The organism is Epilithonimonas sp. (genome assembly GCF_036780765.1).
Lineage (GTDB): Bacteria > Bacteroidota > Bacteroidia > Flavobacteriales > Weeksellaceae > Epilithonimonas.
The window spans coordinates 57672-173014 of sequence record NZ_DAIQCG010000004.1; the positions used below are offsets into that span (position 1 = coordinate 57672).

A 115343-nucleotide genomic window follows, 5' to 3' on the forward strand; every position below is an offset into this window, starting at 1 on the left:
TGGATTTTTCCATGTCAAAGCGGTATTTCAGATCGGTTATGATTGTGCAGATGCTGATAGGCGTACAGAAATTCACGATGAACTTCCTTTTCCGGTAGTTGGAGTTCTTGTGCAATCACCGCAAATGAAGATTTTTGTTCAAACCTTCTTTTGATAATCTCCAGCTGCTGAATGCTGAGTGGTTCTGACTGATTTTGTTTAATTGCAGCTTTTTCCTCCGGCTGCTCAAACGAGGTGACTTTAAGAATTTTCCGAAGCTCATCGATAGCTTTGCCAACCTCCATGCTGATGCCTGTCACGCTGCTTCCCATAGCCTCTGCGATGGGTTTGTATTGGAAACCATATTCCAGGCAGAGTTCTATCAGGTGTTTTCTCTTGGGATTCAATACGGGTAACACCTTTGTGATTTCATCGAATTTGTTTTGGTCAGATTCCTGGCCGTGTAAATACTCTTTATCTTTCAGAGGGTCGTAACCTGCAAGATACTCCTGATAATTCTCAAAACTTTCAAGAGAAGCCATAAGGCGTGTGAATTTATTCCTGGGAGCAGTCACGTAAGCAATACAATCCCTTTTCATCACAAAGCGTAAAAAGCCTGTAATATGATCAGGTGATTCAATGGTTTCGCGGTGCAGCCACAGTTTGAGGAAGGTATCCTGAACAATCGTGTCCACTACAAAATCATCCTTCAGCACCTGCAATCCAACCCAGAAAAGAAGTCTTTTGTGGCGCAAATGAATGTGTTCAAGAGAGGCAGGGTCGCCTTTCTTCAGCAGTTCGTACAACTGAAGATTGGACAGTTTTCGGGGCAAAGAGTCTGTTCTTTTCATAAGTAGCATTTTTAGCTATTTTATTGCTGGAAGAAACTGCTTAGATTTCCGTATGAATTATCTTTACCCTTTATATACTATCTCACTATATCCTGCCCCCAAATAAATGGCGTGAAACTCAACATATCCGAACTGGGGCACTGGTATACCTTATATGCAGATAAGTGAGCTCACGCCTAGGTCGTGAGCTACTTTACTTATCCTCTCGCATATTAAAAATTACCAGTTTTCAGTTCGAGATTCTAAGCAATAGCTTCTATATTTCTTTGAAGTATCGCAAAGTTACATTTCAATAACTTATTTTACAAATTTAATAAAGTTTATCGAAATATGTACTATAGTACATAATATTTTTTAATGTTTTTCATTCACTTTGATTTATGAATGAATCATTAGCTGAAATAGAAAGATATGTTATAACACGTGTTAAAGAAATACGTGAATCAAAGAACATTACCCAAGAGGAGCTCTCACTTTCTATTGGGAAGAATATTGGATTTATCTCACAGATAGAGGCTCCATCTAAAAAAGCAAAATATAATTTAATCCATATAAATTTAATTGCAATTGCACTAGGATGCTCCATTAAAGATTTTCTTCCTGATGCACCAATCTTAGATAAGAAAAATGATGTTAAAAGAATAAAAAGTGAAAAATCCTAATGATTGTTAGGATTTATTATTTGTAAGTTTATAATTGTTTTATTTACATTAGACAAATCTAGCAGAATTTAAAAACATCTACTCATCATCTTCATCAGTATCCCATTGTCTATTAGATGACCATTTCGAACCTTTAGTATACTTGTAATAAAACTTTGCAAGAGCGGCTTCAAATTGAACCATAATAATTACTATGTCACTATTTGATGGCAAACTATCAATATCTATAATATCTAAAAACTCTATAGTGGGTTCATCTGCTAAAAGTTTTTTAACTCTCTCCAGTATTTTGTTTATAGTTTTTGCTTTAAAATTATTTATTGCATCATCTGGTTTTTTTTTTGATAGTTCTTTAACTTCGTTAAGCAAAGATGAAAAAAGAGGTTTAAGTAACGAGTATTCACTCATCTGGTTTTCAGTTGTCTTCATAATTATTTTATTTTTTTTGGTTCTTTTGTCTTATGATTTTTTGAGATTTTCCCGTCTATCTTCCAATACCAAGATAATTCTAACTTTTCTCTATTCCAATAACCATCTGAACCTACATTATCAGTTCTCAATTTTTCAAAACAATTCAAATACTGCATAAGTATCATAGCTACATCACTATTGGTAGGAATACTATTTTCATCGAAAACTGCGAAATCATCAAACGGTTTATAATTTGCATTTAAAACTATATTTGAATCTACTAATATTTTATTGATGAATTTTAGTTTGAATAAACTCACTCCATCATTTTGAGATTTCTTTGAAAGAATACTAATTTCATTGTACATTCCCTCTAATTGCGTTTGTACTTTTTCAAAAATATCAATTTGTTTTTCCGTCATGCCATTTGTATTTAAGATGGTAACAATCTCGTAAATTCTATATATTTTTTATTAATAACGTCAATCGGATTTCTTTGTTTACCTTCATATAATTGACACATCAATTTTAAATCTTCATCATCCAATATCAAAATACATTTTCTTTGTCCTGACCATAAACTTATCGTATTTTCAATAACTTTTTTAGGAGGCTTATTACGAGTAAAGATAATTCCAAAATTACCAAAACTATTTGTTAAATATCTATTCAATTGATTGACATGCTCATTCTCAACCTCTTTTACATTTTTTAATTCAAAGATAATTTGCTTACAATTGTATAATTCATATAAATCCTTCAAAATAGGATACGATTGATTGTTATAAAAAATTAAATCTCTAATATGAACACCATTCTCCGTCCTGCTTTGTTCGCTAGCAAAATCTAAATGAGGATATAAAACCGAAGCAAGTATTTGACACAAATTTTTTTCATACTCTTTATCCGCATTCTCTGTTTTACCTGTTGGAAGTTTCGCAATAGTCCTGAATTTTCTTTTGCTTGATAAAATCGGAATTTGTTTAAACAAAGGGTCATTCTTTAATGTCTCCGAATTCCTTTCCTTGATTTTAATGTAGGTTTCAACAACGTCATAATTATATCGATTGTAATCAAGTATTTCGACTCTTGATAAAGGTTCTTCAAATTGCCCTCCTAATTCTTTTAAAAAATATTTTTCAAAATATTCCTCATAATTAATATAAGGAATGAATCTCAACCATCTTTTTGGAGTAAAGATTATGGGAGATTTTGTATTAGGATTTTCAGGCAACCAAGTTTCTTCTTCTTTAAATTTTCCCGATTTGTAATCAAATACATTTATCTTAGATTTTTCAATAGGAATGTTATGTTTATCACATTGTGATATCGTATAATCAATTAACCAAGATTTAATAATATTACAAGTAATATCACTTACTCTATCTTTTGAAATATTCTCTACAAACAATTGTATTTCTTCAAAGTGAGTAAATCCAGATTTATGAATTTGAGGAATATTTTTGAATAATTCAAGTATCTTTGAAGATTCTTTTAGGCTGATTTTTTTTCCTTGCTTCGTTTTTGAATTACCTAATCCAACTTCTTCACATTCAGAGGATTGAATTAAAATATTAATAGAGTCATTTGTATTTCCCTTTATATAGTTATGTCCTAAACTATTAAAAGAATTCACTAGAACTGTATGCAACGAATTATCTTGCATCGAGGGGGACTTCCATAAAAGAAAAGGATCCACGTATAAAGGAATATCCTCATCTAAGAATGGAATCGCAAAATCTACCTCCTCTTGACTAAAAGGAACATTATAAAAATCGTTAATTCGAGGTCTAATTATAATCAAAGGTTTTTTGTTTTACAACTAATTTCAAAAATCTAACCAATTGATAAACAATGACATTTTGGCAGTTTTTATAATCTTTTTGTTTCATAAGAATATAAGTGATAACGGTAGTTTTGTGAGTTTTTTAGAGTGATTGGATCATATTAATTTATTTTTCAACATGTTTTCTTAAAATGTCGTATCACTAAACCAGGTTTCATAAATTTACAGAGTATGAGTTTAATGTAACAAATTATGAAAATAGGATATGACGGGTTTCGACCAAAAATCAAAATTTAGATTTACAAATTGAAGCTCTCCAAAAAAGCAGGTTGTGAGAAAATCTATCGGGAGCCACAAAGAGTAAGATTTAGAAACTTAATCTGATTATACGCTTACTCTTTTTTTATTTTCATTAAAAGGTCATTAATATTAATATTTTCTACAATTTCAAACTTTCTATTTTTAAGATTAATATGATTTTTTTTAAGATGTAGATTTAAATATTCTGTGATTTTTGAATCAGAGTCAACCATTATGGAATGCCTATTCTCCTCCATACAAGCTATTCCTGTGGTACCAGAGCCAGCAAAAAAATCAAGAACAATAGACCCTTCATAAGAAAGACTTTTTACGAATCTTCTAATTATTTCTAAAGGTTTTTGTGTCGGATGACCAACCCTTTCACTAGAATTTCCGTTAAGTCTACCAATTTCCCAAACGTTTGTTGGGTTTTTACCTTTTTCTATATTCTCAGGGATTAGTCTTTTGTCTTTTAATGCTAATTTCTTAGATTCTTCATCATATTGAACTCGCACTGGATCTAAATTAAAATAATATTTATTAGTTTTTGTTAACCAAACCGCTTCTTCATGTCTATTAGCAAAAAAACGGTGAGCACTCATACCATTTTTGTAATACCAGATTATAAGATTAGTGAATCTAAGATTTGTATGATGTCTAGTGTAATGAAGTATCTCAAGTAGGTCACCTTTTTTTAAGTCTTGATATTGAAAACCTCCAAATATTACACAATTACCAGAATCTTCTAAAACTCTATAAATTTCATCTAGCCATTGTTTAGCCCATTCAAGATAATTATCAAACGTATCCCAATAATCTAAATCAAGATTGTAAGGAGGATCTATCAATATTAATTGTACAGAAGAGTCGGGCATTTTTTTTAAAAATCTTATGGCATCTTCTATATAAAGACCGTGAATGCTACTGGTAATTTTTTTATCATCAATTGAAGAACTATGTTCTTTCCCTTCTTTTTTTTGCTTATTTAATATTATGTGACTACTGTTAAAATGCGATTTATTTGCCATCGTATTTTTTATTTATTCAATTTGTAAATAATACTTTTTAGTTAAAAAATCAGAACCGAACGTTTCTTTTAATAAAGATATTTCGTCTCCTGAAAAATAAGTTTCCTGTAGATGTTCTAGTTTTTTTACATCAATAGGATTTTCTGTTATTGCAGATAATTCTGCATTAAAATCAACAATTCTTGAAATTCGATTATCAATTACTTCATTAGTTTCTTTTAAAGAAGTTTTGATAATTTCTCGTGTTGGAACAAATTCTAAAATTTCAATACTGCTTCTACCTTGTTTGATTATACCTAAAGCTTCTAAAATATTTAAAAGAAAAGGAATACGTCTCTTTATGACTTCTTCGGTTGGGCTTTCTAATCCATGACGCTCTAAATAACTTTTTACAAAGGGAGCTTCAAAAAAATCATCATATATTTCGGATTTAGATATTACAATTTTTCGTTGTACTGTATAAATATACTTCAACAGCATATTTACCGCATCCATTCTTAAAAATTCGCTTCTAATAAGTTTTTTAACTTCTGGGTTTTTAACAATGTAATCTTTTATGGTTTCGTTAATTGTACTTTCGCAGTTCATACTCCATGATTTCACTGCTTTACCACCTTCTTTGAACGAATAATCAATTGTTTTTAGTAGAGGAATTAAAGAATTGTAAATTTCTTGACCAGTTTTGGTTAAGGCAATTTTAAATTCTTGTTCAAGTGCTTCTTGTCTAAAGTCAATGATTAAGCCTAATTCCATTGTGGCTTGTAAAGCATATTTAGTTTTCCTTTCAAAAGTTCCAAAATCTTCAGAATATTTGCCATTAAATTTTACATATTCGGGGGAAATATGACTTCCTTGAATAGCGTTTGACCCAACCGTATTAAGAATATACATTATATGTCCTAAATGGGTACCTTGTGGGAAGTGATAACTAAATTCCGTAAGCTCTCCAATTTCTTTTAAAAAATTCACCCAGGTCCCAAAAACAGCTAGATATCGGTTCATTCTAAATTCACCTTCACGGTTTATGTCATCTGGAGTCGGTTTTTTACTTAGTGCTTCTGCTAAATTGTAGTATGCATCTATTAAATCCTCTTTTGTAATATCTCTTTCAGTTGTATCTTGGTTGTCTAAAATCTCTTCCACCTCAACATCAAAAATGACTTCACACTTGGGAGAATATTCATATTCAATTTTTTCTACTCTTCCGTTTTCTGGATTTGTTTTTGTACTTGAGCCTTTAGAAAGATATTTTCGTATATTATTTGCTTTTTTGTAGTTACCAATGAAATCAATAATTACCACATTTTCTTTGCCATTACAAAGTCTAAGACCTCTACCTAGTTGCTGAAAAAAAACAGTTTTAGATTCTGTAGGTCTTAAAAAAAGTAATACTCTTAAATCTGGAAAGTCCACACCTTCATTAAATAAATCAACAGTAAAGACAACGGAGTATAAATTATCTCTAAAACCTTGAATAAGTTCGTCTCTGTTTACTGATTGAGAGGTTATTGAAACCGACGGGATACCATTTGCAGTAAAAAAAATAGCCATTGCATTTGCATGATTCACAGAACAGCAAAAACCAAGAGCTTTATTGCCTTCTCCTTTCGATATATATTCTTCTAATATTTTTTGGTTACGTTCTTTTATAATTAATTTACTATCTAAATCCGCAACTTTGTATGCTACGCCGTTGTGTCTAATAGAACTATAGTCTATGTTGTCTTGTAGACCGTAGTAAATATAAGGTACTAAAAAACCATTTTCGATCGCTTCAAAGAGATTATACTCAAATATTTTTTGGTAATCAAATAATTCAAAAATATCTTTTCTATCCATACGATCAGGTGTTGCCGTTAATCCTAGCATAAAAAAGTTTGGTTCAAAATATTTTAAAACCATTTGATACGTAGGAGCTTGGCCATGATGAACTTCATCAACAATTATGTAATCAAATTCATTAGGATTAAATGAAGCTAATATTTCCGTATTTCTTAACGAATCTTTTGATGCAAACAAGATTTTGCTATCTAAAATATTCTCTTTTATTTCACCAGTTAGCAAACCTAGAGTTTCATTTGGATAAACTTTTTCGAACGCATCTTTTGACTGCTTTAGGATATCTAAACGATGTACTATAAATAAAATTCGGCCACTTGTTTTTAAAGTGTCAAATGCAGATAGGTACGTTTTCCCTGTGCCTGTTGGCAATACAACAATTCCTTTTTTCCAACCTTTAGAGCGGTAGTAATCTAAAGATTCTAAAACTTGATTTTGAAGATAATTTGGTTTTATTAAAACATCTGAAAGAATCTCTGGAATATTTTTGCGAAGCAAATAAAATAACGAATCAAAAACTCTTTTTCTCCAATCGGGATGTTGTAATTGGGAATAAGAATATCTCAATAAAAACCATCCTGCATTTAATATTTCATTTTGTCTATTAAGATTATCATCAAACATTTCGTTTGGTATAATACCTTCCGCATGATATGTTTCACCATTTACTTCTAATGCGATTCTTTTATTGTTGAAAACAATTCCAAAATCAATCCTTCTTGAACGCCCTTCAGAATCAATAAATGGATATTGAGGAATTACATATTTTATTTTTTCAGCTCCTAACAAAGGATAAAGAAATTCTCTAACAAAAAGGACTTCACTTTCTTGCGTTATTCTAGATTTATAAATGTCAAGATATTCTTGAAGAGTTACTGCTAAAGCATTTTCAAGTAAGTTTCCGTAACTTGTAGTAGTGTTTTCTATTTCTTGGCTCATTATTTATTTTGTTAGAGTTGGTTCTGTAAGGTATGCAAATCAGTTTAAAGAATGAAACTGTTGTTTTACATCTGCAATCTTTTATTTTTTATTAAAATTCTAAAATAAGGACATTTACCATTTATGGATAAGTCCTTATCATCGTTTCCTTTTCTAAATTTAACTAGTTCAAATTGGTCAGGATTAAATTTGTGTAAAAACGTAATGGGAACTCCCATAAAACCTCTGTAATCCTTAGGTATATTTTGAGTTTTATTTACGTTAATAGCATCATAATTATCATATTTCGGATAGTCAATTTCGTTACCAAAATATGTTTTGGTAAGAACTATATCTTCGTGTCTTTTAGAAATGTCTAAATTTGTTAGCCATAAACAATTATTAGGAGAAACTATTCTATTCCCTAAATCATCAATTCGGGCTTCTGAGCCATAAAGTTCATAATGTTCTGGAACTATGAAACCCGAAATACCCCTACCTAAGTGTATGCCCAGCCAAGCTCTGTTATCTTTTATTAATTTGAATATTTCTTTATAAGTAATCGCATTGATATTCCCAATTATTAAAAATTTTTTATCATATTTTATTAATTGATCAACATATTCTCGAAATAATGAGAAAGGTGGATTAGTAACAACAATATCAGACTGTTTTAAAAGATTTATGCTCTCGACACTGCGAAAATCCCCATCCTCTTTAAAAGCAATTATATTAATTTCTTCTGGTCTATTAATTTTGTTTCCGTCTTTATTGCCAGAGTATTCTGCATAATAACCATTTACAGTTGAATAATTGTTAAATAAATTATGTTCCTTATTATTATAACAAGATGCTATGAGTTTTTTCAATCCTAATTCTTCAAAGTTGTAGAAGAAATAATTAAAAAAGTTGCTAACTCGTGGGTCATCACAATTACAAAAGACTGTTTTGCCTTTGAAGTGTTCTTTGTAATATTCCAATTCTATTTCGATATCAATAAGTTGTGTGTAAAACTCATCTTTTTTTGAGGATTTTGCTATGTGTAGAGTTTGATTTTGTACTTTTTCTGCCATGTATTACATAATTTATCCGAACAAAGTCAAATGGACTTATTTGGTTGTAACTTAATATTTAATATTTTGTTATACTTATGAAAAGATTAATTAGCTACCTACAAAAGATAGCATTATTAAAATTTTAAAGTTTTATTTGAGCAAATTTAAGCATTCGAAAACCTCAAAATAGAATTTTATTAGTTAAAACATCTGATCAATTTCCCAAGTTGCTCTGAAATTACATTTATGTTCCCCAACAAAAATCATTCGATTTTTTTAGTTATTTAAGGTGTAATTATTAACTTTAAATTAGCAAAATCATGTCACGAATAAGATGTTGGTTGACTTTGTAGTAGTACAAGTTCCGTAAAAATTTTAATCAGAAAAATTTTCAAAAAATCAATGACTAGATAATGCAAATTCTTTCTATTCGAGTTGGACAAAAAAACCAGAAAGATTAGCAGTATCGAAGAGGACCCATGCTAATAGAATATGCTGGGGTCTCCGATAAATAGGGATATTTGGTCCATATAGTTATTTTCTTTTCAGTTTATCATTGGCTAACTTTTATAAAGTAAATATAGATTGTTATTCATTTGAAAATTTAATATAAGCCAAAGAAGATTATGCATTACGCTGTAATAAAGAACCGGAAGTAAAAAGCTGGAAGCTTCAAAGAAGCATTCAGTTATTTTTATTTAAATTTATTATTGATATTTGCACGGGAATATTATTTTCTCATAAATCTGATTATACTTAGTATTTGATTATATTCTTATTATGCACTATCCACATGTAGAAATTCCGCAAATTTGTAATACAATAATGTTATTTCTCACTAAATCACTGTACTAAATAATACAATTATGTTATTTGTTTCTTTATACAAAACTCAAAAAAAACTTGTTTATAATTTCCATGAAAGACGACTACAAATGAATCTAACTAAGGCAGGTTTGGCTGAGAGATCGGGCGTTTCTTTACCAACTCTCATAAAATTTGAGCAAATGGGCTTGATCTCTACGGATTCATTTTTAAAATTGCTTTCATTTGTTGGTAGATTATAAGAAATGACTGACGTTTTAAAAGCGAAAGAACAGAATTTTAAATCTATTGGATGTATAATAATCAGAGGAACGTCCAATTAAAAACGAGGAAGCAGAAAATGAAAATAGGAAGCCGAGAAATAATTAGAGGATTGAACTGGTCTTGAATTTAACCTCTAGGATGTATAATGATTCGTGATTGATTAAGATATTTTACTACAAATTTGAACTTTACTTATTAGAATTCTAATCCTATTGTTACCCTAAAAATATATGTAAATTAAGGTGTACAGGCGAAATGTATCAATTATCACTGTAGCATTCGGGAAATGTTAATGTTCTAATTTACAGGAATTTATAAGGTTGGAGGTGTACAAAAGTAGTACAAATGTATTTTTTATTTTATTTTAAAATACTGTAAAATACTGATTTACAAGTGTTTAATGTGACGAGATTCGTGCGGAAAAGTAGAAAAAAAAGATGTTGCAGCATCTTAATCCTGTACCACTTTTGTACACCTTATGCTCTGTAAACCACCATCAATAAAAACTTCTTTAGATACTGTATCGGCAAATAAGCCATCAAATTAAATCAAAATAAATTAATGTAAATTGTTGATATTTAATAAATTAAATATTTTTTGATTTTGTATTATTTTATCAGGTTTTAATTTTTTTTGATCATTTTTGTCCCCCATTTTTCCCTCGAAAGTATAACTCTTAAAATTTTTTTAAAGTGGAGAAATAACTTCGCTTAAGGTATCTTAATGCATCTAATTGATGTTTAAAGAGCCTTATTGCATCTTATGACTTCTCTTGCAAAATATTATGAGTTCAAATCTTAAAATTACAAGAATCTGCCAGCATTGTGGCATAGAGTTTATTGCAAGAACAACCGTTACACGATATTGTGGCGACCATTGTTCCAAACGGGCTTACAAAGTAAGAATTAAACAGCAGAAGGTACAAGCAAGTAATAGTGAAACGCAAAAACAACGTGAAAATACGGTTGTGCATTTTACTTCAAAAACCTTAGAATATCTAACCGTCAAGGATGCCGCCGGTCTTCTGCAATGCGACGTTAGAACGAACAAAATTTGATTAATTCTTTAGTGAGAAAATTATTTTAAAAAATGTAGTAATTCTATTATATTATGCTTTTCCTTTTTAATAAAAATAATGGCGCCAACTGTCTTTAGTTGGCGCCATTTGGCTATTTGTGAACTCGACAGGATTCAAACCTGTAACCTTCTGAGCCGTAATCAGATGCGCTATTCAGTTGCGCCACGAGTCCTTTTTATTGGTTTGCAAATATAGTACTTTTTTACGTTCTTTGGAAGATGAAACGCATTTTTTTACTTTTAATTTTTTTTATTTTTGCAGTTTCTTGTAAAAAAGAAATTTCGAAATCCGAATCTGGAATTATAACTATCTCGCAAAGAGTTAATTATTCGGATGACTCAAAAAATTTGATTATCAACTCGGGAAAATTTAAAAATGTCATTTTAAAAGAAAAATTACCTTTTCAGAAAGCAATGTTGCTAAATTCTAGCTTGATTGGTTACTTTTCTGAACTTAATTTGGAAAATAAAATCACAGGTGTTTCAAGTCCCGAGTATATTTTCTCAGAAAAAATCCATCAATTAATTAATCAAAATCAAATTCTCAATATTGGAAATGAACAGAAGTACGATATCGAGAAAATTCTTTTCAATAAACCGGACGTTATTTTTACCAACTATGTTCCCAATTTTACAAATACTTACGACATATTAAAGAAAAATGGAATCGAATTGATTTTCTTGGACGAATTCTTAGAACAAAATCCTTTAGAAAAATCAAAATACCTTTTATTATTTGGAAAACTATTTGGAGTAGAAAAACAAGCTGAGAAAGCATTCAAAAATATTGAAGATAATTACAAAAAAATTCAAACTTTAGCTTCTAAAACGACAAATAAACCAAATATTCTCTGTAACGAGATGTACGGAAGTCAATGGTTTTTACCAGGCGGAAATTCCTTTGTTGCAAGATTAATCAATGATGCTGGCGGAAATTATATTCTGAAAGACAACAAAGAAGCATCTTCCGTTCCGTTGAGCTTTGAGGAAGTTTTTGTTAAATCAGAGAACGCAAATTATTGGATTAATATCAGTCCGCATCAAAATAAAAAAGAATTATTGACTTTAAATCAAAATTACAGTAAAATGAAAGTCTTCAATTCCGGCAACTTATATATGATAAACAATCGCGAAAAAGACGGTTCAAATGACTATTTTGAGTCTGGTGTTGTGAGATGCGATTTGGTTTTGAGAGATTATTTCAAGATATTTCATCCGGAAGATGTAACTTTCAAATCAGAATCTTTAGTTTATATGAAAGTGCTCAAATAATGAAAGAACAGAATTACAAAGTCGATTTTTTCGTAGGAATTTTATTGGTTGTCGGGCTGTTTATCGGTCAGTCGTTGATGTACGCAATTGGTTTAGGATTGTCTGCATTATTCGGGCAAGATATCAGCGATACAGGTATTTTCAATATCCTGATGTATACAGCTACAATGATAGTTCCCATTCTCTTTTTCGATTTTTTCATTGTAAGAAAAGACGGAAACAAACTCAATTTCGATTTCTCAACCAAACCATTCCGGGTTTATTTATTGATATTTCCAATGATGTTCGGGATGATGCTGATCGCAGATTATACAACACAACTGATTCCGACAACGGGAGATTTGCTAGGCGAGATTTACAAAATGTACTCAGAGCAATTTGCAAAACTCGCTAAAGAACCAGTTTCATTAATCATAATGACAGTCATTCTTGCACCGATTCTGGAAGAGATTCTTTTCCGAGGCATCATTATGAAAGGAATGTTGAACAACAAAGTCAAACCAGTCACAGCAATTATCGTTTCTGCTTTCATTTTCGGCGTTGTACATTTCAATCCTTGGCAGTTTGCAGGCGCACTGTTGCTCGGTTTGGTATTAGGTTTGGTGTACTACAAAACCAAATCGCTGCTGATGCCAATTTTGCTTCACGCATTCAACAATTTTCTGTCAGCGATGATGACGTTATATTCAGATTCAGAAACTTTTTCTGATTTTTTTAAAATTAAACCAGAATTATTATTAACAGCAGGATTAGTGATTTTTATAATACCATTTTATTTTTTCGCAATCCAGAAGAATATTATTTATAAAGATTAAATTTAAGATAACTTAATCCGTCTGGACTTTATCATGAGCGAAATCAAAAGTCTCATAGATCAAACTGGGCTGCAAGATTCCACCATTTTATTAGGAGTCTGTTATCATTTATCAACTATCAATTATTTAAGTAAATGGAGATTTTAGTAGCAACACATAATTTGCATAAAAAAGAAGAAATACAGCAGATATTAGGTTCATCTTATGTTGTAACAAGTTTGTCAGATTACAACTTGAATGAAGAAATTATAGAAGATGGAACTACCTTTGCTGAAAATGCATTAATCAAAGCTAAATATTGCTTCGAGCAAACAGGAAAACCAAGTGTTGGCGATGATAGCGGACTGGTTGTAGAAGCTTTGGACGGACGACCTGGGATTTTTTCGGCTCGTTATGCTGGGAATCACAATTTCAAGAAGAATATCGAAAAAGTTTTGGAAGAGATGAAAGACGAACCTAATAGGAGAGCCTATTTCATTACAATGTTGTGTTTCAAAGATCAAGACGGCGAACATTACTTTGAAGGTCGTGTTTATGGTAATTTGACCAAAGAAGTTTTTGGTGCAGACGGATTTGGATATGATCCTATTTTTGTTCCAGACGATTACAATATGACGTTTTCAGAAATGTTACCAGAAGAAAAAAATAAAATTAGTCACCGAAGCGAAGCTTTGAAAAAATTCTTAGAATTTCTCAATTCCAGAGGGGGTGTTTTGTAGTTTTTTGTAATGTTTTTGTATATTTACCTAGTTATTTTCAATACCCTTTAGAAAAATTGAGCACATATCTTACCATTTTAGGATTCAATTCAGCAATTCCAACTATTAATTCCTTACCGACTTCTCAGTTTCTGGAAATGGAAGAACGTCATTTTTTGATAGACTGTGGCGAAGGAACACAGGTGCAGATGCGTAAGGCAAAAGTTCGTTTTTCTAAAATTAACCATATTTTCATTTCCCATCTTCACGGCGACCATTGTTTTGGTTTGCCAGGATTGGTAGCGTCTTTCCGATTATTAGGAAGAAAAACACCGTTGAATATCTATGGTCCGAAAGGTATCAAGAAAATGATGGACACGATTTTCGAAATTACAGAAACGTACAAAGGTTTTGAAGTGATTTATCACGAACTGGAAGGAAAAGAATCCGTCAAAATCTATGAAGACAGAAGGGTGGAAGTCTACACGATTCCGCTGAATCACAGAATCTATTGTAACGGTTATCTTTTCAAAGAAAAACCAAAAGAGCGACATCTCAATATGAAAGAGATTTCAAAATACAAAGAAATTGAGATTTGTGATTTTCAGAATTTACGCTTAGGAAAAGATTTTGTTTCAGAAGACGGAGCGGTTATCAAAAATGATTTATTGACGACTGACCCAAAACCATCGGTTTCGTACGCATTCTGTAGTGATACGAAATATAAAGAGGACATCATCCCAATCATAGAAAATGTTGATGTTCTCTACCACGAGTCTACTTTTCTTCACGTTCTGAAAGAAATGGCAGATTACACAGGACATTCCACAGCTTTAGAAGCAGCAACGATTGCCAAAAAAGCCCAAGTCGGAAAATTAATTTTAGGACATTTCTCAAACCGTTATAGTGATTTAAGTGTTATGACGGATGAAGCTCGACAAATCTTTCCGAATTCTTTTTTACCAAAGGCTTTAGAGACTGTTAAGATTGGATGATAAAAATTATTCTTATCTTAGTTTTTCAATTAAAAATATGAAATTCGTAAAATATTGCGAAAAAATTTTATATTTGTCAAAATCCATTTGTTATGCAATCAACTTATATAGAAACTCAGCAAATCTCTTTTCAGGACTTCAAAAGCAGTATTCTGAATGATTATCGACTAGGAAGAATTTCCCGCGAGATGTCATATTTAGGAAGACGAGAAGTTCTTACAGGGAAAGCAAAATTCGGAATTTTTGGAGATGGTAAAGAATTACCGCAGCTGGCAATGGCAAAAGTTTTCAGAAATGGAGATTTCCGTTCGGGTTATTACAGAGATCAGACTTTTGCTTTGGCGATAGATGCGGTTTCTGTAGAAAGTTTCTTTGCCCAGTTATATGCTGATACAAATGTAGAAAGAGAACCAGCTTCTGCAGGTCGTCAAATGAATGGGCATTATGCTACAAGAAGTTTGAACGCAGATGGAAGTTGGAAAGATTTGACAGCTCAAAAAAATATTTCATCTGATATTTCACCGACCGCAGGACAAATGCCTAGATTATTAGGTTTGGCTCAAGCTTCTAAAGTTTACAAATCGGTTAAATTTGATGGTTCTGAGAAATTCTCAAAAGACGGAAACGAAGTTGCTTTTGGAACAATTGGAGATGCATCTACTGCCGAAGGTCATTTTTGGGAAACTTTAAACGCTGCTTGTGCATTACAAGTTCCAATGATTGTTTCGATTTGGGATGATGGTTATGGAATCTCTGTTCCGACACAAAATCAAAGAGCAAAAACTGATATTTCTGAAATGCTTTCTGGTTTCCAAAGAAATGAAGGCGAAAATCAAGGTTGTGAAATTATTCAAGTGAAAGCTTGGGATTATCCTGCATTGATGGAAGCTTATGCTAAAGCAGAACATTTTGCAAGATATGAAAGCGTTCCAGTGGTAATCCACGTTACAGAAGTCACTCAGCCACAAGGTCATTCAACTTCTGGTTCGCACGAACGATACAAATCTGAAGACAGATTGAGCTGGGAAGCAGAATTTGATGGTTTGATTAAATTCAGAGAATGGATTTTGGATTATAGCATCGAAATCGAAGAACAAGAAGAAGTTTTGGCTACGACTGAAGAATTAGATTCAATTGATTCTGAAGCTAAGAAATTGGTTAAAGATGGGCAGAAAAAAGCTTGGGAATCTTATCAGAAAACAATTTCTGACCTTAAATCTGAAATTATACCTCTTGTAGAATCAATTAAAAATCAAAATTCAGAAATTGGAAATTTAATCGAAAATTTCAACAAAATTATTTCTGTAAGTAAGAAAGATGTTTTCCAATTGGTTAGAAAAACATTATTGCAGACGAGAAACCAAAATTCATCTGAAAGAAATGTATTAAAATCTAAATATGAAGAGATTTTAAAAATCGAAAAAGATAATTATTCTTCCCATTTATATTCAGAATCTGAGTGGAAAGCTACTAATATCAAAGAAATTAAACCTGTATTTTCTGAATCTTCAGAAGATGTGGATGGTAGAGTAGTTATAAGAAATAATTTTGATAAAATCTTTGAAAAATATCCTCAATCTTTGGTTTTTGGAGAAGATGCAGGAAATATTGGAGACGTTAACCAAGGTTTGGAAGGACTTCAGGAAAAATATGGCGATGTAAGAATCGCAGATACCGGAATCCGTGAAGCAACTATTCTTGGACAAGGGATAGGAATGGCAATGAGAGGTTTGAGACCAATTGCCGAGATCCAATATCTTGATTATATTTTGTATTGTCTTCAAGGGATGAGTGACGATCTTGCAACGGTTCAATACAGAACAAAAGGTGGTCAAAAAGCACCAGTTATTATCAGAACGCGAGGCCACAGACTGGAAGGTGTTTGGCATTCTGGTTCGCCTATGGCGGGAATTCTGAACCTTTCTAAAGGTATCAATATTCTTGTTCCAAGAAGTTTGACAAAAGCTGCCGGATTCTATAATACTATGCTTCAAAGTGATGAGCCTGCTGTAATTGTAGAATGTCTGAATGGTTATAGGTTGAAAGAAAAACAGCCAGATAACTTGGGGGTATTCACTGTTCCGGTTGGAAAAATTGAAGTTACAAAAGAAGGTTCTGATGTAACGTTGATAACTTATGGTTCTACCTGGAGAGTTGTGACTGAGGCTGCGAATGAATTAGAAAAATTAGGGATTTCTTCGGAAGTTATTGATATTCAGTCTTTGATTCCGTTTGATTTATCTCACGAGATTGCAGAAAGTGTTAAGAAAACAAACCGATTAGTAGTGATTGATGAAGATGTAGAAGGGGGAACTTCTGCGTTTATTCTTCAGCAGATTTTGGAAAAGCAAAAAGCCTTCAGATATTTGGATTCAGATCCGTTGACAATTTCGGCAGAAAATCACAGACCTGCTTATGCAAGTGACGGAGATTATTTCAGTAAGCCTTCCTCCGATGATATTGTAGAGAAAGTATATCAATTATTTAATGAATTAAGTCCAACGAAATTTCCAGCGATTTACTAATTGAAATTTTAAAATAAACCCAATAAACCTTTTGAAGATTCTATTTTCAGAAGGTTATTTTTTTGTAAATCTTCCACAAAAGATTCTTCATTATCATGGCGGATATCGATGTTCTCAAAAGTAGATTTTCTGTAGGAATAACCTTCCATAAAGTCTTTGTTATCATTCCATTGCTGTAAATCCATCTTTCTCATCCATCTTATAAAATGTGAATGTGAATCTGCTTTGACGCTTTTATTCCTTTTTAACAAAGTATACTTCATTTGGTTAAAGTTATTAAACAAATTTATGATTTTGATTTATTTTTATTATTAATTTAAAATTAATTTTTATTACCTGTTGTGCATTTACCATAATTCAATATCTAAATTTTTTCATATTCAAAAGAAGTTTGAACAAATTAAAAATTAATTTATGCTAAATGCACAACAGGCTATAATTAAAAATCAATCACAATGAAAATAGTAATCGCCGGAGGAACTGGTTTTCTTGGAGAAAACTTAGAACAATTTTTCCTCAATAAAAATTATGAAGTCAAAATATTGACAAGAAATCCAAAACGCAAAAACGAAATATTCTGGGATTCCAAAACCATTGGAGCTTGGAAAGACGAATTAGAAAATGCAGATGTTCTCATCAATCTTGCTGGTAAATCCGTTGATTGTAGATGAATCTAAATTGTCGGGATTCCTTCGGAATGACAAAATGATGGAATATAATTCTCTATTGATATTCTAAATTCACAAACTTTGGAAGCCAACTTTCAAAGTTTTTTCATAATTTTTCAAAATAATTCCAACCTTTTTTAAACAAATGCATCTTTCCTTATAAAAGCCAATGTATGGAACACGACATATACATAAGATGCAGAAATAAAGACCGCAACGCACAGCGGAAACTTTATGAAGAATATGCAGCACGATTCTTCGCGACCTGCAAACGTTACTTGAAGAACGATGAAGATGCGGAAGAAATTTTGGCCGATTCTTTCTACATCATTTTTACAAAACTGGAACAACTCAAAGATTTTCAGGTTTTTGATGCTTGGGCAAAGAAAATTGTGGTGAATCAATGTCTTCAGAAGCTTCGCAAGAAACAGCCATTTTCCATTTCAATTGAAGAAAATTTTGTGGATTTGCCAGATTCTGAACCAGAAAATATTTCGGAAGAGAGAGGGATTTTGTCACTTCTGAATTTCCTTCCCGAAGGCTGCAGAACGATTTTCAACTTGTTCGTAATGGAAGGTTATCCTCACAAAGAAATTGCTCAAATGCTTTCTATTTCTGAAGGAACGTCCAAATCTCAAGTCAGTTTTGCCCGCAAAAAATTACAGGAACTGGTAAAACTGCAAACAATTAATTCTTAAAGTTTAAAAAAAATGGAAAATCAAGATATCGATAAAATGTTCAACGATGCTGGAAAATCAGCAGAAGAAAATCCAACATTTCCTTCTTTTGAAAAAGTTTGGGAAAAAGTTGAAGAAAAGCTGGACAAAAAAGAGCAAAAGAAAAGAACCATCCCGATTTGGTTACCTTACGGAATTGCTGCCGGATTGGCGTTGACATTTGGTGCTTTATATTTTATGAATGATAATAAAGTTAAAATTGAACCTCAAATTACTTCAAAAGATTACGGAAAACCAATTAATCCAAATTCAATAGAAACTCCGAAAAAAGTTGAAGAAATCAATAAAACCTTTGAAGAGAATCTGAGCAAAAATCCAATTAAACCTACTGAAGGAAAAGATATAATTGCTTATCACGAAGTTGAACCTAAGAAAGATGAATTCGATGATTTATACAAGGAATTAGGAGTGAAATATAAAACGGATGATATTTCTATCAAAAAAGATGAAAATGGAAAAATTATAGCTTCTGTGAATAATCAATCCGATTTTAATAACCAAAGAAAACGATTTGAAGGAGTTGAATTAGAAAGAAAAAGTAATGACGCTATTTATTCTCAGAAAAAATCAGAATCTACATCTGATGAAAAATACATAAATCGTGTTGATAAAGGAAAAACCATAATTGCAAAATCTGAATTGCCTCCACCAGCAATTCCAAAACGTTTGGAAACAACAGGTGGACTTGTCACTAATGAAGTTTTTGAATCTACATATGCGCCACCGCCACCGCCGCCTTCTAATGGAAAATCTTCCACTGTTGCAAAAGTTTCTGCATTGTATGCTGCAGAAAAAGCTAGAGAAATTTCTGAGTCCACCAATAAAAAAATGCTGGCGTTAGGTGCAGGAAAATCATCATTAGAAGGTAAGGTCGCAGGTCTGAAAATGTCAGGTGGAGAAGCTGCAGGCGCTTCCAGTAAAATTATGCTGCGTGGAGCCGCTTCTGTTGATTCATCAAAAAAACCGTTGTACACTTTAGACGGAAAAGTGTCTTCTCTAGAATATATAAAGTCTATAAATCCAAAAATTATTGAATCTGTAAATGTTCTTAAAAAAGATGCAGCTACAAGTCTTTACGGAGCTCAAGCAACAAATGGAGTCGTTGTTATCAAAACAAAAAATCTGTCAAGGAAGGAATTAAGAAAATTAAATCGAGAGTATAAAATCGAAAATAAAAATAAAACTAAAGAAGAAAGTTTTCTTCCAGATGCAGGAAAACTAACCGCAGGCGAAGTCAATGATTTTTCCAAATGGGATTATTGGCAAGATATTGCGGTTCCAATTCTTGACCAATACAAAACAACGTGGAAATTTTTCCCAGATAGAAGGGTTTCTGTACAATTGACCAATTTTGATAACAATCCAGTTATTGGTAAGAAATTAAAATTAATTGATGATAAAAAAGAAATCATTTGGGAAAGCGTAACTGATAATCGTGGAAATGCAGAGTTGTGGATTTCTTCATTAATAGACCAGAAAACAAACTCGCAACAATATTCGATTATTGATGAAGAGGGAAATGTTTTATCAAATAATGCAAAAGAATTCCGGAATGGACAAAATTTGATTAAAGTCAAGGAAAACTGTATCAAGAAAAGAGCTTTAGACTTGGTTTTTGTTGTGGATGCAACTGGTTCTATGGGCGATGAAATCAATTATTTGAAATCTGAATTGTTGGATGTTTTGAAAAAGGTAGAATCCAAATTAACTCAAACCAACGTGAGATATGGTTCTGTTTTTTATAGAGATAAGGGCGACGAGTATGTAACTAAGAAATTTGATTTTTCTAATGATGTAGAAAATTTGATTAATTTCATTAAGAAACAAAATGCCAGAGGAGGTGGTGATACACCCGAAGCTGTTGTTGAAGCCTTAGAAACTTCGATTGATGAATTATCTTGGAACAGGGAGAATTCTACAAAAATAATGTTCTTGCTGTTGGATGCGCCACCACATTTATCTGAAGGAAATATTGAAAAACTAAATCAAAAAATAAAATTAGCGTCCAAAAAAGGAATTACAATTATCCCAATCTCTGCGAGTGATACTGATAAACAGACCGAATATTTGATGAGAACATTTGCTTTACTTACCAACGGAACTTATACTTTTCTGACGAATGACAGCGGAATCGGAAATAATCACATTGAACCAACAGCAAGCGAATATGAAGTAGAAAAGCTCAATGATTTGTTACTAAGATTAATTCTTCAAAGGTCAAGTACTCCAGATTGTAAAAAAGGTGTTACCAAAGAATATATTAACAAAAAATTGGAAGTGGAAAGTTTGGACAAAAAAGATTTTGCTACCAAAATCTATCCTAATCCAACAAAAGGAATTTTCAAAATTGATTTAAAACGTGATACTGAAGAGTTTATTTTGTATGATTATACTGGAAAGATTTTAATCAAGAAAAATAACTTGGTAAAAGGACTGCATGATTTTGATATTTCGAGTTATCCTCAAAGTATTTATTTGGTAAAGTTGAAGTATGGACCAGAATCAGAAACGTTTAAAATCATTAAAAACTAAATATTAAGCAACTGATAAAGTTGCTTTTTGTCATATTATGCTTTCAATAATTTTCCGTAAATTCGCTAAAATTTTTTAATTACAATGAACTACGATATTATTGTTATTGGAAGTGGACCTGGCGGTTATGTGACTGCAATCAGAGCTGCTCAATTAGGTTTCAAAACAGCCATTATTGAAAAAGAGAATCTTGGAGGTATTTGTCTTAACTGGGGTTGTATCCCGACAAAAGCCCTTCTAAAATCTGCTCACGTTTTCAATTATTTGAAGCACGCTGAGGATTATGGTCTTAATAAAGTGGAAAATCCAGGCTTCGATTTCACAAAAGTGATCCAGAGAAGTAGAGGTGTAGCTTCTAAAATGAGCGGCGGAATCTCTTTCTTGATGAAGAAAAACAAAATCGACGTTATTATGGGAACTGCAATAGTGAAAGCTGGTAAAAAAGTTTCTGTAGTAGATGCTGAAGGAAAAACAACTGAATATTCTGGAACTAATATTATCATCGCAACTGGCGCACGTTCTAGAGAATTGCCAAACTTGCCTCAAGATGGTAAAAAAGTAATTGGATATAGACAAGCATTGTCGCTTCCTGAGCAACCAAAATCTATGATTGTTGTAGGTTCTGGAGCTATCGGAATTGAGTTTGCGGATTTCTATAATTCTATGGGAACTAAAGTAACTGTGGTTGAATTCTTGCCAAACATCGTTCCTTTGGAGGATGAAGAAGTTTCAAAACACGTTGAAAAATCTTTGAAAAAAGCAGGAATCGAAATAATGACCAATTCTTCTGTAGAGTCTGTTGATACTTCTGGAGAAGGTGTTAAAGCAAAAGTAAAAACTGCAAAAGGAGAAATTACTCTTGAAGCTGACATCTTGCTCTCTGCTGTTGGAATTGCTGCTAACGTAGAAGGAATCGGTCTAGAAGCTGTTGGTATTAAAACTGAAAAAGGTAAAGTTTTGGTTAACGAATGGTATCAGACTTCTGTTCCAGGTTACTACGCAATTGGAGATATTATCCCGACTCAAGCTTTGGCTCACGTTGCATCTGCAGAGGGAATTACTTGTGTTGAGAAAATCAAAGGTCTTCACGTAGAAGCTATCGATTACGGAAATATCCCAGGTTGTACATATTGTCATCCGGAAATTGCTTCTGTTGGTTTGACTGAAAAGCAAGCGAAAGAAAAAGGTTACGAAATCAAAGTTGGGAAATTCCCTTTTTCAGCTTCTGGAAAAGCGACTGCAAACGGTGATGTTGACGGTTTCATCAAAGTTATCTTCGATGCTAAATATGGTGAATGGTTAGGTTGTCATATGGTTGGAGACGGTGTTACCGATATGATTGCTGAAGCAGTTGTAGCAAGAAGATTGGAAACAACTGGTCACGATATCATCAAATCTATCCACCCGCATCCAACATTGTCTGAATCGATAATGGAAGCTGCTGCTGCTGCTTATGGAGAAGTGATTCATATTTAATGAGATTAACATAATATTCATATTATAAAACCACAGAATTTTCTGTGGTTTTTTTAATTTTACTTAATGGAAGATTCAAAATTAGGATTGGTTTTGTCGGGTGGAGGAACTCGTGGATTGGCTCACGCAGGTGTATTGAAGTTTCTTAAAGAGAAAAACATAGAACCAGATATTCTTTCTTGTTGCAGCGCTGGTTCTATTGTTGGTTCTTTATATGCAGTAGGAAAATCACCAGAAGAGATTTTAGATTTTTTTCAGTCTATTTATTTTTTTCATTGGAAACATTTTACGTTTAATCAGCCAGGATTTGTTTCGTCAGCTATTTTCACAACTTATCTTAATCCTATTTTTGAAGATATGACTTTGGGAGATTTGGAAAAAGATGTAAGAATTGTAGCTACGGAATTGATTACTGGTCATCAAAAAGTATTTGAAAAAAAATATAAAATTGTTGATGCTATTATTGCTTCGTCTTGCATTCCGGGGATTTCCACACCTTATATTATTAATGAAGAAATGTACAGTGATGGTGGTGTTTTAAACAATTTCCCTGCCGATGTCATTCAAAATGAATGTGATAAACTGATTGGTGTTTATGTTACACCGCCACAAGATGTCGAGGCTAATGACCTTAAAACAATTCGTTCCGTTACTACAAGAGCTTATGAATTATTATCTCATAGAACAGAGATTTACAAATTTGCTTTTTGTGATTGGTTTATTACTTCAAAAAAATTATCCAAATACGGAATTTTTGAAAGAAATCCCCAGCGTTTAAAAGAAATATTCGATATTGGTTATGAGGAGGCTAAGCGCACTTTTAACGAAAATGAAGAGGATTTTACCTCATTCTTTCTAAAAAAGGAATAATAGCCTGCCTGTTTTCTTCAGCATCATCATAAAAAGAAGATATGGCAATTGTTTCGTGGAGACCTTTTGTTTTTGAAGGTAGATAGAAGTTTTTCCTTGAACTTACGGAGTTATAAATTGATCTCCAATAAGGTTCTTTGTTTCTGGCTGATGAAATATAGACTGGAATTTTAATTTCTTTTGATAATCACAGATGCTTTTATTTTCAATTTTAAAATATTCGCTAGGAGAGTTAGTTGTGAGAGCTTTATAATCTTTTGGATGCTTAGCAATCATATAAAAACATAATGATGCAGAAGAGGAACTTCCCCAACAAATAGTTTCCCTTGTTTTTAAATGATTTTTTGAGTAATTGTAAGATGTTTCCAAATCTGGAATTATATCCAAGAATTCAGTAGCTTTCCCTCAGGTTATATTTTTTTAAATAATTTTTTCTCCGCAGACTTTACAATAACGGGCATTTTCATCATTGTCCAGATTGCCACATTTATCGCATTGGAAATCATTCTTCTTTTGCTTTCTGAACTCTGAAGTCACAATTCCCGTGGGAACAGCAATGATACTGTAGCCACAAAGCATTACAATCATTGATAAGACTTTGCCAAAAGGTGTTCCCGGAGAAATATCACCATAACCAACTGTTGTAATGGTTACAACCGCCCAGTACACACTCTGCGGAATACTGCTAAATCCATTTTTTCCTCCTTCCACAACATACATTAATGATCCAATAATGACAATGAAAATGATCATAAATAGTAGAAAAATGTAGATTTTTCTGGAGCTATGTTTTAATGCGGAAACAATAAACCTCCCGTCGTGCATATAATCTGCAAGGTTGAAAATTCTAAAGATTCTCAGGATTCTCAGGATTCTTATGACTGCAACAAAATGCCAAATCGGAAAAAATAAACTAATATAAAAAGGAATAATGGAAAGAAAATCAATAATTCCTAATGGACTAAAAATATATTCTTCTTTGTCCTTTATGCAAAGAATCCTTAAAACGTATTCGATTGTAAATATTATAGTTATGAAAAATTCTGCGTAGTAAAACTCTTTATAATATTGTAATTTTATAATAGGAATAGTTTCCACCATTAATAAAACAGTAGAAATGAGAATCAGAATCAATAAACTAATGTCAAATATTTTACCAGCCCTTGTGTGAGATAAATAAACAGTTTCGTAAATTTTCTTTCTCCAGCCTTCCTCTGGGATAAGGTCAAATTCTGGTTTTATTTTCATAACTCAAAAGTAAAATTAAAGTTATAAAAGTAATTAAAATAAGTCTTTGTTTATAATATTAGACAAAAGTCTTTTTTATCAAGACAAAAGTCGTATATTTGTAAGAGAAAATTACAAAATGAAAAAATATAAAACTTCAGAAACTTCTTCCAGTATTATTCAAGAGCCGTCTACGGCGTATGGTTATCAAAATTTTGATGATGTTGGTATTTTTAGTTTGATAGATATTGCCCAAAAAGGAATTTCTTTCAAAATCTTTGATGGTTTGTCAAAAAAATTTCCTTTTTCTATGCAAGATTGGGCAGATTTCCTTCACATTTCTGGAAAGACATTATCCCGTTATCAAAAAGAAGACAAGTCTTTTGATGTATTACAATCAGAAAAAATATTGCAAATAGAAATGCTTTATAAAAGAGGAGAGGATGTTTTTGGATCTTCTGAGAATTTCTTGATATGGTTGCAGTCGGAGAATGTTGCTTTGGGTAAAACAAAACCTCAGGATTTATTGGGTAGTGTTTTTGGAATATCACTTCTTATGGATGAGCTAACCCGTATAGAACACGGTGTTTTAGCGTAATTGAGGATGATTGTTTACAGGCTTTCCAAAGAATTCTACGCTAACGACCTTTCTGGAAAAGGAGCGGAAATAGCTGGCGCAAGATGGAATAGCAAAGGAAGACCTGCTCTTTATACAGGTCAGTCGATTGCTTTGTGTGTGACGGAAATTGCGGTTCATATTCCATTAGGTATTTTGCCGAAGGATTATAGATTGGTCCATTTAGAGATTCCAGATATTGAGTTCCTTGAACCAAAAAGATTATCGAAAGATTGGAATACTTTTCCTCACCCAGATAGTACTCAGAAAATTGGAGATAAATTTTTACGAGAAAACAAATTCTTAGTAATGAAAGTTCCTTCGGCTGCTGTTCAAGGGGAATTCAATTATATTATTAATCCAAGACATATTAATTTTCCAGAAGTGAAAATTAAGAAAATAGAAAAATTTACTTTTGATGACAGATTGTTCATCAGATAATATCTCAAATATGAAAATCAAAGAATTTATAAATGAATTTGAACAAATAATTCCGGCAAGACAAGCGGAAGATTTTGATAATGTAGGATTGCTTTGTGGAAATCCTGAAAGAGAAATTTCCGGTGTTTTGATTGCTCACGATTCTTTAGAATTTGTTGTAGATGAAGCTATTGAAAAGAATTTTAATTTGATTCTTTGCTTTCATCCGATTATTTTTTCAGGATTAAAATCGATTACGGGAAAAAATTATGTTGAAAGAGCAGTTCTGAAAGCTTTAGAAAATAAAATTGCCATTTATGCAATTCATACGGCTTTTGATAATGATTATTTTGGAGTTAATTATAAAATCTGCGAAGTTCTTGGTTTGAAGAATCAAAATATTCTAATGCCAAAACAAAAGCAATTGAAAAAACTGGAGGTTTATGTTCCTGTTGATTCCGCTGAGGAGTTGAAAAATGCTTTGTTTGAAGCCGGAGCTGGAAATATCGGTTTCTATGATGAATGCAGTTTTTCAATCAATGGAAATGGAACTTTTCGACCGTTGGAAGGTTCAAATCCTGTAACAGGAACTCACAATGAAAGAGAAAATGCTAATGAAGTTTTACTTTCGGTAATTTTTGAAGATTATAAAAAGCATCAGATTCTTTTTGCGATGAAGCACAATCATCCTTACGAAGAAGTCGCTTATCAATTGATTTCTTTAGATAATGAAAATCAATATACCGGTTTGGGGAGATTCGGAGATTTGGAAACAGAAATGGATGAAGTGGATTTTCTAAAGTTTGTTAAAGAAAAATTTAATCTTAATATCATCAGACACAATAATTTAACTCGAAAAAAAATCAAAAGAGTAGGAGTTTTAGGAGGAAGTGGGGCAAGTGGAATAAAGTCAGCCATATCTGCAAAATGTGATGCCTATTTGACTGGCGATGTGAAATATCACGATTTCTTTTCAGGGGAAGATAAATTGCTGATTTGTGATATTGGACATTTCGAATCAGAACAATTTGTAACTCAACAATTATTTGAAATTTTGTCCGAAAAATTCACTACATTTGCAATCGCTAAAACGACAAAAAAAACAAATCCTGTTAATTATTTTATATAGATATGGCTAAAGTAAACGAAATTTCTGTTGAAGAAAAATTAAGAGCTCTTTACGATTTGCAAATTATCGATTCCCGTTTGGATGAGATTCGCAATACAAGAGGCGAATTGCCGATTGAAGTAGAAGACCTTGAGATAGAAATTGAAGGTCTTGAAAAAAGAGCCCAAAAATTCGAATCTGAAATTGCTGAGCAAAATGCTGAAATCAACAGCAAAAAAGACTTGATGAAGCAAGCTCAAACTCTTATTGATAAATATAAAACGCAGCAAGATAACGTTAGAAATAACAAAGAGTTCGAAGCTTTGTCAAAAGAGGTAGAATATCAGGAATTGGAAATTCAGTTAGCTGAAAAAAGAATCAAAGAATTCGGTGGGAAAATCGACCACAAAAAAGAGACTTTGTCTGATTTGAATGCTAAAATTGAGGAGTTGAAAAACCACTTGAACCATAAGAAAAACGAATTGGATAATTTGATTTCTGAAACTCAGAAAGAAGAAGATTATCTATTGGAAAAATCTAAAGAATTCGCTGAGAAAATCGATGATAGATTGTTGGCTTCTTACCAAAGAATCCGTCAAGGTTCATCTACAGGTCTTGCAGTTGTAGGTTTGGAAAGAGGAGCACCAAAAGGTTCTTTCTTTACAATTCCGCCACAAAAGCAAATGGAAATCGCTCAGAGAAAAAAGATTATCATCGATGAGCATTCTGGAAAAATCTTGGTAGATGACGAGTTGGTAAACGAGGAAACTGCTAAAATGGAAGATATCATCAAGTTCTAAGCTTGATATTTTACTAAATATAAAAGAGACCTGAATTTCAGGTCTCTTTTCGTTTGAGAGAAAATTAATATAAAATTACCGGATATTAACAGAACCGGAACTGCTTTCGTTTTTTGTAACTTTGTTAAGGTCGCCTCTTTTGATTACATTGATATCTCCGCTGGAAGATGCGCTTGCAGTAACACTTTGACGAACACCAATCGTAATATCAGCCGAAGAAGAAGTTGTAAGAACTGCGCTGTCAGCCGTTAAGTTTTCAGCTTTGATATCGCCGCTTGAAGATGCTTGAGCGCTTACACTTTGTGCTTTTCCTGTGATTTTGATTCCACCTGATGAAGAAGTTTGCATATTCAAATTTCTTGCATTGACTTCACCATAAAAATCGCCACTGCTGGAAGCTTGGATATTAATATTGTTTCCGTTGATATTTCCTTTGATGTTCCCAGAGCTAGAAACTTTCACATCAAGGTCAGAAAATTTGAAATCGTCTTTCAAAGTAATACTTCCGCTTGAGTTGGCTACCAATCCGTCAAAATCCTTGGCATAGACTTTAATTTTGATTCTGTCTGTTGAGATGTTGAGTTTACCTTCAGATTGAATTTTTACCTGAACTTTTCTTCCTTCTTGTTTTACAACCACATATTTCATTAGGTCAGAAGGTGCGTAAACAACAATTTTTTCCTCACTGGATTTAAAAACTTCTGCACTAAGAGAAGTAGAAATTTGTAACTCATCAAACTCCATTGAATAAGATTTCTCAATCACTTCACCTTTTCCAGAGTCTGACAATAGGTGAGAAAACATCACGTCATTGGAACCGTTTTTCTGAATGCAAGAAAAATTGCTAACAGAAGCCAAAAGAATTAGGGATAAAAGTTTTATTTTCATAAGTATATTTTTTTATAGTTTGATTTTATATAAAGTAAGACAATTGAAAAGTCTATTTCGTTACATCTGAAAATTATTTTTTATCAATCTAAATAATTTTCTAAATTTACATTATAAAATAAATACCAAGTTATGAAGAATATATTATTCGCATTTGTTTTGATTGGTTTGTCTGTTTCTGCATTTGCGCAGTCTGGTCCGCCGGCTGGTGATGCGAAAGTAGGAGAGTTTTACGGTCAGGATGTTTCTGCAAAAGCTGTTAAGAAAGCTATTTCTACGGATGAACTTAATAAAGAATTAAAATCAACACCGAAAATAGCCAAAACTTCTGTAAAAGGAAAAGTGACCGGAGTTTGTCCTAAAAAAGGATGTTGGGTAAGTCTGGCAACAGATTCCGGAGAAACATTTTTCGTTAAGATGAAAGATTACGCATTCTTCGTTCCTACAGCTTTGGAAGGTAAAACGGTTGTTATGGAAGGCAGTGCAGAAAGCAAAACCACTTCTGTAAAAGAGTTACAACATTACGCAGAAGATGCTAAAAAACCGCAAGCAGAGATAGATGCGATTACAGAACCAAAGAATGAAACAAGATTTTTGGCAAGCGCCATCAAAGTTGTAGAATAAGTTGATTTCAATATAATTTACAAGCTTCAGATTTTTCCGGAGCTTTTTTATTTGGGCGTAACCCTTTGTTTTTCCAAAACATTGGTAAGAAAAATCAAAATTAGCCATAGAAAAACAAGCGGGTCGGGCTATCCACTCATATCTTTTTTTGCCCAAGCTTTTCCCAAATCAAAAAAAGGATAACCGCTACTATCCCTTACGCATTCCAGAAAAACGTTTCATCAATTTCCCTTTGAAACCACATCAGTTCTCCGTATATTTACAAACTAAATTTTCAAAAAATGGCAGACTGGAAAACCGTCAAAGAATACGAAGATATTACCTATAAAAAATTAAATGGCGTTGCAAGAATCGCTATCAACAGACCAGAAGTCAGAAATGCTTTTCGTCCAAAAACAACCTCAGAACTTTATGATGCTTTTTACGATGCTTACGAAGATTCGTCAATCGGCGTTGTATTGTTAACAGGAGAAGGCCCTAGTCCAAAAGACGGAGGTCACGCTTTCTGCAGCGGAGGAGACCAAAAAGCTCGCGGACATCAGGGTTATGTAGGAGATGACGGAAGACATCGTCTTAATATTCTGGAAGTTCAACGTTTGATCCGTTTTATGCCAAAAGCTGTGATTGCTGTGGTAAACGGTTGGGCTGTTGGCGGTGGACATTCGCTTCACGTGGTTTGTGATTTGACTTTAGCGAGTGAAGAACACGCGATTTTCAAACAAACCGATGCCGATGTTACAAGTTTTGACGGAGGTTATGGTTCTGCGTATTTGGCGAAAATGGTTGGTCAGAAAAAAGCCAGAGAAATTTTCTTCTTAGGTAGAAATTATTCTGCTCAGGAAGCGGCTGATATGGGAATGGTCAACGCTGTGATTCCTCACGCTGAGTTAGAAGACACAGCTTATGAATGGGCTCAGGAAATCCTTGCCAAATCTCCAACTTCTATCAGGATGCTAAAATTCGCAATGAATTTGACAGACGATGGAATGGTTGGTCAGCAGATTTTTGCTGGAGAAGCAACACGTTTAGCTTATATGACAGAAGAAGCGAAAGAGGGTAGAAATGCTTTCTTGGAAAAACGTAAACCGAATTTCGGAGACGACCAGTGGATTTCTTAAAACATAATTAATCTAAATATTGCTCGACATCTGCTTTATGCCAAACAAAAACATTTCACTGGAAACAGGATTCGAATTTCTGAAACAATTAAGCAGAAATAACAATCGTGTTTGGTTTTCTGAGCATAAGAAAGAATATGATGCGATTGCAAAGGAAAATAAGAAATTTGTAGAAGATATTTACTCTGCACTAGAGCAACACGATAGTTTAGGGAGTATTCATATGTTAAGAATAAACAGAGATATTCGTTTTTCTAAAGATAAAACACCTTATAAAGATAATTTCGGAGGCGGAATATCACGAAAAAAACCAATGCTAAGAGGTGGTTATTATATTCATTTAGAACCAGACAATACTTTTGTTGGAGGTGGCTTTTGGGAGCCAAATAATGAAGATTTATTGAGAATCCGAAAAGAATTTGAAATTGATGATTCTCAAATTAAGAAAATAACTTCAGATAAAACTTTTATAAAATATTTTGGAGAACTGAGAGGTGAAGATGCCGTAAAGACTGCTCCAAAAGGTTTCGATAAAAATCATCCAGCAATTGATTTGATAAAAAAAAAACAATATGTGGTGAGGAGGAAATTTTCTGACAAGGAAGTTTTTTCAAACAGTTTCCAGAAAGAGGTTATCTCCACTTTTTTGGCAATGCGTCCTTTTTTCGATTATATGAGTGAAGTTCTGACAACTAATTTAAATGGCGAATCTATATTTAAAGATTAAAAAAATAAAATGACCGATTGGATAAAAGCAGCCCGTCTGCGAACTTTACCACTTTCTTTGAGTGGAATTATTATGGGAGCTTTCATTGCAAAATGGAGACTTTCTGAAAATGGAGGAACTTGGGATTGGAGAATTTTTGCTTTGGCACTTTTGGTAACATTATTGTATCAAATCCTTTCCAATTTTGCCAACGATTATGGCGATGGTGTAAAAGGAACAGATAAAAATAGAATAGGAGAGGCAGAGCAAAGAGCTGTGGCTTCCGGGAAAATAACTGCAATTCAAATGAGAAATGCTGTGATTTTGTTATCAATTTTATCTTTTGCTGCAACAGTTGCATTGTTGTATGTTGCTTTTTATCCATCGAATATTAGAGAATTCTTGATTTTTATCGGTTTAGGAGTAGCTTGTATTTTGGCTGCGATTGGTTATACGGTTGGTAAAAAACCTTATGGATACTTGGGATTAGGAGATATTTTCGTGTTCATCTTTTTCGGATTGGTTTCGGTTTGTGGGAGTTATTTTCTGTTCACAAAAACCTTCGATTACGATATTTTGATTCCAGCTTCTGCTATTGGAATGTTGAGTATGGCAGTTCTAAATCTCAATAATATGAGAGATATCGTGAATGACGAATTATCCGGAAAAAAAACTTTTGCATTGAGATTGGGCTACAAAAAAGCGATGATTTATGAAATCATCTTGTTACAATTGCCAATTTTATTAATGTTGGCTTTTTTGATGTACAACGGATTTCAGGAGAGAGGTCTTTATTATCCTTTCATCGTGATGATTTTGATATTTCCTTTTATGAAATTAAGGAGAACAATTATGAAAATCCAAGAACCAAAATTACTAGACCCATTCTTAAAACAAGTCGGAATCTTAACTTTTATGATGGCTGTTTTGACGGCTTTCGGGCTCAATTTTGTTAATTAATAAATCAAATAAAAATGAAAATAAAATTCTTAGGACAAAACTGTTTTTTGTTCACGTATAACGGCGTAACAATCCTTTCTGACCCTTTTTACAACTATCAGAAAGCGCAATCTGGTTTTGATATCAAAGCTCAGAAAATCGATTATATTTTGATTACACACGCACACGGCGATCATACTGCAGATGTAAAAGAAGTTCTTGAAAATCATCCAGATGCAACCGTTATTGGGCAGCCAGAGATTTGCGGATACTTTGGACATTCTAACAATATCGATATCAACTTTGGAGGTTCTGCAAAAATCGATGATTTGAAGATTTCTATGGTTCCTGCTTTACACACCAGTTCTTTCCCAGACGGAACTTACGGAGGTTTAGCAGCTGGATATATTTTCAGATTTGCTGATAGAAGAAACCTTTATTTAGCCGGAGATACAGGTGTAACAGCAGAAATGAGCTTATTTCCGCAGGTTTTCGGGACTTTAGACCTTTCAATCCTTCCAGTTGGGAAACATTATACAATGTGTCCTAGAAAAGCAGCTTTTGCAGCGTCCGAATTATTGAAAACTCCAAAAGTAATTGGTTGTCATTTCGATACTTTTCCACCAATCGAGATTAACCACGACGATGCTAAAAAGCATTTCACAGATAAGAACATCGATTTTACTTTACCAAAACTAGGAGAGGAATTCGAATTCTAACAAAAAAATTAAGAGATTAAGTAATTTCAAAATTTTGAATATTGCTTAATCTCTTAACCTATAGAAATAAAAAATGGCAAGCTACCTAAATCACACCGCTACGACCGATTACCTTTGCTGCGTTCCCACCCTGGAGGATTCTCAGGAGCTGGTTGTTTAGGACTTGCCGGTGCAAAGATAAAATTTAATATTGAATTAAAAAATGAGAAACACATGATATTAAGATTATTAATCCAATTATGATTTTAAAAAACTGATTCTCAGAATTAAAAATTTTCAATTTTTTTTAGAAAAATAAGATTATGACAAAAAATCCTGTAGCCGTTGGCTTTGGTTTATTTTTAGCGACAATGTTGACTTTCTTCGTTGTTTATTACTTTTTCGCAGATGCTAATTATTTTGATACCAGTATGAAAGTCAATGCTTTTGGGATGACTTTTCTGTATGTTTTGGCTGGATTTCTTTCCGTTCTTTGGTTGCGTGGAGACAATAAAATCACATATCCGCAAGCTTTCAAACAATGTTTTGTGACTTTGTTCGTTGGAGGTGGACTTTCTATGTTGGCGATTTTCGCTTTTCTGAATTATGCAGATACAGAAGCAAGAGAAATGCTGAATCATCAATACATCCAAACAGAAATGAAAAACTTGGATGAGTCTTATGCAAAACTGAAAGTTGAAGCGGCCAATCAAAAGGATAGAACTAAAGTTAAAGAATTAGAAGACAATTATAAACAACAAAAATTAGCCAGAGACATTGCAAAAAAGGAAAACAGGAACTATTTTTCTTTCCAATTTTTGTCAGCTATTTTTGGTGGATTTTTACTATTTTATTTACTTTTGTCTATTATCATTGCAGGTTTTTTGAAAAACAAAAAACGCTACGAATAAGATGTTGGATAATAAATGATTATAGGGTTTTATTTAAATAAATGATTTACTCTAAAATTAAAAAATCTAATATCTGATATCTAACATCTAACATCTTTTTATAAAAAAAATGAATCTTTCTATAATCGTCCCATTACTTAACGAGCAAGACTCTTTGGAGGAGTTGTTCACAAGAATCGACAATGTTTGCCGAGACAACAAATTATCATACGAAGTCTGGTTCATAGATGACGGAAGTACAGATTTGTCTTGGTCTATCATAGAAAATATGAAAATCCAACATCCGCAGATTCACGGGATTAAATTTTCCAAAAACTACGGAAAATCTCAAGCACTTCACGCTGCTTTTGAAAAAGTAAACGGCGATGTGATTATCACAATGGATGCTGATTTACAGGATTTTCCGGAAGAAATTCCTGAGCTTTACGAAATGGTAACTGCAGGTAATTACGACATTGTTTCCGGTTGGAAAAAGAAACGTTTTGATAATGTGATGACCAAAAATATTCCGTCGAAACTATTTAATGCAGCGGCTAGAAAAGTTTCGGGCGTTTCTCTTCACGATTTCAATTGCGGCTTGAAAGCTTACAGAAAGCAGGTTGTGAAATCTATTGATGTTTATGGCGATATGCACCGATATATTCCGGTTTTAGCTGCTAATGCTGGTTTCAGAAACATTACTGAAAAGCCAGTTCAGCATCAGGCAAGGCCTTATGGAACTTCCAAATTTGGAACAGAACGTTTTGTTCGTGGATTTTTAGATTTGGTTACACTTTGGTTTGTGAGCAGATTTGGAGGAAGACCAATGCATTTCTTTGGTGCTGCAGGAACTTTGATGTTCATCATCGGATTTTTATCTGCGGTTTGGCTTGGAGTTTCGAAACTGATTGATGTTTATATTTTCAAAATCTATGGAAATCTAATTGCCGACAATCCTTGGTTTTTCATTGCTTTGACAATGATGATTTTGGGAAGTTTACTTTTCGTAGCAGGATTCTTAGGTGAATTGATTATAAGAACCAACCGCGAGCACAAGAATTATCATATCGAAGAAATGATTTAATTATGAGTCATCATTTGTTATTGATTTTCCATCTTTTGGGAGCCTCGGTTTGGGTTGGCGGACATTTAATTTTGTCAATATCAATTTTGCCGGAAGTTCTCAAAAAGAAAGACGTTGAAATTCTTCTAGATTTCGAAAGAAAGTACGAGAAAATAGGAATTCCGGCTTTACTTCTGATGGTTATAACAGGAATTTGGATGGCTTATCAATTCGGAATTGGTTTTTCAAATTGGTTTCATTTTTCGAATCCTATAGAAACTGTTATTTCTCTGAAATTGATTTTACTTCTGATAACAATATTATTTGCAATCAGTGCTAATTTTTTTGTGATTCCAAAACTGACTGCCAAATCTTTACCATTGATGGCTTTTCACATTTTGTCGGTTACAACAATCGGTGTTTTAATGCTGTTATTGGGAAGTTTCGTGAGATACGGCGGACTTTCTTTTTGATTAAAGTCATCTTCTGATTTTCTGAAAATAATTGTAAATTGCTTCGAATAAAAATTACTCAATTGAAACGAATTCTTAATTCCTTTACATATCTCTTTATCTTTTCGATAATCATCATTTCTTGTGGAAAAGTCTCTCCAAAAGGAGAAATTCAGTCCAAAGATATTGAACTTTCTGAGTTTTCTAAATTGGATTTGAAAGGAAAATTTCGTGTGTTTTATGTCCAAAGTCCACACAACTTTGTGAATGTAGAAACTTATCCTAATTTCTTTGATAATCTTAATATTGAAGTTAAAGATAAAAATTTGTCAATAACAGAGAAAAGCGAAACGGATAAAGTTGATTTTTACAATATCACGATTTACGGAAAAAATCCGTTCGATGTGATTAAAATAGCTGATTCTGTAGAACTTAACATTTCAAGTCAAATGAAAGTTGAAAATTTCGCACTTCATTTAAAAGATAATGCTAAATTTATCGGTTCAGTGATTTCAGAAAAATCAGAGATAGAAATGGCGAACAAAAGTCGCGCTAATCTGTTGGGAAAAACAACTTTGGCAAAGCTTAATATCAAAGATACAGCAAGTATTATTTCTCCGTATTGGTATATCAAAGATTTGGAAATCGATTCTCAGAACGGAAATTATGCAGAACTGAATATAGATGAAGAAATCAAAGGAAAAATCGGTAATACATCAAAATTGATTTATTACGGAAATCCTTCGAAAAAACTGAAAGTAACTGACAAAGCGACTTTGGAGAATAAGAAAATTAATTAAGAAACAAAAAACTATAAATAATGTCAGAATTATCAACATTAGATAAAGCAAAACTTTGGCTTTCTGAAACATTTGATGAAGAAACTAGAAATGCTGTACAAACTTTAATTGATTCTAATTCGCCGGATTTGGAAGATTCTTTTTACAGAGAATTAGAATTCGGAACAGGCGGAATGCGTGGCGTAATGGGGGTTGGAACCAATCGTTTAAATAAATATACATTAGGTCAAGCTACTCAAGGACTTGCGAATTATCTTCATCAATCTTTCCCAAATGAAGAAATCAAAGTTGCGATTGCTTATGACGTTCGTAATAATTCAAAGGAATTCGGAAAAATCGTTGCTGATGTTTTAACAGCCAACGGAATCAAAGTTCTATTATTCAAAGAACATCGTCCAACTCCGGAATTGTCTTTTACCGTTCGTGATAAAAAATGCAATGCGGGAATCGTTTTGACGGCTTCTCACAATCCACCGGAATATAACGGTTACAAAGTTTATTGGAATGATGGTGCGCAAATTGTTCCACCAGATGATGAAAATATCATTAGAGAAGTTTATTCAACCAAGTTTGAAGATATCAAATTTAATGGAAATGATGACCTAATCGAATGGGTTGGCGAAGACCAAGATGATGTTTACATCGATGCTTGTATGGAAAATTCTCTTTATCAAAATGTTGGAAGAGATAATCTGAACATCGTTTTCACATCCATCCATGGAACAACTTACACAACGGTTCCAAAAGCATTGAAAAAAGCTGGATTTACCAAATTAGATTTGGTTAAAGAGCAAATGATTCCAAGCGGAAATTTCCCAACAGTAGCTTCCCCGAATCCGGAAGAACCTGCTGCACTTTCTATGGCAATGGATTTGGCTAGAATTACTAATGCTGATATCGTTATCGGAACAGACCCAGACGGCGACAGATTAGGAATTGCAGTTAGAAATCTGGAAGGCGAAATGCAACTTCTAAACGGAAATCAAACCAATACAATCTTAACTTATTATATCCTTGACCAATGGAAAAAAGCTGGTAAAATTACTGGAAAAGAGTTTATTGGTTCTACAATTGTGACTTCTGATGTTTTCTTTGATGTTGCAGAGAAATTTGGAGTGGATTGCAAAGTTGGATTGACCGGTTTCAAATGGATTGGAAAAATGATTCGTGATTTTGAAGGTCAGGAAAAATTCATTTGTGGAGGCGAAGAAAGTTTCGGTTTTATGACTGGAGATTTCGTTCGTGATAAGGATTCTTGTGGTTCAATCTTGACAGCTTGTGAAATCGCTGCTTGGTGCAAAGCCAATGGAACAACGGTTTACGAATATATGATTGACATCTACAAAGAAGTTGGGTTCTATTACGAAGGCTTAATTAATGTCGTAAGAAAGGGTAGAACTGGAGCTGAAGAAATTACGCAGATGATGAGTGATTTCCGAAGTAATCCACCGAAAGAGATTGCTGGTTCTCCTGTAGAAGAAGTGAAGGATTTCAAAGAGCAGACTTGTTTCGTTGTTTCTAAGAACGAGAAAAAAGTAATGGATGATATTCCAAAGTCTAACGTGTTGATTTTCTATACTCAAGATGGGACTAAAGTTTGTGTTCGTCCTTCTGGAACCGAGCCAAAAATCAAATTTTATGTTTCTGTAAAAGACAGCATCACTTCCAAAGAAGATTTTGTGGCAAAACTTCCTAAGCTTGAAGAGAAAATTGCGAAGGTAAAAAAGGATTTAAATCTGTAGTTGAAAATTTTTATCAGATAAAAATATAATCTAAAATATTTTTAATCTAAAGTTCTCAATTACTGATTTAATTTAGTTTTGAGAACTTTTTTGTTATGTAATTTGATTTACTCAGTTGCATTTAAGACTTTTGTAAATCATAAAAAGTAAAAATCCGAATTAAGTTTCGGAAAAACATCAAAAAATAAATAAGTGAAAGTATCTAAACTAGCATCTAACCTGATTGGTTCGGAAATTATCAAAATCGGAAATGAAGTTAACGATTTGAAAGCCAAAGGTGCACAAATCTCAAATCTTACAATTGGCGACCTTAATTCTAATATCTATCCAATTCCATCGGAATTGAAACAGGGAATTGAGAAAGCTTATAAAAATAATCTGACCAATTATCCGCCTGCAAACGGTTTACAGTCTCTAAGAACTTCTGTAAGCAATGACTTGAAAAAACGTTGGAATCTGGATTATTCGGCTAATGATATTCTGATTACAGCTGGTTCAAGACCTTTGATTTACGCAGTTTTCAAAACGATTGTTGACGAAGGTGATAAAGTGATTTATCCGATTCCTTCTTGGAATAACAATCATTATGCTTACTTGACGACTGCTAATGCGGTTGAAGTTCAAACTCAGGAATCTAACAATTTCTTGCCAACAGCGGATGACCTTCGTCCTTATGTTGACGGAGCAGTTCTGCTTTGCCTTTGTTCTCCACTCAATCCAACCGGAACAATGTTTACAAAAGAGCAATTGTCTGAGATTTGTGAATTGGTTTTGGAAGAAAATAAAAAAAGAGGTGCAGGCGAAAAACCGCTTTATTTGATGTACGACCAAATCTACGCAATGCTGACTTTTGGTGAAGATCATTACAATCCGGTAAGTCTTTTCCCAGAAATGAAAGATTACACGATTTATGTTGACGGAACGTCTAAATGTTTTGCTGCTACAGGTGTTAGAGTAGGTTGGGGCTTCGGACCGAGTTTGGTCATTGATAAAATGAAAGCTCTTTTGACGCACGTTGGAGCTTGGGCGCCAAAACCAGAACAGGAAGCAGTTGCTGAGTTTTTAGCGGATGATTCTGCAGTTGATACATTCTTAGATGATTATAAACAAAAACTAAATACAAGCTTAAAAGAACTTCACGCAGGAATCCAAGATTTGAAATCGAAAGGTTTTGCTGTGGAAAGTATTTCGCCAATGGGCGCACTTTATCTGACCATCAAATTAGATTATCTTGGCAAAACTGCTCCGGATGGAAGTAAAATTGAGAATTCTACAGATTTGGTTTTCTATCTGATTAATAATGCAGGAATGGCTTTGGTTCCGTTCTCTGCCTTTGGAAATGATAAATCAGTGCCTTGGTTTAGAGCTTCTGTGGGTGGTTGTTCTTTGGAGGATATTAAAGACTGTCTTCCGAAGTTGGAACAAGCATTAAATAATTTAAAATAAATGGAAAAAATTCGTTTTGTTTTTGGAAAAAATTCTATCTTTGTGTAAAGAAATACAAAGATGGCATATTATAAACAAAACGAAAATTCTAAAAAATCAAAAGTGGGAGAGCCAGTTGCTACTTATGGTGTTGGTTCTTCCGTCTTTAATCGATTTTCTATACAAGACGATTACAAACTATTGAAAAAAGCAAGAGAAGGTCTGAAAACAGATGTGTTCTATTTGCTTGCAGATGCTATCAATATGCCGGAGAAAACCCTGGCATCGGTAATCAATCTTTCTCCAAGAACTATTAGCAATTATAGAGATCAGGAAAAAGGTTTGGATCCAATTTATAGCGAGCATCTTTTAAAATTAATTAATCTTTATAATTTTGGTAAGGATATTTTTGGAAACCTTGATGAATTTACACTTTGGATGAACCGTCCTTTTTGGAATTCTGAGGACAAGCCAATCGATTTTATTTCTACTTCTGGCGGTGTAGATTTAGTGTATGAAGAAATAGAAAAATTGGCTCAGGGTTATCCTGTATAACAATGTTGGTTTATAGGATTGTACATAAAAAATACGCAGACTCACTTTTTGCAAGTGGATTGGAAGGGAGGTGGAACTCAGAAGGCAAGAAAGTTATTTATACTGCAGAAAGTATTTCTTTAGCTTATTTGGAAACATTGGCGCATCGCAAGGGATTGGGATTCAATAAGGATTTCAGGATTATGATCATTAAAATTCCTAATAATGCTGGTTCTCAAATTGTTGATACTTCAGCATTATCTAAAACTTGGAGAGATTTTAGGAATTATTCCGATTGTCAAAAGATTGGAAATGTTTGGTTTGATTCCAATGAAAAACTTTGTTTGAAAGTTCCTTCTGCAGTGGTTCCGGAAAATTGGAATGTGGTTATCAATACATTTCATAAAGATTTTAAAAAAGTAAAGCTCATTGATATTCTCGATTTTGAACCTGATGATCGATTGGAACAAATTATAAAACAAAACAAATAATGAAATCTAAAGGTTTGTAAATCCCTTAAAAAACTAGAAAATCTATGAACAAAGTTATCGCAGTTATTCCTGCCCGTTATAATTCTACAAGATTTCCCGGTAAAATGATGGAGATTCTGGGAAACAGAACTATTATCACAACCACTTATCAGAATGTTTTGGAAACTGGTTTATTTGATGAAGTATTCGTTGCTACAGATTCTGAATTGATTTTTGATGAAATTTCCAAAAACGGCGGAAAAGCTGTAATGACAGGCGAACACGAAACTGGGAGCGATAGAATTGCAGAAGCTGTTCAAAACATCGATTGTGATATCGTGATTAATGTTCAAGGCGATGAACCTTTTCTCAAAAAAGAACCTTTAAAACAACTGATTGACGTTTTTTATAAAGATGAAAAAAAGGAAATTTCTTTAGCTTCTTTGAAAATTCAATTGAAAGAATCTGATGAAATCCGGAATCCAAATAATGTCAAAGTCATTACTGATAATAATGGATTTGCATTGTATTTCAGTCGTTCAGTAATTCCTTTTCAGCGCGAATTATCTTATGACGTCAAGTATTATAAACATATTGGCGTTTATGCTTTCCGAAAAGAAGCCTTGCTAAAATTCTCTTCTTTGGAAATGACACCTTTGGAGATTTCGGAAAAATTAGAACAATTACGCTATTTGGAAAATGGGATGAAAATTAAAATGGTAGAAACTGATTTTGTTGGGATTGGGATTGATACACCTGAAGATTTGGAGAAAGCCAAAAAACTGATTTAATTTAGTCTTTAATAATGTCAAAATTAACGTTCTTTAAGACAAGAAGCCAATTGAAAATTTTATCTTAGCAACCTTAAAAATTCTGAATGAAAAAATTAATTCTCATATTTTCCATCATATTTTCCATCGTTATTTCTGCTCAATCTGCAAAAGATATCATTGATAAAAATATAGAAAATTCTGGAGGCCTTACCAATTGGAAACTTCTGAATACGGTTCAGATACAAGGGCGAGTAACTTTGGGAGTTAATGATTCTTACTTAATGAAAATCTATCAGCAGCGTCCAAATCTTACCAAAACTGCAATTGTAATGGGTGGAAAAGAAACACCTGTTGAAGGTTTTGACGGAAAGAATGGTTATGCGATGAATTATGCTCAAAATAAACTTCAGCAATACACAGATTATATCCCTGAGAATTTTGATAACGACTTTATAGATTGGGAAAACAAAGGTTTTGAAGCAGAATTATTAGGTAAAGAAAAAATCGGAGAACAATTTTATTTCAAAGTAGAACTGACGAAAAATGTGAATAAAACCATCTATTTTTTTGATGTCAAAAACTATATGTTGTATCGCGAAATCAAGAAAGATGAAACCCTGACTTATTCCGATTACAGAAAAGTGGGACAATTGTTAATGCCTTACAGAATCGAGTCGTCTTCGCCTAAGAAGGACAGTGATTATGTTATGTTGATTAATAAAATCGAAATCAACAAAGAACTTCCGAAGAATACTTTTAAGTTCTAATTTCCTCAAAATGGAAATAGAAGAAATCCGCGAATATTGTCTGTCCAAAAAGGCTGTAACAGAAGCTTTTCCGTTTGACCAAGAAACTTTGGTTTTTAAAGTTGGTGGCAAAATTTTCGTATTTCTTCCTATTGAAAAAAATCCTACAACATTTTCCGCAAAAGCAGATCCGGAATGGAGCGAAGAGCTTCGTGAAAAATACCATCAAATCAACGGCGCTTTTCATCTTAATAAAACCCATTGGAATTCAGTTGTTTGTGAGGGTCTCAAAAAAGAATTGATTCTAAAATTAATTGACCATTCTTACGATTTAGTCTTTAAATCTTTAACAAAGAAACTGAAAGAAGAAATTCTGAACAGCTAAATTTTCTAAGTTTATCTTGATTAAGATTCAATTCACAAATACATTCTAAATTATACATCCCAAGCTTGTTTATGGTTATTAATCATAACAAATTTTTATTTTCTCATTTTGAGATAATGAAATAAGTTGTATATTAGGCATTCAAAAATTTCTATTAGAAAAGAGTAAATTTTATGATAAAAAAATTAATATTACTTTCTGTATTGGGCTGTATGTCGCAATTTAGTTTTGCTCAGAAAAAAACACCAGTTTATTTAGACGATTCCAAACCTGTAGAACAACGTATCGAAGATGCTTTGTCAAGGATGACTTTGGAGGAAAAAATCAATTTGATTCACGCACAATCCAAATTCAGTTCTCACGGCGTTCCAAGATTGGGGATTCCAGAACTTTGGACAGCTGACGGACCTCACGGTGTACGTTCGGAAGTGCTTTGGGACGAGTGGGATCAAGCAGGGTGGACTAATGATTCCATTATTGCTTATCCAGCATTGACCGCATTATCTGCAACTTGGAACAGAAATATGTCTTCTATCTACGGAAAATCTCTTGGCGAAGAAGCCAGATACAGAGGTAAAGATGTAATTCTTGGGCCCGGTGTTAATATTTACAGAACACCACTCAATGGTCGTAACTTCGAGTATATGGGAGAAGACCCATTTTTGACTTCGCAGATGGTGGTGCCTTATATCAAAGGTGTTCAGGCTAATGGTGTTGCAACGAGTGTGAAACATTTCGCTTTGAATAATCAAGAAACTTTCAGACATACAAGCAATGTGATTGTAGATGATAGAACTTTGTACGAAATTTATTTGCCTCCATTCAAAGCTGCTGTTCAAGAAGGTGATTCTTGGACGATTATGGGCGCTTATGATTTGTACAAAGGTCAACATGCCAGCCATAATCAATATTTGTTGAATGATATTTTGAAAGGTGAATGGGGTTACAAAGGTGTTGTGGTTTCCGATTGGGGTGCTGTTTTAGATACAGATCAAGCGATTCATAATGGTTTGGATTTGGAATTTGGAACTTGGACCAATGGGTTATCAAAAGGAACAAGTAACGCTTATGAGAATTATTATTTAGCAAAACCTTATTTAGATTTGATTAAATCCGGAAAAGTTGGAACTAAGGAATTGGATGATAAAGTAAGACGAGTTCTTGGCTTGGCTTATAAAACATCTATGAATAAGAATAAGCCCTTTGGTTCTATCGCTTCAGAAGATCATATTGCTGCAGCAAGACAAATCGCTTCAGAGGGTATTGTTCTTCTTCAAAATCAAAAAGCAACATTGCCAATCAATTTAGCTAAGACTAAGAAAATTGCAGTGATAGGAGAGAACGCTATCAAAATGATGACCGTTGGAGGTGGAAGTTCTTCTCTGAAAGTTAAATATGAAACTTTACCTCTTGACGGAATCAAAGAACGTTTCGGTAAACAAACCGAAGTGGTTTATGCCAGAGGTTATGTTGGAGATGTTGGAGGAGATTACAACGGTGTAAAATCTGGACAAGATCTTAAAGAAACCCGTTCTTCCGCAGAATTAATTGCTGAAGCTGTAAAATTGGCTAAAGAGTCGGATTTTGTTGTGTTTATCGGTGGACTTAACAAAAGTGATCATCAGGATGCAGAAGGGATGGACAGAGAAAGTTACGGATTGCCATATAATCAGGATGCAGTAATTTCAGCCTTAGCAAAAGCAAATAAAAATCTGGCTGTTGTTTTGGTTTCTGGTAATGCTGTTGCAATGCCTTGGATCAAAGAAGTTCCTTCGGTATTACAATCTTGGTATTTAGGTTCAGAATCTGGACACGCGATTGCGGCAGTTTTGGCTGGTGATGCAAATCCTTCTGGGAAGTTACCTTTCACTTTCCCTGTTAAGTTGGAAGATAATTCAGCGCACGCTTTGGGAGAATATCCTGGAAACAAAGAGGAACTAGCTGCTGGAAAAGGAAAAGATTTGAAAGATCCGATTAATATTACTTATAACGAAGGGATTTTCGTGGGTTACCGTTGGCACGATACTAAGAATATCAAACCATTATTCAGTTTCGGGCACGGTTTGAGTTACACAACTTTCGAATATGGAAAATTAAAAGCAGACAAGTCTGAATTGACTTCGAATGACAAAATCACTTTCACTGTGAATGTTAAAAATAATGGTAAAGTTGATGGAGCAGAGGTTGTGCAATTGTACATCAGCGATTTGAAATCATCATTGCCAAGACCTTTGAAAGAGTTGAAAGGATTCGATAAAGTGTATTTGAAAGCTGGAGAATCCAAAGATGTTTCTATTACGGTTGATAAATCTGCATTGAGTTTCTTTGATCCCGCAAAACACGATTGGGTTGCAGAACCGGGAGATTTCGAAGCTTTGGTAGGGAGTTCTTCTTCTGACATCAGAACTAAAATCAAATTTACCTTGAAATAAGTTTCATTGGAAATATAAAATTAAAGGATAGCAATTGCTATCCTTTTTTATTTATTAGAACTGAAACTCTTTTGTCAGTTTTTTGTCTTCATCCAATCTTTCAATTAGCTTTTCCAAACCTTCGAATTTGATTTCATCGTGGAGAAAATCTCGAAATTTAATGGTGATTTGTTTATCATAAATATCTTGGTCAAAATCTAAAATATAAACTTCGGTGTGTAAAGATGCGTTCTTGTCATCGATTGTAGGATTGGTTCCGATGCTCAACATTCCTTTATAAAATTGATTGTCGATATAAACTTCAACTATATAAGCACCACTTTTAGGTAGTAATTTATTGATAGGAACTTCAATATTGGCTGTTGGATAACCAATTGTTCTACCTAGTTTTTTTCCGTGGATGACTTTTCCTGTTAAAGGATAATTGTAACCCAACATTTCATTGGCATCAGTAATTTTGCCTTCTGACAATGCTATTCTGATTTTTGTAGAACTCACATTAAGATCATTTTTTTGTACAGCTTCCAATTGATTGACTTTAAAGCCTAATTCATCAGAGAGGGATTTTAATAATTCAAAATTTCCGCTTTTGTTTTTCCCAAATGTATGATCGTGTCCTATTATAATATGCTTAACGTTGAGTTTATCAACCAAAACTTGTTCACAGAATTCAACTCCTGACAAATTTCTAAATTCTTTGTCAAATGTTTTTAGAAAAATATTTTTAATTCCGCTTTTTTCCAGTAATTCTAACTTCTCCTCAAGCGTGTTGAGCATTTTGACATCATCATTTGGATTTAAAAACTTTCTTGGATGCGGCCAAAAACTTAAGATAGCAGATTCAAGATGTTCTTTTTCTGCGATTTTATTTAAAGTATTGATGATAGATAAATGTCCCAAATGAACACCATCAAACATACCTAATGATAATGCTAAAGGTGTTGTAGATTGGTAATCTGTAAGATCTCTGATGATTTTCAAATTCTGAATTTTATGGCAAAACGTAATCAAATCTGCCTGTGTAAAAATACACCTAAATAGGGTGCTAAAAATTGTCATACAAATATGATAAAAATCTTTTTTTCTGACAATGCTCATTTATAAACTTTTATTATCTTTGCGCACAAGTAAAAATTTAGTAATGGCAAACCAAATTAAAGGAAAAATTTCACAAATTATTGGACCGGTTATCGACGTGGTTTTTAATGAAGTTGAAGAATTACCAAAAATATATGACGCTTTAGAGATCACTAAAAGCAACGGAGAAAAAGTTGTATTAGAGGTAGAGCAGCACATTGGTGAGGATATGGTAAGATGTATCGCAATGGATGCTACAGATGGTCTTCAAAGAGGTCAGGAAGTAATTGGTACAGGTAGACAAATTACAATGCCAGTTGGTGATGAAGTTAACGGTCGTCTTTTCAACGTAGTTGGAGATGCTATTGACGGAATCCAGACTTTGTCAAAAGAAGGAGGTTTGCCAATCCACAGAGAAGCACCAAAATTCGACCAATTGTCCACTTCTGCTGAAGTTCTTTTCACAGGGATCAAAGTAATTGACCTTGTTGAGCCTTATGCAAAAGGAGGTAAAATTGGATTGTTCGGTGGAGCAGGTGTAGGAAAAACAGTATTGATCCAGGAATTAATCAACAACATTGCAAAAGGACACGGTGGTCTTTCTGTATTCGCAGGAGTAGGAGAAAGAACAAGAGAAGGAAATGACCTTTTGAGAGAGATGTTGGAATCTGGAATTATCAAATATGGTGATGAGTTTATGCACTCTATGGAAAATGGAGGCTGGGATCTTTCTAAAGTAGACTTAGAAGCTATGAAAGAATCTAAAGCTGCTTTCGTTTTTGGCCAGATGAATGAGCCACCAGGAGCAAGAGCTAGAGTAGCATTGTCTGGTTTGACTTTAGCTGAATATTATAGAGATGGAGGAGAAACTGGTCAAGGTAGAGATGTATTATTCTTCGTAGATAATATCTTCCGTTTTACGCAAGCTGGTTCTGAGGTATCTGCACTTTTGGGTCGTATGCCATCAGCGGTAGGTTACCAACCAACATTGGCATCAGAAATGGGTGCGATGCAGGAAAGAATTACTTCAACTAAAAACGGATCTATTACATCTGTACAAGCAGTTTATGTACCTGCGGATGACTTAACTGACCCGGCTCCTGCAACAACGTTTGCTCACTTGGATGCAACTACAGTACTGGATAGAAAAATTGCTTCATTAGGTATTTACCCAGCGGTAGATCCATTGGCTTCTACATCAAGAATCTTGGCTCCGGAAATCATTGGTGAAGAACATTATAACTGTGCTCAAAGAGTAAAAGAAATCCTTCAAAGATATAAAGCATTGCAAGATATTATCGCAATCCTTGGTATGGAAGAACTTTCTGAAGAAGACAAATTGGTAGTTTACAGAGCTAGAAAAGTACAAAGATTCTTGTCTCAGCCTTTCCACGTTGCGGAACAGTTTACAGGTCTTAAAGGATCTTTGGTTGATATCAAAGACACCATCAAAGGATTTAATATGATTATTGATGGAGAATTGGATCAGTATCCGGAAGCTGCTTTCAACTTGAAAGGAACTATAGAAGAAGCTATCGCAGCTGGACAAAAAATGTTAGCTGAGAACGTTTAATAAATTTTAAATGTCAAATTTTAGATTTTAGATTGAATTTCAATAATTTATAATTTAAAATCTACAATCTATAATTTCATAAAAAATGAATATAAAAATTTTAACTCCGGAATACGTTGTTTTTGATGGCGAAGTAGATTCAGTTCTTCTTCCTGGAAAAAGCGGTGAATTCCAAATATTTAAAAATCACGCAGCGATTGTATCAGCTTTGGTAAATGGTAAAGTGAAAATCTACACAGAGAAAGTAGATGCTGCTTATCAGAAATTTTTGAGCAAAGAATCTGAAGCTAAATCGGCATTTTCTTACGAAATTAAAAGCGGAGTTTTAGAATTTAATAATGATAAAGGAATTATTCTTTGCGAATAAAAGATCCTTAAATCACATAAACAAAAAAGAATCATTAATTATTTAATGATTCTTTTTTTATTTTAAAAGCTAATTATATATTACCAGCTTGTCAAACCATTTTCAAGTGCTTTGTTATAATTCTCTTCGTCGAAAGAATAGAGATCTGGCGCTTTATGAGCACCACCACGTCTTTGTTCGTCCAGCTTTCTTAGAATTCCAAGATTTTTGATTTTTCGGTAGAAATTTCCTCTGTTTAATTCTTTACCAAGAATAGCTTCATAAAGCTTCTGAAGCTCAGAAAGGGTGAATTTTTCAGGTAATAAATTAAATCCTATTGGTTTGATGGATATTTTTTCTCTTAAAGCTAACAAAGCTTTCTCAACAATTTCTTTATGATCCATCGCCATTTCTATTTCAGGCAATTGACTAAGATAAATCCACTCGCAACTTTCACTGAACTCATCCGTAGTCAAATCAATTTTAGAAGGATTATATAATGCGTAATATCCTATTGTAATGAATCTCTGCTTATGGAATAAGCTTTCATCAAAATCTTCGAAATAAGCCTCGCTTCTATTCTTTCTTCCAAATACGGCAAACTCCTCAAGATAAGAAACAGCATTCACCCCCGCTCTTTCTTTTAAGATTCTCACAACTGCATCATCCAGATCTTCATCTTTTTGAATGTATCCGCCTGGCAAAATCCACATTTTTCTGTAGTTCATCTTTACGAGTAGAACTTTCAATTCGTTCTGGTCAAAACCAAAAATGACAGGATCCGCCGATAGGTTCGGGATATATAATTGTTTATTTTCTTCTGATCGTTTTAGTATTAGTTCTTTAGAATCCATTTTTTTCTGTTTCTGAAGTCAATGTTACAAAAATATTAATAAAAAATTGACGAAAGTTAAAATTTGAAAAATCAAGAGGTTTTTAGAGATTTTTTCTAATGTAATTTTCATTGATTTTTATTGAAACAATGTAAAATCATTTTGTTTTTTAGCTGTAAACAACTGTATAAGAGTTGTTTATTAGAATGTTAAATTTTATTAAAGTCTCAGTCGGAGCATCTTCTTTAGACATCAAACAGACTACAGAATTCTCTGTTCCAAAAGAGTTGGTTGTGGAGAAAGTTCAGCATATTTTGCCTGCGGATGAGAAGTTTGAGGATTTGAAACCGTAATTATATCAATTTTATATTGAACAATGTTAAGACTTGATTTTAATGACAAATTTAATGTCTCTAAATAAGAATTAATCAACAAAAGGGGCTATCTTTAGCCTCTTTTTAAATTAAAAATATATGGCAAACAATGAAGTTGGAACAAAAAGGAATTATACCGTTCCTTTGGTTACTATTACACTTTTATTTTTTATGTGGGGATTCATCACTTGTATGAATGACATTCTCATCCCTTATCTGAAACAGCTTTTCAGCTTGACATTCTTCCAATCGATGTTGGTGCAGTTTTGTTTCTTTGGAGCTTATTTTATCGGCTCATTAATCTATTTTTTAATTTCAACGACCAAAGGCGATCCAATTGATAAAATGGGTTACAAAAAAGGAATTCTTTTCGGGATTTTCGTAGCAGCTTTAGGTTGTGTATTATTTTTTCCGGCAGCAAGTTTGGCTTCTTATCCATTATTCTTAGGTGCTTTGTTCATCTTAGGATTGGGATTCACAGTATTACAAATCACGGCGAATGCTTATGTTTCTCTTTTAGGACCAGAAGATTCTGCATCCAGCCGACTGAATATGACTCAGGCTTTCAACGCATTTGGGACAACGATTGCGCCGGTTTTGGGTGGTCATTTGATTTTCGAATTATTCTCTGAGGCAGATGGTTCTTTCTCTGCAGCAGCAACTAAGATTCCTTATTTGATTTTTGCAGGCATTCTTTTGTTAGTGGCTTTGATTATCTCTAGAGTTAAGTTACCAGATTTCAAAGTGGCAGGTGAGGAAGTTGTAAAAGGTTTCGGTGCTTTGCAACACAATCATTTGAAGTTCGGCGTTTTGGCGATGTTCTGTTATGTAGGTGGGGAAGTGGCTGTAGGTAGCTTTATCATTAGCTTTTTGGAGCAGCCACAGATTATGAATCTTACCGAATCTGTTAGTAAAAATTACCTTTCGCTATATTGGGGTGGTGCGATGATTGGTCGTTTCTTAGGTGCTATTTCATTGAATCATTCTATTAGCCAAAGTAAGAAAGCTTTGTATATGTTAGGAGCAGCAGCGGCGGTTTTCTTAGTAATTTTCAGTATTGTTGATTTGACGTTTGCACAGATTAGTTTCTTCTTGGTATTTATTGCTTTGAACTTCGTAGCATTCTTTATCGGGAAATCTGCTCCGGCAAGAACTTTATCCATCTTCGCTGCGGTGAATGTTGTTTTATTAATTTCTGCAATGTTGAATCAAGGACCATTGGCGATGTACAGCATTTTAGGAATTGGGATTTTCAACTCTATTATGTTCTCTAACATTTATACTTTGGCAATTTCCGGTTTAGAAAAATACACAAGTCAAGGTTCATCATTAGTTGTAATGGCGATTTTGGGAGGTGCAATTGTTCCGATTTTCCAAGGGTATTTGGCAGACCAGTTTGGTGTACAACATTCCTTTGTGATTCCTGTATTCTGTTATCTTGTGATTTTGATTTTTGGTGGTTATTGTACCAAATATCTGAGCCATGTAAAGCAAGATGCCGATGCTAAATCCAGACATTAAGATTTAATTCTATAATATGAAAACCTGCTATAGAGCAGGTTTTTTTTTGACTTTAATAAACAGATTTTAAATAACTACCTCAGCAAGCAATTGTTTTAGACATCCACTAACTATAGATAATTCCTGGTCCAAGAGAATTAAAAACAAATTTACAATAACTCCAATTTAAATATCTTTATCCTTCTAAAATCAAAACAATAGGCACTTTTGTTGTGGCCGAAAAGTCAATAGACCCGATTATTAGAAATACCGGATTATATCTAATTAAGCCTAAAAAGAATTATTCTTCCAAATAAGCCTCTTCCAACTCATCAATTTTAAAATTTTTGAAGAAAAAAAGATTCCAAAGAATTAATTCGAAACCATAAAAGAAATCCTCTATTGGGATAGTCACAATTCTAAAACCGATGAAATCTTCTGCATTATAATTGACGATTGGATTTTCTAGTCCTGAGCCTGTTAATATTCCATTTACGACTAAGAATCCAGGCAGAAGTATCAGATAAATTGTAAATGCTTTTCCTATCCATTGCGCTTTTAAAACAAATCTTAACACCATCATACTGACTGCTAAGGTTAAAAATGTGATGAAAGTGTAAATCTTATCATAAAATAAAATAGCAATAAAGAGAGAAATTATCCCAAATCCTATAACGAAGATTTTATCACGCAAAGAATCCCAATCCATCGGAAAAAATTTGGTCAAACAATGATAGGTAAAGATACACGAAAAAGGAATGCAGATAAAAAAAAACCATTCCTCAACAGGTAAACCGAGTAATCTCATTCCAATCAAATAATCATCATTGAACCACCAAACGCCCATTTTTGTAAACCACGCATCCCAAATTACAAAGACCATCATTACCAAAACTGATGACTGCAAAAAGGCACGAAAATGTCTTTGGAAATTAATTTTTGGATGAAAAGAAAATATAAAGCAGATAATAACGGTGAAGAAATTAATCAGCAAATAAGTAAGTTGCATTATATAATGGTTATTTTTTTTTATTGAAATACATTTTGAAATATTTGATAGGAACCCAAAGAAAGCCGAAACATTCGCCATGTTCTTTTCCAAGATGCTTGTGATGTTGCTTATGAGCTCTCCGGATGGCAAGCAGATATGGATTCTCAGTATTTTTTAAGATTTTAATTCTTTGATGGATAAAGATATCGTGGACAAAAAAATAGGACATTCCGTAAAGAGTTATTCCGATGCCGATATAAAAATAATAATTGAAGTTTTGTGTAGTTCCATAATACATCAACGCTATGGCTGGAATCGCAAAAATAACAAAGAAATAATCGTTTTTTTCCAAAGGCGGATCTGTAGAATGATCGTGATGATCTCTGTGGAGCGACCACAAAAAACCGTGCATTACGTACTTGTGTACACACCAAGTAAAACCTTCCATCAATAGAAAAGTGCCTACAACAATCAGAAAATTCATGAAGCTTCTCTTTTTTGATTGAATAATACTTCTAAGACTTCTTTTCTGTAGTCGAAAATATGATTTAGTTTTTTCTTTACGAAAAGATTATGTGCAATTTCTCCCAGAAAACCAAGTGGTAATTCATAATCTACAATATCTATGACAAGAACGCCTTCATCATTTTCTTCAAATTCATGATAATGATGCCACAATTTGTAAGGACCTTTGGCCTGAAAATCTATGAAACTCCTCAAATAATCGACTTTAATAATTTCTGTCTGCCAATCCACTTTTATATTAAACAAAGGAGAAACGTGATAGTCTATAATCATTCCTTCGAAAATATCATCGCTTTCAAACTTCGTAAGCACGGTGAAGTTCATATCTTCGGGTGTGATTACGGAAAGATTGTTGGCTGATGAAAAAAACTCCCAAGCTTTTTTAATATCACAATTAAGCTGTTGTTCTCTTTTTAATTGATGTTTCATTTTCTTTCATTTAAACTTACATTATCACGATTGATAAAGTAATACTTGTGCATTTTTGACTAAACAAAATCAGTTCCAATTTATATGGAAAACTTATATTCTACGTAACAGCCCATCATCAATGATATTTTGCGACTGTTAGAAATTCTAATTCTTTGGTTAATAATCTTATTGGCAGAAGTTTTCTTGATTTTATTGAATAACGAAACATAATATCTGTAAGCCAAATAAACTCCAAATCTGGACGAATTTGGCAGTTTTTTAATTCCTTCTAAAGCTTGTGAAAATTCAGTTTCAATTTCTTTTTCAATTTCTGATTTTACATTTTGGTCAAAAGAAGTGATATCAACATTGGGGAAATAAGTTCTTCCCAAAATTTCATAATCGTCCTTCATATCTCGCAGGAAATTCACTTTTTGGAAAGCAGATCCTAAAATCATTGCAAAAGGTTTTAATCTTTCAAATTCTTCTTTGTTACCATCAACAAAAATCTGAAGACACATCAAACCAACGACTTCGGCAGAACCAAGAATATATTCTTTATACAAATCAGAATTATAATCAATCTTGTGAAGATCCATTTCCATACTTCTTAAAAACTGATTGATTAATTCATAATCAATTTCATATTTATGAACTGTCTCTTGGAACGACTGCAGAATAGGGTTAAGAGAAATTTTCTCTTCCAGAGCTAACAATGTTTCATCTCGGAATCTTGATAATAATTTCTGCTTATCAAAACCGTGAAAACTATCGACAATCTCGTCTGCTAAACGGACGTAACCGTAGATAGCATAAATAGAATTTCTAATTTTTGGTGACAATGCCAAAATACCCAACGAAAAACTGGTACTGTATTGTTTTGTAGTTGCTTTGCTTACTTTGTAAGAAAGTTCGTCAAATAATTTTTTCATAGTAGTTTATTTTTTGTTGGCTTCTATTGCTGCTATTTTTCCAGAAATTATCGATGGTGGAACGCCTGGTCCGGGAACTGTCAATTGTCCTGTGTAAAAGAGATTCTTGACTTTTTTATTTTTTAAAGATGGTTTCAAAACTGCGGTTTGTGACAATGTGTTTGCTAAACCGTAAGCATTCCCTTCATAAGCATTGTAATCATTCACAAAATCATCAATACAATAACTTCTTTTATAATCTATTATGGATAGAAGATTGTTAGTTTTAGTATGATTTTCTAATCTTGTTATCATTTCCAGAAAATATTTTTCTCGCATCTCTTCAGAATCTTCAATTCCTGTTGCGATTGGCATTAACAAGAAAACATTTTCGCAATTTTCTGGCGCTAAATTTTCATCCGTTTTAGATGGACAACAAACATAGAACAATGGTTTTGATGGCCATTTTTTATCATCATAGATTTCTTTTGTGTGAAGATCTAATTCATTTTCAAAGAACAAAGTATGATGCTTCAGATTCGGAATTTTTTCTTTGAATCCGAGATAAAATATCAAACAAGAAGGTGCAAAAGTTTTCTTTGTCCAATACTTTTCATCATAATTCCTATATTCTTCTGATAATAATTTTGATTCGGTATGATGATAATCTAAAGAAGCAATAATTTTGTCAAACTTCAGATGTTCTCCATTTACAAGGATTCCAGATGCTTTTTTATCTTCAATAATGATTTGTTCAACATCAGAATTGAGATGAAATTTAACACCTTGAGTTGAAGCAATTTCAGCCATCGATTCAATCACTTTGATGAAACCACCCATTGGATACCAAGTTCCTAATTTGTAACCTCCATAATTCATTAAACTATATAAAGCCGGAATATCTTTTGGTGCTGCTCCCAAGAAAATCACAGGGAATTCCATCAGAGTAATCAACTTTGGATTGGAAAAGTATTTCCTAACGAATTGATGAAAATTAGACAATAAATCCAATTTCAATACACTTTTAGCAATCTTCGGAGAAACAAATTCAAACCACGAATAACAAGGTTTGTTTACGAAATCCTTCATCCCAACTTCATATTTGTATTGGGCATCTTTCATAAAATCATCCAATCGTTTTCCAGCACCTTTTTCAGTTTGTTCAAAAAGAATTCTCATCTCTTCATAACTTTCCGGAATTGCCATCAATCCATCAGAAAAAACCATTTCGAATTGTGGATTAAGAGGAATTAATTCATAAAAATCAGATGCTTTTTTTCCAAAATCATTAAAGAAATTTTCAATAATATCCGGCATCCAATACCAACTCGGACCCATATCAAAAGTATAGCCATTTTCTGTCTGGAAACTTCTTGCACGTCCGCCCAAACTGTTGTTCTTCTCAAAAACGTGAACTTCATTTCCCATTTTCGAAGCATAAGCAGCAGCAGATAAGCCTGAAAATCCCGAACCGATAATTGCTATTTTTTTCTTCATAATTTATCTTTTCCGAATGAATATTCTTTATAAACCGTATCTATAAGATTGGGCGTTTCTATATTTTTTGAAAAAATAGGATGGTGAAATTTATCTAATTTATCCAGAATTTTGATGAGTTCTATTTTCTCAGGATAGCTCAGATTTCCGGTAACAATATTGGTAGCATTTCGGATTTTATCCATTTGTAATTCCAAAGTATATAAACCTTTTTCTGTGATTTTCAGAACCTTGGTTCTTTTATCGGTTTGTGAATTGGTTTGTTCTACCCAACCTAGTTTTATAAGTCTGTTGATAATAAGAACACCTGTAGATTTGTCTTGAATATTCTTTTTAATCAATTCCATTTTAGTCATTGTACCAAAAGATTTTAGATTGATTAAGTAAATGAATTCTTCCTGAGTGTTGAATTCCGAATCGGAAATTGCAGATTTGGAATAAGTTTTTGCATATCGGTTAAGATGAACCAACAAGGTGCTGATAACGCTTTCCGGAGTTCTTCCGTTTTCCTTACCTTCCCAAATCGGCTCATCGTTAACTGATTGTATTCTGCTGACCTCGTTATCATAAATCCAATGTTTGAATCCATCGATATCATCAGAATAACTCTCTCCTGTGTTTTCAGAATCAAATTTTTCTATGAGTTGAATAACATCTTTAATTATTCTAAAATTCATTTTCATTTTTTGTGATAGTTAAAAAATGTACCAATAATTGTGCCTAAATACTCTAAAAATATACTTAAAATTAATAATGACAAGAATTTATTTTAAAATTTCTTAAATCATAAATTAACATTCTTAAAAAAATCTTAAAAACTTTAAAGTTTTAAAATTTTTCCAATTTGTGGAATTGTACTTGCCATATACCTTATAACTTTAAATAAAAGGTTATGAAAACGAATATGAAAATTAAAGGACTATTATTAGGGTTCTCATTAATGACAGTAGGGATGATTAGTGCACAAACAAATCCGGCAACCAACGCAGAGATAGAAACACTTAATCAAAAAATAGTTACAAATCCAAGTGATACAGAAGCTTTGGTGGGATTGGCAACTGCTTATCAAAATGCCAACGATTGGACATCTGCCATCGCTACTTGGAACAAAATCACAGCAATCCTTCCAGATTGGGCTCCGGCTTATTACAGCATCGGTTACGCCAATCAGTCAGCTAAAAATAATGCAGGTGCAAAAGCTGCTTATGAGCAATATATCACCAAAGTTAAACCAGAAGAAGTGGATGCTGCAAAACAAAATTTAGCTTACGCTTATTTCTTCATCGCGTTCCAAGATAAGGATACAGATAAGGAAAAAGCAAAACAATATATCGCAAAATCTTTGCAGTATGACGGCTCAAACCAAGATGCGCTTAACTTAAGCAAAAGCTTGATGAACTAAGAATCAAATTTTCAATAATAGAAAAGACGCTTATAATCTAAGCGTCTTTTCTTTTTATGAGTTCTCTTCAGAATCTTTGTTTGGTAGATTATCATTTCCATTACCATATTTCTTTTTGTATAAATAATATCCCATACCGCCAATCACGAAAACTGGCCAAAAAGGTAGAAGGAAAAGTAAAATATCGCCAATTACTTTCCAGCCGGACGAAATGGCGTCTGCAGATTTTTCTCCAAAACTTTGATTTTCCGATTCTTTTGGTTTCAGATGATTGTCGTATAAAGTAATTTCCAGACTGCAAAGTTTATTCGGATTGTAGGAATCGCCTTTAACTTCAAGGTTTTTATTATGAATGCTTCCCAACATCGATAAATCTTCTACCAAATAATCAAACTTATCATAAGGAACTTTTGTCGTCAAATACAAAGTCTGAAACTCATCATTACTAACCAAATTTTCTGTGTGGATGATGCCATCGTATTTTCTGATAATATCTCTTACCGATTGTTTTGCTAGAGCAATATCATCTACATTCAGTTCAACGGAACCATTTTTTACCATTGCGTTAACTGGCGCAACTGGTTCTTTTTTCACAGGTTTATCTTTGTAGATAACTTTGGTAACGGTTTTTGGTTTTGAGATTTCTTTTTTCATTTGATTTTTTATCGAATCAATATTAGAACTGATTTTCTTCTCTTCAATATCTTTTTTGAACTTTTCAACATTCTCAGAAATAGAATCGATTTTATTTTTGCTATTCTCAAAGGCTTTTTCGATGTCTTCTTTATTCTTAATCAAATCTTTAGCTTTCAGATTTACCGAATCTAAAACTGCATCAGTATTAAGATTGATGACTGTTTCAGAAGCTTTATCAATCAAAGAATCTGCACTGGCGATTGTATTATTAGCTTCCTGTAAATCTGCTTTTTTACACATCGTAAGTGTGCTCAAAATAACTGCGGTCAATATTAATTTTTTCATTGGGATAATTTTATGATGTAAAGCTATCCAACAACCGAAAGAATGATTTGTAAATGAATCCGAAACTTTTTGTAATATTTTAATCCAATGGAAATCAAATATTTAAATTGATTTTACAAATGATTTACAAAAATTTTAATCAATTATAAATGATTTTATTACATTATAATTTTTTGAATTATCTTTTAGAAAAGTTAATACTATTGATATCTTGTTGTAATTTAAATAAGAAAAAAATTTTAATCTAATTTTATCAAGTTTTGAATTCCTTTTCTCACTTACATTTCTAAGATTTTTAACATAAATCAATAAAGAAGAGTTTTTATTACTTTCAAATAATTCTATTTTTTCGATGTTAGCAATATCAACGAAAAAATATCCATCAATAAATACTATTTCATCTTTTTTTGATAAGCTTAATTTACCTTTAATTAATTTGGTTATTAGATGAATTAATAGAAATAAGAATAATAAGTTTAAAATAAAACAGAAGACAAATAATAAAGATGCATTTTCATAAAAACAATTCTCCAACCCATCTATTTCTTCCACTTGAAGAAGGTTTTTTGGAAGCAAGATATTCAGAATTAAACATTATTATTCCAAATATTATTAATAATAGAATGCTTAATAATAGATAACCTACAATTTTTAATTTGTCGTACTGTATAGTTAGAGTTTTCAAGGGTAATTTATCTTAGTTTCAAATATATTGATTTATTTAAAATATAAAATTTCTTCCAACAAAAAATCCGCAGAAAACACTGCGGATTATATATTTTAATGATTCTGAAACTCACTAATAAAATGCAGTTTCACATTCGGAAACTTTTCCTGAGTCATTGTAATCGTAAAAGAAGAATCGGCTAAGAAAACCAGCTGGTCATATTTGTCTCTTGCTAAGAAACGCTGTTTCAGTCTCGCAAATTCTTTGAATTCTTCAGACTTTTCATCCGCTTCCACCCAACACGCTTTATGGATGCTGATAGGTTCGTAAGAACATTTTGCGCCATATTCGTGTTCCAGACGGTATTGGATCACCTCATACTGAAGCGCACCAACCGTTCCGATGATTTTTCTGTTGTTCATTTCCAGCGTAAATAACTGAGCAACACCTTCGTCCATTAGCTGGTCAACACCTTTCGCCAATTGTTTCGCTTTCAATGGATCGTTATTATTAATGTAACGGAAATGTTCCGGAGAGAAACTCGGAATTCCTTTGAAACTCAATTTTTCGCCGGCTGTCAAAGTATCGCCAATTCGGAAACTTCCCGTATCGTGAAGTCCGACAATATCGCCAGGGAAACTCTCGTCCACAACTTCCTTTTTGTCTGCGAAGAACGCGTTAGGAGAGGAGAACTTCATTTTTTTACCTTCTCTTACAAGCAGGTAATTTTCATTTCTTTTGAAAGTTCCGGACACGATTTTCACAAACGCCAGACGGTCTCTGTGTTTTGGATCCATATTCGCGTGGATTTTGAACACAAATCCAGTGAAATTATTTTCTTCAGGCTTTACCAATCTCGTTTCACTTTCTTTCGGCTGAGGCATTGGTGCGATATCGATGAAGGCATTCAGTAACTCACGAACGCCAAAATTATTAAGAGCAGACCCAAAGAAAACCGGCTGCAAATCTCCATTCATATAATCTTCACGATTAAATTCTGGGTAAACAGACTGAATCAAATCCAATTCCTCACGCAAAGTTTTCGCTGCTTTTTCGCCAACCAATTCATCAATTTGAGAATCGTTGATATCATCAATTTTCAGAGATTCACCAACTTTCTGTTTTTTTTCTTCCAAAAACAATTGGATGTTATTTTCCCAAATATTATAAATCCCTTGGAAGTCGCTTCCCATACCAATCGGCAGAGAAAGCGGACAAACCGTCAAACCTAATTTCTGTTCCACTTCATCCAGCAAATCGAAAGCATCTTTACCTTCACGGTCGAGTTTATTGATGAAAACTATCATCGGAATGTTTCTCATTCTACAAACCTGCACCAGTTTTTCGGTCTGTTCCTCAACCCCTTTTGCAACGTCAATCACAACAATCACAGAGTCAACCGCAGTCAGCGTTCGATATGTATCTTCTGCAAAATCTTTGTGGCCAGGCGTATCCAGAATATTGATTTTGTGGTCTCTGTACTCAAAAGCTAAAACCGAAGTTGCCACAGAAATCCCTCTCTGACGCTCGATTTCCATAAAGTCAGAAGTCGCTCCTTTTTTGATTTTGTTGGATTTTACAGCACCAGCTTCCTGAATCGCCCCTCCAAAAAGCAGGAGTTTTTCCGTCAACGTAGTTTTTCCCGCATCGGGGTGGGAGATGATTCCGAAAGTTTTTCTTTTGCTGATTTCTTGTTGTAAAGACATAATAAAATTTGAGATTGCAAAAATCGTGATTTTAGTTGGATTTTGAAAATCGAGTTTTAGTAATATTAATTAGGAGCTAATCCCGCTTTCCGCTATATCTTTTTTGTCTTAGAAGTTTTGCCATCAAAACAAAGTTTTCAGTTCAGACAAAAAAGGATGCCGCTGCACTCGGGGCTAGGGGATTTGTCGTCCAATCAACATTCATCAAAAGAAAAAAAGTTTTAGTTCCAAAACAGTGGTGGGAAACAAAATAACTTTGGCGAAGGTTCCAAAACAGCGTTTTGAAACAAAACAACTTTGGCAGAGATTCTAAAACAATAGTGGGAAGCAAAACAACTTTGGTGGGAGTTCCAAAACGACCGTAGGAAACCAAAACAACATTGGCGAAGGTTACAAAACAACCGTGGGAAACAAAACAACTTTGACGGAGGTTACAAAACGATTAGCAGAACGAAATAGCAGTTTTGATTTTGGATTGTCAGTCTGAGGCTCTCGAAGACATATAAAAATAAAATTCCTTATAAAATCCCAATCTCACTTTGCGACTTTTAAGATATTTAAATTTAAAACTCTTGCGACTTTGCGATAAAATATCAACTTTTCAAAACGCCATATTCCGGGTCTTCGATAATATTAATATCAACCACATTTTCAGCGTTTTTTATCAATCGCCTGCAATCTGGACTCAGGTGTTTAAGGCGAACCGTTTTTCCCTGACTCTGATAACGTTCAGTCAGTTTATTCAGGATATCAATGGCAGACATATCAACCACACGACTTTCTTTAAAATCGATAATTATTTGTTCTGGGTCATTCATCACATCAAATTTCTCTGCAAAAACAGTCGTAGAGCCAAAAAATAATGGCCCGAAAATCTCGTAATGTTTCACACCTTCATCATCAACAAACTTCCTTGCACGGATTCTTTTCGCACTCTCCCAAGCAAAAACCAAAGCCGAAATAATCACACCAATCAAAACCGCCAAAGCCAGATTGTGAAGGAAAACAGTAATTAACGTCACAACTACCATCACGAAAATATCAGACTTCGGAAATCTCTTAATAGCTTTGAAACTTGCCCATTCAAACGTTCCAACAGAAACCATAATCATTACTCCAACCAAGGCAGCAACCGGCATTTTTCCAATAACTGGCGCACCAAAAAGAATAATGAAAAGAATAACCAAAGCAGCGATAATTCCGGATAATCTTGCTCTTGCTCCAGCTGACAGATTCACCAAAGTCTGAGCAATCATTGGACATCCACCCATTCCGAAAAAGAAACCATTCAGGATGTTAGCAGTTCCTTGTGCAACACATTCTCTGTTGCTGTTTCCTTTGGTATTTGTAATTTCATCAACTAGATTTAAAGTCAATAAACCTTCCGTTAATCCAACCGTTGACATAATTAAAGCAAATGGAAAAATCACTTTCAAAACATCAAATGACAATTCAACATTCGGGATGTGAAATGGTGGAAAACCTCCAGCAATATTGGCAATATCGTTAACAGTTTTAGTTTGGATTCCAAAAATCATTACTAATGCAAAAGTCACCGCAATTGCAACTAAAGAAGCTGGAATTGCTTTCGTTAACCTTGGAAATATTAATATGACAGAAATTGTCAAAGCAACCAATCCAAGCATTATATAAAGAGGATTTCCTGACAGCCAATTTTCAGTTCCCTGCATTTTAAATTGATTAATCTGTGACATAAAAATCACAATGGCTAATCCATTCACAAAACCGTACATCACAGGTTGCGGAACCAATCGAATAAATTTCCCCAATTTAAAAATTCCAATAATGATTTGGATAATTCCGGCTAAAACGACGGTTGCAAAAACATATTCGATGCCGTGTGAAATCATTAATGGAATTAAAACAATGACTGTTGCGCCAGCTCCTCCAGAAATTAACCCTGGCCTTCCGCCGAAAATGGCAGTAATTAATCCCATTATGAATGCTGCATACAAACCGGTTAATGGAGAAAATCCAGCAAGAATCGCAAACGACAAAGATTCCGGAATCATTGTCATTGCAACGGTTAATCCCGCGAAGATTTCGTTTTTATAATTGACTTTTTGAGAGAAATCAAAAAGATTGAGAACTTTCTGCATAAAAATTTAAAATGCGAAAATAGTAGAATTAATTTTTATTTGGATTGATTCATTTTCAGATAGTAGGCCAAGACTAGACCTAACATTACAATTCCGATACTGAAAGGGAAAATGTAGGGCAAACCAAACGCATCAGCAACACCGCCAATCAACGGACCTGTAATCCCTAGAGAAATATCGATAAACAAACCATAACCAGCCAAAGCTGAACCTTGATTGGAAGAAGGAACGGTTTTCATTGCCATTACTCCTAAAGCTGGAAATATCAATGAAAATCCTAATCCTGTAATTCCTGCACCGATTAATGCAAAATAGGGATGATAGGACAATGTGATGATTGTTAATCCTAATGTTTCAACAGCCAGACTCGCAATCGCAACGTTGATTCCACCAAATCGATTAATTGCATTACTGAAAACTAATCTACCCGCAACGAACAAAATTCCAAACACAGACAAACACATCGCGCCGTTCTGCCAATGGTAATAATCGTAATAAAGTGTTATAAAAGTAGAAATTGTGGCAAATCCTAAACCTCCCAAAGCCAAACAAAGTCCGAAAGGCGCGACTTTCCCGAGAACATTCCAAAAAGATTTTTGCTCTTCTTCAGATTGTTTTCCAGTTCGGTTTTCTTTGGTTCTTGCGATGAAAAAACCTAGTAATCCTAAGAAAATAATTAAAATTCCCAATCCGTAAAAATTGGAATATTTTACAATCGTTACGCCCAAAGAAGCGCCTAAAGCTAATGCTCCATAACAAGCAACTCCATTATAAGAAATAATCTTTGCCGTATGTTTTTCTCCAAAAGTCATTATTGCCCAGTTAATAGGACTTGCGCCAACCATTCCTTCTGCACCGCCTGTAAAAAGCCTTGTGATAATTAAAAATAACAAACTGATGATAGGAGAGAACCTGAAATAATAGGCCATTATCAATACCAAACCTGTAAAAGCAAAACCAAACATACTGATTAAAACGGCTGGTTTTGGACCTTTGCTGTCAATTATTTTTCCCGAATAAGCTCTCATCAAAAATGTCATTACATATTGTAAACTAATCACAATTCCTGCAACCAGCATACTAAATCCAAGGCCTTTGCTAATAAAAATTGGTAAAACAGATAATGATAATCCTATGATAAAATAACCTATAAATGTGAAAAAGACGTAGGAAATAATGGAAAATGAGAAGTTTTTGCTTTGTCCAATCGTTGCATCCATAACATTAAAAATCAAAGTGCAAAATTACTTCTTATAAACTTGTCAATGGGAATCTTTACGGTTAATTAATCAATAATTTTTATAGACGGAATCAATAATAGTCAGAAAATATTAGAAAAATCTGTAACTTTCGGCTTCTTAATTTTTTAATTCAGTTTGAAATTTCTCATCATTATTCCGGCGCATAACGAAGAAAATAATATTTCTCCTTGTCTAGAATCTCTGAAATGCCAGAGTTTTCAGGATTTCGTTTGTATTGTTGTGAATGATGGCTCGACGGATAGAACTCAACAAATTGTTGAAGATTTTATATCCAAAACTTCAAATTTTAAAGTTTTAAATTTACCAAAATCAGAGCACCAGCCTGGCGCAAAGGTAGTGAGAACTTTTAATAAAGGTTTAGAAACTGTTGATTGGAAAAGTTTTGATGTGATTTGCAAATACGATGCAGATATAGTTTTTTCTCAGAATTATCTAGAGAAAGTCAACCAAATTTTTGAATCAAATCCAAAAGCAGGAATCGTTTCTGGTTTAGTTTATATTAGAAATTATAAACAAAATCCTGAGATCAAAAACCTGAGAAATCCGAATGAAAATTGGGAAGATTTCAGTAATAAAAATCAAGATTGGGTTTTCGAAAATTTATCTTCCAAAAATCACGTTCGTGGTCCGATAAAAGCTTATAGAAAAGAATGTTTTGAAAATATGGATGGTTTAAGAACTGTTTTAGGTTGGGATAATTTGGATATTTTATTGGCTAAAAAAAATAATTGGGAAATCATCACAATTCAAGACCTTTGGGTAAAACATTTGCGCCCAACAGCTTATAAATACAAAGACCAAAAGGCCGAAAAATTAGGTCAATACTTTTATAATATTGGGTTGAATTTGCCATTGGCAATGATTTCTTCTGCTAAATCCAGTTTTAGAAATCATTCGGCAAAAGAGTTTTGCATTACAATTAATTCTTTTCTGAAACAAAAAGATAAACGAAATTTAAGCAAAGAAGAAATCCAATTTATTCGAAATCTGCGTTGGAAAGAATTTTTCAAAAACTTTGGTTTATGAAAAGAATTGCTTACGTAGAACTCGATACACACGCAGAATTAGCAAATAATTTCTATGAGCTAACTAAAGGTTCTCAAGATATTTCTATTGATTTTTATTTTTCTGAGAAAGTTTTTAAGTTGTTAAACATTCACGAGAAAAATGTTTACCTAACGGATTATTCTCAGCTTTTGGAGACGCTGGAAAAGGGAACGTATTATTTGATTATTATTGGGACTGTTCATCGTCACTTTATTTTCTATCAAGCGATTGTAAAGAAATTTAATACTGCAATTCTTGTTCATAATTTGAATTTTACCAAAGCTTCAAAATGGGAATTGTTTAAAAGTATTTTTAAGAAAGATTTCAAATACAGACTCAAATTATTCTTAAAAGAAGGACTTTTGGAAGCTCCGAAAGTTTATCAACAGTCAAAATATCTTTTAGGAATTGATGAAGTGGTTTCCCAGAAAAGTAAGCTCGAATTTTTACCGATTTATTTTAATCAATTTAAATCTCAAAATTCAGAAAAAGAAACAATCAGAATTGTTATTCCTGGCGCTGTTTCGCAAAGTAGGAGAGATTATGATTCATTTCTTAACAAACTGAAAAACTTTGAAAATATTGGAATTAATTATGAAATTATTTTCCTTGGAAAAGCTTCTGGGAAAGAATTAGAAAAATTAAAGTCAATTGTAGATAAACTTCCGCAATTCATTACAATACAGTTTTTTGAAAACAAAATTCCTCAGCAAGAATTTGATGATTGGATGAAGAAATCAGATCTTTTATATTGCCCAATTCAGAATGAAACTGAATTTTTCTCTGTCAAAGAAATCTATGGTAAAACTAAAATCAGTGGTAATATTGGAGACGCTGTTAAATACGCAAAATCTGCTATTTTTCCAGAATTTTATCAATCGGATTTAGAATTCATTATCAAAGAAAAAAAGGATTTACAATCACAATTTTATGAAGTGAAAAATCAAATATTTGATTTTCAATTATATTCATTAAAGAATGTTTCAAAAAAATTAGCGATATTGGTTGATGAATTAATTCATAAAACTATTTAGATGAAAAACCACACACTAATAGCCATTATTTCTCTAGCAATTCTGACATTGACCCATTTGATTTATATATTTCCTCAGATTGGATTTTCACAAAATATCTATACAATAACGAGTATGTTGCAGGTTTTGGCTTATGCAGGCTTAACTGCTTTTTTCATTAAATTATATCAAAAACAGAAATAATATGAATGAAGAATTTAATGAATTGTTTGATATCAAGGAGGACGATGGCAAGAAACCAATCGTTCAAATTACCACTCAAAAAGTTATAATTCACACTTTGATAAGAGCTGTGAGTCTTATAGTTGGAGCAGCTTCAACTTGTGTGCTTTTGTTTATTGCAGCTTATGATTCGCAAGTTTTTCTGGGAGTTTTGGCACTGATATTAGTTGTTGGATGGTTAACTTTTATGATAATGGAATCAGTTAGATTGAAGAAAAGTAATAAAATTCAACTGTCACAAGCTAATTCGATTTTGATTGGGATTGCAGCATTGATGATTTTAATGTTGATTGTAAATATCAGATAGATTATTTTTGAAAGCTTTTTCTTAAAACGACTTTCGATCTTCTCAAATGTTTAATGGAATTAAATCTAACTCTTTCGTTATACAAAAACCAACCGCCAATACAACCTATTGCGCTTCCAATTAATATTTCTAACAATCTCATTTGAAGTAAATAATCGGGATTAAGTGAAGTAGAACTTCCGGTTTCAGCAAGCAGAATTCCCATTGGTGTGAGAAACATTACAGCTAATGCATAATGTCTTGTAATCAACATTTCTACAATGATTTGTAAAGCAATTATACAAACGCAAATTAGAAATGGAGAAGTGACAAATGAGAAAATTAACCAAGCAATTCCAAGTCCGATTGTGGTTCCGATAATCCGGTGCAAACCACGTTTCCAAATATGATATTGGTTCACGCCTTGCAAAACTGCCAAGCTGGAAATCGGAATCCAATAAGGATAATCGAGGTTAAAAAACTTTCCAATAAAAACCGACACCAACATACAAATTCCGATAATAAGAGATTCTACAAGATTCACATAAGGATTGATATGAAAAGTAGTGAGATTTTTTTTAGTTTCTTTTTTTAAATTTAAAACGCAGTAAATTAGACAAATAAGACAAGCACTCACAGTCCCAATGGTGAAAATTCCTATTCGTTTAGGAATTAATTCCGGATGATGCGGAAGTCCAATTGCCATAGAAGCCATCATTATAAAGAAAAAACTTCCCGGCGGTTTTAGATTAAAATATCTTGTAGTATAATAAGCAATTGCCGAAAAAATCCCGAAAACTAAAGCCCCAATCCAAAGATTAAAACTAAAAGTCAATCCCAAACCGTAAGAAATAATCATCCCAAAAGAGCAGACAAACATTTTCATCATCGTCTCTATAAAATCATTGCTTGTTGGGATATAAATGATTACCAAACCTGCCAAACTAGCAGTAAGAGCAGATTTGATATCCCCTAAAAAGTAACCAAACATCAACGGAATTCCGACTGCCAATCCAGCTAAAAATGGAACGTGCCAACTTCTAGGCGAAGGTTTTAATTTGAAAAAAGAAAGAATTTCTTTCTTGATATAGTCGGATTTCAAGATTACTTTGATTGATTTTTAGAGTATTATTAGATTCAATATTTCATTTGCAAAATTAGCCTATAAATGTCGAAATTCAAACTTTCAGGAAATGAGAAATTGCATAAAAAACGCTATTTTTGTTATCTTAAAATTTTGAGAATAGAATGGATTATTTGAAAGGATTGAATGAACCTCAGTTAGAAGCAGTTACCACCTTGGAAGGACCTTTGATGGTTTTGGCTGGTGCAGGTTCTGGTAAAACACGTGTACTTACGATGAGAATTGCGCATCTGATTACGAATGGAGTAGACCCTTTCAATATTTTATCTTTGACTTTTACCAACAAAGCAGCGAAGGAAATGAAAGAACGTATCGCAAAACTCGTAGGAGATAGCAATGCGCGTTCGCTTTGGATGGGAACTTTTCACTCGGTTTTTGCGAGAATTTTGAGAAGCGAAGGTCATCATCTCGGTTATCCTTCCAATTTTACAATTTATGATATGCAAGATGCTCTGAACGTGATGAAAAAAGTCATAAAGGATATGAGCATCGATTCAGAAATCTATAAAGCGAAGAAAGTTTTATCAAGAATTTCTCAGTATAAAAACAATCTTATCACGGTTAACGCTTATTTCAACAATCCGGAATTGATGGAGGCTGATGAGAAAGCGAATATGAAACACATGGGCAATATTTACAAAAAATACGTCGAAGCTTGTTTCAAAAATGGCGCGATGGATTTTGATGATTTGTTATTGAAAACCAATGAATTACTTACTCGTTTTCCAGAAGTTTTAGCAAAATATCAAGATAGATTCAGATATATTTTGGTGGATGAGTATCAGGATACGAATCATTCTCAGTATTTGATTGTCAAAGCTTTAGCTTCAAAATTCGAGAATATTTGTGTGGTTGGAGACGATGCTCAATCAATTTACTCTTTCCGTGGTGCGAATATCCACAACATCCTGAATTTCAAAAAGGATTATCCTGATGCAGTGACGGTTTCTTTAGAACAAAATTACCGTTCGACTCAAAATATCGTGGATGCGGCAAATGTTGTTATTTCTAAAAACTTACAGCAATTCAAAAAAAATGTTTTCAGTGAGAATGAGGTCGGAGATAAAATCAAAGTTTACCGAAGTCTTTCTGATGCGGATGAAGCAAATTTCGTTTCTGCTAATATCTTCGAATTACACAATACACAACAACGACATTACTCTGATTTTGCAATTCTTTACAGAACCAATTCGCAGACTAGAGCTTTTGAAGATGCACTCAGAAAAAAGAATATTCCGTACAAAGTTTATGGCGGATTGTCTTTCTACCAAAGGAAAGAAGTAAAAGATTTGTTGGCTTATCTTCGTATTTTGGTTAATGAAAATGACTCCGAAGCTCTATCAAGAATCATAAATTATCCGGCAAGAGGAATTGGAGAAACTACTCAAAATAAATTGGTTGTTTTTGCAGATTCTCAGAATGTTCCTGTTGCTCAAGTTCTTGATAATCTTGGGTTTTATGCGCCACAATTAGGTCTTAATAATGGAATTTTGACCAAGTTAGGCGATTTTTGGGCAATGATAAAAGCCTTCCAAGTGATGTTGAAAACAGAAAATGTTTACGATGTTGCGATGGAAGTGGCAAAACGAAGTGGTTTGATTAAGTTTTTAAAAGAAGATGCAACGCCGGAAGGGATTTCCCGAGTAGAGAATATTCAGGAATTGCTGAACTCGATGCAGGGTTTTATCGATGAGCAAATTCAGATTGAAGGTGGCGACCCGAGTTTGTCCAATTTTATGGAAAATATTGCCTTGTCGTCTGATACTCAAAATGATAAAGATAATGATAAGAATGTAGTTTCGTTGATGACGATTCACTTGTCGAAAGGTTTGGAATTTCCAGTAGTCCATTTAGTTGGACTCGAAGAAAATCTTTTTCCAAGTTTTATGAGTTCATCCACAAGAGAAGAATTGGAGGAGGAAAGACGTTTGTTTTATGTGGCATTGACAAGAGCGGAGAAGCAAGTTTTCTTCACTTACGCTGTTTCCAGATTCCAATGGGGAAAAATTACCGACGCAGAACCATCCAGATTTTTGAGCGAAATAGACAACAAATATGTAGAAATGATAAATCCTGTGGCGGAATTGAAATTTATCAATCGTTCGGGAATCAATTCTAATATCTTTGATGACACGCCTTCAGAACCTCGATTTTTCAAAAAGAAGGAAGAAAAGAAAACAATTGAACGAAATGTAAATACGCCTGTTCCAAAACAGTTGAAACCAATTGCTACGGCAAGAATCATCAATCCAAGCGGTTCGTCTTCAGAAGATATTCAGGTAGGAGATAACGTGAGACACGACCGTTTCGGAATTGGGAAAGTAGAATTTTTGGATGGAACCGACCCTCAAAATATCAAAGCAAAAGTCATTTTCAAAAATGAAGGCGAGAAAAATCTTATCTTGAAATTTGCTAAATTGACCAAAATATAACTCAATATCACATTAATAAATGATTCGAGCAAAAAACATACACAAATCTTATGGAACTTTGGAGGTTCTGAAAGGTGTTGACATTCATATAAAGCCAAGTGAAGTAGTTTCTATTGTGGGAGAATCTGGAGCTGGAAAATCTACCTTGCTTCAGATTCTGGGAACATTGGATAATCCTTCTGATATTGAAAAATTCGGAACTGAAATCTCTTTGGATGGCAATTCTTACCTGAAAATGAAAGACAAAGAATTGTCCAAATTCCGAAATAGAAATATTGGTTTTGTATTCCAGAATCATCAATTATTGCCCGAATTTACGGCGCTGGAAAACGTTTTGTTACCTACAAAAATTGGTGGGATTCCTGAAAAAGAAGTGATTGAAAAAGCACATTCTCTTTTTGAAGATTTGAACATTGCCAGCCGATTGCATCACAAACCATCAGAGTTATCCGGTGGAGAAGCACAAAGAGTTGCGGTTGCAAGAGCATTGATTAATTCTCCAAAAATTATCTTCGCCGATGAACCAACTGGGAATCTTGATTCCAAAAATGCAGATGCACTTCATCAATTATTTTTTGATTTGAGGGACAAATATCAACAGACTTTTGTGATTGTAACACATAATTCTGTTTTGGCAGAAAGTACCGATAGAAAGTTGGTTATGAAAGACGGACAGATTGTTTTGTAATTCATTAATTGAGAAATATTATTTGGCTTAATTAGCCGTTTAGATTGAAAAACACATTTCCTTGAAAACATTTTTACTAATATTTTTATCGTTTTTCTTGATTTCCTGCGAAGTCAAATCTCAGGAAAATCAATCATTTGTATCAGTAAAATCAAAAAATAATCTTTCTCAAAAAATATCTGATTTAAAGACATTTATACGAGATTCGGATTATAATCAGGATAAAGCTTTTTTGATTGATTTCTCAATTCCGTCTTCACAATTCAGGTTTTTTGTCATCGATTTGAAAACCGGAAAAGTTATCCAAAAAGCTTTGGTTGCTCACGGTTCTGGTTCTGAAGCCGGGAAACAGAAAGAACAATTGAAATTCAGTAATCAAAATAATTCCCGCTGTTCATCTCTTGGAAAGTATGCGATTTCGGAAAAATATAAAGGTCAATTTGGTTTGTCGTATAGATTGGACGGACTGGATAAAACCAATAGCAATGCAAGAAAACGAGCAATTGTTCTTCACAGATTAGATTGCGTTCCAGATAAAGAACAAACAGAAGAAATCTGTCTAAGTTGGGGTTGTCCGATGGTTTCTGACAATTTCTTTAAGATTTTGGAACAGCACATTGATAAATCGGATAAAAACATAATTCTTTACGCTTACAATTAATCCTGATAAAGTATGAAAATAATTGTTCAAATTTTAAAATGGATTTCAATTTCAATTCTTGGGATATTTGTTATTCTTGTGATTACATTTTTTGTTTATGAAGGATTTTTCTATAAGAGAGAAATGAATCATATTAAAGAAGATTTAAATAAAATTGAAAATGTAGAAGTTATAGAAATTTGGGGACACGAAGATGTAACTTTGGAAGAAGTTTCTACACGTTTAAGAATCAAAAATAAAGGCGAAATTGTTTTATACGGCTTAAGTAAAGATGTTTTTAATTATCCTGAAAATATACAAGTAACTGAAATTGGAGGATATTCATTTACAACATTTTCTTGCAATGGTGGAATAGGCTCAAATATAAATATTGGAAATGAAAGTGAATTATTTCCATTAATTAATAAAGAATTTAAAACTGTGAAAGATGTAATTGAGAATTATGATTTTATTTTAGAGAAAATCAAAAATTTAAAAAAGTCTCCAGAAATAAACTATTTTGAATCACAAAATTCCGAAAATTACATTTTAGTACATAACAAAAAGTCAGTTGATCAAGACCCAATTTTTAATTTAGTTGGTGTTGAAAGCTTGTTTGATTATGCAAAGACATTGAAATGGAATAATCCTAATTGTTATTATAATAAAAATTAATAAAACTTTAAAAATTTTAAACTTTGAACCTAAAATCCCTTGCGGAAGACGACCGCCCAAGAGAAAAATTCCTGTTGAAAGGGAAAGCTTCAGTTTCGGATTCGGAGTTGTTAGCTATCATTATGGGAAGCGGAAATAGGGAAGAGTCTGCTGTAGAATTAGCAAGAAGAATTTTAAATTCAGTAGAAAATAATTGGCATAGACTAAGTCAATTGACTATCAAAGATTTGATGAAATTCAAAGGAGTAGGCGAGGCAAAAGCCATTTCTATTGCAACGGCTTTGGAAATCGGAAATAGAAAATCTCAGCAGGAAGTTCTGGAAAGACAACAAATCAGCAGCAGCAAAGATGTTTTCGAAGTTTTGCAACCACATCTTTCGGATTTGTCAACAGAGGAATTTTGGGCTGTTTTTCTGAATCATCAAAATAAAATCCTCTACAAAACTTGTCTTTTCCGAGGTGGAATTGCAAGTTCTGTAGCTGATGTACGAGTTATTTTCAAGACAGCATTGGAACATTTTTCAACAAGAATCATTGTCGCTCATAACCATCCAGCAGGTAGTTTGAAGCCAAGTCAGGAAGATATTACTATAACCAATAAAATAAATGAAGCGGGGAAATTATTGGATATCGAATTACTGGACCACATCATTATTACTCAAAATAAATTTTATAGTTTTAAAGAAGAAGGGGTTTTATGATTAGACGGCTGAAATATCAAGAAATTGATTTTGAAAAATATAACAGATGTATAGAAAATGCTGTTCAGAAGAAATTTTACGCTGAACGTAGTTTTTTAGACATTAGCACAAACAAAAAGTGGGATTTGCTGGTTTATAAGGATTATGAAGCTGTAATGCCTGTTCCCTTGATTTATAAATTCGGGATAAAAATCGTTATCAATCCTAAACTTTGCCAGCAATTAGGCATCTTTTCTGAAATTGATTCTGTAGAGATTAATGATTTGTTTTATGACTATTTTGTTAAAAAATATTCTATTTTGTATTATGGATTCAATGATGTCAATTCTTTTTCAAAACCCTTGAAAAAAAGAAATAATTTCTTAATTTTTCCTGACAACTATGAAACTGTAAGACAAAAATATTCTCCTAAAAGAAAAAGAAAACTTAGACTAGATCAAGAAGTTTTAGATAATTCAGAAATTATTAAAAATTTTGATTTAGAAGAGATTAAAGATTTTATCAGAAGTACAGGTTTAGGAGCAGATGCTAAAGATTTGGAGCAGTTTATAAATCTTTTATCAAAATTTCATCTCAATGATAAGTTAGATTTCTACGGTTTTTTTTATCATCAAAAGCTCATCAATATGATTGCTATTTATAAAGAAAATTATTCTTTGGCGCTTTTAGGAACTTATAATGAAAGAGACTCTGTGAAATTGAGCGGATCATCTTATTTAATTGATAAAGTAATTTCTGAAAATATAGAATCCAAAATTTTCGATTTTGAAGGAAGTGAAATACCTGCCGTAGAAGAATTTTTCAGAGGTTTTCGTCCAGAATTGAGGCCTTATCCTTGTATCCAGGTTAGCAAAAAAGATTTAATCTTACAGATTATTAAGAAATCGTTGTTTCTCAATTAAAAATTCTTTATTAAAGCAAAAAGTATTAATTTTGCAATCCGATTTCAGATATGTTTGATTCAGATTATTTACCATACGCTGTTGCAGTTATCATCGCATTGCCATTCTTGGTTTTTGCGAAACAATTTGTGAACAGTTTTGTAAGACTCAAAAAACAGGAAATTAATTTTTTGGCAACCAAATCAAATAGTGAAATCAAACTTCAGGCTTTGGAAAGAATGACTTTGTTTTTGGAAAGACTCAAACCATCCAATCTTGTGATGAAGTTCGACAAAGGTCTTCAGCCTCACGAATTCGTTTTTCTAACTGAAAAAAATATTACAGAAGAGTTCGAGTATAACGCTTCTCAGCAACTTTACATTTCAAAATCTTCCTGGCAAGATATCTTGACAAGTAAAAACAATGTTATCCAAGCCCTTCATAAAACCTATGAAGAACTGAATGAAAACTCAAAATTAGAAGACTTCAAAACTGTTTTCTTGATGAGTTATCTTAACTCCGAAGATTATATTTCGGACACCATCGAAAATCTTAGAAAAGAACTTAACAAAATAATATAAAATAAACATGATTCCTAGTTTTAAAGCACATCCTTGGCACGGGATTTCTGCGGGAGAAAATTCTCCAGAAGTTGTAAACGTTTTTGTGGAAATCGTTCCAACGGACACTATAAAATATGAAGTAGATAAAGAAAGTGGTTATCTGAAAGTGGATCGTCCACAAAAATTCTCCAACATTATTCCTGCGATGTACGGTTTCGTTCCAAGAACATATTGCGAAGATGAAGTTAAGAATTTGGCTGTTTCAACTGGCGCAACAGACGTTACAGAAGGCGATCACGATCCTTTGGACATCTGCGTTCTTAGTTCGCACAACTTCACTTCGGGTAACATTCTTTTGCAGGCCATTCCAATCGGAGGTTTCCAAATGATTGACAAAGGAGAAGCAGATGACAAGATTATTGCAGTTTTGGTAGAAGATCAGGTTTATGGTCATATCAGAGATATTTCTGAGTTGCCAAAAGCAGAAGTTAACCGTTTGTTGCACTATTTCTTGAGCTACAAAAACTTGCCAACAGAACCTGCAAAAGTGAAAATCGATTTGGTGTACGGCGCAGATCAGGCAAAACAAGTCATTATTGCTTCACAAAAAGATTATACAGACAATTTCGTTGAAAAATTGAAATAATCAAAAATACCAAATGCCATCTTTTATAAGGTGGCATTTTTTGTTTATATTTATTTGGGCGCCTTTATCCGTCCCCCGTTCCCGCTTTTTTCTTTTCAAGAAAAAGAGTTCCACTCAGGCCAGGGCGCGCTTCGCCAAGGTCGAAGATTTGCCAACAATTAGAAAATTAAAACGGTTATAGAAGTTTTCCCGTAAGAAACAATCCTGCAACGGAGAAATAGATAATTAATCCTGTAACATCCACAAGCGTCGCTACAAAAGGAGCAGAAGAAGTCGCTGGATCGAGCTTCAGTTTTTTAAGAATAAAAGGAACCATGGATCCGGAAATAGTTCCCCAAAGAACAATTAACATCAAAGAAATACCGATACTCAATCCAACAAAAGTCCAATGTTCTCCATAATTGAAGAGTCCGACTTGTTGCCAGAAAGCTATTCTCATAAACCCAATAATACCCAAAATACTTCCCAAGAAAATCCCTGTGAAGATTTCTTTCTTCATCACATACCACCAATCTTTCAGTCCAATTTCTTGCAAGGCCATTGCACGAATGATCAATGTTGCAGCCTGTGAACCCGTATTTCCTCCGCTCGAAATAATCAGAGGAACAAATAACGCTAAGACAACAGCTTTCTGAATTTCGTCTTCGAAATATCCCATTGCAGAAGCAGTCAACATCTCAGAAAAGAAAAGAACCACCAACCAAAAACCACGTTTCTTAACCATTTCGAAAACCGAAGTTTGTGTATAAGGAAGATCTAACGCATCCAAACCTCCAAATTTCTGGATATCTTCTGTATTTTGAGATTCGATTTGATCTAAGATATCATCAATAGTTACAATTCCTACCAAAACACCATTTTCTGTGATAATTGGTAATGCACTTCGGTCATATTTCTCAAAATACGGAACTGCATCTTCTTTGGAGGTCGTGGTTTTAATGGCTACAAAATGATCATCACAAAGTTCAGAAATCAACTGTTCTTCATCTGCCAATAGGAGAGAACCTATTGTAATATCATCTATCAAACGGTTTCTTTCATCAACAACGTAAAGAAAATTGAGCGTTTCTACTTTCTTTCCAACTTTTTTGATTTGTTGAAAACATCTTTTTACAGTCCATTCTTTTCGGATTTGGACATAATAAGGCGTCATCAAACGTGCGATTGAATCCGCTTCATAACCTAAAAGTTTTAGGGCAACTCTACGTTCTTGCGGATTAAGAAGATTGATAGAATATTTGATTAATTCATCCGGAAAATCCTCAAAAAGTTGAGTTCTGTCATCAGGCGACATTTCATTCAGGATGTCAGAAACTTCGTGACTTGCAATACTTCTGATAGTATCTTCTTGAAAATCAGGATCAAGATGTGAGAAAACTTCTGCCTTCTCAGATCTTGGCAATTTCAAAAACTGCAAAATACGCTCTTCCGCTGGCAATTTACTCAGAGATTCGGCGATATCCGCAGGGTTTAATATGACTTCTTGATTCTCGATACTTAACTTTTTTGCATTGCAAAAGTATTAAAATCTTAAGAAAAAAAGTATTAAGATTACGTAAAATTACGATGCTTTTCTTAGAAGAACTTGTCTATTTCGGAGTTCTTTCTCCATTTTTCGGATGGCGCCTTTTGTACCGATTATCACAGAGTTTTCCGCACTTCCAAGTAATCTTGCGTTTCCTTTGTACGTATCATAAGAAGTTTCCATTACAAAATCACCGTTTGAATCATATAACTTCAAACTGACAACTACTTGATTAGAAAATACATACTTTCCAAATCCTACTTTGAAATATTTAACTTTTGGTATCACAGCTACATCTGCATTATTGTTTTTACAGATTTCTTTTACCATGTTAGAGTCTACTTCATCAAAAGGAATAGACGTGTTTACTTGTAAATATTTTACACTTCCAAGGGATTTCATTTTGTCGGAAGTCGCATTATAGAAAGCCGAAAATGTAGGATTTTTGATCTCATTAATATCCGGAAATACCTCAGGTTCAAAGTAAAGAACAGTTTTTATCCCATTAATTTTTGCATCTTTATTAAAATAAAGAAGACTATCTCCGTAACTGGCGCAGGAAACCAAAAAGCAAAGGATAAAAACAGAATAAAAAGAGTAATTTTTCTTCATCGTATTGATGCTGCAAAAATACAACCAAATTTCCTTATTCATCATAAAAATTTAAGATTTTTTAACAGAAACATTTTTTATTTTTTCAATGTAACCATTCACAAAATCGATAACAATTGATTACTTTTGTTTCTATGACTTCAACAGACAAAAGATTATTTCTTATCGATGCTTACGCCATGATTTTCCGTGGGTATTTTGCATTCATTAAAAATCCTAGAATTTCTACAAAAGGTGTGAATACATCTGCTATTTTCGGTTTTACAAATTCTTTAATAGAATTGATAAAAAGAGAGCAACCAACACATCTGGCTGTAGTTTTTGATGTCGGAAGAACCAATGTTCGTCACGAGGATTATGCAGAATACAAAGCGAATCGTCTTGAAACGCCTGAGCCGATTCTTTTAGCAAAACCTTACATCCATAATATTCTGGAAGCGATGCATATTCCGATTTTGGGGGTGGAAGGTTATGAAGCGGATGATGTTATCGGAACAATTGCCTGCAAAGCGGAAAAGCAAGGTTACAATGTTTTTATGGTGACGCCTGACAAAGATTTTGCTCAATTGGTTACCGAAAAAATCAAAATGTACAAGCCAAGTATGAAAGGTGGCGATATAGAAATCCTTGGTGTTGAAGAAGTTTTAGCTAAATATGAGATCAACGATCCAAAGCAAATCATCGATTATCTAGGAATGATGGGTGATGCCGTTGATAATATCCCAGGTTTGGAAGGTGTTGGAGAAAAGACCGCTAAGAAGTTTATTCAGGAATTTGGATCTATGGAAAACCTTTTGGCCAATACACATTTGTTAAAAGGAAAGCTTAAAGAAAAAGTTGAAGCTAGTGCAGAAAGAGGTTTGTTATCCAAAAAGTTAGCAACGATTCTTTGTGATGCTCCGATTGATTTTTTGGAAGAACAATATGATTTGGATGTTCCAGATTTTGAAAAAGTTAAAGAGATTTTTGATGAGTTGGAATTCCGAAGACTCTATGAAAATCTTTACCGTGCATTCTCTAATAAAGAATATGTTGAAGAACTAATGGAAGTTGAGAATCCGGTTGGTGGGAAAATCGAAGCAAAAGTTGCGTCACATAAAAACGGAACAATGGATCTTTTTGCGAGTTTCGAACAATTGGAACAATCCACCACGACAAAAACCAATATCGAAGAAAATGACCATTTATATCAATACATCGATTCTCCAAAAGCTCAGAAAGTCCTTGTAGAAAACCTTCTAAAGCAAAAAGCTGTTTGTTTTGATACAGAAACAACTTCTCTCAATGAGTTGGAAGCTGAATTGATTGGGATGAGTTTTTCCTATAAAAAAGGATTGGCTTACTACATTCCGATTTCTGAAAATCAGGAAGAAGCACAGAAAACAATTGAGATTTTCCGTCCGTTTTTCGAAGATCAAAATGTCCTAAAAATTGCTCATAATCTGAAATACGATGTAAAAGTTCTTCAGAATTATAATATAGATGTGATAGGAAAATTGTTTGATACAATGATTGCGCACTATCTTCTGAATCCAGATGGACGACACGGAATGGATTATCTTTCCGAGATGTATTTGGATTATAAACCTGTTTCCATCGAGACTTTGATTGGAAAAAAAGGGAAGAATCAATTGACGCTTCGTGAAGTTGATTTGGTGACTCAAACCAATTATGCAGCGGAAGATGCTGATGTTACTTTTCAATTATATGAACTCTTTGCGCCACAATTAGCCAAAGAAAATTTGGAAGAATTATTCTTCAAAGTCGAAATGCCATTGATGAAAGTTTTGGCCAAAATAGAATTGACAGGTGTAAAACTTGATGAAAAATGGTTAGCTCAAGAAAGTATTGATTTGGAAAATGATTTAAAAGTTTTAGAATCAAAAATTTTCGAATTGTCTGGAGAAGAGTTCAATATGAATTCGCCAAAGCAATTAGGAGAAATCTTGTTTGATAAAATGCAACTGGATCCGAAAGCTAAAAAAACCAAAACCGGACAATATGCAACTTCAGAAGATGTATTGCAAAAATTATCTTCTAAGCACGAAATCATTACTTCAATCCTGGAATACAGAACTTTACAGAAACTGAAATCGACTTATGTTGATGCTTTACCGGGCCAGATTGATAAAAAAGACAATCGTGTTCATACAACTTTTGCACAAACCGTTGCCGCAACAGGCCGTTTGGCGAGTGTGAATCCGAATCTTCAAAATATCCCAATCCGAACTTTGAGAGGCCAACAAATCCGCGGTGCTTTTGTTTCTGATGAAGGAAAAAAAATCATTTCAGCCGATTATTCTCAAATTGAATTAAGATTAATTGCAGAAATTTCCGGCGAGCAAAATATGATAAAGGCTTTCCAAAATGGCGAAGATATCCACGTTTCTACAGCTGCAAAATTATTTAACATTCCTCTTGAAGAAGTCACGAAAACTCAGAGAAGTCAGGCAAAAACAGTTAATTTTGGAATTATCTATGGTCAAGGTGCTTTTGCTTTGGCAGAACAAACCGGACTTTCCAGATCAGAAGCCAAGAAAATGATTGATTCTTATTATGAGAATTATCCAAGACTCAAAGAATATATGGCAGAGCAGGTGAAAAAAGCTCAGGATTTTGGTTATGTAGAAACTATTCTTGGTAGAAAACGCCATTTGAAAGATATCAATTCCAGCAATTTTGTAGTTAAAGCTCACGCCGAAAGAAACGCCGTGAATGCGCCAATCCAAGGAAGCGCAGCAGACATTATTAAACTCGCAATGATAAAAATTGATCAAGAACTGGAAGCACAAAATCTTGAAACCAAAATGCTTTTACAGGTTCACGATGAATTACTTTTTGAAGTTCCTCTCCATGAAATTGAAATCGCAAAATCTCTAATCAAAAAAGAAATGGAATCTGCTTTTGAAACCGAAGTTCCTTTACTGGTAGAAGTTGGTGTTGGCGATAATTGGTTGGAAGCACATTAATAAAATTATGACTTAATAAGTTATAAATGATTAATTATTAAAAACATACCATATGAAAGCAGTAGTATTTTACGAGCACGCAACAGACAAAACAATGGATGAGTTTATGGCAGTTTTTCCTCGTCACGAAGCTTTTGAAGCTGAGTTTCTGAAGTCTGGAAAAGTCTTGGGAACAGGCGCGTTTGCTAATGCTGGAGAAGGTGCAATGGCGATTTTTGTGGACAGACAAGCGGCGGAAGATTTTGTAAATGGCGATCCATTTGTTCAGGAAGGTTTGATTGCAAAAACCACTATAAGAGAATGGAATGATGAATTGGCATAATTTGTTCTGTTTAATTGACTTTAAACAATAAAAATCAATATTATGATTTCACAAATAATTCCAAAATTACCTTTTATTGACAAAGAGAAAACTTTGCAGTATTATCAGAATTTAGGTTTTGAATTTCCTGCCGATTATGGTCAATATTTGATTGCGATTTATAATAATTCGGAGCTTCATTTTTTTGAGTTTGAAAGTTTGATTCCTGAGAAATCAGATTTTATGCTGTATCTGAAAATTTCTAATAATATCGATAAATTTTATCAGCAAATTCAGGATAAAGGAATTGAAATCCACCCCAATGGAAGTCTGGAAACAAAACCTTGGGGAATGAAAGAGTTTTCTTTAATTGACCCGAATGGAACTTTACTAACTTTCGGCGAAAAAAATGAATTAATATGATCGAAAAATTGATGCTAAGTCCTAATATTATTGGAATCATTTTCATTTTAGCAGGATTGATTCAAATGATTTTTCCACCAAAAAAGATCAATAGTCTTTACGGCTACAGAACGCCTCGGTCTATGAAAAATTTCGAGGTTTGGAATTTTGCGCAGAAATTATCACCCAAAATATTAATTCTAATAGGTTTTGTATTGATTCTATTTGGAATAATCGCTTTACTTTTAGGATTGCAAGAAGTGCTAATCAATTCAATTGGATTTGGATTAATGCTTTTATTTGCGATAATTCTCTTCTTTTATATGGAATCTGCCATCAAGAAAAAGTTTCCTTAGAATTGTAACATTAGTTTTAGAAAATCGACATAATAAAAAATTAATTTTATGAAATCGCTATAAGGCGATTCCATATCACAACAAAAAAATAAATATCAACATATGAAAAATATTAAACTATACGGATTTTTCATTGGAGCAGCACTTTTGACAAGTTGTGCATCCAGTAAAAATTTCGGTTATGATGGAAAAGGTTTCAAAGAAGCCTATAACAGTATTACTGCCGAGGAACTGAAAACCAATCTTTATGTAATTGCTGGTGATGATATGGAAGGTAGAGATACCGGAAGTGCGGGGCAGAAAAAGGCCGGCGTTTATATGATTGAGCAATACAAGAAAAACGGTATTGGTTTCCCTGCTGCATTGGGTTCTTATTATCAAAAAGTACCTTCTGAAGCTATGAAAAAATATGGTGAAACTTTGCCGGATTCTGAAAATATAATGGCCTACATAGAAGGTTCTGAAAAACCAAATGAAGTGATTGTTATCTCAGGACATTATGATCACGTTGGGATGAAAAATGGTGAAGTTTACAACGGTGCAGATGATGACGGAAGTGGAACTGTGGCTGTGATGGAGATTGCACAAGCTTTTCAGGAAGCTAAGAAAAAAGGTTACGGACCAAAACGTTCTATTCTTTTTCTACATGTAACAGGCGAGGAACATGGACTTTTTGGATCAGAATATTACTCAGATCATCCGGTTTTTCCTTTGGCTAATACCGTTGCAGACCTTAATATTGATATGATTGGAAGGGATGATCCTGAAAATAGAGGCAAACAATACGTCTATGTTATCGGATCTGAGATGTTGAGTACCGAATTGAAAAAAATCAATGAAGAAGCTAACAAAAAATCTGTGAATCTGGAACTGAATTATAAATATGATGATCCAAAAGATCCGCAGAGATTGTATTACAGATCAGACCATTACAACTTTGCAAAGCATAATATCCCGGTTGCATTTTTCTTTGATGGCATCCACGAGGATTATCACAAACCAACAGATACGCCAGACAAAATTGATTATCCATTGTTGCAAAAAAGAACACAATTGGTTTTCACGACTGCTTGGGAATTGGCAAACAGACCAGAAAGAATCGTAGTTGATGGAAAGAATACAAGATAAATTTCAATTTAATAAAAACAAAAACCAGCTTATTGTAAGCTGGTTTTTTATTTGAATTAATTACCAAAATCATTATTTTTGACTTCTGGATTGTCTAAAAATCTGTAGAGATAAGGCGCTTTGTTTGCTGATCCGCTGTAATGTTTTTCTAGTCTCTCCAGAATATTCATACTCAATATTTTTCTTTGGAAATTATTTCTTCTAAGTGGTTCTCCCAAGATAGATTCGTACAGATTTTGAAGTTCTTTCATCGTGAATTTATCAGGCAAAAGATTACTTCCCATTACTTGATAATCAATATTTTTTCTGAGATAAAGAAGACCTTTTTCAATCATTTCTTTGTGATCAAAAGCTAGATTTGGGATTTCATCAACATCAAACCATTGGCAAACTTCGTTAAAAGAATCTGGGAAAGTGTAAGTCAATGTGTAATCTATCAAAGCATAATATCCTACAGAAATGAAACGCTGATAAATCCAGTGATTGGTATCAACCTTGATATTTTTGTTCTCTAAAAGTTTTTGATGCGTATTGTTTTCTGTTCTTTTGATATCCCCAAAAGTGTAGAATTGCTCCATAAAAACATCCGAAAGATGTGTTCTTTCATACAAAGTTCTGGCGGCAGCGTCATTCAGATTCTCATCATTAAAAATAAATCCTCCGGGAACTGCCCAAAGGTCAAGATCGTGATATTTTAACAACAAAACCTTGAGTGTATCCTTATGAAACCCGAAAATAACACAATCTACAGACACGTGTTCCACGAAGTCTTTGGTGTCTATAAGTTCCTTTAAATTCTGTTTATTCTTGTTGGTTTCGGTCATAGGTTATATTGGTTTTGTTGAGAAAAAAAGTGAGACCAAATATAATTAATAATGGGAATAAAATAAATATTGGATAAAAATTACTCATATTTTTATGAAAAACCCCCGCCATATACAAAGAACCGACTGAACTTCCCAAGGATGAACAAATCATTACAATTGATATTAACAAGTGCGTTTTTTCCTTTGGAACTTTATTAAGAATTTCTGCATTATAGAGTGGAAATAAGGGTGATAGAAATAATCCAATCAAAGGCATTAAGAATATAAGCAAGAATTTATAATCCAAATAAAAATTAGAAATGATGATTTGACAAATTGCCAAAATGGTGAAAACTGTAAAAAAGCAAATCAGTACCAATTTGAACCAATGGAATCTTAAAATCAATCTGCTGTTAATCAATCTGCCAAAGAAGGAAAATAAAGCTAAAAATGCAGAAGCCTGCAACGCAAAATAGGAATTAAGTTTCAAATTATTCCTAAAAAAACTTGGTAACCAGGAATTAAAACTTTGTTCCACAAAAACCATAAAAAAGACAATGATGAAGAAATAAATGATTTTTGCATTAAGGTAAAATTTCCATTCGCCTGATTTTTTTTCTATGTTAGAATTCTTTACTTCATCGATTTTTAAAGGTTTTAGCATCAGAATATTAATGATACTTAAAACTGCAATTACCCAAAATCCGAATTTCCAATACTGCGAATAAGAACTAGTCAACAAACTTCCGAAACCGATATTAACAAAAAAGATTCCAATCATAAAAGAAGCATCGACACTGCTGATCGCACTTGCCAATTGCTTGTCCTGAAAATTATTTTTGATAATACTGAAGACCGATATTTTAGCCAAAGCAAAACTTACCCCAACAATACTGAGCCAAATCTTGAAAAACCAAAAAGCATCTACAAGAGGAAGTGCAATGCAACTTGTCACAATAAAAATTAGAGAAAAAATCAAGGCATTTTTGTTTCCAGTTTTAGCAATCCAATTAACACAAAACAACGATACAACTGCCATTGGAATGTCTTTAAATGACTCTAAAAAACCTAAACCTTTGTATGAAATTTTCTCCGAAAGTTGGAGGATAATCACACCCATGCTGTTAAGCAACATAGAGAAGATTAAAAAGCTCAACATTAGTGGAGCTTTTATCGATTTTTCATTAACATTCATTTAATCGGTCTTAACTTAAACTTAACAATTGGAAGTGTTTTTGGGGATTCCAAATATAACAATTATAATGACAGTAGCAATAATAAGCATCGTTAAATTATCGATAAACAGTGACTTTTCGAAAAAATAAAAAAATAATTTTGTCATAACAAAAAAAAAGATACTTTTATTGTCTCAGTTTGAGATTAACAAAAATTAATTAAAATATGAACTTAAAGTATTCAAAATGTCTAGGGTTAGCCGCTGTACTTTACTTCACAGCCAATTACTCAGCGCAACAACGGGTAAGTGACACTGCTTCTAAAGAAAAAACGATAGAAGAAGTGGTGGTTATCGGTTATGGGACTCAAAAGAAAAGCAATGTAACAGGAGCCATTGCAAGCATTAAAGCATCGGATATTGAGAATATCCCTGCTGGAAAACCAGAACAAGTGCTGCAAGGTAGAGCAGCAGGTGTTAATGTTGTTTCGAATTCTGGTCAACCAGGTGCATCAGCATCTATTAGAGTAAGAGGTATTACTAGTTATAATTCTAACAATGATCCACTTTGGGTTGTAGATGGAATTGTGGTAGACGGAATTGGCTGGCTTTCTCAAAGTGATATCGAAAGTATAGAAGTTTTGAAAGATGGAGCTTCTTCAGCAATTTATGGTGTTTCTGCTGCTAGAGGTGTAATATTAGTGACTACAAAAAAAGGTAAAGCAGGAAGACTCAACTTATCATATAATGGTTTTTTTGGAGTAAGTAATGCAGCAAGAAAATTAGACTTGCTAAATGCTACACAATATGCAACTGTAATTAATGAAGGATTTGCTAATGATGGTAGTCCAGTTAGATTTGCTAATCCATCATCATTTGGTGATGGTACAGACTGGCAGGATATTATTTTCAGTTCTGCAGATCGACAGAATCATGAAATCAGTGTTCAGGGTGGAAATGAGAAGTCAACCTTTTTTGGTTCATTTGGTTATTACGATCAATCAGGGATTGTAATGAGAGATATATCTTATTACAAAAGATTGACTGCAAGATTAAACTCGACGCATAAAGTGACAAGTTGGTTAACATTAGGGCAAACCTTTGCTTATACTAATCAAAAGAATCATGGAATTAATGCTAATGGTGAGTTTGGAGGACCATTAAGCTCCGCAGTAAACCTTGATCCAATTACTCAAGCTGTGATTACAGATATGTCAACCGTAAATTCAGCACTATACTCAAATCCTAATATTGTACGTGATCCAAATGGTAATCCTTATGGTATCTCTCCTTACGTTAATCAGGAAATGTCCAATCCATTAGCTTTCAAATATACTCAACTTGGTCAGCAGAACTGGTCTGATGACTTAATTGCAAGTGTTTTTGGTGAAGTTAAATTTTTGGATAATTTGACTTTAAGATCTTCTTTAAATGGTAAAAAAGCATATTGGGGCAACCAAGGTTTCACACCATTATTCTATTTGAATCCGAATTATAGTAATCTTGCCAACAACAGCTTGAGTAGAACTACCCAAACAAAATTTGAGTGGAGTATGGAGAATACTTTAACTTACCTTTTCAAGTTTGGTGAACATAATTTTAATGCATTGATAGGTACTGGTTACTATGATTATAATATTGGTGGGGGTCAAACTGTTACATATACCAATCTGCCAATCAGTAATTATCAAGATGCTTCTTTCAATTTTTATGTACCACTCGAAAACAAAACGGTTAATGCTTGGGATAATGTAGAATGGAACAAAGCATCATATTTTGGAAGATTAATATATGATTATAAAAATAAATATCTATTTACAGGAACATTGAGATATGATGGCTCATCAGTATTTGCTTCAGATAAACATTGGGGAGTTTTTCCTTCATTCTCATTAGGATGGAATCTTGACAAAGAGAATTTCTGGCCAGAAAATAAAGTTGTAACAGCTTTGAAACTTAGAGGAGGATATGGAAATTTAGGTAACGATGGTATTGGAACATTTTTATATGCAACATATTATATTCCAGGTGCAAATTATACAGATGGTAATGGTAATGTAATGCCAGGATATTTTCCAAACACACTTGCAAATAATAAACTCAAGTGGGAGAGTACAAGACAAACTAACATTGCTGCTGATATGAAACTATTTAGAGATTTTTCTTTAACTGTGGATGTGTATAATAAAACGACTTATGATATTTTAAGACCAGTACAAATCCCTGGTTATGTTGGAGTTACTGGTGTAGCTGTGGCTAATGCGGGAGATATGGAAAATAAAGGTATCGAAGTAGAATTTGGTTACAAAAAGACACTTAATGATTTCACAATATCATTCAACAGTAATTTTGCATACAATGAGAATAAAGTTTTATCACTAGTAAGTGGTCAAAAATTTGAAGATAGAGCAGGCTTCCAATCAATGGGTCCTATCCAAAGAATAGTTCCTGGAGAATCTTATAACAGTTTTTATGGTTTCCAGACGCTAGGTGTTTTTCAAAATCAAGCTCAGATTGATGCTTATGTTAATGGAAGCGGTCAGAGGTATCAATCTAATGCCAAACCAGGAGATTTTATATGGGCAGACTCTAATGGAGATGGTGTAATTAATGATGAAGATAAAGTTAACCTAGGAAATTCAATTCCAAAATTCAACTTTGGAGCAACATTAAATTTAAATTACAAAAACTGGGACTTGATGGTTTTTGGTCAAGGTGCTGCAGGACACAAAGTATTCCAAGGTTTGAGAAGATTAGATATTCTTGATGCTAACTATCAAACCAAAATTCTTGACAGATGGACTGGTGAAGGTTCTACAAATGATAATCCAAGATTAACAAGAGCCGATCTTAATAAAAATTATTCAAGACTTTCAGATTGGTACTTGCAAAAAGGAGATTACTTTAGAATTAAACTAATATCAATCGGTTATACATTACCTCAGTCTGTTTCTGAAAACTTTGGTACTAGTAAAGTAAGATTCTATGTTACTGGAGAAAATGTTTTCACTTTTACAAAATATACAGGTTATGATCCAGAAATTGCTGCTGGTGATTCTTACGGTATTGATAGAGCATTTTATCCACAAGCTAGAACTTTTATGTTTGGTGCTAATATAACTTTCTAAAAAAATAACAATGAAAAATAAAATATTAAAAATAAGCTTTGCGGCAATATTTCTAGTAAGTATGCCAAATTTAGTAGTTTCTTGTACGGACGAAGATTTAGAAGAAAAAGAATATAAAGGAGCTTTCGCAAACTTTTTCCGTAATGAACAGGAATGTTTCTTTGCTCTTGTAGGCACCTATGATCCGCTAAGAAAATATGCTGGCGGCTTCGAAAATATGGTGACATTTTATAATGCAGCATCTGATGATTTCTATGCTGGTGGAGGAAGTGCAACAGATGGTGCTGGAATTCAAGGAGCTTCCAACTGGCAAATTAATCAGACAACAATGCCTGCAAGCTATTGGAAAGATTATTATCAAGGTATAGCAAGAGCCAACGAGGTTATTAAAAGAGTACCTGATGCAAGTATGAGTGATGCAATAAAAAGCCGTTTTATCTCAGAAGCTAAAACTCTTCGTGCTATTTATTATTTTGATTTATTAAGAGTTTTTGGGAATATTCCATTGATTTTAAATACATTTACTGTTACTGATGACTTTTATAATGTGCCACAGGTAACACCTGCAGAAGTATATGCACAGATAGAAAAAGATCTATCAGAGGCTATACCAAATCTGCCAATGACTGTTAGTGGTGGTGAAAGAGGAAGACTGACACAAGGAGCAGCTAAAGCATTATTAGGTAAAGTTTATTTATATCAAAAGAAAAATGCAGAAGCAACAGTTCTTTTAGCGGAAGTCAATGGAACACCCGGTGGAACTAGTCAATATGGATACAAACTAGTGGATAACTATAATAGCCTTTGGATTACTGATAATAAGTTTACTACAGAGTCTGTCTTTGAAGTTACTCACACTAATAAAGGTAATTCTGATTGGAGTTTTTGGGGTGCTGGAAATGATGAAGGTAATTCTATTTGTATTATGACGGCTCCAAGATCATACACTAGAAAAACTAATGATGCTCCAGATGTTGTTGGTGGATGGGCATTTAATACTGTAACTACAGATCTTTACAATTTTATGCAAGGTGATCCAAGAATGTCTGCAACCATTCTAAATATGGCAATGCTCAAGCAAGAAAGTAAAGCAGATTATTCTCCCGCGTATATGGATACAGGTTACTTCTTAAATAAATATATGCCGACAAGAGATGAAGTAACAACTCTTCCAGGCGCTACTGAACTTAATTATCGACAAAACTATATCCTTATCAGATTAGCAGATACTTATTTGATGGAGGCTGAAGCTTTAGGAGGAACAGGAAGTAGAGCTCAAGCATTGCTGGATGCTGTAAGAGCAAGAGTTGGTTTAGCATCTGTTCCTGTAAGTTTACAAGCTGTAAAAGATGAAAGAAGAAAAGAGTTAGCTGGCGAAGGTCATAGATTTTTTGACTTAGTAAGATGGGGAGAAGCAGCAAGTAAACTTTCCAGTAGAGGATTCGTTGCTGGTAAAAATGAAATTATGCCAATACCTCTGACTGAACTTACTGGTACAGCATTAAAACAAAACCCACATTATAATAATTAATTATGAAAAATTATCTAAAACAGACTTTATTTATAGGATTATCAGTATTCGCAGTTTCTTGTGCACCTGATAGGGTCGATGGTGATGGAAATGGTTTAGTTCCTACTAATTCTGATGCATCTTTCACCGTAACAAAAACATCAGAAAACCATTATAGACTGTCTGCTTCCAATAATAATTATATCTCATCAAAATGGGATTTGGGTGATGGAGGCGGATTTGGAGCTGGTCCTAATATTTATGATGTTTTCATCCCAGATGAAGGAACTTATAATATTCAACATCAGATTATTGGACAAGGAGGCCTTGTTGGCGGAACTGCTAGCCAAACAATTACAGTTGATAAATCTGACCCAGCTGCAGGAAATATGATTCAAGGTGGAAAGTTTACAGATGCAGCAGATGTTGCAAAGTGGTCATTAACTTTTCCTAATCCTTCCAATACAGCTTTGTGGGTTTGGGATCTTACAAACAAGAAAGCAACTTTTACAGCTACAGGCTGGGACAGAAATGTAATGTATCAAGCTGTTGAAGTAGTAGAAGGTCGCAAATACAAAGCAGATGCTGTTGTTAGTTCAAAAGGCGTTTCTGATTCTTGGTTTGAGATTTACGTAGGTTATACAAAACCTACTGCTAATACAGATTATACCGGAGATGGAAATGATTCTACTTGGTTAAGAGGTATCAATACTTGGGCGGGTAGTGGAACTTCTGCTTTCAATGGTAAAATTTCAATTGTTGGTTCAAAAAATTCCAATAATCCGGATGGTGTTTTTACAGCTACAAAATCTGGAGTTGCATATTTTGCAATCAGATCTGGTGGTAATGATATGAAAGACGGAATTTCTATTACGAATATAGAGTTCCGAGGCGTGAACTAATTTTTTCTAATCATATTCTTAGGTGAAAGAGGTCCTCAAAAAACCTCTTTCATTTTTTATATTAATCGAATATTTTTCTATGCTTTTCTTATGAAAGAGAGCTGTATTGGGTATGATCATTTCAATACAATTCTCTTGTTAGAAAATATTTTAAATCAATCTAATAAAATGTATAATAATAAGATTTTTCCAAATAAAGTACTGTTCTGTGGATTGACAGTTTTTTCATTACTGTTTTGTCAAAGCAACAATGTAGACGATTCTTCAAATCCTCCTACTAATGGTGGAGATAATGGTAATTATGCTGCTGCAAATGTATGGCTCACAAAAGCAGACGAAACCGTAAAACTCCAAAAGCAAAGCGATATTTTCTTCAATAATGCAAGCAACAATTATCAAACTCTTGATGTAGACGCTTCACAAAAATTTCAGACAATTGATGGTTTTGGATATACATTAACCGGTGGAAGTGTTGAGGTTATCAATCAGTTATCAACTTCTAAAAAAGAGGAATTACTACAGGAATTATTCTCAAATAAGGATAATTCTATTGGCGTAAGTTACATCAGACTAAGTATTGGCGCATCGGATTTGAACAGCAGTGTTTTTTCTTATGACGATATGCCGGCAGGGCAAACAGATATGTCTTTAGCTAATTTTTCTCTATCAAAAGACCAAGCTCTTATTGATATGCTGAAGAAAATATTGACCATCAATCCAAATATCAAAATTATGGCAACACCTTGGTCACCACCAGTTTGGATGAAAGATAACGGAAGTAGCATTGGTGGAAGTTTGAAACCAGAATATTATGGAGTTTATGCCCAATATTTTGTGAAATATATCCAAGGAATGAAAGCGCAGGGAATCACTGTTGATGCAATTACACCACAAAATGAGCCTTTGCATCCTGGAAACAATCCAAGTTTATTGATGACCGCTCCTCAACAAGCCACTTTTATTAAAAATAATTTAGGACCAGCATTTCAAGCAACTAATATCACAACTAAGATTGTTCTCTATGACCACAATTGTGACAAACCAGATTATCCATTGGAAATTTTAGCTGATGCAGATGCTGCGAAATATGTAGATGGTTCAGCTTTCCATTTATATGCTGGAAATATCTCGGTATTGAATAACGTTCATTTGGCTTATCCTTCTAAGAATCTTTATTTTACGGAACAATGGACGGGTTCTACATCTTCATTTTCGGATGATTTGATGTGGCATTCCAAAAATGTGATTATCGGTTCTATGAGAAACTGGAGCAAAATTGCTTTGGAATGGAATCTTGCCAATGACCCACAATTCAATCCACATACAGACGGCGGTTGTACACAATGTAAAGGTGCAGTTACAGTGAATTCGAGCGAGAATTTGACAAAAAATGTAGCGTATTATATCATTGCTCATGCATCGAAATTTGTTCCTCAAAATTCTCAAAGAATTGCTTCTACTCAACCAGGAAATCTAAGCTCGGTTGCTTTTACAAGACCTGATGGAAAAACAACTTTAATTGTTCTGAATGAAGGAAATGCAACAGAAAATTTCAATATCAAAATGAATGGTAAATCTGCAGCAACTTCTTTACCTGCAAGAGCTGTAGCAACTTTTGTTTTTTAAATCTAAATCCATAATGAATTCCAAAACACTTAAAATAGTATCTGTATTCGCATTGATTTCTGTCTTGAATATTTCCTGTTCGATTCAAAAAAACTCGGGTAAAGGAAAACTTGTTTTTCAGGATGAGTTCAATTATAAAGGATTACCAGATTCATCAAAATGGGAATTCGAAGTTGGTGGCGATGGTTTTGGGAATAATGAACTTCAGTTTTATACTAAAGACAGAACAGAAAATGCAAGAGTAGAAAATGGGAATCTCATCATCGAAGCTAAAAAAGAAAAGTGGGAGAAAAACGATTATACATCAGCAAAGCTGATTACCAAAAATACTTTCCCATTCCAATACGGAACTGTTGAGGTAAGAGCGAGATTACCAAAAGGTAAAGGAACTTGGCCAGCGATCTGGATGTTGAGCCAGAATATAAAAGAATGGCCAGATGATGGCGAAATAGATATTATGGAACATGTGGGTTATAATGAAGGTTTTGTGCACGGTTCTGTTCATACCAAGAAGTATAATCATATCATCAACACTCAAAAAACGGATACAATTATCATCAAAGATGTGGCCGAAAACTTCCACGTTTACAGAGCAGATTGGTCACCAGAGAAAATCGAAATGTTCGTGGATGATCAAAAGTTTTTCACTTACATCAAAACCGAAAATGATTACGAAGCTTGGCCTTTTGACCAACCATTTTATTTGATTCTGAATCAAGCCGTAGGAGGGAATTGGGGTGGAAAAGAAGGTGTAGATTCTACAATTTATCCTCAGAAATTCTGGATAGATTATGTCAGAATTTATAAAAAATAATCAATTGAATTTATAATTTTCACAGACTATATTTTTATAGTTATATATTATTTTCTAGGAACAGTAGCTTTTTTAAGGCTGCTGTTTTTTATTTTTATTTTCGAGTTCGCTAATAGAATCTCTGAAGCAAATTTTTCGCAGGAATTGAAATATTAGACCGAAATATAGAAATAAAATATGTGATTATAACTCTATAAAAGTGTAGTTATAAAATGTCCTATAATTTATATTATGTTAAATTAGATATTATAACTAACTGATTATTATTGCTATTTTAAAAAGTAACGCTAAAAAAATATCCAAAATTTTTACAAACTTCGGATATTAATATTCTCTAAAATTTTATAACTGAATCTTAGCAATTAGTAGATAAAAATTAGTTCGTTCTAAACTCATTTAAAATTTTGCCTGTGTGAGTTACAATTTGATTGAAAATTTTATAACAGATTCTCAGCGATTAGAAATTAAAAATTACTCAATTCTAAAATCAACTAAAGAATCAAGTTTCGGAAATTTCTTTACAGATACAAATCGTTTATCTGCACAGTCGATTTCGGTCCAACCTTTTTTATGATTCAGATCGCCAACTTCTACAACGTATGGTTGATAAGTCAGTTTTTGGTTCTCATCCAAAATTTCTCTGTATTGAACAGCAATATCCAGAATACATTCAAAATCTGTATTTAACTTTACATTTCTATAAATAAGGTCAAAATGTGTTTCTTTATTTTGAGGAATATCAAAGTAAGTTTCATAGCTCAACGTATTACCTTTAAGCACAGAGATTGCCTTTAAAGCAAAATATAAAGCCTGAGTATAATATTCACGTGTTTTGCGACGTTCCAAATCATTTTCGAAAAATCCACCTTCAAATAAAATCGCAGGAATACCGGATTTCATAAAATTGTCACCGGTAGATGTTGGGTAAAATTCATCTGTATATTTTGCAATTCTATTAGGCAAAATCTGTTTCATCTGCATATAGATTGCGGCAATTACAGCCATACTTTTTTTCCTGTTTTCAGTAATATCTCTTTCAGCATTTTCTGATGGTGATAAAAAGGATAATGTCGCCGGATGGATTCCATCTGTACTAAAAATCGTCCTCTGATCGTGAAGATTTAACAGATAACTGTAATTTCCGTTTAGTACAACAGATTTCAAAACACGGATTTCATTACTCGAATTTCTAATAAAATCTCTGTTAATATCAATATCATAAGCATTTCGTCTCGTCCAAGCTTCAGAGCCATCAGGATTTAGCATAAAAATGAAATCCAGTTGGATTAATGTAAAAAGCTTGTCTTTCAATTCAGGATTCTTATCAAATATGGATAACAAATCCAGCATTGCTAATGTCGCAGTGGATTCATTACCGTGCATTTGTGACCAAGCTGCAACTTTCAAATTTCCATTTCCTAAAGACAACATATAGATAGGTTTTCCCAAACTGGATTTTCCTATCTCTTTTATATCATCGCTGTAATTGTCCTCTAAGTAAGAAAATAATTTTTCAGGCGAAATATAGCGATTTGGGAAATTAGCATTTTGGGAATACGGAAAATTAAAATTCATTTTTTCTTTGATTTGATTTGTCACAAAAATAACATTTAATCCGAAATAAACTAATTTACATTTGTAATATGTTTAAACAATACCAAATGTCACTTTGTCTGTTTATTATTTTGTGGAATACATTATTTTTATATTAAATTTATAATTTATATATTTTCAGTACTTTATAAACTTTAAATAAAGTTATTTTTTAAATTTACTTTAATACCAAATTTGCATTTATTGTTTGATTTGTTCAACAAAATACTAAACGTGTTTTAGTGTGTATTTCAAGATGTGTTACAAATGTATAAATGCTTAAAAGTCAATATTTTCTTTAATTCTTCGCATCTTTATCCACAGTTGTTAATTTTGATAAGTTTTTACCTTATTTTATTACCAAGTGGAATAATTATGTTAAATAAATTAGAATTAAAACACAGATGCAATCGACCTCTTCCCTGCTCTACTCTGCGATTTCTATTGTAAAAAAAGAATTTATAACTTCAGTAACTCACTTTTTTATAGACAATATTTTTGATGCTGAATAACGGAAATTTGGAATTGAAAAGATGTTATAAAGTTGCAGACTTTATGCATATTAACTTTATAATATGTTTACTATTCATATTATTTGCAAGCTATTAATTTGGCTGATTAAAGTACTTAAACCAAAAAAAATTCAATCTATTATAATTGACTTCTATAATTAGCTAAATCGAATTATTCATAAACGGAAATTCTAGAATTGGAATTTAAAAGACAGAATATTCTTTACAATATTTGAATTATTAAAATTCTTATTATTTTGATGTTAATAACTACAATTTTAATAAACTACAGATTTTGTAAAGATTTTTATTATTGTGTAAATGTTTGAATTATATTTTATTACAAAGATTATCTCAACTAAAATATAATTAATGATTTTTAAGAGTTAATTGTTGCAACAATGTTTTTAATCTCTATCTAATAACTTTCAGTATAACTTTTTCCACAATTGTCAATATCTAATACATTTAATCAACTTTATAAACAATTACAAAAGCAAACAGTTGTATTTCAATATTTTAAACAAAATTTAGTTAGTTTACAAAAGTAAATTTATAATATTTATAAATGTAATTAAATTTAAAATAAAATAGATTACATTTGTAAAATGGATTTCAATGATAGATTTACAAAAGTTATCGAATACTCTGAACTAACTCCTGCTGAATTTGCTGAAGAGATTGGTGTACAACGGTCAAGTATTTCGCATATTATTTCTGGTAGGAATAAGCCTTCTCTTGATTTCATCACCAAGATAAAATCTAAATTTCCAGATATCGAATGGGATTGGTTAATTAACGGAACTGGCGAAATGCTTATTAATAAAGAAGAAATTACCATTCCGATAACTGAACCGGAACAAAAGAAAGCTGTAAAAAAATCTTTGCCAGATTTATTTTCATTAATAAATGATGAACAGTTTGGACAAATAGAAACTGAGAAGCCCGAAAATCAAAACTCACGAGATTCTAATATTTCTTTACCAATTACAGAAAAAAATAAAATCTCCGATTCTCAGCGATTAGAGAATTTTGATAAAAAACAAGAAATTCCTGCAAAAAAAATCAGACGAATTGTATTTTTCTTTGAAGATGGAACTTTTGAAACTTATGAAAATTAAATATTATGTTAAATGAGAAATAAATCTTTAATAATCTAAATAGCATAAGCTGCTTTATTCTCAAAAACATTCATTCCGGTCATACGATCTTGCTTATAGATAATTTCGACTGAAAAACATGAGATTTCGTACAGTACAAATTTTAGCTCATTCACTGTGCGCTGTTCTCTGATATGACCTTCTTTTTTAGCCATCTCAATTTGCTCATAATCCGGAAGATTTTTAAAATCGTAGAAAGATATTGTCATAACATTTTTATTTAATAGTTCTTACTTTCCACTATACAATTTGTTGACCAAAATCTATTTTTGATTTTAAATTTAATATTAGAATTAGTAATTGTTGATAATTCCGCAATCTAATTAGATTTTAAAAATGTAAGAGATCGTTTTAAATTTCTATATTGTAAACTAACCTTCTGCCGAATACCTTATCCTAATAGAATATTTTATAGCAGTTGTGTCATTAATAATTATTTTTCTAACTTGTTGATAGCCTTCAACATATCAATTCCTTTTCCTAAAAGCGGTTTGAAAAGATCACCTTTTTCTTTCAGTCGGTCTAAAGAATTATGGATATTAAAATCTGTTGGTTGCAAACCATTTTTTACTTCTTTCCACTCTAAAGACATGGAAACCGGCGCACCATTTTTTGGTCGGAGACTGTAAACACTTGCCAAAGTTTGTCCACGTCTATTTTGAAGATAATCGAGATAAATTTTGTTTTTTTCACGTTTCTCTAGACTTCTTTCCAACGTTGTCAAATCAGGTAATTTTTGCTGAACCATTTGCATCAGAAGATGCCCGAAATTCTTGACTTGGTCATAAGTATATTTCGCATTCATCGGAATGTAAATGTGAATTCCCGAACTGCCCGATGTTTTAGGATAGCCATCAATTCCGGATAAATCCAAAATTTCTTTCACAGCCTGAGCAGTTTCTATAACGTCTTCAAATGTATTTTTTTCAGATGGATCAAGATCTAAAACGAGATAGTCAGGATTGTCCGCTTTTTTGATTTTACTCGTCCAGATATTGAGTTCGATGCAACCGAGATTGTTGAGATAAGCCAACGTTTCCTTGTCGTTACAGATAATGTAATTAATATATTTATCAGAACTTTCCGAGAAAACTTTCTGTGTTTCTATCCAATCCGGCGTTTCTTCTGAAGCATCTTTTTGAAAAAAACTCATTCCATTAATTCCGTTGGGATAACGGTTCATAGATTGCGGACGGTCTTTTAAATGCGGAAGAATATATTTTGAAATACTTTGGTAAAACTCGATCACATCCCCTTTTGTAATACCATCATCTGGAAAATAGATTTTATTTTGATTGGTCAATTTCAATTCCTGTTTTCCGATTTTCTTTATCAAATCCTCTTTTTCTGTTCTTTTCTTAGGTTCAGCTTTTCTCATTTCTTCTTTTTTGGATGGTTTTTCAGAATTAAATGTTACATCATCAGGTTCTATATCCTCACGAAGTCTAAGGAAAATCGGATGGCGGTAAAGGTGATCTTTTGTAACTTCTGTGAACTTAATTTCAGCTACCAGCTTAGGTTTTATCCAAGTCGCTTTCGTATTGGTTTTTGGTGTGATTTTGAACACTGAATTTTTCGTAATTAAAGGCTTCATTTTATAGTAGATATCAGAAAGTAATTGATCATTGAAACCGACGCCTGTATGACCACAAAACACCATTTCGCCATTCAGGTATTTTCCCAAAATCAATGCACCAAATTTCTTTCTAGAGCCTTTTGGTTCGGTAAATCCGCAAATAATGGCTTCATCACTTTTATGGATTTTAATTTTCAACCATTCGGAACTTCTCAGATTTTCTTTGTAAAGACTGTCTGTTTTTTTAGCAACTATTCCTTCCAAACCTAAATCTTGGGCTGCTTGAAAAAACGCTTTTCCATTCTCTAAAATATGCTCACTGAATTTGATGACTTCATTTTCCACCAAAGCGTCTTTCAACAATTCTTTTCGTTGAAGATAAGAGAGATTTTCTGTTGAATGGCCATTCAGCCACAACAAATCAAAAACCTGAAAAGTCAATGCAAGATTGGGATTATCACCTATTTGCTGTAACCATTGGAAGTTAGGTTTTCCTTTAGCATCGTAGGCCACAATTTCACCATCAAGAACCATGTTGTGATCCTGCAACTTGAGCGAATTGGTTACTTTTTTAAATTTCTGAGAGAAATCAATTCCGTTTCTAGAATATAATCGGATTTCGTCTTTGCTCAAATCTGCAATGGAACGATAACCATCCCATTTGATTTCGAATGCCCATTCTTGGTCATCAAAGGGTTTATCAGAAACTTTGCAAAGCATAGGTTTGATAAACTCTGTTAATTTTTTAGCACCGGAAAGTGCAGGTGTATAATTTTTGAAATGCTTTATGCCTTCGGATGAATTATTTTTTTTTTTACTGTCTTTCTCAGCGAGATAAGCGGTTACTCTGGATGTTTTTAGCGTATGTTCTTCTGCATTGTAATTTTCATCAACAGCAAATTGGTCTTTATGTTTGATAAGAAGCCAGGCATTATCATCTTTAGGGTTTTTGATTTTAACCAAGGCAAATTCTCCTTTGAGTTTTTTACCGTGAAGAATGAATTTTAATGATTGTTTATGAAGCTCCGCACGCATTATCAAATCGTCACTTTTTCCGGATAACTTTTCAATGGGTTCATAAGTTCCTTCATCCCAAATCTCCACTTCACCGGCACCATAATTACCTTTTGGAATGGAACCTTCGAAAGTCCTGTAAGAATAGGGATGATCCTCAACCATCATTGCCAATCGCTTGTCAGACGGATTAAGCGACGGACCTTTTGGAACTGCCCAGCTTTTTAAAACGCCATCCATTTCCAGACGAAAATCATAATGAAGTCGAGAAGCAGCGTGTCTCTGAATGACGAATTTCAGTTTTTTACTGCTCGCTTTTTCCTTTCCTTCTGGTTCAGATGTTTCTTTGAAATTACGTTTTTTATTATAATCTTCTAAAGCCATTTCCGAGATATTAGTTGTTATCCGACTTTCTTTTTACTCTTTTCCAAACTCGCTTTCAACATAGCCATCAAATCAGTGGCTTTGCTTTCCGTTTCTTTTACTGCCGCTAACTTGACTTTTTTACCTTTTGCTTTTTGTTTGATGATTTTCAGGAGGTCTGCGTTGTATGTATCTTTATATTTTGAGGGGTCAAATTCTGTTGCTAGAGATTTTATCAATTGCTCCGCCATTTTCAGTTCTGCAGGTTTTGGAGCACTTCCTGTTGGGATTTTCAAATCTTCATAAGCTCTCATTTCCTCAGGGTAGCGCATTCTGTTAACCATTAATATTTTGTTTTCATAAGGTCGGATAAGACAAAGGATTTCTCTATCTCGTAGAACAAAAGAACCTAATCCTGCCATTTTTGTTTTGATTAGAGATTTGAGTAGTAATTTATATGCTGATTCTCCATTTTTCTGAGGTTCTAAAAAATAAGGTGTTTCGAAAAGAGCCGTATCCACTTCTGATTCTTTAACGAATTGATTGATGGAAAGTATTTTTGATTTCTCGGGACTTGCGGCTTCAAAATCTTTGTCTTCCAAAACGATATATTTATCTTCGATTTTATAACCTTTTACGATATTTTCCCAACCCACTTCCTTGCCCGTTTTTTCATTGACACGTTTGAATCTGATATTGCTTAAATCTTTGCTGTCCAACATATCCAAATCCAAAGTACTGGAGTCAGTCGCTGAATATAATTTGATGGGAATATTTACAAGTCCAAAACCGATGGCGCCGTTCCAAATTGCTCTCATAATGGTAATTTTAATTAGATAAAAAGAAAGAAGTCTTTATGTTTCCACAACAAACATTCCATTTGTATGCACTAATAAAATTTTTTTAATATTATTCATTTAAATGCAGTCTGACAATGATATTTGCCAAAATGCTACTATAAAAGAAGCAACAGAAACAGGTAAAAAACTTTATTGAAGGGTTCTAAAGGTACAGTTTGGCTTTACAGCAGAGAAGAAAAAATTGATCTAAGCACTATTAATTGTGTCACCTATGTGTTACCCAATAAAAACAAAAAACACTTACATTTCCGTAAGTGTTTGATTATTAAAGTGATCCCACCTGGAGTTATTTAGATATTTTAAAAACTTTAGCATATATTTGTATTTGATAATCAGTATGTTATGAACATGTTTGTATGCATTGAAGTATGAATTAATATACTTTTATTACCATATAATCCCCCTTTCACTCCCCTATTAAAATTAGTACAAATGAGATATTACTTTGAATTACGAAAAGATAAAATCAACCAAAATGGATTGATTCCATTACGGTTAGTAATAGCCAACGGAAGGTATAAAATTAGAAAAAATTTAGGAATCAAGACTATGTTAAATGATTGGAATAATGATCTGCAGATTATTACAAACTTTAAACAAAATCCCTTTTACCAAGATTATGAAAACTATAATGAAATCATTAATAAGGAAAAGAAAAAGCTTGACAAAATATCTGCATTTTTCAAGTATAATGAAATAGCGTTTACGGAAACTTTATTCAATGAAAAATATAATGATGATCGTGATATTAAGGTCACTATAGGATTTTTTGATGCTTATGATGAGTATATTAAAGTCTCTAAGCTAACAAAAACAAAAGGTACAATAACCAAATATGGTACTGTGAAAAATTTTCTGATTGCTTTTGAAAAATATATGAAGTTCGAATTGAGGCTGGATAATATTGATTTTCAATTTGAGGAAGCATTCATGGATTACTGTTTTAATACCAGGCAGACATTAAAATAATTATTATGCTAAAATCGTGAAAACATTGAAATCATTTTTGAATTGGGCATTTGAGAGAGGATATCACAGTTCTTTAAAATTTAAAAAGCTTGTCGCAAAAGAAGCTGAAATTGAAGTGGTATACCTTACTTCGGAGGAGCTAATGCTTCTTTATAACTACACATTTGAAAACAAATCTTTAGATAGAGCCAGAGATATGTATTGTTTGATGGCTTTCACAGGACAACGACATTGTGATATTTATGACTTAACTGATGTTTCGGTCAATGGTGATTACCTGACCTTTACAGTTAAAAAAACAAAAACAGTTCAGCATCAAGTATTTTTAACACATTTTGCTAAGCAATTGATAGAAAAGTATGAAGATACTATCTATTATCCTATACCTAGGTTATCATCACAAAAATTGAACGAAGCTATACAGAAATGCTGTGAGGAAATCGGTTTAACAGAGGAAGTGCAATTAACACGCTATTGCGGATCGAAACGATTTGACCAAACATTTCGTAAATGTGATATCATTACAAGTCATACAGGAAGAAAAACTTTTATCACCAATAGCCTTTTTCTAAACATCCCGGAAAGGATTGTAAAAGCACAGACAAATTCCAAAGATGAAAAGAGTTTTAGAAGATATTTGAAAATTTCAGAACAACACCACAAACGTGAATTAGACAAATGGAACATTTTTGCAACTGAATAGATTACAATCTAGTTAATTCCAAAATGATTATAGTAAAAATTACTTTTAGCCAAATTGTGACAAAGTATGCATATATAAGTCATTTTGATAATACAAAATCTTAAATTTTGAATTTTAAATCAAATAAAAAAAAGAAAACATGGCTAAATTTATTAAAGATGGTTTACCATCAGGTTCAGAAAAAGAATTAAATGAAAAGATTATTACAGAAGATATTTTACTCCCTACTACTTTCCGCCACCAGAAGATCAAATGCGTCAGAAAGAAGTTGCAGAAATGTTCAGCACGACAGTTCAAACAATTATCAATTGGTCCTTAACAGAAAAGATACCGACTTTCAGAATTGGTAAAACTCCTATATATTCAAGAAAGCTTCTCATCTATATTGCGAGGAATAACCGTAAACTGGTAAAACAGTAGTGTAAACGGGTATTTTCCAATTTTGCCTCTTTGAAATGAATTTTTATTTTAAGATTACAACTTCACTTTTGTTAATTATATTTAGTTAATTGACTGACCTTAACTCAGCTTTATATTTAGAGGAAATTTTCATACATCTCCTCCCATTTTCACCAATATAATTTCGTTTAAAAAATCTAAATTCCCAATTCTTTCCAGAATCATTATTTACTTTTATTAAATGAAAAATCCTTGTTTTAGAAGACGAAAAAGAATTATCGCAATCGATTATGTTGGAATGGGAAGAATCAGCGGTTCCGAATCATTAAATCCGATGTCCAAACCATTAATTTTTGTTATTAACCAAGAATTTTACAAGCAAGTCAAAAACAAGATAAAATTTTCACTGGCCTTGAGTTTTATAAATCAGAAAGAAGAAACTCCTTTAGAAAATAAAATTGCTAATCAGAAAGAATTAAGATTTTATAGCAGACTTTCCCAAAGTTTCAACGCTGGAAAACTGAAAATCACGCCAACATTTCGTCAGGAATTCAGAAAATTTTTCGTTGGTGATGGATTGGAATAAGCCGAGTCCTTTTCTTTCTGAAGCCGTTTCAGAGTACAGTTAAGTATCAATTTGAACAGCCAGGAATCAAAAAAAATTATCTTGAGCAACGAACAACTATTTTCTGTTGACAAAAGCCATGAAACCAAGAACTGGAGCCAAATTAAATATAATGAAAGGAGGTTTATGCTCTATTATTCTGTTTCGCCTAAAAATTCTCCAGTTATGATAAACCTTGGTTATATGAACAATCTGGTTGGAGGTATATATCCTTATAATGCAAGTTATATCGCGTTAGATATTATTTTGAAAAATCCTTTTACAGAAAAGTGAGAATAAATCATCACCTGATTATTACATAGAAAGTCCCTATATAGTATTAGTGAGTGAAGAGACAAAAATGCTTATAAGACCAACTTATTTGTTTAAAATCAATTTTTATCTTTATCTAAATCAATAAATTAAAAAATTCCATCTTGCGTAATGAATTATAAAGCAGCCTATGTAAGAAAATAGGGAATAAACAGCTTGAAATAATAATAATAATAATAATAATAATAATAATATATTTAAAGCAATTTTATCTAATAAAAAAGCCTCCTCTAAAGGAAGCTTAAAGAAAATAATATATACTTGATTGTGAGATCAATTTTTTTTAATAGCCATCATTTTGAATTAGATTAGGATTAGCAGTGATATCAGATGACGGAATAGGAAATATATTAAACTTAGCGTCTAGAGCTTTACCTCCCTGAGCATTGCCTTTCCAGCTCCACAGATAATCTGCAGTTGTAAATTTGTTGAAACGAATTAAATCTGTTCTTCTCAGAAGTTCCCAAGATAATTCTCTTGATCTTTCATCTAAAATGAAATTTAAATTCATATCTGACAGGGAAACAGCTCCATTCCCATTGTTGTAGGCCCTGTTTCTAATAATGTTCACATAATTAAGCGCATCGGAATTTTTACCTAATCTAATATAGGCTTCAGCTGCAGTCAAATAGGCTTCAGAAAGTCGGAACATTGGAAAATCCGTATCCACATAGGCCGCATCTGAACCTGCTACTCCATTTTTAGTAACATTTCTCCATTTTGTGAAAGCATAACCATCTTGGAAAGTACCAGGAAGTGCTGCAATTTCTTTTTTGTGACCGATGTTGAAGAACAATGCCCTGCTGTCATTTTTTGTGTATGCATTAATATCTGTAACTACAAAATTTTGATCCGATGATTGAAATTTATTGACAAATTCTGGACGAAGGCGAATATTGCCCCAACCACCAGCAATTCCCATATTCAAGTAATTGAGCATAGTTCCACCTGTCTGAGCCAATACGAAAAACGTTGTTCCTCCATACGTTTTGGATTGAATGCCATCCAAATTCAACGACCAAATAATTTCTGGAGATGTGTGGTTGTCTGCAAGGAAATTATAAAGATATTTCGGAGCAAGACTATAATGACTTTGGATTACTTTTTCTGCATATTCCGCTGCTTTTGCCCATTGTGGACTTTTAGTATAAACTTCAGCATTCAGATAAAGTCTTGATAATAGAAAATTAGCTGCTGTTTTATCAACTCTTCCGTATTCATTAGTTTCAGGAAGTGTTGTTTCAATTTCTTTCAATTCATTTTCTATATATGAATAAAGATCGGCTCTGGAAATTTGCTTTGGTAAAAACTGAGGATCTTGCTTATCCGCATCTGTCACGAATGGCACTTTACCAAAAGTATCCAACAAAACCCAGTAAGAATAAGCTCTCAAAAATCTGGCTTCTGCTCGGAAGTGTGCCACTTGCTGTTTGAAGTTGGAATCTGTATGACCTCTTTCCTGAAGTTTAGCATCAGTCGTTTGTCTTAGAAATTCATTTGAATATCCAATGATCTGATACAATCTGGCATAATAACCGTTCAGAATTGCAGTATTGGAATCCCAAGTATTGGTCGCCATTTGTCTTAATCCATTAGTTTGGGACCCCATAATCGCTTCATCGGTTGTCAAGACCTGAACATAGAAAGCCAATCTAACAAAAGCGCTGTAACCTTCGTCAAAATTGCTGATATCTGGATCTCCGGTTGGACCTTGCTGCCCGCTAAGACTTAATGCTGCATAACATTTAGCCAAAACACCTTTGTAGTTTTCCGGATTTGAATATACTTGTTCCGTGGTTACGATATTCGGGTCAATAGGAACTGTATCAAGGTCGTTAACACAAGAGCTTAATGTGAAAAGTGAAAATATTAGGGTTATATATATGCGTTTCATAATTGGTTTATTTGAAGTTTACATTAAATCCGAACAAGAAAGAGCGTGGTCTGGAATACATATTATTATCGATTCCAAGATAAACCTCAGGATCCAGTCCACTGTATTTGGTAATGACAAAAACATTTTGAACAGAAAGATTTACCCCCAGGTCAAACTTGTCACTGATTGTTTTGAAATTATGCCCAAGAGTAATATTATCCATTCTAAAAAATGATGCTTTTTCAAGGAAAAAATCTGAGTAAAGTTGCAGATTATCAAAACCTTGCTCCGCTGTGTAACTCAATAAATTGGAATAAGTTCCGTTTCCTGAAGTCGCTTTGGTCTTATAATCTTTAGATTTCACGTTGTTATAGACATAGTTCCCAAAATTAGCGTGACCATTGAAGCCGAGATACCAATTTTTATAGCTCACTTTGGAAGAGATTCCCATAAAAGATTTAGGCATCGGATTTTTATCTTTTACCAGTCCACCTTTATATTTTCCTTCGATTGGTTTTCCTGCTTCATCATATTCCTGCTGAAACAAATAAAAAGTATAAGGAGAAAATCCTACAGAATGTGTTTGGATTGTTCCAGCAGTTGAACCTGAAACGTTTCCGATATTCACACCATAATTTGGGCTATCAACAAGTGTTAGTTTTGTAATTTCAGATTTGTTAAAGGTAATATTAGCATCCAAACTCCATTGCCAATCGGTGGTTTTGACAGGAATTGTGTTTAAGGAAATTTCCAATCCTTTATTTTCCATTGAGCCGATATTCGTAAAGATCATATTGGTAAGGTTAGAACCTGCTGCTACAGAAATTTTATTCAATAAATCGTCTGTCGTTCTCTTGTAAACTTCCACAGAACCTGAAACTCGGTTCTTCAAAATTCCAAAATCCAATCCGATATTGTAAGTTGAAGTCGTTTCCCATTTCAGATTCGGGTCGTAACCGTTTGGTCGAATGGTCTGATAATATTGGTTTCCCAATTGATATAGTGCATTGGACTGGCTGAATGTGTAAGTCTGCATCCATTCGTAATCTCCACCAATATCCTGTTGGCCCGTTTTTCCATAACTTAATCTTAATTTCAAATCAGAGAAAAAACCATTGTCCTTCAAAAATGCTTCCTCATTGATTTTCCAAGCAAATGCAGCCGAAGGGAAAAGTCCCCAATGATTATCTTTTGAAAAACGGGAAGAGCCATCGTTTCTAAGTGTTCCCGTAAAAAGGTAACGGTCTTTGAAAGTGTAATTCAAACGGCCATAGAATGAAACCAAATAATATTCTGATTTGGAAATGATATTTTTATAAACTTTATTTCCCGTGATATTGGTCTGATTATCATCATAACTTTGCCAAAATTTTTGCCAAGAATAACCTCCCATCACATCTATTTTATGATTGGAAAATGTCTTAGTATAATTAGCATAAGCATCAAACTGATAATTATTTTTCTTTTGTTTGTAATTTTCCAACAAACCTTGCCCGTCATTTCCGATAGAAGTCCAAGCCAAAGGCGCATTATCAGGAACGAAAATATTGCCATCACTCTTTAAAATATCAAACCCTGAATTAAGGTTTAATTTTAAATCTTCAAAACCGTGAATTTTGTAATCCAACTGTATATTTCCGATTTGACGAATAACCTGAGATTTATCTTTTCTCAAATCAAGAACAGAAACAGGATTGGCACTTGCAATAGTGATCGGCTTTCCAGAAGCATCATTCCAAATAAAATAGCCTAAACCATATTGCGACGAATTGTCGTAAACCGGACGAGTCGGGTCAAATCCGACAGCTGAACTTGCAGGGTTAGAAATAAAATGATTGTTCTCAATACTTGGTTTATAATTAAGATTGATGTTCAAATGTTTATCAAAAAATGAAGGATTGATGGCCAAACTCGCATTCATTCTCTCATAGGAATTTTTCTTGATAATCCCTTGCTGATCCGTATAACCCAAAGACAAACGAAATGGAATTTCTTTAACAGCTCCTGTCATACTGAAGTTCTGGTCATTACTGACAGAAGTTCTGTAAATTTGCTTTTGCCAATCGGTGTTCTCCGTTCCAAGACCGTTGATAATCGTATTGTTTCCGGGATAATAATCCTTAATAAAGCTTCTGTACTCATCACCAGTTAAAACATCCAGCATCTTAGGATTATAGCTCACTTTTGTGTTTGATGAATATTGATATCTGGTCTTTTTACTGCCTTTTTTAGTTGTAATGATAATGACACCATTCGAAGCTCTGGAACCATAGATTGCTGTTGAAGATGCATCTTTCAGAACCGTATAAGTTTCAATATCATTCGGGTTAATCATTCCAAGAATATTACTGGATCCTGAGGTTGAAGAATTGTCAATCGCAATTCCGTCGATAACAATGAGGGGGTCATTACTGGCAGACAAAGATGAACCTCCTCTGATTCTTATCGTAGAACCTGCTCCGGGAGCTCCACCAGGAGAAATAATATTAACTCCGGCAGCTTTTCCCGTCAACGCATCTTGTGCCGAAACCGGACTTCCGTCATTCTCACTATCGATTTTAACGGTCGTAAGAGAGCCTGTTGCATCAGACTTTTTAACTTTCCCGTAACCGATGATTACAACTTCATCAATCTTTTTTTCCTGCACCGAAATAGTGTCTTTGGGAATGGGAAAATTTTCTGATTGTGAAATTAATTTGACACTGGTTTTTCTAAGAACAACTGTATTATTTTTTATTTCATATTCTATCGGATAGAATTTTTTGAGATATTTTAATGATGATTCCAAAGATGAATAATTGATTGCACTGTCATTCACAAAAACATCTTTGAAATCTGTGCTGGAATAGAGAAATGGGATCTTGGAAGATTTACTGAGCTTATCAAAAACTTTGATAATAGACACCCGATTCTCTTTTTTCATAGCAACCGGTGGTGTTTGTCCGGTTTGTCCATAAGCGATTGGAAGACCTGTGGCAACCAACAAGATTACAGACATTACTGTTTTTTTCATAAATTTGGGGATTAATTTGATTATACTTTAGCGAGTCGAATCATTTATTGCATCGATAACCGTCATTATCGGTGCTTTTTTATTTTAATTGTAATTGATTATCAGATTTTTTTTCAGCTTTAAGATTGAAAGGATAACAGATTGCGAACAAAACCTCATTCATATCACCCGAAAATGAACCTTTGATTTTCTTTTTCGCATATTCCTGAGGATAATCTATTTTAACATTATAAACCACTTCCAATTCATTGATGATATTTTCAAAATTTTCATCCTCGAAAGAGAAATTCCTTTTCACATTTGCGACCACATAAGTTTGAGCTTGCTCTTTCATATTCTTGTTCCAAGATTCGTTTGGAAGCAGATAGGTGATTTTTCCTTGATGATCCAACTTTACTTTCCCTTCAAAAAGTTCTACTTTTTCTTTTCCACTTGTCTGGTCCAAGAAGAATTTAGTTCCTAAAACCTGTACTGTAAAACCTTTAGCATTGATTCTAAAAGGCTTGGTCTTATCTTTTGCAATATCAAAAGTTGCTTTTCCTGTAAATATGATTTCCCTATCAGTTTTCCCGAAATCGTTTGCCAGTTCCAATGTACTGTGAGGTTCCAAGACAATATTACTTCCATCAGGAAGGCTTATTTGTTTTGTAAAATCTGTACTTGAATAAAACTGAGACTGGACTTTCTCGACAGAAGTCGGCGAAGAAGGCGTATATAAAAGAACGCCAAATCCTGTGATTACCGCAGCTGCAGCAACCCAATATAATTTTTTGAACTTGTTACCGGATTTTATCTTACGTTGAATTCCAGCTTGGATTCGCTCATCGGTTTGCGAGTCCATTTGCTGATTCTCTTCAGCAACTTTTTTCCAGTTTCTTTTAAAATTTTCGTCTTCTGTGTGATTCATATTTAGTATTACGCAGGATTTTTTAATCGTCAACCTTTGAATCAAAGTTTTTTATAAATTTATTATCTATCAAAAATTTTAACTCAAATTATTTCTGAGAACTTGTCAAACTCTCAAGATAAACTTTCACATCATTCCATTGATAGTAAGGAAAAGTATTGGTTTTGATGGGAATGTGAACTTCATTTTCGTTATGAAGGAATTTTATCAAAACATCATTTTTCTTATTCTTATAAAAAATCATTTGAAGATTCGCAGCCATTGGCGCAACATCATAGGCATTCCAGACTTTGTAAACTTCTCTTGGATTGATTTCTTCCGCACCCATATTTTCAACATCCAAAAGAGCAAGCAATGGCGCAATATTCCCGTCGTGTCCAAATCTGAGAGACGCTCCTTTTTTATTATTTTTAATATAATCTTCAGCCTCTTCCAAAATATTTTTCACCAACGGAATGGCATTATTCTTCACCAATCCTTTACTCAAAGGTGATGCTGCATCATTGACATAAAATTGATAATTGATAGCCTGATAGATATTGAATATTTCTTCTTTCGTGAACAAATCATAGAATGAAATATCAGTTTCAAGATTCTGCATATCGCTTGCTATCCAGTAAAACGACTCAACCACTTTTTCAGGATTTACATTTTTGTAGATATAATCATCATTGTTAAACAGGTTTTTAATAAATCTATCCAAACGAACTCCATCTTGCTTGAATTTTCTTTTCTCTTCCTGCCAAAAACTATCTTGACTTTTGAAATCGATAGATTCTTTGGTGTGATGATTCAAGTACTTCATATACTTATCAGAAGACTCTATGCTGATTTGTAGTTTTGGATTATTCCCTTTTAACTCATTCGTAAAATAAGCCATACTAATAATACATCTTGGAACAACCGTAGATTTTGCAGTCACAATTGCATTCCCCTCGAATGCGTGCAGATTATTTTTGAACATCCTCTGAGAAATCTGCTGATGTTGCAATCCTCCTAACTCTGTCAAATCGCCATTATGACCTTCCGCAATCGTCCAAATTTTCTCGAGACGCTGCAATGCAGATTTTCCGGTTTCTGTCAAAGCATTATTGTCATTGGCTTTTTTCAAAACATCCATTACACCAGAAAAATCTTTATCATTGATAAGCCATCTGGAACCGTGACGACCATAATGACTTACATAAAATTCCTGATAGCCAGGCGGAACAGCCGTTAACTTGTTGGAAGGTTTGGGGTAAGCATAATAAACACCACCTGTTTTTGCAATGTCTGAGAAAATTTCTTCTTTTTTAGAAGTTTGTGCATTGTAAAGAAAAGTCGCCGAAATGACGAGCAGAATAGAAAATGATTTCTTCATTATAAACTTATTTTAGTTTCAGATTGATTTCTGTCTTACGATTAATTACGTAGACTTACCGAAATCGTCAACCTTAAAAAAGCTTTTTAATGAAAATCAATAGTAGAAAAAATAGATTAATATTGGTTTTTAAGATGTCAAGAACTTTATTAACGTGCTTTGCCACAGCATTTTTGGAAATACTACTTTCTTTGGCAATTTGAGAATAACTTAAACCATCAATTTTATGCTTTAGGAAAAGTGATTTGCTTTTTTCTGGAATAAGCTTCAGTAATTTTTCTGCTTGTTCAGATTGTGATTTGAATTCTTCCTCGTCATACTCATCTTTTACAATACTCAGATGAAATTCCTCATTGAAATCTGAGAAAGATAGCTTGTTTTTTCTGTAGAAATTAGCGATTTCCTGCTTTGCAGTTTTGAAGACAATTGCTTCTTTATTTTTATCCAAAGATTCTTTGTATTTCCATAAGTGAACAAAAATATCCTGTACAATATCTTCAACATCATCCTGTCCGTGAATATATTTTTTCACGAAAAAGAAGACCTGATTTTTGTAATCAGAGTATAGTTTTTCAAATAAGGATTCCAAAATGGAAATATGGTTTTAAGGTCTGGTTTCAAATATATCAAAAAAAAGCAATCTGAATAATTTGATTTAAAACGCTAAAAATTAAACAATTAAAATTAAACTAATGAATTTTAATTTCCTTTTTCAGGACTTTGATATAAACTAATTTCAAAAAATTTATCGGACTTGTTTTGAAAGAACAATAATTTTTGATTTGATATACATTCGTGATTTCTTCAGTACGACAAATAACATTTTAAGGAACTGATAATTTATAAGAAGAACGGTGCTGATTTGTGAATTACTGATTTCAAAAATTAACGCTAAAAATTAATAATTAAGTAAGAGAAAAATATGTCGATATTTTCTCCTAAAATTTAGACTAAAGAAGCTACAATTAATAAAGCTATATTGAAGTTTATTGATAGCTAATCAAAATATGTTCAAAATTAAAAAATATTAATGCGGTATGTTCTATATTCAAAAAACAAAAAAAATGACTCAATTTAGATTAAATTGAGCCATTTGGGCATTTGTGCCCCAGAGGTTCAATTTTCGAAAACTTTCCTAGAAGATTTGGATAAACTTTCACAGCTATGGAATCTTAAAATAGTTTGAAAAAACATGCTCATAAATTATTATTTTCATTTAGGTATTCGCGATAAATAATTTTAATTTTTCAAGATTAATAATCTTAACCTATCGTTCCCTCCGAAAATCGGACAGTAAGTTTAGTTGGAAAAAACCTTCTAAATTTACAATAGGTCACAGAGCAGAAAATTCATTTCAATAGTAAGCTGATTACTGAAAGATTTGTAATTTTATCAACATTTTTTTTGGTAGAAATATTCAAAAAAAATATTTTTCAATAATTATTATCAATGCTAATATTTTCTTATACCTGTCAATATGCTATTAAAGCCTGCATTGTTCTCGCTACAGAAAGAAAAAAGATAGGTATCACTGATATTTCTGAGCATATCGGTACCCCAACATATTTCACCTCTAAAATCTTACAACAGCTCACTAAAAAACAGTTGATCTCATCAGGAAAAGGTAAAGGAGGAGGTTTCTATCTAACAGATGAGCAATTTGAAAATCTTACCATTAAAGATATCTACGAAAATTTTGAAAGTAAGGAAGTTCTCACTTCTTGTCTTTTGGGTTTAAAACACTGTAACAGTGAAAACCCTTGTCCTATTCATCATCTTGCAGTTACTGTAAGAGAAAAAGTCCTTATTATGTTCCAATACAAAATCAAAGATCTGAAAGATCTGGGAAGTGTGGTTCAAATTATGAGTAAACCTTCTGAATTATTGTAATTTTTTTTTATTAAATTATTTATTTTCAATTTTTAAAGATTGGATAAAAGTTAGGATTGAAATCATAATAACAACCGAAGCAAAAAGCAACCAATTTTTTGCAGTTAAAAACGGAATGTAAAATATTGAAAATGTTCCCGATAAACCCAATACAATTTCATTACAAACAATTCCAAATACCAGCAATAAAATACTGAATTTCAATAATTTATTAAATTCAATTTCTTTCATTTGTACAATTTTCCAAATTAGAAAAAGGCTGATTCCCATTAGTAAAACCAAGTGCAAATACGCAATTACGATATTAATATTGCTGAATGCAAAAACACCCAAAGCCGGAATTGCAGACAAACTTTGAAGCAGAAATTTTAAAATAAAGGCAAAACCAAAAATACTGAGAAGAAGTTTCTGTATGAAATTTTGATTTTTAAAAAGATTCGTTTTTCTTATCCAATTCAAAAATAGAATTGCGCCGAAGAATTGAATTACGGAAATCACGACAAAAAATCCATATAGAACTGAGTTCATTTCAATCCATAAAACGGACAATCCGTATCCGAAAAAACATCCGAAAAACAAAAGAAAGAAAATGGTTTTGTTGAGTTTTTCCTTGATTTCAATTCCGATTTTTTTTAATGAAATCAACAACAATCCGATGCAGGAAAACAGGAAAAATCCGTTGTATTGATAATGCAAATAAAAGTAAGTGGAAGCTCGAAACAGAACATCAAGCTCCTCTTTCTTACTGGAAAAATATGCCAATCCGAAAATCCCGATTGCTGAAAATGTGGCAAAAAAAGCGCCTGATTTCAACCAAATAATTTCAGGATTTTCATTCGATTTTGTATCAATTAACAAAAAAATAAAATACGCAAACCCAATAAACAAAGCAATTGAGGAGAAAACAATCGACAACCAAAAATAGCCTCCATAAAGAAATGTAAACAACATTCCGTAGGAACCAATTTGATTGCAAATCATTAAATATTGATATTTCGGAAGATTGATTTTCTTGAAATTTTCACTTAAATATTTCGTCACAAAAAGAAAAATTCCCGCCGAAACCCAACCATAAAATGCAAAATGTGAATGCGATTCCTGCATAAATTTATGATTAAATCCAGGCAACGAAAAAGCCATATTGTAGCGCATCATCACACCAACTACAGAAACAATGAAGAAATTGATAACGCAGATTTTTAACCAAAAATTAAAGTGTATTGTCTGACTATTTTTTAACATTTAAAAATAATTTTTGAAGATATTAAAGTTGGTTTTCGCTTACGCTCGGTTGAATTGTATAAAATATGTGGCCAATCCAGTCATTCTCTAAATAAACTGTTGATCATATCGCTCCGAAAACTAAAATTGAGAAATCCTGACAGCACAGTAAAAATTTGATTATAATTTCACAGCGCATACATTCTTTTACAATTTAACATTAAAATTTTTGCTAAAAATATGCAATAAGAAAGCCTTAAATAAACCCAATTTTTCATAATATACACGAAAAAAAAGATTTAAAATAAGACTTTCTTATCCTTTTTAAAGATAAGGCCATCCGTTTAAAATTCAAGAATATTTGTGGGGATTTGTAAAATCAAGCCAATTTTTCCAAAGTTTTGCATTTTTCTTTATCACCAGATTTCACGACTGAAATATCAATGTATTTTACAGTTCCTAGGCTTGCTTCTTCAAATTGTTTAGCTTTTTTATCTGCGTAACCAAAAGTGTAACCAACTGCTATTACAACTTTATGACCGTTGCAGTCACCCATCGCCAAATAAAGATAGTCGCCCAATCGTGATTGAATATTAATACTCATTTTTTTAATTTAAATTCAATAAATTATTTCCAGAATTCATCTTCATAAAGATCATTTTCTTTTTGATGTATTTGCTCAAGTTGAGCTCCAATATTATTCAGTTTTACATCAGATAAATGTTCTTCTAAATGATGAAAATATATCCGCTCTTCGAAACGAATATGATTGCTTAAAGCATTCGCAAAATCTCCTAAAATACGGATATCGTTAGTTTGATTCATGGTATTGATTAACTTACGAATCTCGTTGTGTTCTTTTTCCATCTGAATCTGAAGAATATTGTTTTCTATTTCGGGAAGTACGAGATGTTCGATTTCAAAATGACGGCTTAGATTTTCCTGCCAATAGTGATTGATGTATTTTTTTATTCTGTCATAAGAAACATTTTTTTTGATCCCTTGACGAATTTTCCAGCTGCAAAGCAATCCGAAATGATGATCTCGGGAAAGCGGGGCTAAGTTTTCGTTTCTTTTCATATTTTAAAATTTAAAAGAACCACCACTACAAAAGTGGCAGTTCTCAGGATTAAATAATTGATTATCTTTTATCTTTTAAAGACCAGCCGGTTTTCAGTCCGATAATGAAAATTACTAATAACATTTCTCCTATTGCCAATAAAATATCACCCGGAACACGCAGCCATCTCAATGTATGCATCATATCGGTTTGCATAAATTCGGCGGAACGTGCATACCAATACCCTTCTTTAATTGAGGCTACAGATTGCATAATTCCTATCGGCAGCAAACTAATGGTTACCATCACCAATAATCCGATATTAGTTAACCAAAAAGCCGAACCGATCAGTTTATCATTCCATTCTCTGTCTGGATACAATCCTCTCAACATAAACATCATCAAACCAATTCCAAGGATTCCATACACTCCAAATAATGCAGCATGGCCGTGAACCGCAGTGGTATTAAGCCCTTGAATATAGTACAATGCTATCGGTGGATTAATGGCAAATCCGAAAATACCGGCTCCTAGGAAATTCCAGAAACACATTGCGATGAAACAGTAAATTGGCCATTTATACGCTTTAATCCATTTAGTAGATTTACTGATTTGATAATTTTGATACGCTTCAAATCCTATTAAAACCAATGGAACAATTTCGAGTGCACTGAATGTTGCTCCCAAAGCCAGAACTGCTGTTGGTGTTGCACTGAAATATAAATGGTGGAACGTCCCCAAAATGCCTCCGGCAAGGAAAATAATTGTTGAAAATAATACTGCATGAGTTGCAGCTTTTAATCTTAGTAATCCTAATCTCGTAAATAAAAACGCAGCTACAACGGTTGCAAAAACTTCAAAGAAGCCTTCTACCCAAAGGTGCACTACCCACCATCTCCAATATTCTGCAATTGCCATGTGGGTTTGTCTTCCGTACATCAATCCTGCACCATAAAATAATGCGATTGCCACTGCAGAAAGTGTAAAGAGTAATAATAAATGTCTGTCGCCATCTTTCTTTTTCAATGCTGGTAAAAGAGCTCTTACCATTAAAATTAACCAAAGAATTAATCCCACTAACAATAAGATCTGCCAAATTCTTCCCAATTCTACATACTCGTAACCGGAATGTCCCCAAAGGAAATTATCTACATAGCCCAACTTTTGCATCACGCCTAACCATTGTCCGGCTAATGAGCCAAAAACTACAATCAATAGAGCTCCAAACAAAATATTGACACCCAAAACCTGATATTTCGGCTCGTATCCTGAAACTGCAGGAGCGATGTATAATCCTGTCGCCAACCACGAAGTAGCAATCCAGAAAATAGCTAATTGTACGTGCCAGCTTCTCGAAATTGACTGCGGTAAAAACTCATCGAGCGGAAAACCATAGAACCCACTTCCTTCAACTCCGTAATGCGCTGTGATGACACCTGCAAACATTTGCACTAAGATCAATAAAGCAACAACCCAAATATATTTTAAAGTTGCACGCATTGAAGCTGTAGGTTTCATACTTCTCAAAGGATCTTCCAATGGAAGCATTTCACTGATCTCTTCTTCTTTATTTTTAGCGTGATAGAAAACCAACAACCCAACGCAACCTAATAACATTAATACACTGAATCCAGACCATAAATGCAGCGATGGTGGAGGAATATTTCCTATTAATTCATCGTGAGGCCAATTGTTGGTGTATGTAATTCCTGTGTCTCCGGGGCGATCAGTGATACAAACCCAGGCTGCCCAGGAAAAGAAAGCGTTCATTTTTGCCATCCTCTCCTCAGTTTTCACTGTATTTTTATGAATGGCATAATGGTCACGAAGCTGATTCATCTCCGCATCATTCATAAATATCTTAGCATAATAATCTGCTAATTCTGCCTGTACTTTAGCTCTTTCGGGAGAAATTACAATTGTTTGAGTTGCCTCATCTAAAGTGTTTTTTCGGATTTCTCTTTTCAGAAGCACCTTGTATCTTGCCTGCTCATCATCAGGAAGATCTTTATAAATTTTTCCATCTTTTTTTGCCAATTCATCTAATAAAAGCAGAGATTCGCGATGGAGGTAATCTGCGCTCCAATCAGGTGCAATATAGGCTCCGTGCCCCCAAATACTCCCAACAGTTTGTCCGCCAATCGATTGCCAAACGTTTTGACCGTCTTTAATATCTTGTCCAGTCGCTACAACTTTTCCATCTGTTGTAACTACTTTATCGGGAACAGGCGGAATTTTCCTGTAAATATCAACGCCATAGTAAATCAAAACTACAAATGAACCGATAATCACTGCTGCAAGCCAGGTCCATAATTTTTTAGTTGTCATAATCTTTACGATTTAATGTTCTACAGAAAATTCTTTTTCGAGGTTAATTGCTTTTGGGAATAGAATATTATTTTCTAAATGAATGTGTTTGTGAAGATCATTTTCAAAATCCTGAAGCATTGCAAATGTTACTTTATAGGTATTACAAGCATCTGCAGGAGGTGTATATTCATCTGTAAGTTCTGCAATTTTTCTTAATCTTTCTCCTTCAACTGTATGTTCGTGCTTCATCATATTTACTGGATTTTCTACCGTTCCGAAATGAGGTTGAGGAATTGCTGTGTTTTCAATTCTTGCTTTCACCATATTTTTAACGAATGGGAAAAGTATCAATTCTTCTTTTTTCATGTGAGCTGCCAAATCCTGAGCTGAACCATCAAAAAGTTCTTTAATTTTGAACAATTCTGGATGACTTCCGCCATGAACTTTGCACAGCTTATCTAAAAACTGTTGAAGAATTGGCGTTTTTTCTTCCACATAGCGGTGATGCGTTTTTTCTACGTAATCTGCTAAAAGATCTAATGGCCAACTGTTGAAATCAATCGAATTACCATCAGTCTTCGGAAGGTTTTCAATGTCGGAATAAATTTGATTTTTATCTAAATTTTTCGGACCACACGCTTCTTCTATCGTTCTACCTCCCTTACAACAAAAATCGATGCCATATTTTTTGAATATCGAAGCAGTTCTAAAATCTTCTGCTACAATGTCTCCTATAAAGTCTGTCTGTGTATTCATAATTTAATACTTTTTTATCTTTTATTATTTTAAAATT

At 33.2% G+C, this 115343-nt stretch carries 110 protein-coding genes, 1 tRNA gene and 1 other RNA gene (1 of these 112 only partly in view); 67 read left to right on the forward strand and 45 right to left on the reverse strand.

What is annotated here, in order from left to right; genetic code table 11:
* Together V7P73_RS08765 and V7P73_RS08770 are read right to left on the reverse strand one after the other, a co-directional pair.
* Positions 1-13: the 5' portion of a hypothetical protein gene (locus tag V7P73_RS08765; RefSeq protein ID WP_333852793.1), read on the reverse strand. Its footprint begins 1082 nt before the window's first position; the window shows 13 of its 1095 coding nt (coding positions 1-13); the start codon lies at positions 11-13; its stop codon lies beyond the left edge, outside the window.
* 1 nt (position 14) lies between these two features.
* Positions 15-830, reverse strand: a complete 816-nt coding sequence (locus tag V7P73_RS08770; RefSeq protein WP_333852795.1) for an RNA polymerase sigma factor — start codon at positions 828-830, stop codon at positions 15-17.
* A 380-nt stretch (positions 831-1210) separates the two neighbouring features.
* On the opposite strand from V7P73_RS08770, the gene V7P73_RS08775 reads away from it, so the two are divergent.
* A complete protein-coding gene (locus V7P73_RS08775) occupies positions 1211-1492 on the forward strand; it encodes a helix-turn-helix domain-containing protein (protein ID WP_333852797.1) in 282 nt (93 codons plus the stop codon).
* Positions 1493-1570: 78 nt separating this feature from the next.
* On the opposite strand, the gene V7P73_RS08780 is transcribed toward V7P73_RS08775, so the two are convergent.
* From V7P73_RS08780 to V7P73_RS08805, 6 genes are all read right to left on the reverse strand, one after another.
* Entirely contained in the window at positions 1571-1921 is a 351-nt protein-coding gene (locus V7P73_RS08780) for a hypothetical protein (RefSeq protein ID WP_333852799.1), read from the reverse strand.
* Between the two features lie 2 nt (positions 1922-1923).
* Positions 1924-2325 carry a hypothetical protein gene (locus V7P73_RS08785; RefSeq protein ID WP_333852801.1) on the reverse strand — a complete coding sequence of 134 codons (402 nt, stop codon included), beginning with the start codon at positions 2323-2325 and terminating at the stop codon, positions 1924-1926.
* 11 nt (positions 2326-2336) lie between these two features.
* Complete coding sequence (locus V7P73_RS08790; RefSeq protein ID WP_333852803.1) at positions 2337-3707, reverse strand: hypothetical protein; 1371 nt, start codon at positions 3705-3707, stop codon at positions 2337-2339.
* A gap of 374 nt (positions 3708-4081) precedes the next feature.
* The gene (locus tag V7P73_RS08795) at positions 4082-5017 is read right to left on the reverse strand and encodes a DNA-methyltransferase (protein WP_333852805.1); all 936 of its coding nucleotides are present in this window, start codon (positions 5015-5017) and stop codon (positions 4082-4084) included.
* 12 nt (positions 5018-5029) lie between these two features.
* Positions 5030-7795 carry a DEAD/DEAH box helicase family protein gene (locus V7P73_RS08800; protein WP_333852807.1) on the reverse strand — a complete coding sequence of 922 codons (2766 nt, stop codon included), beginning with the start codon at positions 7793-7795 and terminating at the stop codon, positions 5030-5032.
* 65 nt (positions 7796-7860) lie between these two features.
* Positions 7861-8847, reverse strand: coding sequence for an adenine-specific methyltransferase EcoRI family protein (locus V7P73_RS08805; RefSeq protein ID WP_333852810.1), 987 nt, complete (start codon positions 8845-8847; stop codon positions 7861-7863).
* Positions 8848-9695: 848 nt separating this feature from the next.
* On the opposite strand from V7P73_RS08805, the gene V7P73_RS08810 reads away from it, so the two are divergent.
* Complete coding sequence (locus V7P73_RS08810) at positions 9696-9896, forward strand: helix-turn-helix domain-containing protein (RefSeq protein WP_333852811.1); 201 nt, start codon at positions 9696-9698, stop codon at positions 9894-9896.
* A 1198-nt stretch (positions 9897-11094) separates the two neighbouring features.
* On the opposite strand, the gene V7P73_RS08815 is transcribed toward V7P73_RS08810, so the two are convergent.
* Positions 11095-11168 (reverse strand) — tRNA-Arg (locus V7P73_RS08815).
* 175 nt (positions 11169-11343) lie between these two features.
* On the opposite strand from V7P73_RS08815, the gene V7P73_RS08820 reads away from it, so the two are divergent.
* The 5 genes from V7P73_RS08820 to V7P73_RS08840 all read left to right on the forward strand — a co-directional run bounded on the left by V7P73_RS08820 (position 11344) and on the right by V7P73_RS08840 (position 17300).
* Positions 11344-12267, forward strand: a complete 924-nt coding sequence (locus V7P73_RS08820; RefSeq protein WP_333852813.1) for an ABC transporter substrate-binding protein — start codon at positions 11344-11346, stop codon at positions 12265-12267.
* Entirely contained in the window at positions 12267-13082 is an 816-nt protein-coding gene (locus V7P73_RS08825) for a CPBP family intramembrane glutamic endopeptidase (RefSeq protein WP_333852815.1), read from the forward strand. Before V7P73_RS08820 ends, V7P73_RS08825 begins: the two co-directional genes overlap by 1 nt.
* Positions 13083-13216: 134 nt before the next feature.
* Positions 13217-13801 carry an RdgB/HAM1 family non-canonical purine NTP pyrophosphatase gene (gene rdgB, locus V7P73_RS08830; protein WP_333852817.1) on the forward strand — a complete coding sequence of 195 codons (585 nt, stop codon included), beginning with the start codon at positions 13217-13219 and terminating at the stop codon, positions 13799-13801.
* A 56-nt stretch (positions 13802-13857) separates the two neighbouring features.
* Positions 13858-14775: a ribonuclease Z gene (locus V7P73_RS08835; RefSeq protein WP_333852818.1), complete on the forward strand. Its 918-nt coding sequence runs from the start codon at positions 13858-13860 to the stop codon at positions 14773-14775.
* 92 nt (positions 14776-14867) lie between these two features.
* On the forward strand, positions 14868-17300 hold the full coding sequence (locus V7P73_RS08840; RefSeq protein ID WP_333852820.1) for an alpha-ketoacid dehydrogenase subunit alpha/beta: 2433 nt from the start codon (positions 14868-14870) through the stop codon (positions 17298-17300).
* Positions 17301-17308: 8 nt separating this feature from the next.
* Here V7P73_RS08840 and V7P73_RS08845 read toward each other — a convergent pair whose 3' ends face one another.
* Positions 17309-17494 carry a hypothetical protein gene (locus V7P73_RS08845; protein ID WP_333852821.1) on the reverse strand — a complete coding sequence of 62 codons (186 nt, stop codon included), beginning with the start codon at positions 17492-17494 and terminating at the stop codon, positions 17309-17311.
* Positions 17495-17755: 261 nt separating this feature from the next.
* Here V7P73_RS08845 and V7P73_RS08850 point away from each other — a divergent pair, with 261 nt between their 5' ends.
* From V7P73_RS08850 to V7P73_RS08870, 5 genes are all read left to right on the forward strand, one after another.
* Entirely contained in the window at positions 17756-17971 is a 216-nt protein-coding gene (locus V7P73_RS08850; protein ID WP_333852822.1) for an NAD-dependent epimerase/dehydratase family protein, read from the forward strand.
* A 170-nt stretch (positions 17972-18141) separates the two neighbouring features.
* Positions 18142-18666 carry an RNA polymerase sigma factor gene (locus V7P73_RS08855; protein WP_333852823.1) on the forward strand — a complete coding sequence of 175 codons (525 nt, stop codon included), beginning with the start codon at positions 18142-18144 and terminating at the stop codon, positions 18664-18666.
* 12 nt (positions 18667-18678) lie between these two features.
* On the forward strand, positions 18679-21237 hold the full coding sequence (locus V7P73_RS08860) for a VWA domain-containing protein (RefSeq protein ID WP_333852824.1): 2559 nt from the start codon (positions 18679-18681) through the stop codon (positions 21235-21237).
* A gap of 84 nt (positions 21238-21321) precedes the next feature.
* Positions 21322-22713 carry a dihydrolipoyl dehydrogenase gene (gene lpdA / locus V7P73_RS08865; RefSeq protein ID WP_333852825.1) on the forward strand — a complete coding sequence of 464 codons (1392 nt, stop codon included), beginning with the start codon at positions 21322-21324 and terminating at the stop codon, positions 22711-22713.
* Positions 22714-22779: 66 nt separating this feature from the next.
* The gene (locus tag V7P73_RS08870; protein WP_333852827.1) at positions 22780-23583 is read left to right on the forward strand and encodes a patatin-like phospholipase family protein; all 804 of its coding nucleotides are present in this window, start codon (positions 22780-22782) and stop codon (positions 23581-23583) included.
* 420 nt (positions 23584-24003) lie between these two features.
* Here the strand turns inward: V7P73_RS08870 and V7P73_RS08875 are convergent, their stop codons facing one another.
* Entirely contained in the window at positions 24004-24831 is an 828-nt protein-coding gene (locus tag V7P73_RS08875) for an ion transporter (protein ID WP_333852829.1), read from the reverse strand.
* A gap of 118 nt (positions 24832-24949) precedes the next feature.
* On the opposite strand from V7P73_RS08875, the gene parS reads away from it, so the two are divergent.
* From parS to V7P73_RS08895, 4 genes are read left to right on the forward strand one after another with little or no spacing between them, the layout of a single operon-like run.
* Positions 24950-25408, forward strand: a complete 459-nt coding sequence (gene parS / locus V7P73_RS08880) for a type II RES/Xre toxin-antitoxin system antitoxin (protein WP_333852831.1) — start codon at positions 24950-24952, stop codon at positions 25406-25408.
* A 6-nt stretch (positions 25409-25414) separates the two neighbouring features.
* Entirely contained in the window at positions 25415-25867 is a 453-nt protein-coding gene (locus tag V7P73_RS08885) for an RES family NAD+ phosphorylase (RefSeq protein WP_333852832.1), read from the forward strand.
* A 10-nt stretch (positions 25868-25877) separates the two neighbouring features.
* Entirely contained in the window at positions 25878-26975 is a 1098-nt protein-coding gene (locus tag V7P73_RS08890; RefSeq protein ID WP_333852833.1) for a Nif3-like dinuclear metal center hexameric protein, read from the forward strand.
* A 2-nt stretch (positions 26976-26977) separates the two neighbouring features.
* Entirely contained in the window at positions 26978-27754 is a 777-nt protein-coding gene (locus V7P73_RS08895) for a zinc ribbon domain-containing protein (RefSeq protein ID WP_333852835.1), read from the forward strand.
* A 75-nt stretch (positions 27755-27829) separates the two neighbouring features.
* On the opposite strand, the gene V7P73_RS08900 is transcribed toward V7P73_RS08895, so the two are convergent.
* Positions 27830-28642, reverse strand: a complete 813-nt coding sequence (locus V7P73_RS08900; protein ID WP_333852837.1) for a GIN domain-containing protein — start codon at positions 28640-28642, stop codon at positions 27830-27832.
* A gap of 132 nt (positions 28643-28774) precedes the next feature.
* On the opposite strand from V7P73_RS08900, the gene V7P73_RS08905 reads away from it, so the two are divergent.
* From V7P73_RS08905 to V7P73_RS08925, 5 genes are all read left to right on the forward strand, one after another.
* Positions 28775-29266, forward strand: coding sequence for a DUF4920 domain-containing protein (locus tag V7P73_RS08905; protein ID WP_333852839.1), 492 nt, complete (start codon positions 28775-28777; stop codon positions 29264-29266).
* Positions 29267-29547: 281 nt separating this feature from the next.
* Positions 29548-30384, forward strand: coding sequence for a 1,4-dihydroxy-2-naphthoyl-CoA synthase (locus V7P73_RS08910; protein WP_333852841.1), 837 nt, complete (start codon positions 29548-29550; stop codon positions 30382-30384).
* A 37-nt stretch (positions 30385-30421) separates the two neighbouring features.
* The gene (locus tag V7P73_RS08915; protein WP_333852843.1) at positions 30422-31111 is read left to right on the forward strand and encodes a DUF2461 domain-containing protein; all 690 of its coding nucleotides are present in this window, start codon (positions 30422-30424) and stop codon (positions 31109-31111) included.
* Positions 31112-31120: 9 nt separating this feature from the next.
* Entirely contained in the window at positions 31121-32050 is a 930-nt protein-coding gene (gene menA / locus V7P73_RS08920; RefSeq protein WP_333852845.1) for a 1,4-dihydroxy-2-naphthoate octaprenyltransferase, read from the forward strand.
* A gap of 14 nt (positions 32051-32064) precedes the next feature.
* The gene (locus V7P73_RS08925) at positions 32065-32748 is read left to right on the forward strand and encodes a metal-dependent hydrolase (protein WP_333852847.1); all 684 of its coding nucleotides are present in this window, start codon (positions 32065-32067) and stop codon (positions 32746-32748) included.
* A gap of 71 nt (positions 32749-32819) precedes the next feature.
* On the opposite strand, the gene ffs is transcribed toward V7P73_RS08925, so the two are convergent.
* Positions 32820-32917: signal recognition particle sRNA small type (gene ffs / locus V7P73_RS08930), an RNA gene on the reverse strand.
* A gap of 133 nt (positions 32918-33050) precedes the next feature.
* On the opposite strand from ffs, the gene V7P73_RS08935 reads away from it, so the two are divergent.
* The 12 genes from V7P73_RS08935 (at position 33051) to V7P73_RS08990 (ending at position 44439) form a co-directional block, all read left to right on the forward strand.
* Positions 33051-33638, forward strand: a complete 588-nt coding sequence (locus tag V7P73_RS08935; protein WP_333852849.1) for a DUF4199 domain-containing protein — start codon at positions 33051-33053, stop codon at positions 33636-33638.
* A gap of 109 nt (positions 33639-33747) precedes the next feature.
* Positions 33748-34701, forward strand: a complete 954-nt coding sequence (locus tag V7P73_RS08940) for a glycosyltransferase family 2 protein (RefSeq protein WP_333852851.1) — start codon at positions 33748-33750, stop codon at positions 34699-34701.
* Between the two features lie 2 nt (positions 34702-34703).
* Complete coding sequence (locus V7P73_RS08945; protein ID WP_333852853.1) at positions 34704-35153, forward strand: copper resistance protein CopD; 450 nt, start codon at positions 34704-34706, stop codon at positions 35151-35153.
* Between the two features lie 62 nt (positions 35154-35215).
* Positions 35216-35932 carry a GIN domain-containing protein gene (locus tag V7P73_RS08950; RefSeq protein WP_442896963.1) on the forward strand — a complete coding sequence of 239 codons (717 nt, stop codon included), beginning with the start codon at positions 35216-35218 and terminating at the stop codon, positions 35930-35932.
* A gap of 20 nt (positions 35933-35952) precedes the next feature.
* Complete coding sequence (locus V7P73_RS08955) at positions 35953-37674, forward strand: phospho-sugar mutase (RefSeq protein ID WP_333852854.1); 1722 nt, start codon at positions 35953-35955, stop codon at positions 37672-37674.
* A 192-nt stretch (positions 37675-37866) separates the two neighbouring features.
* On the forward strand, positions 37867-39120 hold the full coding sequence (locus V7P73_RS08960; protein ID WP_333852855.1) for a pyridoxal phosphate-dependent aminotransferase: 1254 nt from the start codon (positions 37867-37869) through the stop codon (positions 39118-39120).
* A gap of 60 nt (positions 39121-39180) precedes the next feature.
* Entirely contained in the window at positions 39181-39654 is a 474-nt protein-coding gene (locus V7P73_RS08965; RefSeq protein ID WP_313100086.1) for an antitoxin Xre-like helix-turn-helix domain-containing protein, read from the forward strand.
* 2 nt (positions 39655-39656) lie between these two features.
* Positions 39657-40124: an RES family NAD+ phosphorylase gene (locus V7P73_RS08970; protein WP_333852859.1), complete on the forward strand. Its 468-nt coding sequence runs from the start codon at positions 39657-39659 to the stop codon at positions 40122-40124.
* Between the two features lie 44 nt (positions 40125-40168).
* Positions 40169-40894: a 3-deoxy-manno-octulosonate cytidylyltransferase gene (gene kdsB, locus V7P73_RS08975; protein ID WP_333852861.1), complete on the forward strand. Its 726-nt coding sequence runs from the start codon at positions 40169-40171 to the stop codon at positions 40892-40894.
* Positions 40895-40980: 86 nt separating this feature from the next.
* Positions 40981-41643: a histidine kinase gene (locus tag V7P73_RS08980; protein WP_312418633.1), complete on the forward strand. Its 663-nt coding sequence runs from the start codon at positions 40981-40983 to the stop codon at positions 41641-41643.
* Positions 41644-41653: 10 nt separating this feature from the next.
* Positions 41654-42007, forward strand: a complete 354-nt coding sequence (locus tag V7P73_RS08985) for an MmcQ/YjbR family DNA-binding protein (protein WP_333852864.1) — start codon at positions 41654-41656, stop codon at positions 42005-42007.
* A 173-nt stretch (positions 42008-42180) separates the two neighbouring features.
* Complete coding sequence (locus V7P73_RS08990) at positions 42181-44439, forward strand: glycoside hydrolase family 3 C-terminal domain-containing protein (RefSeq protein WP_333852866.1); 2259 nt, start codon at positions 42181-42183, stop codon at positions 44437-44439.
* 54 nt (positions 44440-44493) lie between these two features.
* Here the strand turns inward: V7P73_RS08990 and V7P73_RS08995 are convergent, their stop codons facing one another.
* A complete protein-coding gene (locus V7P73_RS08995) occupies positions 44494-45420 on the reverse strand; it encodes a bifunctional riboflavin kinase/FAD synthetase (RefSeq protein ID WP_333852868.1) in 927 nt (308 codons plus the stop codon).
* A gap of 160 nt (positions 45421-45580) precedes the next feature.
* Between V7P73_RS08995 and atpD the strand changes: the two genes are divergently transcribed.
* Together atpD and V7P73_RS09005 are read left to right on the forward strand one after the other, a co-directional pair.
* On the forward strand, positions 45581-47089 hold the full coding sequence (gene atpD, locus V7P73_RS09000; protein WP_333852870.1) for a F0F1 ATP synthase subunit beta: 1509 nt from the start codon (positions 45581-45583) through the stop codon (positions 47087-47089).
* A gap of 85 nt (positions 47090-47174) precedes the next feature.
* Positions 47175-47456: a FoF1 ATP synthase subunit delta/epsilon gene (locus V7P73_RS09005; protein ID WP_333852872.1), complete on the forward strand. Its 282-nt coding sequence runs from the start codon at positions 47175-47177 to the stop codon at positions 47454-47456.
* 80 nt (positions 47457-47536) lie between these two features.
* Here the strand turns inward: V7P73_RS09005 and V7P73_RS09010 are convergent, their stop codons facing one another.
* On the reverse strand, positions 47537-48289 hold the full coding sequence (locus V7P73_RS09010) for an NUDIX hydrolase (protein WP_333852873.1): 753 nt from the start codon (positions 48287-48289) through the stop codon (positions 47537-47539).
* Between the two features lie 185 nt (positions 48290-48474).
* On the opposite strand from V7P73_RS09010, the gene V7P73_RS09015 reads away from it, so the two are divergent.
* Both V7P73_RS09015 and V7P73_RS09020 read left to right on the forward strand, forming a co-directional pair.
* Entirely contained in the window at positions 48475-48621 is a 147-nt protein-coding gene (locus tag V7P73_RS09015; RefSeq protein WP_333852875.1) for a hypothetical protein, read from the forward strand.
* A 120-nt stretch (positions 48622-48741) separates the two neighbouring features.
* On the forward strand, positions 48742-50163 hold the full coding sequence (locus V7P73_RS09020; RefSeq protein ID WP_333852876.1) for a sugar MFS transporter: 1422 nt from the start codon (positions 48742-48744) through the stop codon (positions 50161-50163).
* Positions 50164-50443: 280 nt separating this feature from the next.
* Here the strand turns inward: V7P73_RS09020 and V7P73_RS09025 are convergent, their stop codons facing one another.
* The 6 genes from V7P73_RS09025 to V7P73_RS09050 form a co-directional block, all read right to left on the reverse strand.
* Positions 50444-51151: a lycopene cyclase domain-containing protein gene (locus tag V7P73_RS09025; RefSeq protein WP_333852877.1), complete on the reverse strand. Its 708-nt coding sequence runs from the start codon at positions 51149-51151 to the stop codon at positions 50444-50446.
* Positions 51152-51161: 10 nt separating this feature from the next.
* On the reverse strand, positions 51162-51617 hold the full coding sequence (locus V7P73_RS09030) for a beta-carotene hydroxylase (protein WP_333852879.1): 456 nt from the start codon (positions 51615-51617) through the stop codon (positions 51162-51164).
* Positions 51614-52087 carry an SRPBCC family protein gene (locus V7P73_RS09035; protein ID WP_333852880.1) on the reverse strand — a complete coding sequence of 158 codons (474 nt, stop codon included), beginning with the start codon at positions 52085-52087 and terminating at the stop codon, positions 51614-51616. The genes V7P73_RS09030 and V7P73_RS09035 overlap by 4 nt, the downstream gene beginning before the upstream one ends.
* A gap of 80 nt (positions 52088-52167) precedes the next feature.
* Positions 52168-53001: a phytoene/squalene synthase family protein gene (locus V7P73_RS09040; protein WP_333852882.1), complete on the reverse strand. Its 834-nt coding sequence runs from the start codon at positions 52999-53001 to the stop codon at positions 52168-52170.
* A gap of 6 nt (positions 53002-53007) precedes the next feature.
* Entirely contained in the window at positions 53008-54477 is a 1470-nt protein-coding gene (locus V7P73_RS09045; RefSeq protein WP_333852884.1) for a phytoene desaturase family protein, read from the reverse strand.
* Complete coding sequence (locus tag V7P73_RS09050) at positions 54474-55154, reverse strand: MarR family winged helix-turn-helix transcriptional regulator (protein ID WP_333852886.1); 681 nt, start codon at positions 55152-55154, stop codon at positions 54474-54476. The genes V7P73_RS09045 and V7P73_RS09050 overlap by 4 nt, the downstream gene beginning before the upstream one ends.
* Positions 55155-55369: 215 nt before the next feature.
* On the opposite strand from V7P73_RS09050, the gene V7P73_RS09055 reads away from it, so the two are divergent.
* Positions 55370-55879, forward strand: a complete 510-nt coding sequence (locus V7P73_RS09055) for a tetratricopeptide repeat protein (RefSeq protein ID WP_333852888.1) — start codon at positions 55370-55372, stop codon at positions 55877-55879.
* A gap of 54 nt (positions 55880-55933) precedes the next feature.
* On the opposite strand, the gene V7P73_RS09060 is transcribed toward V7P73_RS09055, so the two are convergent.
* From V7P73_RS09060 to V7P73_RS09080, 5 genes are all read right to left on the reverse strand, one after another.
* Positions 55934-56860, reverse strand: a complete 927-nt coding sequence (locus V7P73_RS09060) for a DUF4349 domain-containing protein (RefSeq protein WP_333852890.1) — start codon at positions 56858-56860, stop codon at positions 55934-55936.
* 135 nt (positions 56861-56995) lie between these two features.
* The gene (locus tag V7P73_RS09065; RefSeq protein ID WP_333852892.1) at positions 56996-57412 is read right to left on the reverse strand and encodes a hypothetical protein; all 417 of its coding nucleotides are present in this window, start codon (positions 57410-57412) and stop codon (positions 56996-56998) included.
* Between the two features lie 228 nt (positions 57413-57640).
* Entirely contained in the window at positions 57641-59233 is a 1593-nt protein-coding gene (locus V7P73_RS09070) for a peptide chain release factor 3 (protein WP_333852894.1), read from the reverse strand.
* A gap of 593 nt (positions 59234-59826) precedes the next feature.
* Positions 59827-61353 (reverse strand): SulP family inorganic anion transporter, encoded by a 1527-nt coding sequence (locus V7P73_RS09075; protein WP_333852896.1) that lies wholly within the window; start codon positions 61351-61353, stop codon positions 59827-59829.
* 35 nt (positions 61354-61388) lie between these two features.
* Positions 61389-62573 (reverse strand): MFS transporter, encoded by a 1185-nt coding sequence (locus V7P73_RS09080; protein ID WP_333852898.1) that lies wholly within the window; start codon positions 62571-62573, stop codon positions 61389-61391.
* Positions 62574-62729: 156 nt separating this feature from the next.
* Between V7P73_RS09080 and V7P73_RS09085 the strand changes: the two genes are divergently transcribed.
* From V7P73_RS09085 to V7P73_RS09100, 4 genes are read left to right on the forward strand one after another with little or no spacing between them, the layout of a single operon-like run.
* Positions 62730-63641: a glycosyltransferase family 2 protein gene (locus tag V7P73_RS09085; RefSeq protein ID WP_333852900.1), complete on the forward strand. Its 912-nt coding sequence runs from the start codon at positions 62730-62732 to the stop codon at positions 63639-63641.
* Positions 63638-64696 carry a hypothetical protein gene (locus V7P73_RS09090; RefSeq protein ID WP_333852901.1) on the forward strand — a complete coding sequence of 353 codons (1059 nt, stop codon included), beginning with the start codon at positions 63638-63640 and terminating at the stop codon, positions 64694-64696. The genes V7P73_RS09085 and V7P73_RS09090 overlap by 4 nt, the downstream gene beginning before the upstream one ends.
* Positions 64697-64879, forward strand: a complete 183-nt coding sequence (locus V7P73_RS09095; protein ID WP_333852902.1) for a hypothetical protein — start codon at positions 64697-64699, stop codon at positions 64877-64879.
* Position 64880: 1 nt separating this feature from the next.
* On the forward strand, positions 64881-65225 hold the full coding sequence (locus V7P73_RS09100; protein ID WP_333852903.1) for a hypothetical protein: 345 nt from the start codon (positions 64881-64883) through the stop codon (positions 65223-65225).
* Position 65226: 1 nt separating this feature from the next.
* Here V7P73_RS09100 and V7P73_RS09105 read toward each other — a convergent pair whose 3' ends face one another.
* Positions 65227-66306 carry an FUSC family protein gene (locus V7P73_RS09105; protein WP_333852904.1) on the reverse strand — a complete coding sequence of 360 codons (1080 nt, stop codon included), beginning with the start codon at positions 66304-66306 and terminating at the stop codon, positions 65227-65229.
* Between the two features lie 146 nt (positions 66307-66452).
* On the opposite strand from V7P73_RS09105, the gene V7P73_RS09110 reads away from it, so the two are divergent.
* The 8 genes from V7P73_RS09110 (at position 66453) to V7P73_RS09145 (ending at position 73574) form a co-directional block, all read left to right on the forward strand.
* Positions 66453-68780: an ATP-dependent helicase gene (locus V7P73_RS09110; protein ID WP_333852905.1), complete on the forward strand. Its 2328-nt coding sequence runs from the start codon at positions 66453-66455 to the stop codon at positions 68778-68780.
* 19 nt (positions 68781-68799) lie between these two features.
* Positions 68800-69468, forward strand: coding sequence for an ABC transporter ATP-binding protein (locus tag V7P73_RS09115; protein ID WP_333852906.1), 669 nt, complete (start codon positions 68800-68802; stop codon positions 69466-69468).
* 61 nt (positions 69469-69529) lie between these two features.
* Entirely contained in the window at positions 69530-70129 is a 600-nt protein-coding gene (locus V7P73_RS09120) for a murein L,D-transpeptidase catalytic domain family protein (RefSeq protein ID WP_333852907.1), read from the forward strand.
* A 12-nt stretch (positions 70130-70141) separates the two neighbouring features.
* Complete coding sequence (locus tag V7P73_RS09125) at positions 70142-70783, forward strand: hypothetical protein (RefSeq protein WP_333852908.1); 642 nt, start codon at positions 70142-70144, stop codon at positions 70781-70783.
* Positions 70784-70806: 23 nt separating this feature from the next.
* Positions 70807-71484, forward strand: a complete 678-nt coding sequence (radC, locus tag V7P73_RS09130) for a RadC family protein (protein ID WP_333852909.1) — start codon at positions 70807-70809, stop codon at positions 71482-71484.
* Entirely contained in the window at positions 71481-72386 is a 906-nt protein-coding gene (locus V7P73_RS09135; RefSeq protein WP_333852910.1) for a hypothetical protein, read from the forward strand. Before radC ends, V7P73_RS09135 begins: the two co-directional genes overlap by 4 nt.
* Before the next feature lie 50 nt (positions 72387-72436).
* On the forward strand, positions 72437-72946 hold the full coding sequence (locus V7P73_RS09140; protein WP_333852911.1) for a DUF7935 family protein: 510 nt from the start codon (positions 72437-72439) through the stop codon (positions 72944-72946).
* Between the two features lie 7 nt (positions 72947-72953).
* Positions 72954-73574 carry an inorganic pyrophosphatase gene (locus V7P73_RS09145; RefSeq protein WP_333852912.1) on the forward strand — a complete coding sequence of 207 codons (621 nt, stop codon included), beginning with the start codon at positions 72954-72956 and terminating at the stop codon, positions 73572-73574.
* A gap of 175 nt (positions 73575-73749) precedes the next feature.
* On the opposite strand, the gene mgtE is transcribed toward V7P73_RS09145, so the two are convergent.
* Both mgtE and V7P73_RS09155 read right to left on the reverse strand, forming a co-directional pair.
* Positions 73750-75069: a magnesium transporter gene (mgtE, locus tag V7P73_RS09150; protein ID WP_333853082.1), complete on the reverse strand. Its 1320-nt coding sequence runs from the start codon at positions 75067-75069 to the stop codon at positions 73750-73752.
* Positions 75070-75135: 66 nt separating this feature from the next.
* Complete coding sequence (locus V7P73_RS09155) at positions 75136-75756, reverse strand: pyruvate decarboxylase (RefSeq protein WP_333852913.1); 621 nt, start codon at positions 75754-75756, stop codon at positions 75136-75138.
* Positions 75757-75845: 89 nt separating this feature from the next.
* Here V7P73_RS09155 and polA point away from each other — a divergent pair, with 89 nt between their 5' ends.
* The 5 genes from polA (at position 75846) to V7P73_RS09180 (ending at position 80867) form a co-directional block, all read left to right on the forward strand.
* Positions 75846-78680 (forward strand): DNA polymerase I, encoded by a 2835-nt coding sequence (gene polA, locus V7P73_RS09160; protein ID WP_333853084.1) that lies wholly within the window; start codon positions 75846-75848, stop codon positions 78678-78680.
* A 52-nt stretch (positions 78681-78732) separates the two neighbouring features.
* On the forward strand, positions 78733-79002 hold the full coding sequence (locus V7P73_RS09165) for a YciI family protein (RefSeq protein WP_333852914.1): 270 nt from the start codon (positions 78733-78735) through the stop codon (positions 79000-79002).
* Positions 79003-79044: 42 nt separating this feature from the next.
* Complete coding sequence (locus V7P73_RS09170) at positions 79045-79404, forward strand: bleomycin resistance protein (RefSeq protein ID WP_333852915.1); 360 nt, start codon at positions 79045-79047, stop codon at positions 79402-79404.
* Positions 79401-79739 (forward strand): SdpI family protein, encoded by a 339-nt coding sequence (locus V7P73_RS09175; protein ID WP_333852916.1) that lies wholly within the window; start codon positions 79401-79403, stop codon positions 79737-79739. Before V7P73_RS09170 ends, V7P73_RS09175 begins: the two co-directional genes overlap by 4 nt.
* 102 nt (positions 79740-79841) lie before the next feature.
* Positions 79842-80867 (forward strand): M28 family metallopeptidase, encoded by a 1026-nt coding sequence (locus V7P73_RS09180; RefSeq protein ID WP_333852917.1) that lies wholly within the window; start codon positions 79842-79844, stop codon positions 80865-80867.
* 56 nt (positions 80868-80923) lie between these two features.
* On the opposite strand, the gene V7P73_RS09185 is transcribed toward V7P73_RS09180, so the two are convergent.
* Both V7P73_RS09185 and V7P73_RS09190 read right to left on the reverse strand, forming a co-directional pair.
* Complete coding sequence (locus V7P73_RS09185) at positions 80924-81691, reverse strand: NUDIX hydrolase (RefSeq protein ID WP_333852918.1); 768 nt, start codon at positions 81689-81691, stop codon at positions 80924-80926.
* Entirely contained in the window at positions 81669-82832 is a 1164-nt protein-coding gene (locus tag V7P73_RS09190; protein WP_333852919.1) for an MFS transporter, read from the reverse strand. The genes V7P73_RS09185 and V7P73_RS09190 overlap by 23 nt, the downstream gene beginning before the upstream one ends.
* A gap of 242 nt (positions 82833-83074) precedes the next feature.
* On the opposite strand from V7P73_RS09190, the gene V7P73_RS09195 reads away from it, so the two are divergent.
* From V7P73_RS09195 to V7P73_RS09215, 5 genes are all read left to right on the forward strand, one after another.
* Positions 83075-85975, forward strand: a complete 2901-nt coding sequence (locus V7P73_RS09195; protein ID WP_333852920.1) for a SusC/RagA family TonB-linked outer membrane protein — start codon at positions 83075-83077, stop codon at positions 85973-85975.
* Positions 85976-86036: 61 nt separating this feature from the next.
* Complete coding sequence (locus tag V7P73_RS09200) at positions 86037-87506, forward strand: RagB/SusD family nutrient uptake outer membrane protein (RefSeq protein ID WP_333852921.1); 1470 nt, start codon at positions 86037-86039, stop codon at positions 87504-87506.
* Between the two features lie 2 nt (positions 87507-87508).
* On the forward strand, positions 87509-88387 hold the full coding sequence (locus tag V7P73_RS09205; RefSeq protein WP_333852922.1) for a hypothetical protein: 879 nt from the start codon (positions 87509-87511) through the stop codon (positions 88385-88387).
* 168 nt (positions 88388-88555) lie between these two features.
* Positions 88556-90013, forward strand: coding sequence for a glycoside hydrolase family 30 protein (locus V7P73_RS09210; protein WP_333852923.1), 1458 nt, complete (start codon positions 88556-88558; stop codon positions 90011-90013).
* A 13-nt stretch (positions 90014-90026) separates the two neighbouring features.
* A complete protein-coding gene (locus V7P73_RS09215) occupies positions 90027-90827 on the forward strand; it encodes a glycoside hydrolase family 16 protein (protein ID WP_333852924.1) in 801 nt (266 codons plus the stop codon).
* 471 nt (positions 90828-91298) lie between these two features.
* On the opposite strand, the gene V7P73_RS09220 is transcribed toward V7P73_RS09215, so the two are convergent.
* A complete protein-coding gene (locus V7P73_RS09220) occupies positions 91299-92402 on the reverse strand; it encodes a M14 family zinc carboxypeptidase (protein ID WP_333852925.1) in 1104 nt (367 codons plus the stop codon).
* Between the two features lie 1138 nt (positions 92403-93540).
* Between V7P73_RS09220 and V7P73_RS09225 the strand changes: the two genes are divergently transcribed.
* On the forward strand, positions 93541-94053 hold the full coding sequence (locus V7P73_RS09225) for a helix-turn-helix domain-containing protein (RefSeq protein WP_333852926.1): 513 nt from the start codon (positions 93541-93543) through the stop codon (positions 94051-94053).
* Positions 94054-94088: 35 nt separating this feature from the next.
* Here V7P73_RS09225 and V7P73_RS09230 read toward each other — a convergent pair whose 3' ends face one another.
* From V7P73_RS09230 to ku, 3 genes are all read right to left on the reverse strand, one after another.
* On the reverse strand, positions 94089-94301 hold the full coding sequence (locus V7P73_RS09230) for a hypothetical protein (protein ID WP_333852927.1): 213 nt from the start codon (positions 94299-94301) through the stop codon (positions 94089-94091).
* Between the two features lie 224 nt (positions 94302-94525).
* Positions 94526-97066: a DNA ligase D gene (gene ligD / locus V7P73_RS09235; protein WP_333852928.1), complete on the reverse strand. Its 2541-nt coding sequence runs from the start codon at positions 97064-97066 to the stop codon at positions 94526-94528.
* A gap of 17 nt (positions 97067-97083) precedes the next feature.
* A complete protein-coding gene (ku, locus tag V7P73_RS09240; protein ID WP_333852929.1) occupies positions 97084-97863 on the reverse strand; it encodes a non-homologous end joining protein Ku in 780 nt (259 codons plus the stop codon).
* A gap of 474 nt (positions 97864-98337) precedes the next feature.
* Here ku and V7P73_RS09245 point away from each other — a divergent pair, with 474 nt between their 5' ends.
* The 5 genes from V7P73_RS09245 to V7P73_RS09265 all read left to right on the forward strand — a co-directional run bounded on the left by V7P73_RS09245 (position 98338) and on the right by V7P73_RS09265 (position 100874).
* Complete coding sequence (locus V7P73_RS09245; RefSeq protein WP_333852930.1) at positions 98338-98874, forward strand: Arm DNA-binding domain-containing protein; 537 nt, start codon at positions 98338-98340, stop codon at positions 98872-98874.
* 25 nt (positions 98875-98899) lie between these two features.
* A complete protein-coding gene (locus V7P73_RS09250; RefSeq protein ID WP_333852931.1) occupies positions 98900-99577 on the forward strand; it encodes a hypothetical protein in 678 nt (225 codons plus the stop codon).
* Between the two features lie 191 nt (positions 99578-99768).
* Positions 99769-99927: a hypothetical protein gene (locus V7P73_RS09255; RefSeq protein WP_333852932.1), complete on the forward strand. Its 159-nt coding sequence runs from the start codon at positions 99769-99771 to the stop codon at positions 99925-99927.
* 290 nt (positions 99928-100217) lie between these two features.
* Positions 100218-100562, forward strand: a complete 345-nt coding sequence (locus V7P73_RS09260; RefSeq protein WP_333852933.1) for a hypothetical protein — start codon at positions 100218-100220, stop codon at positions 100560-100562.
* 81 nt (positions 100563-100643) lie between these two features.
* Positions 100644-100874 (forward strand): hypothetical protein, encoded by a 231-nt coding sequence (locus V7P73_RS09265; protein ID WP_333852934.1) that lies wholly within the window; start codon positions 100644-100646, stop codon positions 100872-100874.
* A gap of 322 nt (positions 100875-101196) precedes the next feature.
* Here V7P73_RS09265 and V7P73_RS09270 read toward each other — a convergent pair whose 3' ends face one another.
* The 5 genes from V7P73_RS09270 to V7P73_RS09290 form a co-directional block, all read right to left on the reverse strand.
* Positions 101197-102807, reverse strand: coding sequence for a RagB/SusD family nutrient uptake outer membrane protein (locus V7P73_RS09270; RefSeq protein ID WP_333852935.1), 1611 nt, complete (start codon positions 102805-102807; stop codon positions 101197-101199).
* A gap of 7 nt (positions 102808-102814) precedes the next feature.
* Complete coding sequence (locus V7P73_RS09275) at positions 102815-105802, reverse strand: SusC/RagA family TonB-linked outer membrane protein (RefSeq protein WP_333852936.1); 2988 nt, start codon at positions 105800-105802, stop codon at positions 102815-102817.
* A gap of 79 nt (positions 105803-105881) precedes the next feature.
* The gene (locus V7P73_RS09280) at positions 105882-106709 is read right to left on the reverse strand and encodes a FecR family protein (RefSeq protein WP_333852938.1); all 828 of its coding nucleotides are present in this window, start codon (positions 106707-106709) and stop codon (positions 105882-105884) included.
* Positions 106710-106797: 88 nt separating this feature from the next.
* Positions 106798-108069 carry a histidine phosphatase family protein gene (locus V7P73_RS09285; protein ID WP_333852940.1) on the reverse strand — a complete coding sequence of 424 codons (1272 nt, stop codon included), beginning with the start codon at positions 108067-108069 and terminating at the stop codon, positions 106798-106800.
* A gap of 73 nt (positions 108070-108142) precedes the next feature.
* A complete protein-coding gene (locus V7P73_RS09290; protein ID WP_333852942.1) occupies positions 108143-108658 on the reverse strand; it encodes an RNA polymerase sigma factor in 516 nt (171 codons plus the stop codon).
* A gap of 860 nt (positions 108659-109518) precedes the next feature.
* Here V7P73_RS09290 and V7P73_RS09295 point away from each other — a divergent pair.
* Positions 109519-109959: an RrF2 family transcriptional regulator gene (locus V7P73_RS09295; protein ID WP_333852943.1), complete on the forward strand. Its 441-nt coding sequence runs from the start codon at positions 109519-109521 to the stop codon at positions 109957-109959.
* Positions 109960-109974: 15 nt separating this feature from the next.
* Here the strand turns inward: V7P73_RS09295 and V7P73_RS09300 are convergent, their stop codons facing one another.
* The 5 genes from V7P73_RS09300 to ric all read right to left on the reverse strand — a co-directional run bounded on the left by V7P73_RS09300 (position 109975) and on the right by ric (position 115306).
* Positions 109975-111201: a hypothetical protein gene (locus V7P73_RS09300; RefSeq protein ID WP_333852944.1), complete on the reverse strand. Its 1227-nt coding sequence runs from the start codon at positions 111199-111201 to the stop codon at positions 109975-109977.
* Positions 111202-111559: 358 nt separating this feature from the next.
* Positions 111560-111784 carry a hypothetical protein gene (locus tag V7P73_RS09305; RefSeq protein WP_312763725.1) on the reverse strand — a complete coding sequence of 75 codons (225 nt, stop codon included), beginning with the start codon at positions 111782-111784 and terminating at the stop codon, positions 111560-111562.
* Positions 111785-111807: 23 nt separating this feature from the next.
* Positions 111808-112260 (reverse strand): hemerythrin domain-containing protein, encoded by a 453-nt coding sequence (locus V7P73_RS09310; RefSeq protein WP_333852945.1) that lies wholly within the window; start codon positions 112258-112260, stop codon positions 111808-111810.
* 61 nt (positions 112261-112321) lie between these two features.
* On the reverse strand, positions 112322-114568 hold the full coding sequence (locus V7P73_RS09315) for a nitric-oxide reductase large subunit (protein WP_333852947.1): 2247 nt from the start codon (positions 114566-114568) through the stop codon (positions 112322-112324).
* A 12-nt stretch (positions 114569-114580) separates the two neighbouring features.
* Positions 114581-115306 carry an iron-sulfur cluster repair di-iron protein gene (gene ric / locus V7P73_RS09320; protein WP_333852949.1) on the reverse strand — a complete coding sequence of 242 codons (726 nt, stop codon included), beginning with the start codon at positions 115304-115306 and terminating at the stop codon, positions 114581-114583.
* Between the last annotated feature and the right edge of the window lie 37 nt (positions 115307-115343).

What these genes read in the sequence shown, in the direction of transcription:
- V7P73_RS09285 (WP_333852940.1), bottom strand. Translation starts at nt 108,069, where the DNA reads ATGAAGAAATCATTTTCTATTCTGCTCGTCATTTCGGCGACTTTTCTT.
- V7P73_RS09100 (WP_333852903.1), top strand. Translation starts at nt 64,881, where the DNA reads ATGAATGAAGAATTTAATGAATTGTTTGATATCAAGGAGGACGATGGC.
- V7P73_RS08895 (WP_333852835.1), top strand. Translation starts at nt 26,978, where the DNA reads ATGGCTAAAGTAAACGAAATTTCTGTTGAAGAAAAATTAAGAGCTCTT.
- V7P73_RS09140 (WP_333852911.1), top strand. Translation starts at nt 72,437, where the DNA reads ATGTTTGATTCAGATTATTTACCATACGCTGTTGCAGTTATCATCGCA.
- polA (WP_333853084.1), top strand. Translation starts at nt 75,846, where the DNA reads ATGACTTCAACAGACAAAAGATTATTTCTTATCGATGCTTACGCCATG.
- V7P73_RS08775 (WP_333852797.1), top strand. Translation starts at nt 1,211, where the DNA reads ATGAATGAATCATTAGCTGAAATAGAAAGATATGTTATAACACGTGTT.
- ligD (WP_333852928.1), bottom strand. Translation starts at nt 97,066, where the DNA reads ATGGCTTTAGAAGATTATAATAAAAAACGTAATTTCAAAGAAACATCT.
- lpdA (WP_333852825.1), top strand. Translation starts at nt 21,322, where the DNA reads ATGAACTACGATATTATTGTTATTGGAAGTGGACCTGGCGGTTATGTG.
- V7P73_RS09170 (WP_333852915.1), top strand. Translation starts at nt 79,045, where the DNA reads ATGATTTCACAAATAATTCCAAAATTACCTTTTATTGACAAAGAGAAA.
- V7P73_RS08925 (WP_333852847.1), top strand. Translation starts at nt 32,065, where the DNA reads ATGAAAATAAAATTCTTAGGACAAAACTGTTTTTTGTTCACGTATAAC.
- V7P73_RS08800 (WP_333852807.1), bottom strand. Translation starts at nt 7,795, where the DNA reads ATGAGCCAAGAAATAGAAAACACTACTACAAGTTACGGAAACTTACTT.
- V7P73_RS09010 (WP_333852873.1), bottom strand. Translation starts at nt 48,289, where the DNA reads ATGGATTCTAAAGAACTAATACTAAAACGATCAGAAGAAAATAAACAA.
- V7P73_RS09310 (WP_333852945.1), bottom strand. Translation starts at nt 112,260, where the DNA reads ATGAAAAGAAACGAAAACTTAGCCCCGCTTTCCCGAGATCATCATTTC.
- V7P73_RS09125 (WP_333852908.1), top strand. Translation starts at nt 70,142, where the DNA reads ATGAAAATAATTGTTCAAATTTTAAAATGGATTTCAATTTCAATTCTT.
- V7P73_RS08935 (WP_333852849.1), top strand. Translation starts at nt 33,051, where the DNA reads ATGACAAAAAATCCTGTAGCCGTTGGCTTTGGTTTATTTTTAGCGACA.
- V7P73_RS09260 (WP_333852933.1), top strand. Translation starts at nt 100,218, where the DNA reads ATGAAAAATCCTTGTTTTAGAAGACGAAAAAGAATTATCGCAATCGAT.
- V7P73_RS08845 (WP_333852821.1), bottom strand. Translation starts at nt 17,494, where the DNA reads ATGAGAAAGATGGATTTACAGCAATGGAATGATAACAAAGACTTTATG.
- V7P73_RS09060 (WP_333852890.1), bottom strand. Translation starts at nt 56,860, where the DNA reads ATGAAAAAATTAATATTGACCGCAGTTATTTTGAGCACACTTACGATG.
- V7P73_RS09145 (WP_333852912.1), top strand. Translation starts at nt 72,954, where the DNA reads ATGATTCCTAGTTTTAAAGCACATCCTTGGCACGGGATTTCTGCGGGA.
- V7P73_RS08780 (WP_333852799.1), bottom strand. Translation starts at nt 1,921, where the DNA reads ATGAAGACAACTGAAAACCAGATGAGTGAATACTCGTTACTTAAACCT.
- V7P73_RS08785 (WP_333852801.1), bottom strand. Translation starts at nt 2,325, where the DNA reads ATGACGGAAAAACAAATTGATATTTTTGAAAAAGTACAAACGCAATTA.
- V7P73_RS08850 (WP_333852822.1), top strand. Translation starts at nt 17,756, where the DNA reads ATGAAAATAGTAATCGCCGGAGGAACTGGTTTTCTTGGAGAAAACTTA.
- V7P73_RS09040 (WP_333852882.1), bottom strand. Translation starts at nt 53,001, where the DNA reads ATGAAAAAATTATTTGACGAACTTTCTTACAAAGTAAGCAAAGCAACT.
- V7P73_RS08870 (WP_333852827.1), top strand. Translation starts at nt 22,780, where the DNA reads ATGGAAGATTCAAAATTAGGATTGGTTTTGTCGGGTGGAGGAACTCGT.
- parS (WP_333852831.1), top strand. Translation starts at nt 24,950, where the DNA reads ATGAAAAAATATAAAACTTCAGAAACTTCTTCCAGTATTATTCAAGAG.
- V7P73_RS09195 (WP_333852920.1), top strand. Translation starts at nt 83,075, where the DNA reads ATGAACTTAAAGTATTCAAAATGTCTAGGGTTAGCCGCTGTACTTTAC.
- V7P73_RS08855 (WP_333852823.1), top strand. Translation starts at nt 18,142, where the DNA reads ATGGAACACGACATATACATAAGATGCAGAAATAAAGACCGCAACGCA.
- V7P73_RS09075 (WP_333852896.1), bottom strand. Translation starts at nt 61,353, where the DNA reads ATGCAGAAAGTTCTCAATCTTTTTGATTTCTCTCAAAAAGTCAATTAT.
- ric (WP_333852949.1), bottom strand. Translation starts at nt 115,306, where the DNA reads ATGAATACACAGACAGACTTTATAGGAGACATTGTAGCAGAAGATTTT.
- V7P73_RS09115 (WP_333852906.1), top strand. Translation starts at nt 68,800, where the DNA reads ATGATTCGAGCAAAAAACATACACAAATCTTATGGAACTTTGGAGGTT.
- V7P73_RS09020 (WP_333852876.1), top strand. Translation starts at nt 48,742, where the DNA reads ATGGCAAACAATGAAGTTGGAACAAAAAGGAATTATACCGTTCCTTTG.
- V7P73_RS09255 (WP_333852932.1), top strand. Translation starts at nt 99,769, where the DNA reads ATGAAAAGATTATTACAGAAGATATTTTACTCCCTACTACTTTCCGCC.
- V7P73_RS08795 (WP_333852805.1), bottom strand. Translation starts at nt 5,017, where the DNA reads ATGGCAAATAAATCGCATTTTAACAGTAGTCACATAATATTAAATAAG.
- V7P73_RS08910 (WP_333852841.1), top strand. Translation starts at nt 29,548, where the DNA reads ATGGCAGACTGGAAAACCGTCAAAGAATACGAAGATATTACCTATAAA.
- V7P73_RS08860 (WP_333852824.1), top strand. Translation starts at nt 18,679, where the DNA reads ATGGAAAATCAAGATATCGATAAAATGTTCAACGATGCTGGAAAATCA.
- V7P73_RS08905 (WP_333852839.1), top strand. Translation starts at nt 28,775, where the DNA reads ATGAAGAATATATTATTCGCATTTGTTTTGATTGGTTTGTCTGTTTCT.
- V7P73_RS09045 (WP_333852884.1), bottom strand. Translation starts at nt 54,477, where the DNA reads ATGAAGAAAAAAATAGCAATTATCGGTTCGGGATTTTCAGGCTTATCT.
- V7P73_RS09175 (WP_333852916.1), top strand. Translation starts at nt 79,401, where the DNA reads ATGATCGAAAAATTGATGCTAAGTCCTAATATTATTGGAATCATTTTC.
- V7P73_RS08980 (WP_312418633.1), top strand. Translation starts at nt 40,981, where the DNA reads ATGAAAAAATTAATTCTCATATTTTCCATCATATTTTCCATCGTTATT.
- V7P73_RS09190 (WP_333852919.1), bottom strand. Translation starts at nt 82,832, where the DNA reads ATGTTGAGCTTTTTAATCTTCTCTATGTTGCTTAACAGCATGGGTGTG.
- V7P73_RS09050 (WP_333852886.1), bottom strand. Translation starts at nt 55,154, where the DNA reads ATGAATTTTAGAATAATTAAAGATGTTATTCAACTCATAGAAAAATTT.
- V7P73_RS08840 (WP_333852820.1), top strand. Translation starts at nt 14,868, where the DNA reads ATGCAATCAACTTATATAGAAACTCAGCAAATCTCTTTTCAGGACTTC.
- V7P73_RS09135 (WP_333852910.1), top strand. Translation starts at nt 71,481, where the DNA reads ATGATTAGACGGCTGAAATATCAAGAAATTGATTTTGAAAAATATAAC.
- V7P73_RS08915 (WP_333852843.1), top strand. Translation starts at nt 30,422, where the DNA reads ATGCCAAACAAAAACATTTCACTGGAAACAGGATTCGAATTTCTGAAA.
- V7P73_RS09180 (WP_333852917.1), top strand. Translation starts at nt 79,842, where the DNA reads ATGAAAAATATTAAACTATACGGATTTTTCATTGGAGCAGCACTTTTG.
- V7P73_RS08965 (WP_313100086.1), top strand. Translation starts at nt 39,181, where the DNA reads ATGGCATATTATAAACAAAACGAAAATTCTAAAAAATCAAAAGTGGGA.
- V7P73_RS09155 (WP_333852913.1), bottom strand. Translation starts at nt 75,756, where the DNA reads ATGATGAATAAGGAAATTTGGTTGTATTTTTGCAGCATCAATACGATG.
- V7P73_RS09315 (WP_333852947.1), bottom strand. Translation starts at nt 114,568, where the DNA reads ATGACAACTAAAAAATTATGGACCTGGCTTGCAGCAGTGATTATCGGT.
- V7P73_RS09205 (WP_333852922.1), top strand. Translation starts at nt 87,509, where the DNA reads ATGAAAAATTATCTAAAACAGACTTTATTTATAGGATTATCAGTATTC.
- V7P73_RS09215 (WP_333852924.1), top strand. Translation starts at nt 90,027, where the DNA reads ATGAATTCCAAAACACTTAAAATAGTATCTGTATTCGCATTGATTTCT.
- V7P73_RS09300 (WP_333852944.1), bottom strand. Translation starts at nt 111,201, where the DNA reads ATGTTAAAAAATAGTCAGACAATACACTTTAATTTTTGGTTAAAAATC.
- V7P73_RS09030 (WP_333852879.1), bottom strand. Translation starts at nt 51,617, where the DNA reads ATGAATTTTCTGATTGTTGTAGGCACTTTTCTATTGATGGAAGGTTTT.
- V7P73_RS09210 (WP_333852923.1), top strand. Translation starts at nt 88,556, where the DNA reads ATGTATAATAATAAGATTTTTCCAAATAAAGTACTGTTCTGTGGATTG.
- kdsB (WP_333852861.1), top strand. Translation starts at nt 40,169, where the DNA reads ATGAACAAAGTTATCGCAGTTATTCCTGCCCGTTATAATTCTACAAGA.
- V7P73_RS08890 (WP_333852833.1), top strand. Translation starts at nt 25,878, where the DNA reads ATGAAAATCAAAGAATTTATAAATGAATTTGAACAAATAATTCCGGCA.
- V7P73_RS09005 (WP_333852872.1), top strand. Translation starts at nt 47,175, where the DNA reads ATGAATATAAAAATTTTAACTCCGGAATACGTTGTTTTTGATGGCGAA.
- V7P73_RS08770 (WP_333852795.1), bottom strand. Translation starts at nt 830, where the DNA reads ATGAAAAGAACAGACTCTTTGCCCCGAAAACTGTCCAATCTTCAGTTG.
- V7P73_RS09090 (WP_333852901.1), top strand. Translation starts at nt 63,638, where the DNA reads ATGAAAAGAATTGCTTACGTAGAACTCGATACACACGCAGAATTAGCA.
- V7P73_RS08955 (WP_333852854.1), top strand. Translation starts at nt 35,953, where the DNA reads ATGTCAGAATTATCAACATTAGATAAAGCAAAACTTTGGCTTTCTGAA.
- V7P73_RS09230 (WP_333852927.1), bottom strand. Translation starts at nt 94,301, where the DNA reads ATGACAATATCTTTCTACGATTTTAAAAATCTTCCGGATTATGAGCAA.
- V7P73_RS09035 (WP_333852880.1), bottom strand. Translation starts at nt 52,087, where the DNA reads ATGAAACATCAATTAAAAAGAGAACAACAGCTTAATTGTGATATTAAA.
- V7P73_RS09080 (WP_333852898.1), bottom strand. Translation starts at nt 62,573, where the DNA reads ATGGATGCAACGATTGGACAAAGCAAAAACTTCTCATTTTCCATTATT.
- V7P73_RS09305 (WP_312763725.1), bottom strand. Translation starts at nt 111,784, where the DNA reads ATGAGTATTAATATTCAATCACGATTGGGCGACTATCTTTATTTGGCG.
- V7P73_RS09055 (WP_333852888.1), top strand. Translation starts at nt 55,370, where the DNA reads ATGAAAACGAATATGAAAATTAAAGGACTATTATTAGGGTTCTCATTA.
- V7P73_RS09015 (WP_333852875.1), top strand. Translation starts at nt 48,475, where the DNA reads ATGTTAAATTTTATTAAAGTCTCAGTCGGAGCATCTTCTTTAGACATC.
- V7P73_RS09095 (WP_333852902.1), top strand. Translation starts at nt 64,697, where the DNA reads ATGAAAAACCACACACTAATAGCCATTATTTCTCTAGCAATTCTGACA.
- V7P73_RS08805 (WP_333852810.1), bottom strand. Translation starts at nt 8,847, where the DNA reads ATGGCAGAAAAAGTACAAAATCAAACTCTACACATAGCAAAATCCTCA.
- V7P73_RS08810 (WP_333852811.1), top strand. Translation starts at nt 9,696, where the DNA reads ATGTTATTTGTTTCTTTATACAAAACTCAAAAAAAACTTGTTTATAAT.
- V7P73_RS09245 (WP_333852930.1), top strand. Translation starts at nt 98,338, where the DNA reads ATGAGATATTACTTTGAATTACGAAAAGATAAAATCAACCAAAATGGA.
- menA (WP_333852845.1), top strand. Translation starts at nt 31,121, where the DNA reads ATGACCGATTGGATAAAAGCAGCCCGTCTGCGAACTTTACCACTTTCT.
- V7P73_RS09165 (WP_333852914.1), top strand. Translation starts at nt 78,733, where the DNA reads ATGAAAGCAGTAGTATTTTACGAGCACGCAACAGACAAAACAATGGAT.
- V7P73_RS09225 (WP_333852926.1), top strand. Translation starts at nt 93,541, where the DNA reads ATGGATTTCAATGATAGATTTACAAAAGTTATCGAATACTCTGAACTA.
- V7P73_RS09270 (WP_333852935.1), bottom strand. Translation starts at nt 102,807, where the DNA reads ATGAAACGCATATATATAACCCTAATATTTTCACTTTTCACATTAAGC.
- V7P73_RS09280 (WP_333852938.1), bottom strand. Translation starts at nt 106,709, where the DNA reads ATGAATCACACAGAAGACGAAAATTTTAAAAGAAACTGGAAAAAAGTT.
- V7P73_RS09070 (WP_333852894.1), bottom strand. Translation starts at nt 59,233, where the DNA reads ATGTCTTTACAACAAGAAATCAGCAAAAGAAAAACTTTCGGAATCATC.
- V7P73_RS09110 (WP_333852905.1), top strand. Translation starts at nt 66,453, where the DNA reads ATGGATTATTTGAAAGGATTGAATGAACCTCAGTTAGAAGCAGTTACC.
- ku (WP_333852929.1), bottom strand. Translation starts at nt 97,863, where the DNA reads ATGAGAGCAATTTGGAACGGCGCCATCGGTTTTGGACTTGTAAATATT.
- rdgB (WP_333852817.1), top strand. Translation starts at nt 13,217, where the DNA reads ATGGAGATTTTAGTAGCAACACATAATTTGCATAAAAAAGAAGAAATA.
- V7P73_RS09185 (WP_333852918.1), bottom strand. Translation starts at nt 81,691, where the DNA reads ATGACCGAAACCAACAAGAATAAACAGAATTTAAAGGAACTTATAGAC.
- V7P73_RS08985 (WP_333852864.1), top strand. Translation starts at nt 41,654, where the DNA reads ATGGAAATAGAAGAAATCCGCGAATATTGTCTGTCCAAAAAGGCTGTA.
- V7P73_RS08900 (WP_333852837.1), bottom strand. Translation starts at nt 28,642, where the DNA reads ATGAAAATAAAACTTTTATCCCTAATTCTTTTGGCTTCTGTTAGCAAT.
- V7P73_RS08945 (WP_333852853.1), top strand. Translation starts at nt 34,704, where the DNA reads ATGAGTCATCATTTGTTATTGATTTTCCATCTTTTGGGAGCCTCGGTT.
- V7P73_RS09025 (WP_333852877.1), bottom strand. Translation starts at nt 51,151, where the DNA reads ATGCAACTTACTTATTTGCTGATTAATTTCTTCACCGTTATTATCTGC.
- V7P73_RS09275 (WP_333852936.1), bottom strand. Translation starts at nt 105,802, where the DNA reads ATGAAAAAAACAGTAATGTCTGTAATCTTGTTGGTTGCCACAGGTCTT.
- V7P73_RS08875 (WP_333852829.1), bottom strand. Translation starts at nt 24,831, where the DNA reads ATGAAAATAAAACCAGAATTTGACCTTATCCCAGAGGAAGGCTGGAGA.
- V7P73_RS09220 (WP_333852925.1), bottom strand. Translation starts at nt 92,402, where the DNA reads ATGAATTTTAATTTTCCGTATTCCCAAAATGCTAATTTCCCAAATCGC.
- V7P73_RS09200 (WP_333852921.1), top strand. Translation starts at nt 86,037, where the DNA reads ATGCCAAATTTAGTAGTTTCTTGTACGGACGAAGATTTAGAAGAAAAA.
- V7P73_RS08825 (WP_333852815.1), top strand. Translation starts at nt 12,267, where the DNA reads ATGAAAGAACAGAATTACAAAGTCGATTTTTTCGTAGGAATTTTATTG.
- V7P73_RS08940 (WP_333852851.1), top strand. Translation starts at nt 33,748, where the DNA reads ATGAATCTTTCTATAATCGTCCCATTACTTAACGAGCAAGACTCTTTG.
- V7P73_RS08970 (WP_333852859.1), top strand. Translation starts at nt 39,657, where the DNA reads ATGTTGGTTTATAGGATTGTACATAAAAAATACGCAGACTCACTTTTT.
- V7P73_RS08885 (WP_333852832.1), top strand. Translation starts at nt 25,415, where the DNA reads ATGATTGTTTACAGGCTTTCCAAAGAATTCTACGCTAACGACCTTTCT.
- atpD (WP_333852870.1), top strand. Translation starts at nt 45,581, where the DNA reads ATGGCAAACCAAATTAAAGGAAAAATTTCACAAATTATTGGACCGGTT.
- V7P73_RS09295 (WP_333852943.1), top strand. Translation starts at nt 109,519, where the DNA reads ATGCTAATATTTTCTTATACCTGTCAATATGCTATTAAAGCCTGCATT.
- V7P73_RS08990 (WP_333852866.1), top strand. Translation starts at nt 42,181, where the DNA reads ATGATAAAAAAATTAATATTACTTTCTGTATTGGGCTGTATGTCGCAA.